This is a genomic window from Sphingomonas sp. 179-I 2A4 NHS (assembly GCF_045369135.1).
Lineage (GTDB): Bacteria > Pseudomonadota > Alphaproteobacteria > Sphingomonadales > Sphingomonadaceae > Sphingomonas.
Genome location: NZ_JBIQFL010000002.1, coordinates 57471 through 168653, shown reverse-complemented (window position 1 = coordinate 168653; position 111183 = coordinate 57471). Strand labels below are relative to the sequence as shown.

Here is a 111183-nt window from a genome sequence, read left to right as displayed (position 1 = left end):
GCGGCGGCCCACAATATGGCGGTACGGCCGCGCCGGTCGAACCGGCCCACGCCGGCGAGCGATACCACGGGCTCCGGTGCGTGGATCGTGGCGAGCGCCGCTGCGATATCCTCCGCCACAGGGCGATCGACAGCGCCGATGAAGCGGAGCGTCAGGTGCAGTTGCTCGTCATCCTGCCATCGCGCATCGGCAATGCCGTCCATCGTGTCGAGCAGCGCGTCACGGATGGCCGTTGGCGGGCGCAGTGCGACGAACAAACGGTGCATGGCGGACCCTTCCGCTGTGACGAACTGTTGCTGGCCCGCGCCAAACTTGAAATTTTGGCACTTGCGCGCGATATTCAGGACGTGTCCGGCCCCTTGCCGGACGAAGGAGCGAACTGACAATGGCTAACTGGTCCGACCCCCGTCCGACGGCCACCGCCTTCGGCGCGAGCGTGCCGGGCACGCGTGGGACGACGTATGATGCGGGTCTCCGCAAGTACATGCTTTCCGTTTACAATTACATGGCGTCGGGCGTTCTGCTGACCGGCATCGTGGCGATGTTGTTCGCCAGCGGCGGTCGCGAAAGCCTGGCGGCGCAGGTGTTCCTGACGCCGGGGCCGCTGAAGTACATCATCATGTTCTCGCCGCTGGCGTTCGTGATGGTGCTGAGCTTCGGCATCAACCGCCTGTCCACCGGCACTGCGCAGCTGCTGTTCTGGGCATTTGCAGGCATCATGGGCCTGTCGATGTCGACGATCTTCCTCGTCTATACGGGCAGCTCGATCGCCTCCACCTTCTTCGCCACCGCAGTCGCCTTCCTGTCGCTGAGCATCTACGGCTACACGACGAAGCGTAATTTGCAGGCATTCGGCACGTTCCTGATCATGGGCGTCGTCGGCCTGATCGTCGCGTCGCTGCTGAACCTGTGGATGCAGAGCTCGGCGCTGCAGATGGGCATCAGCGCGATCGGCGTGCTGCTGTTCGCTGGCCTGACCGCCTATGACACGCAGCGCATCAAGGAAATGTATGCGCACGTGGCGGGTACAGACATGATGGGCAAGGCCGTGATCATGGGCGCACTGTCGCTCTATCTGGACTTCATCAACATGTTCCAGTTCCTGCTCTCGTTCCTCGGCAGCCGCGAATAAGCGCGCAGCGAGGACAGGTTCGAGGGGCCCGGCGGATGATCCGCCGGGCCCTTTTCTTTTGGCCATCTCTCAAGGGCAGCGACCATGCGGATCGCCATCGACGTCCACCTCGACTATCGTTTTCCCGAAGTGGCGGACGTGCTGCTGCAGATCGAAGCTGCAGCGATGGCCGACCAGCGTATAGAGGCCGAATCGCTGGTCATCCGATCCGACCATCCAATCCGCGCCGTCTGCGGCGAAGAAGGGATCGGGCAACGCTGCTGGGCGCGCGCGGAGCAGCGGCTGGAGGCGAACTATCACGCCATCGTGCGCGTGGAGCGCCAGCCGATCGATCTCGCGGCGCTGAAGAACGGCCCGGTGCGCGATCTGCCAAGCGACCTGGTGCGCTATCTGTTGCCCAGCCGCTATTGCGAATCCGACCGACTGGAGCATTTCGTGCGCCGCGAATTTGCCGGCCTGAGCGACGGCGCGTTGGCGGTGGCGCTGCTCGACTGGGTCCGCGGTACGATCGAGTATTGCAGCGCTGCGACTGAGCCGCGCGGCACCGCGCTGACCACCTTTGCCGAGCGCCGCGGCGTGTGCCGCGACTATGCCCATCTGCTGGTGGCGCTGGCGCGGGCGGGCGAGATCCCGGCGCGCTGCGTCTCGGCCTACGCACCCGGCGTCGACCCGCCCGATTTTCATGCGGTGGCGGAACTGTGGCTCGACGGGCAATGGCGGCTGGTCGACCCCACCGGCATGGCAACGGCCAACGATCTGGTTCGCGTTGCGGTCGGACGGGATGCGACTGACATTGCGTTCATGACGATCTTCGGCACGGCAACGCTCCGGGCGCAGCGTGTATCGGTGACGCGGCTGGTTGAGGGCGCGGCGCCTAAGGAACAGGTCGCCGTACTGGGCCGTTGAGCTTGCGTTACGAAAGGAGTGGCTCATGCCGACGAACCCAACGCCAGACCAGGATGCGGGCCGCGACAAATCGATTGCCAAGCGGCTCGAAAAGCATCCCGAAAGCAAGGATGCGCAGCTCGACAATGCGCTGGATGAATCAATGGACGCGTCGGACCCGCCGCAGACGACGCAGCCCGGGCGCGATGGTCCGGCGGAATCCTCTGGCTATGACGAAGAGGCGGAGCGGCAACGCGGTGCCTGATTGTTGCGCGCGGGACGCACCTATCAGTAATTTGTGACAATTTAACTCGGCTCGTCGCATCGCATGTTGCGGTGCGGCATCCGGCATGATCCTATTCGAAACAGGCACATCAGCGTCAAGGCGGCTGTCGCCGCCCTGCCGCATGATGCGTCGGTTCGGATGCTCTGGGCGGGGTGGTCGAGATGAGTGCCAAGATGAGGCCGGCCGAAGGTGCCATGACACTGGCCGAGATGAAGGAATTCGCGAGCTTCCCGGGGGCGACGCAGCGTTACATACGCCGCAGCCTGGATATCGGACTGGAGCGGGAGGACGCGATGGAACGCTGGTCCCGCGATCTGGTGGAGGCAGCCAGCATCCGGGCACAAGCGCGGCATTATCAGCGCTTTTCCGACATTCGCGCGATGGTGCCCGACGACAGCGGCCTCGATGCGGTGGAGCCGTTCCTGGCGCCGCTCGTCACGGTGACAGCGTTTGACTTGGGGCAGGGGCGGATCACGACATTCTCCGCCTACCGCTTCCTGTACGAGCGGCTGATCGGCGCGGCCGTGCGGCCGTGGCTGCCGGGCGCCTTCTGTGCTGCGGCGGCGCTGCCGCACCTTCACCCTGAGTTGCGCCGCAAGTTGCTGCAATCGATCAGCGAGGCAGCGGCGACAGCATCGGGATGGTCGGCACGGCAGCCGGCGTTCTTCCCGCACTGGGTGGAGAAGGTCGAGGCCGGCGCGCTGCCGCACTGAGGGGCGCGATGAGGCCTAGCGGCAGGAGCGCCAACCCACCGCGCCGCGATCCGCCTGATCAAGGTGCAGGTGATCGCGGTGCGCCGCATTATAGTCGGGCGACAGGACGGTGGCAAAGACGCCGCAGGCGCCATCCCGCACATCGCGCAGGAACCGGGCGCGCGGGCCATCCTTCTTCCAGTCGTCGAGCAGCGAGATGCGGGTTCCGTCCGCCAGGCGGAAGGCGGCGATGTCGACGGCATCGGCAGTGGCGTGCTGGCTGAAATCGCCTTGGCTACGGCCATAGAGGCGGCGGCAATTGTAGCTGCCGAGATGCTCGATGCGGGAGACCCGCATGCGGAAATGGCGTTCGGCGGCGGGCTGGACGACTTCCCATTGCCACAGTGCGAGCGCGGCCGCGACCGGACAAGCGACGCCCAGGTTCGCCGGGCTGAACGGCGTGATCCGCGGTTCCTCCGCTGCGAAGCGCACGCCGTCGGTATAGCCGCAGTTCGGGCCGTCGCGCCGTTCGGGAAGCACGGTATAGCTGACGCCGGCGCGATCGAGCAGTGCCTGGCAGCGGGGGAGATCCTGACTGAGCGCGACGAGCTTGCGCCCGGTGAACATGCCGATCGGCTGCGCGAGGTCTAGCGGCGCCCAGGGCGTGTCCTGAGGATGCCGGACCAGCCAGCTGTAGCCGAGCAGCGCGAGCACCGCCGCGACGGCCAGCGCGACGATCACGCGAAGCGTGCGACGGACGCGCCGGGCCGCGCGATCACGCCGGCGCATCAGCCTCGCATGGCGCTGGAGATCGCCTCTGCCGCAACGGGATAGCCAGCATCGTCCGGAATGCAGAGATAATCCTGGCCGTCGCGGGTTTCCGGCCACGGGGTGATCGTCTTGACCGGAGTGGCATGGGCGTGCGCCACCGTCTCGGCGTAGCTGCCGAACTGCGCCAATCGTTCGAGGTTGCGCCGTGTCGGGAAGATCACCTCGAGCTTGCCGGCATCGGCATCGTCAAGCACTTGCTGGGCGGTGGACCACACCAGTCGTACGTTCTCCGTATGGTCGACGCTGGCATGCGGCGCATCCTTCGGCAATTCAGCAAGGTAGAAGCGGGTGTCGAAGATCCGCATGTGCGCATGAGCCGGACGCCAGCGCGCCCAGGGCGTGAGCAGATCAAGATCGAGCCTTGCACCGGCGGCGGCGAGTGCCTCGGCGAACGGCTTGCTGTCGTGAAGCGCGGCGCGCATCTCGGCTAGCGCGTCTGCCGTTGGCATCTCAGCGAGACCGACCGGTAGGCCCGCCTCCTCGATCGTCTCGCGCACCGCCGCGATGCGTGCGGCCGTCTCATCATCGCCGCCGAGCAGTTCCGCCAGGACATGATCGCCGGGATCGATACGCCCACCCGGGAAAACCATCGCACCGCCAGCGAACACCATCGCCTTGGCGCGCTCGACCATCAGGATCTCGGGCGGCCCATCGCCAGCATCGCGGAAGATGATGAGGGTCGCGGCGGGGATCGGATCGGGCAGCTTATCACTCATACGATCGACTTAAACGACGCTCGGGCAAGAAAGTCACGCGCTACGGCGCGAAATCTGCGGAACATGATGAACGGGCAGCCGAACGCGCGCTATTCCGGGCCGCCATCATGATGAGGATGCGAGGGGAAGGTAGGCGGGTAGAGCCGAAAGCGATCGAACCTCACCTGTGCAGTGCAATCGCAGCGTCAACCCCATTTCGCACGCAAAACTGCACGTTTCAGAAAGCGAATACGCTTCCGAACGATGCTCAAGGCGCAAGTCACGCTACGCGCATGATACGCGGCTGGCTCGAAGTTGGCCCAGCAGGCACGCACAAGAGCGCGACAGTGATGATTTTATTGGCCTTCGGCGGCCGCTACCACCGTTCGACGACCATGACTTCACCATGCACTGGCACATATTTCAACATGGGGTCGATCAGTAGTTGGCAGTTGCATCCGTCCGTGGCGGGCCACGGCGCGCCAGTAGTGTAATGCGCTGACCGTTCATGTCAGAATGGGTGCGGATTCGCGTCGCGCCGGGAGGGCTCATGTGGGTAGCGGGGGAGACGCGAGGTCTTCTGCCAGCCCGCGCGCGGTCGCGAGACGTTTCCGGCTCAGCCCTGCGCCGGAAAACCAAATGCGCTGGCCTGCCCATGCCTCGGCCGGTGGCGCGGAAGCAGGATTGATCGCATCATCCGGCGGCCGCGATGAGGAGCACCGACAGCTGCCCTGCGTAGGTCGCAAAGCCCAGACAGTCTCCCGTGCTGCCGCCGATGCGATCGCGCAGGAATTTCACGATCCACAGGAGGAAGGCCAGCCCGATTGCGGCGCTGAGCAGCAGCACGCCGGGCCGGATCAACGCCAGAGGCACGCAGCCGGGAATGGCCAGCAGAACGCCGCGAACCGCGCACGAGCGTGGGATGCTGCGTCCCATTCGGGTAGCGGTGTCGCCGTCGCTGGAAGGTGGCGGCAGGATCACGTTGAGCAGCACCGCCCATAGACGCCCGATCGTTGCCGCTGCGATGACCGCAGCGACGACAAGGCTGGGGGAGAGCGTCACAAATGCTGCCACGCGCAACCCCAGTGCCAGCGTCAAACCAACAGTGCCATAGCTACCGATGCGACTGTCGCGCATGATGCGAAGCGCGTTCTCACCGCGCGCGGTGCCGCCAAACGCATCGAAGAAGTCCGCGACCGCGTCTTCATGAAAGAAGCCGGTCAGCAACACTTCAACGCCGAGCGATAGCAGCGCGGCAATGATTGCCGGCCAGACCATGCTTGCCACGACAAACACTGCCGCAGAAGTGAGGCCGATCAACGTTCCGACCAGCGGTAACCACGCCATAGCCCGAGCGAGCCCGTCATCGACCTGCTCCCGGCTGAGCTTCGCGAGGACCGGTACCGGAATGCGCGTTAGGAACTGCACGGCAAGCAGCGGCGGCGCCCACGCAGGCGAACGGCTAGTGAAGGGGACGGTGTGCGCCATCTCAGTCTTTACGCGTGACACCGAGGGCGTTTAGCCGTGCGACACCTGTCAGCAGCGCGGCCGCGGCGTCGAGGAGCGGCAATGCGGTGAGCGCACCGCTTCCTTCGCCGAGGCGCATGCCCCATTCGAGGATAGGCGTCAGGCGGAGCGCTGCGAGCGCCGCGGCGTGACCCGGTTCGGCCGACTGATGGCCGGCGATCATCGCGCTCGCGCTGCCCGGTGCAATCCGCTCGGCGATCAGCGCCGCTGCGGTGGTGACATAGCCGTCGAGCAGCAGCGTGGCACCAGCCCTTGCGCCCTGCGCATAAAAGCCGGCCATGGCGGCGATCTCGTAACCTGCAACGGCAGCGATCGCGGCGACCGGGTCATCAGCCAGCAGCGGTCGGGCGTGCTGCAGGGCATCGTTCACGACACGGCGTTTGATGCCCAGCAGCGTATCGTCGCCGCCAGCGCCGCGACCGACCGCATCCGCAGGGGGGACGTCCGCGAGCAATGCAGTGATCGCGGCGGCAGGCGTCGTGTTGCCGATGCCCATTTCGCCAGCGATCAGGACCACTGCGCCGCCGTCGATTGCACGATCGGCTTCTTCACAGCCGACGCGCCAGGCTGCATGAAAATGCTCGGGCTGCATCGCTGGACCGTTCGCCATACTCCTCGTGCCGTCTGCGATGCGAGCGTCGCGGAAGAAGGCGGCTGGACTGACAATGTGCGGGCCGGCAACACCGACGTCGATCAGACGCAAGGCGCAGCCGGTGGCCGCCGCCAAAGCATTGCTTGTCGCTTTGTCTTCCAGGACGGCGCCGACCAGCGCGCGGGTAACATCCGAAGGCCAGGCGGAAACGCCATCGGCGACACAGCCGTGATCGCCCGCAAATAGCGCAATCATGCGCGGTCGAGTCTTAGGCGCGAGCTGTTGCTGGGACGTGGCGAGACGAACGGCGATTTCCTCAAGCCGGCCTAGGCTGCGCTGCGGCTTAGCCAGCGCGTCGAGGTGATCCCAGACGTTGTGCGGTTCGATCATGCGGCAGCGGTTCCGATGGAGATCAGGGCGGGGATGTCGAGCACGCGCTCCAGTGTGCTCGCGATCTCCTCGAGCGCGCTGTCGACAATGTCGTGCTGGGCGATGCCGTGCGACTGAGCGCCAAGCGGCGCGAGAAGCGCGGCACGCGCGGCTGGGTGATCAAACAGGCCATGGATATAACAGCCGGAAATCTGGCCTCCTCGGGTGACTGCGCCATCGATGGTGCCGTCCTCAAACCGCAGCATCGGGAGCGTGCCTGGCTCGACGTGCGTGATGCCAGCATGGATCTCGTAACCGTCGAAGCAGGCCTCGTCGTGTGCGAGCATGCCGGTGATCCGGCGGGTGTGCTTGGCAGCGCTGATGGTGGTGTGAATCGGTAGCAGGTCGAGGCCCTCGACGGTGCCCGACATACCCTCGATCCCGTCTCGATCCGCGATCGTGCGCCCAAGCATCTGGTAACCGCCGCAGATGCCGAGCACGCGGCCGCCGCGGCGCACATGTGCCGCGAGATCGATGTCCCAGCCTTGCGCGCGGAAGAAGGCGAGATCCGCGATAGTCGCCTTGGTGCCCGGCAGGACGACAAGCGCGGCGTCGCCGGGAAGTGGCTGCCCGGGCGGGATCATGCACAGGCGCACACCGGGTTCGGCGGCGAGCGCATCAAAATCATCGAAGTTGGCGATCCGCGATAGCATGGGGATGGCGATCAGAGGACCTGCGCCGCGGTGTCCCGGTTGGTCGAGCGCCACTGCGTCCTCTGCGGGAAGACGTACCGCTGCGGGAAGCCAGGGTACCATTCCGATGCATTGCCAGCCGGTGCTCGCAGCGATCGTTTCGAGGCCAGCGTTAAATAGCGCGGGGTCACCGCGGAACTTGTTGACGATGAAGCCCCGGATCATCGCGGCGTCGCCCGCATCGATCACCCCTTGGGTGCCGACAAGGGATGCAATGACGCCGCCGCGATCGATGTCTCCAACCATCACCACGGGCACGCCGGCGGCGCGGGCGAAACCCATGTTTGCGATGTCGCGGTGGCGCAGGTTGACCTCGGCGGGGGAGCCGGCGCCCTCCACCACGACGATGTCAGCTTCGGCAGACAGGCGATTGTAGGCGTCGAGCACTGCACCCAGCAGCGATGGCCGGCGGGTCCAATGGTCAGCCGCGGAAACGACTCCCACCGGCCTGCCGGCGACGATCAGCTGCGAGGTCCGGTCGCTCTGAGGCTTGAGCAGCACTGGGTTCATGTTGGCCGAGGGCGGAACCCGCGCTGCGATCGCCTGCAGCGCCTGCGCGCGGCCGATCTCGCCGCCGTCATCGGCAACGGCAGCGTTGTTCGACATGTTCTGCGGCTTGAACGGCCGCACCCGATAGCCGCGGTTAGCTAACGCGCGGCATAGCCCGGCGACCAGTACTGATTTGCCCACATCCGAGCCGGTCCCCTGCAGCATCACAGCAGCCATGCGACACCTCCGACCACCAACCACAGGCAGAAGCAGGCGCCGCGGTAGACAGTGAGCGCACGAGCGAGCGAGGCACAATCCGGCATAGCGCCCCCTCCCAGAACAGCACGATCTGCCGGCTCGCCATCATAACTGACCGCGCCGCCCAGCCTGCGGACAAGCACACCAGCCATGGCCGCCTCGGGCCAGCCTCCGTTCGGCGATGCATGCAGGCGAGCGTCACGCGCCATCACGGCCCATCCACCGCGGCCGGCAAGGCAGATCAACGCTCCCGATACGCGCGCTGGGATCCAGTTCATCGCATCATCCGCGCGCGCCGCCGCCCAGCCGAACCAGCGCAGCTGCGGCGTACGGTGGCCGACGAGCGAATCCGCGGTGTTGATCGCCTTCACCGCGAATAGCCCTGGCAGCCCTGCGACGAGGAACCAGAAGGCGGGTGCGACCACCCCATCGCAGAAGCTCTCGGCGAGGCTTTCGATCGCAGCCGTCGCTACGCCCGCCATGTCAACCGTCGCGGTGTCCCGACCAACGATCATTGAGACGGCGGCGCGCGCCGTGTGCAGATCGCCTGCCGCTAGCGGGGCATGCACCGCCGCGACATGGTCGTGCAGGCTGCGCTGCGCGAGTCCCGTGGTCCCGATCGCGATCACCAGCACTGCGCCCAAAGGCCCGTCCGCAGCGCCCTCAACGACCTTGCCCAACGCGACGGACGCGGTGAGCAACACAACAACCAGCGCGACTCCGCCGAGCCGCTGGCGGCGCTGGCTCCCGCGGTTCCATCGCGCCCCCAGCGCACAGATCAACGCGCCGGCGGCCATCACCGGGTGCATCCAGCGCCGCGGGTAGCCGAGTATGGCCTCCGCGACGAGGATCGAGAGAAGGGTGGCAGCGGGGTTCACCGCGCCACCGGCAGGATGAACCGCTGCCCGCGCGGTGTCGTGCCGATCTCGACGGCGACGCGGTAGGTTGCCTCGATCAGTGGCTCGGTCAGCATCGCCTGCGCGGTGCCGGCAGCGACGACCCTCCCTTGACGCAGCAGCACGACATCGTCGGCGATCTGCGCGGCGAGGTGCAGATCGTGCACCACCAGAATGACCCCACGCCCTTGCAAGGCGACGCCGCGCAGCCGCGCGAGCACGTCAAGCTGATGGGCGGGATCGAGGCTGGCGAGCGGTTCGTCGGCCAACAGCCAGTGGGGTTCTCCGGCGAGCACGCGTGCAAGCAGCGCGCGGCTGCGCTCGCCACCTGACAGATGCGCGACGCCGCGATTTGAGAGCGCAGCCATGTCGGCGGCAGCTAGCGCGCGCGCGACGGCAGCGCGGTCAGCGTCGGTTTCGCCCCATCGGCTGCGATGCGGGAAGCGGCCAAGCGCCACCAGCGTCGCGACATCGATATTCCAATGCACGTCGGCGGCCTGGGGCAGCAGGCCGATCGCGCGGGCACGAACGCGGCGGTCGAGCAGGCTCACTTCGTTGCCGTCGAGCCGCGCTGCGCCGCGATCGGGCACACGCAGGGCCGCAAGGCAGGCGAGCAGTGTGCTCTTACCGGCGCCATTGGCGCCAAGCAGCGCGGTCACCCGCCCAGGGCGAAAGGTGAAGCTGACATCGTCAAGGATGATCGTGTCGCCCAATGACAGGCTGATCGCATCGGCAGTGAGCACGCTCATGCAAGTTTCCGCCGCATCGAGATCAGGAGCCAGAGGAAGAATGGCCCGCCGAGCAGCGACATTGCGATTCCAAGCCTCAGCTCGCTGATGGTCGGGGCGATGCGCACCAACGTGTCCGCCAGCGTCAGCAGCAGCGCGCCGCCAAGCGCCGATGGCAGCAGAATTGCTGATGGGCGGTTGCCCGCGAGTGGACGCACGAGATGCGGCACCATCAGCCCCACAAAGCCGATCACCCCGGCCGTGGCGACCGACGCGCCGACCGTGAATGCGACACCGATGATGACCAGTGCCTGCAGCCGCCATGGCGCTATCCCCATCGAGCGGGCGGCCTGCTCGCCGAGCGTCAGTGCATCGAGCGAACGACCCAACGTCGCCAGCACTGCCGCACCAATGAGGATCAGTGGCAGCGCTACCGTCACGTCATCCCAGCTGCGATCGGTAAGCGCGCCCATCAGCCAGGTGACGATCTGTGACGATACGAATGGGGTAGGCGCGAGGCTGATCGCAAGCGCGGTCAACGACCCGGCGATGCTGGTGATGATCATTCCGGCGAGGGTAAACAGGATCAGACTGCCCGAACGTCCTGCAATGGCGGCAAGCAGCACCGTTGTCGCGGCGGCGCCGGCCAGCGCGAAGGCAGGCAGCAACCAGAGCTGAGCTGCGTAGCCGAAGTAGAGCGACAGCACCGCGCCCAGCGCAGCGCCCGAAGATACGCCGAACAGGCCGGGGTCGGCCAGCGGATTACGCAGATATCCTTGCATCACCGCGCCCGACAAGCCGAGTGCCGCGCCTACGAGGATTGCGAGCACTGTGCGCGGCAGGCGCAGCTCAATGATGATGATTGAACGCGGGTCAGCGGCCGTCCAGGCGTCGAGCGGCACCCACACCTTGCCAGCGGCAACCGACAGGGACGCGACGAGCAGCAGCGCGGCGAGCAGCCCTACCGTCGGCCTACTCATGGCGCCACCGCTCGACGGACGTCGCGCATCCGCGCCATCGCTGCGATGATCGTCGGGCCGCCGCAGTTCATCAGGCGGCCTGGGTATGGAGCGACCGTGATCTGCCGGGCGAGGCGCCGGACGGCGGGGTGCGCCGTGACGCGATCCGCGCCCGCATGCGCTGCGCCGATCGACAGGATCACGCGCGGCGGCTGTGCCACCAGATATTCGAGTGGCAGGACATCCCATTTCCTGAGCCCGTAGGTCGTGCTCATGTTGGCGAAGCCAGCGCGGGCGAGAAGGTCGTCGGTCAGCGTGTCAGCGCCAGGCACCAGCCCGCCCGCTTGCCATACGAGCGCAGCTATAGGCTTCACGGCGGCCGGGCGCGCTGCCTCCTCGATCTGCGCGGCCAGCCTGGCACCGCGACCCGGATGGCCTGCAATTCGGGCAATCTCGCGCACTTGCTCCAGGCTTTCCTCGACCGAATCTGGCACCGGATATTGCACCAGCGGGATCTGCATCCGCTTCAGCGCTGCAATGGTCGCAGGCGCAACGTGTGGCCCCGAGATCACCACATCCGGTGCCAGAGCGACGACTTCCTCTGCGGTGCCCGAGGTCGCGCGATAATGGCGCGCCTGGGCGAGCGGCATCGATGTCGCCCGCGGATCGTGCGAATAATGGCTGATCGCGACGATCTGCCACGGCTCGGCAACGTGCATCAGCACCGCGTCGACGCAGGGGTTGATCGACACGATGCGCGGGCCACGAGGCGCGCGCTCGGGAACCGTCGCAGTCGGCAGCGCAAGACCGACGAACGCCAGGATAGAGGCGACGGGGATCAATATTCGACGCCCTTCTGTGCCTTGAAACCCGCTTGATACGGGTGCTTCACCGCGGTGAAGTCGGTGATCAGGTCGGCGATCTCGAGCAGTTCGGGCTTAGCGTTCCGGCCGGTGATGCAAATGTGTTTGGTGAACGGGCGCTGCTTCAGAAACGCAATCACCTCATGGATCGGCAGCGTATCATCGCGCAGCACGATGTTGAGTTCGTCGAGGATCACGAAGTTCACATCCGGATCGAGGATCATCGCCTTCGATCGCTCCCAGGCGGCGCGCGCGGCAGCAATATCGCGCGCGCGATCCTGCGTGTCCCAGGTGAAGCCTTCGCCCATCACCTCGAAGGTGGCCAGTTCGGGATGGGCCTCGAAGAAGGTGCGTTCGCCGGTCTCCCACTTGCCCTTTACATATTGCAGGATCGCGACCTTCATTCCCCAGCCGATGCTGCGGATTGCCATGCCGAACGCAGACGAGGACTTGCCCTTGCCGTCACCCGTGTGAACGATCAGCAAGCCGCGTTCGAGCGTGCGGCGGGCCTGCATTTTCTCTCGAGCAGCAGCAACACGCACCATGCGGGCGTTGTGGCGCGCGTACTCTTCGGTGGTTTCGGTCATCGTTGGAACTCCTCCAGCGCGGTGGCGAGGCGCACGAGCGCAGCGGCATCGCCGGGCAGGCCGATGCGCAGATGATCGGGATAGTTAGTGAACGGGCGTGTGAGGATGGCGCGCTCCGCAAGAGCGACGAACAGCCTTGCAGCGTCGTCGCAGCGGATAAGGCGGAACAATGGAGCACACCCGATGAGCGGCAGACCGGCGTCGGCGAACAGCCGATCGAGCGACGCGCCGGCTTCGCGGATGCGGGCGAGTTGCGCGCATCGCCACGCGGTATCGCGGTAAGCCGCAGTGCCGATCGCGGTGGCGGGCAATGACACAGGCCAATCGCCCAGCAGCGCGCGCAGCGCCACAGTGACGTGCGAGCCGGCGATGACGAAGCCCAGGCGCAAGCCGGGCAGGCCGTAGAACTTGCCGAACGAGCGCAGCACGACCAGCCGATCCGATGCCATTGTGCAGGCGCCGCGATCAGGATCAGCATAGGCCTCGTCCACAACCACCCTGATGCGCTGAGCGAGCGTCGCCAGCGCCTTTGGGTCGCAGATACGTCCATCTGGGTTGGCGGGGCTCGCCAGGGCAAGCAGGTCACAGGTGGTGATTGCTGGGTCGTCGGGAGCTGTGACGGCCTGTGCACCGGGCCAAGCAGCCAAGTGACCGGCATAAGCCGGATGCTGAATGCCCGGGCTCCGCGCGGCGAGAATGCGCGCAAGCAGTCGCATGGCAAGATCGGTGCCCGGCACTGCCACGACATGGTCAGCGGACGGCGCCCCGAAGGCGCGCGCCGCTGCTGCCTCGAGCACGCGAGTCTCGCCCGGTTCGGGCAGGCGGTCAAAGATGAGCGGAAGCTTTCCGGTGGGCCAGGCCCAAGGGGCGATCCCGGTCGACAGGTCAATCCAATCACTACCGCCAAACAGGGCCCGCGCTTCGGCCACGCGCCCGCCATGGGCATGGAAGGTGGCCAGGGCACGTGAGTCGGCCATCGGTTCAGTAGCTCAAGTGCACGCCGCCGAGCGCGACGCGGCCAGACTGTCGAGAGGCGAGCTTTGCGAGGCCACTGGTGCTCTGGCTACCCCGCAGCACCGATCGGGCGCAGCACAATACGTCGATCCGTCGGACATTTCGACCAGCAGGTAGCCGACGTTGATGCCACTGCCCTTCGACGAGGCATCGTTCAGCTTGATCTCGTTGATCAGTGCGGTGACCTAGTCTCTCTGCGCACTGTGGATGTTGCCCTAGGTCTCGCCGGGGCCGTCGTTGCGCGTCAGGATGGCGGCCAGCCATTTGATGCAGCAGGGACGTGGTGCCCGGCTTGCATCTGGTGAGGGGCGCGTTGTTCCGCACAGAGACAGATGCGCCGAAGGTGGGCGCTGAGTTCGCCCGGCAGTTTGCGGTGCCGACCATGTCGGTGTCGCGATCGTCGGGCGGTGCGGTTCGTACGACCGCCGGGGTAACCGTCGCAATGCGCGCTAATCCGGTGAGACAAGCGTGACTTTCCAAGGCGTGTTCCCTCGTTCAACAACGGGGCACGCATCACGGTTCGCCGGATTCAAATGTTCCGCGCGTGCGACCCCAATGACGTCGTCACGCGAGGCAGAACCTCGATCGCCCGGAACACCCCGTCCGCACGAAGGACAACCGCGAGAGGCAGGTCTCCTGGCTTCCGGGTCATCGCCTTGCTCGGCCTTCCCGGATCAAGCTGATCCAGTGGCACGCGAGGAGCAAGGCTCGCCGGTCACAGTTGCGGGGGCAGCTCCAGATCCCGAGCATGATGCTCGCTCCTGGATTCCCTTTTCATTCCATTACTGGAAACCTATCGCGCAGGGATCCCTAATGGTCGGGGGGGCGGAGGGCAAGACACGCGTGAAAGCGCTGTCTTTGTGCGGCGAGCGCTCGGGCAGCTCGTGCCTGGCGCTAGCAAGGACCCAGTGAACTGAGGGCCCTTCCACAATTTCGCTGCCGCCAAGACGCGTGATCGCGAGATGGCTGACAGGATCGCGCGTCATCGGCACGAGCAGGGTTAACGCCAGAACACCATCGAATGCCCGATCGACCAAGGGCAAGCGATCGCGGTGCACACCGAAGAGACAATCATGGTCGATTGTTCGACCCTATGGCTGACTAACCTGAGGCTCGGCGCACATGACATGTGCGGGCGGACGCGCGAGCCAGCCACGGGCATTGAGGCGACGTCGCTGCCGACCGCGATCATTGGCGATGGAGTCAGATTTGGGACGTCCCGATTGTCCGCTGGAGCGCCAGTTTCGCGATGGAGCCGGCCGTTTGAGCCAAGTCGTGGCCGCCGGCACCGTGCTGTCGCTTCAGCGGCTCGAACCGCAGTCGTTTGCGGCGCGTTAAACGGGCTGAACCATCTACTGCCACGTTCATAGTTCTCGGCGAGTACGTGCAGGAATGAACAGAACTCGTGTCGAATGTGGCAAGATCGAGCAAATGCCCGACGACCTCATGTTGTTGACGAGAGCGTCACGCAGCACTGCACCGCGGGACTTCGAATGCGCGACTGTCAGGGTAGCAAAAGCTCACGGAGGTGGTGAGCTTCTGTTCGTCGCGCGCCTTCAAGCGGCCCGCATAATTGCGCAGGCGCTTGTGATTTAGGTAAGGGAGCTCGCCATGGCCTCGCAGTGTTGAGCCGATGCGCCGAAATTACGAATGTTTGTCGCCAGATCATCTCGCCATCGCGATGCGTGAAATTGATGCGTTATGCGACGAGTTGTCGAAGCATACGTGCGCTACCTACGATCAGCGAGTGATGCGCTGCTCGACGAGCGCACAGCACCGTAATGCGAGAAACCGCGGTTTTCTCAGGTGGCGGGTGGTGGAGCCGAGGGGAATCGAACCCCTGACCTCTGCAGTGCGATTGCAGCGCTCTCCCATCTGAGCTACGGCCCCGCCCGGTCCCGGCATAGCCGGGGAGCGCCGCCCTTAGCCGGGTCCGCGGCCCGATGCAACGCCCTGGCGATTTCGCCTTGCGCTCCGTGCTGCGCCAGAGCGCCGCAAGAGAACGGCAGCCGCCCGTTTCGGATCCGCAACGGCAGGAACAACCCTGCCGGCTTGTAGCTTTCTCCCGTATCGCGACCGCTGCAAAGAAGAGCGGCGCCCCCGCATGCAAGGAGTGTCCGACATGGGTTACGAGAGGTATCCGCGCGGCGATTATTACGGCCGCCGGGAACATCAGGACGAACAGCGGAACTATGGCGCGGATCGGGAGACGGATGTCAGTTCGCGCGATTATCTGACTGCCGGTGCGCAGGATCGCGACCACGATTATTGGGGCGGCGAGTTCGACTCCGATCGAGATGGTGGCGGCTTTGGCCGGCGGGACTATGGCTATCGCGGCATGGGCGGCGGGCGCGGCTATGGCGCCCGGGATTATGGCCCGCGCGAGTACGGCCATGAAGGCTATGCGCGGCGTGAGCGCCCGACAGGTGGCTTCGGCGGCGGATACCGCGGCGCGCGGCAGGGCCAATGGCAAGGCGGCGGCGACTATGGCCGCGGCGGCTATCAGGGCGAAGACCGCGGCTTCGGCCGGGATCGCTTCCAGGGCGGCGGCGGATACGGCCCACGCGGCGATCGGTTCGGCGGCCGTGGTGGCTACGGCTCGGGCGAACGCCAGCGCTATGGTGCCGACCGCCAGGTACCGCGCGACTATGATTATGATGACCGGGGCTTCTTTGCCCGGGCCGGCGACGAGGTTCGGTCATGGTTCGGTGACGAGGAAGCGGAGCGCCGGCGCGAGGCGGACATGCGCTACGACGAGCGCGCCTATGCCGATCGCGACTCGGATTACCACAGCTGGCGCCGCAATCAGATCGATGCGCTCGACCGCGACTATAACGAGTATCGCAGCGAGAACCGCAGCAAGTTCGAGCGCGAATTCTCGACGTGGCGCACGGGCCGCCAGGCACAGCGCGATGCACTGACCAAGGTCGAGGAGCATATGGACGTTGTCGGCTCCGACGGCGCGCACGTCGGCACTGTCGACAAGGTCCTCGGGGACCGGATCCTCTTGACCAAGAGCGATGCAGATGCCGGCGGACATCATCACTCGATCCCGTCGCGCTGGATCGAAACGGTCGATACCAAAGTGACGTTGTCCAAGACTGCCGACGAGGCGAAGAGCCACTGGCGCGACGAGGAACGCAACCAGGCTATGTTCGGGGACGAGCCGCGCAGCACTGGCAATGCCGGCACGTCGGGTCGCGATAGCCGCACCGGCACCTCTGACGATGGTGACGCGCAGGGGCGGATGCTGAACCGCAGCTTCCCCGGCACCTATTGAAGATCTGCCGCGGCCCGCCCGCGGCAGGTTTCACCACAAGCAACGGCAGCCCGGGCATTGCCCGGGCTCTTTGCGTCGGCCCGAGTGCTGAGGCATAGCCGGCGATCGAAAACCACCTGTCAGGAGAGAGATTATGCCACGCGCCTGGAGCCTGAAGTCCCGTCCGCAGGGCATGCCGAAGCACAGTGATTTCGAACTGGTTGATGTCGAGGCTCAGCCGCTCGCCGAGGGCGAAGTTCGCATCGCGAACCGCTGGCTGTCGGTGGATCCTTACATGCGGGGACGGATGAACGACGTGAAGAGCTACGTCCCGCCCTTCGCGCTGGGCGAACCGATGCAGGGCGGCGCGATCGGTGAAGTCGTCGAGAGCCGCGCCGCCAGCCGGCCCGTCGGCACCAAGGTGCAGCACATGCTGGGCTGGCGCGACGAGGCGGTGCTGCCGGCCGAGCAAGCACAGAAGCTGCCCGATATCGATGCGCCGGACGAAGCGTTCCTGGGCCAGTTCGGCATGCCGGGAATGACCGCTTATTTCGGGCTGCTCGACGTCGCCCAAGCAAAGGAAGGCGACGTCGTGTTCGTTTCCGCCGCCGCTGGCGCCGTTGGCTCAACGGTGGTGCAAGTCGCCAAGGCCAAGGGCATGACGGTGATCGGTTCTGCCGGCGGCGCGGAGAAGTGCGCCTGGGTGAAGTCGCTCGGTGCGGATGCGGTGATCGATTACAAGGCCGGTGATGTGGTCGCCGCCCTTGCCGAGGCGGCGCCCGAGGGCATCGATGTCTACTTCGACAATGTCGGCGGCGATCATCTGGATGCCGCATTGCTCGCGGCGCGGATGAACGCGCGTTTCGCGATGTGCGGGATGATCGATGTGTACAACGAGGGCCAGGCCCAGTCGCTGAAGTATTTGTTCAAGGTTATCGGCGCCCGGATCATGATCAAGGGCTTCATCGTCAGCGACTATCTGGCGGGCGCGGCCGACTTCTATCGCGACATGGGTGGCTGGCTCGCTGCGGGCAAGCTGAAGCGCGAGGAGACGGTTCACGACGGGCTGGAGAAGATGCCCGACGCCTTCTTGGGTCTGTTCACCGGCGGTAACACCGGGAAGATGCTCGTTCGTCTGTAACATGCGGCGACGTGCCGGGCGGCGAGCGCCCGGCATGCGCTCCGATCAGATCGGCCCGCTGAAGGTGTCGCACACGGCCGGGTCACCACTTTCGAGCCCACGGCGCAGCCACGCCTGACGCTGTGCCGAGGTACCGTGGGTGAAGCTTTCTGGCTGGACGCGGCCTTGCGCCTCGCGCTGCAGCTTGTCGTCGCCGATCGCGGCCGCGGCGGTCATGCCTTCCTCGATGTCGCCAGGCTCGAGCCGGTTGCGGTTCTGTGCGGCCCAGACGCCAGCGTAACAATCCGCCTGCAGCTCGAGACGTACGGACAGCGCATTACCTTCGGCTTCGCTGGCGCGGGCCTGGGCGCGGCGGACCTGATCGGACTGGCCGGTTAGCGTCTGGATGTGATGGCCGAATTCGTGCGCCACGACGTAATATTGTGCGAAGTCACCTGCCGCGCGGAAGCGGTTGGCAAGCTCGTCAAAAAAGCTGGTGTCGATGTAGATGCCTTGATCGGACGGGCAGTAGAACGGCCCCATTGCGGACATTGCCGCGCCGCACCCCGATTGCCCGCGGCCGCTAAAGAAGACGAGCTTTGGTGCCTGGAACTGCGCGCCGGAGCGGGCGAACAACTGCTCCCAGGTGTTTTCGGCCGACGAGAAGGCGTTGCAGGTTGCGCGCGTCTCCGCATCAACGGAGCAGGCCGCCTGGGCGCCCGTGCCGCCAGCCGTACGCTCCGTACGCGTTGGGGCGGTGCTGGTGCCACCTGTGAACAGGCCGCCGAGATTGCCGAGCCCGCCGAAAAGCGCGAAGATGATGAGCACCACGACAATGCCGCCGCAGCCGAAGCGGCTGCCGATCATCGGTAACAGCCCGAGCAGCAGTCCGCCGCCACCGCCGCCGCCGAAGCTCTGGCCGCGCTGATCCTCGACACGAATGTCGGGATCGAAATCGTCGAGCCGCATCGCGCTTACCCCTTTGTTACTGACCCGGCATGAATGCGCGAAGGCGAAGTGCGGTTGCAAGCCGGCCGGCTTGATCGGCCGTGTTGCCGAGCGCATGACGAACGCGATTTCTTTCCGGCCGCCCGGCGGCCTTCGGTCGCGCCGTCAGACGCGCGCGCATAACGGGAGACACTCGATGTTCCTCAAGGGCAAGACGGCGCTGGTGACCGGTTCCACCTCCGGTATCGGCCTTGCTTATGCCAAGGCGTTTGCGGCCGAAGGCGCGGCGGTGATGATCAATGGCTTTGGCGACGCGGAGGCGATCGAGAAGGAGCGGGCGGCGCTGGCCGAGGCGAGTGGCGCGGAAGCGTTGTATGATGCTGCCGACATGACCCAGCCGGAGGCGATCGCTGCGATGATCGCGCGCTGCCACGCCGAGCTTGGTGGGCCCGATATCGTCGTCAACAACGCCGGCATCCAGTTCGTCTCGCCAATTGCGGATTTCCCGAACGAGAAATGGGATGCGATTCTGGCGATCAACCTCACCAGCGCTTTTCACGTGATGAAGGCGGCGGTGCCGTACATGCGGCAGAGGAAATGGGGACGGATCATCTCGACCGCGTCGGCGCACAGCCTGGTCGCCAGCCCCAACAAGTCCGCCTATGTCGCGGCGAAGCACGGCCTTGTCGGACTGACCAAGACGGTGGCGCTGGAAACCGCGACCGACGGGATCACGGTGAATTGCATCTCACCCGGTTATGTATGGACGCCGCTGGTGGAAAATCAGATTCCCGATACGATGAAGGCACGCGGCATGACGCGCGAACAAGTGATCAACGACGTGTTGCTGTCGGCGCAACCAACGAAGCAATTCGTAACCCCCGAGCAGGTTGCGGCCTTCGCCTTGTTCCTGTGCCGTGACGAGGCGGCGGCGATCACGGGCGCGAACCTGTCGGCGGATGGGGGATGGACGGCGGCTTGATCAGAACCAACCTCTAATGAGATTGGGGCGAAGAGTGCGGAATTGGGGAGGCAGCGGTCGCGTGAATGTCCGCGGCGGCGCCTAGCGGTTCCGCCGCCCCGGCCGCTGAAAATCGTTTGGACTGGTGCCGCCGAAGCCTGTGTTTGTACCGACACTCGTTATTGTTAATCGGATGCCGGCGAGTTGAGAGACGCCGCCGCTGTCGTCAACTCACCGGGGCGGGCGCTTGGGCTGATTGCGGCGCCGGCAGGGGTGTGTTGACCGGGGATGCCGCCGCAGGGCCCATAACCCGCGGTATGCTACCGGCGGCAGGCAAGCGGGTGGCGGGGGATTGCACCTCTAACGACGCCAGATACTCCTTTCCATGCCGGTCGATCAGCGTGACCTCCGCTGCGTTTGCCTTCGCCACCGCCTTCAGGAAGGAATGCGGCCTTTTCATCAGATGGGGAAAATCTAGCGTGACCAACCCCGCGCGCCGCGCCGCCTCCTGCGTGAAATGCACGCAATTGCGCGTGTTCATGCGATAGGTTCCGTCGCCCTTCTTGTCGTCCCACTCATCCACAAGCCGCAGGATGGCGGCATATTGCGCGTCGGTGAGGACGAGGGAGAATTGCGCATCGCTCGCCTCCATATAGCTGCGCTTGGCGACGTCGATCCCCCCCGGTACCGGACCGAACAGGATTGCCGGGGTCACCGCTTTGGCCGTGAAGCCGTAATTGAGGTCGACCGGCTCGCCACCCGCCTCTGGCGTGCCCCGCAGCGTGAAGAAGGCGTGGGGGAAATGATTGCCGAACTCATGGCTCCAGAAGGTGATGACCACCTGGGCGTGGGCCGGCAGTGCTGCGAGCGAGAGCAGCAGGGCGAGGGCGGCGGCAGCGACGCGCTTCATGCCGCTGAGTGTGTCATTCCCCCGGTCGTTGCTCAAGCGGGAAGCGTGCCAGTCACCTCTCCATCGCCATAACTTGGCGCAGAGCGAGACGCGGAAATGCCCGCCGGTGACGAGCACCGACGGGCATCCTTCCTCCCCAGGAACTTGGTTGCCGGGTGCCGGCGCGGGGGAGCCGCGCCGTCGGTCGGTGCCTGAGCGGCACCGCCGGCCGGGCCTGCGCGTCTTGGCGGCAGCATCGCTGCCGCCATGCGCATCAGGCTGCGAACTGGTTCATCGTGTTGTGGACGCCGCCGGCCTTCAGCGCGGCCTCGCCGGCGAAATATTCCTTGTGATCGTCGCCGATGTCGCTGCCTGACATGTTCTGGTGCTTCACGCAGGCGATCCCTTCGCGGATTTCCTTCCGCTGCACGCCCTTGACGTAGCCGAGCATCCCCGCCTCGCCGAAATACTCCTTGGCGAGATTGTCGGTCGACAGCGCCGCGGTGTGATAGGTCGGCAGCGTGATGAGGTGGTGGAAGATGCCGGCCCGCGCCGCCGCATCCTTCTGGAAGGTGCGGATCCGCTCGTCGGCCTCTGCCGCCAGATCGCTGTCGTCATAATCGACGCTCATCAGCTTCGCCCGGTCATAGGCGGAGACATCCTTGCCGGCCTCGACCCAGGCGTCGAACACCTGCTGGCGGAAGTTCAGCGTCCAGTTGAAGCTGGGGCTGTTGTTATAGACCAGCTTCGCATTGGGAACGACTTCGCGGATGCGATCGACCATCGACGCGATCTGCTCGATGTGCGGCTTCTCCGTCTCGATCCACAACAGGTCGGCGCCATTCTGCAGCGACGTGATGCAATCCAGCACGCAGCGGTCGGCACCGGTCCCTTCGCGGAACTGGAACAGGTTCGACGGCAGGCGCTTCGGACGCATCAGCTTGCCGTCACGCTCGATCACGACATCGCCGCGCAGCGTCGACAGGTCGGTGACTTCCTCGCAATCGAGGAAGGCATTGTACTGGTCGCCGATGTCGCCCTTCTCCTTCGAGAAGGCGATCTGCTTGGTGAGGCCGGCGCCGAGCGAGTCGGTGCGGGTCACGATGATGCCGTCATCGACGCCAAGCTCGAGAAAGGCGTAGCGGCAGGCGCGGACCTTCGCGAGGAAGTCCTCGTGCGGCACGGTGACCTTGCCGTCCTGGTGGCCGCACTGCTTTTCGTCCGACACCTGGTTCTCGATCTGGAGCGCGCAGGCGCCCGCCTCGATCATCTTCTTGGCGAGGAGATACGTCGCCTCGGCATTGCCGAAGCCGGCGTCGATGTCGGCGATGATCGGCACGACATGCGTCTCGTAATTGTCGATCGCCTGCGTCAGCCGCTGCGCCTCAATCTCGTTGCCCGTCTCGCGTGCCTTGTCGAGATCGCGGAACATCATGCCCAGTTCGCGGGCATCGGCCTGCTTCAGGAAGGTGTAGAGTTCCTCGATCAGCGCGGGAACGCTGGTCTTTTCGTGCATCGACTGGTCGGGCAGTGGGCCGAACTCGCTGCGCAGCGCGGCGACCATCCAGCCGGAGAGGTACAGATACCGCCCCTTGGTGGTGCCGAAATGCTTCTTGATCGAAATGAGCTTCTGCTGGCCGATGAAGCCGTGCCAGCAACCCAGCGACTGGGTGTAATTCGCAGGATCGGCGTCATAGGCGGCCATGTCGCGGCGCATGATGCCGGCGGTGTAGCGCGCGATGTCGAGCCCGGTGCGGAACCGGTTCTGCAGCCGCATCCGCGCCACGGATTCAGCGTCGATCCCGTCCCACGTGCCATTGTAGCTGGCAACGAGCTGGCCGATCTGACTGGTCTGTTCCTGGTAGGTCATCATTGTTCCTGTCGCGGATGGTGGCACGCGGGACCGGTCCCGCACGATTGGATCAGGCGAGTGATCGGTCAGCCGAGGCGGCCGAGGCGGTGGTACAGGTTGGAGAATTTGGCCGAGCGGGGTTCGTCGGCGATCTTCTTGATATACTCGCCGATGGCTTCCTTCATGAGGCCGAAGTCCTCGGTCGAGAAAACGGCGCGGCTGCGCTGCGGGGTAGCGTCCATGGTCGTTCCTCCTGTGTGAATGCTTACAACTGCGATTATAAGAACAGCATGGAGCGGGTATTCACAACGCGGCACTCTGGTGATTCGGTGTCATCGGGTCGGACAAGCGGCGGTCATCATCTGTGTTGCTGTAAAGAATTGACACGCTAACGCCGCTCCGTCAGCGTGGCGGCATGGCAGAGCGAAAGTTGATGGCGGGGCATGTGGTGCGGCGGCTGCGGCGGCAGCAGGCGCTGAGCCAGGCGGCGATGGCCGAGATGCTGGCGATCAGTCCCAGCTACCTCAATCTGGTGGAGCGCAATCAGCGCCCGGTATCAGCGACCCTGCTGGTGAAACTGGCGGAGACGTTCGATTTCGATCCGCGCGCGTTGACCGCGGCCGAGCCGGGCGGTGGGCGGGACGCAATGCGGCGGCGGCTCGCCGACCCGATGTTCGCCGACCTGGAGATCGATCGCAACGAGCTGGAGGAATGGCTGGCCGCGGCGCCCGGCGGGGCGGAGGCATTCGCGCGTGCGTTCGATCGCATGGGGCAGGGGGCCGCCACCGCCGTCGCGAGTGATGATCCGGTAGCCTTGGTACGGCGGGAGATCGGCCGGTGGCGCAACCATTTCCCCGATCTGGACGCAGCGGCGGAGGCGCTGGCCGACGAACTCCGCCTCGGGGCTGGCGACCTCTACGGCGCAATGTCGGAGCGGCTGCGGGTGAAGCACAGCCTCGCTATCCGCATCCTCCCGGTCGATGTGATGCCCGACGTGCTGCGGCGGCTGGACCTTCACGCGCGCCAACTTCAGCTGTCCGAACTGCTCGATCCGTCGAGCCGCACCTTTGCCGCGGCGTTCCAGCTGGCGCTGATCGAGTCTCGGGCTGAGATCGACGCGCTGGTGGCGGGCGCCGGCTTTGGCCAGATCGCCGCCGATCGCCTGTTCCGCCGTCATCTCGCCAGCTATTTCGCCGCAGCGGTGATGATGCCCTATGCCCGCTTCCTGCGCGCCTGCGAGGCGACGGGTTACGACATCGAGCTGCTGCAGCGCCGCTTTGGTGCCGGGTTCGAGCATGTCGCACACCGGTTGACGACGCTTCAGCGGGTCGGCGCGCGGGGGCTGCCCTTCTTCATGATCCGCGTCGACCGGGCGGGGCAGTCATCGAAACGCTATGCCGGGGCGAGCGGCGCGGCGCTGGTCGAGGCGGAGGGGCGCTGCCCCTTGTGGCATTTGCACCATGCGTTCGATCGGCCGGGGCACCTCGCGGTTCAGTTGGTCGAACTGGAGGATGGCGAGCGCTGGCTTACGATGGCGCGCACGGTGACGCCGCAGGGGCAGCGATACGGACTGGTTTCGGCCGAATTTGCGGTCGGCATCGGTGTGGCGGCGGAACATGCCGGGACGCTGGCGGTCGCTCGCGGCTTCGACCTTGCCGGCGTGGCGATGCCGATCGGGCTGGGGTGCCGCCAGTGTTTCCGCCAGGAATGTCCGCAGCGTGCCGCCGCGCCGGCGGGCCGCGCGCTGACCATCAACGAGCGCGAGCGGCGGATCACCGCGCTGACCTTTGCCGGGGATTGATCGGCGGCGCCGCGGCTCAGGCGGCCTTTACCGCCTGCCCGATCTCCAGCGCCTCACCGCGAGTGATGATGACCTTGTCGCCCAGCTTCGCCGTCTCGAACAGTTTCTTGGCGAAGGGCTTGGGCACGCCGATGCAACCGTGCGTCATATAGCCGTCAGCCACCTCGCTGGCGTGCACCGCGATCCCATCATTGGTCAGGCGAAGCATGTACGGCATCGGCGCGTGATAGATGTTGGAAACGTGATCCTTGCTCTTCTGCGTGATCGGATAGACGCCGAGCGGGGTCGGCTTCGAATCGGCGCCGAACAGGATTGCCGCCGCGCCAATCTCATGCCCGTCGCGAAAGACGCTGAGCACCTGCGCGGCAAGATCGACGGTGATGATGAGCGTGCCGGTCGCCGGGGCAGCGCTTTCGTCCCAATGATGGTCGCCCATCTTCATCGGGCCCTGGATCGGCAGGATGGATTTGACGATGTAGGCCGCGGGCTGTGACTGCGGGCCCGCCTGCTCGGGGGTGGCCGGTTGAGCGGGCCGGAGCGGCGGTATCGACTGGCTCGCGAGAACGCGCGGCGGTGGCGGCGGACGGCTGGCGGCATAGCCGACCGACGCGACGGCAACCGCAAACGCGATCAGGACAAGGCGAGCCGGTGAGAGCATGATTCGGGATCTAGTAAGGTGACGTTGCGCTTGGCTGACGCAAGACGGTTAACGCAAGCGCAAGCGTGATCACGCTCCGGCGGTGTTGAGACACTCCAACTGGTCGGCGGTGAGTTCCAGCGTCATGGCGGGCAGCAGTTCCTCCAACTGCCGCGCGCTGGTGGCGCTGGCGATTGGCGCGGTGACACCGGGCTGCGCCATCAGCCAGGCGAGTGCGATCTGCGCGAGGGTGGCGCCGGTCTCACCGGCCACCTCGTCCATCGCGGCAAGCACTGCCTTGCCGCTCCCGGCGAGAAGATCGCCCATGCGGCTGCCGCGCACGCTCTTCGTCAGATCCTCGGGTGAGCGATACTTGCCCGTGAGGAAACCCGATGCGAGCCCGTAATAGGGGACGACGCCGACATTCTGCTCGACGCAATAATCCTGAAGCTCGCCTTCGAAGCGGTGGCGGCTGACGAGATTATACTCGGGCTGGAGCGCGTCATAGCGCGGCAGGCCGGCAGCACGGGCATGTTCGTTCGCGGACTTGAGTCGGGCGGCGTGGAAGTTCGAGGCGCCCAGTACACGGACCTTGCCGGCGTGGACCAGCTTTGCGAACGCCTCGAGGACCGCTTCCTGTGGTGTCGCCTCGTCGTCCTGATGCGCGAAGTAAAGGTCGATGCGATCAGTGCCGAGCCGCTTCAGCGATGCCTCGCAAGCGGCAGCAATCCGCGCTGGCGCCAATTTCTCGCCGCCCTCGCCGGGCAACATGCCGACTTTGGTTGCGATCAGTACCTCGTCGCGCTTGCCGGACGCCTTCAGCCATTCGCCGATCATGGTTTCGGATTCACCGCCGCGGTGGCCGGGGACCCATGCAGAATAGGCGTCGGCCGTGTCGATCATCGTGCCGCCACCCGCCACGAAGGCATCGAGCACGGCAAAGCTGGCGGTGCGATCCGCCGTCCAGCCGAAGACGTTGCCGCCGAGCACCAGCGGCGCAATCTGCAGATCAGAGGAGCCGAGCCGGCGCTTCATCATTGTCGGTTCCGTTATTCTGAACGTCGCGCAGACTGATGCTGTTCGCGTCGAGCATTGCCGCGGCTTCATTGAGTTGGCGTTCCTCATCCGCCGTAACCGCGCCGGCCGGCGCAGGTTCGGAGGAGCAGCCGGCAGTGATACCGGACGCCAGCAAGGTGATGGGGAGGAGCGCGGCGCGCGCCCCTCCAGAGCGTGGCCTCACCGATCCTGCAGTGCGTTGCCCGCGTCGATCAGCGCGTCGCCAGCATCATCCCGCGCGCGATCAGCGGTATTGTCGATCGCAGCGCCAGCGCGATCTGCGCCGCGTTCGATGTCTTGGCCGGCATTGTCGAGCGACCGTTCGGCGGAGCCAAGCGCCCGATCGGTCGCCGCGTCGACATCGTCGATCGCGTTGCGGGTCGTGGTGCTGACATCGGTGCCGATCGCATTGGCGGCTTCTGCACTTTCGTTTCGTGCGCTCGGGCTGCAGGCAACGAGAGCAGTGGCAGCGGCAAGGATGGTGGCGGTGGCAAGGGTTCTCATCGATACTCTCCCTGTTTCGTCCGAAAGCCGGCACGCCCGGCGTCCGCTCCACAACGTCAGCTAGCGGCTTTGGCTCCGTAACGATATCTTGCCGACCGCTGTTCGTCGGAGGCGATCGATCGTTTGACGAGATATAAAGATATCTTTATATCTTTCTGTTGTGACCAAGGCGCTCGAAACTTTCCGTGCTCTCGCCGATTCGTCGCGGCTGCGCATCCTACGTCTGCTGCGGACGATGGAGCTTTCGGTTGGTGAGCTGGCGCTGGTGCTGGGGCAAAGTCAGCCGCGGGTGAGCCGCCATGTGAAAATCCTGTGCGATGCCGGCCTTGCGGAGCGCCGCAAGGAGGGCAGCTGGGTGTTCGTGGCGCTGGGCGATGCTGCGCTGGTAGATCCCGTGCTGGCGGCGGTGGATGCGCTCGACAGCGACGTGCCCGACCGGGATGGCGCCACAGACGCGGCCCGGCTCGCGGCGGTGCGCGCGGATCGCGCAGCCTCCGCTTCGCAATGGTTCGAAACGCATGCCAGTGAGTGGGATGCGATCCGATCCCTCCATATCGCCGAATGCGATGTCGAGGCGGCGATGCGCAAGGTGTTGGGCGAGGCACCGCTTGGCCGGCTGGTCGATATCGGCACCGGCACCGGGCGGATGATCGAGCTGTTCGGCCCGCGCGCCCGCACGGCGCTGGGGATCGATCGTAGCTCGGAAATGCTACGGCTGGCACGCGCGAAGATCGGCGAGCAGGGGCTCAGCAACGCGGAGCTGCGTCAGGCCGATCTCTACTCGCTGCCGCTGGCGGACGGCGCGGCGGACGTCGCGATCGTCCATCACGTTCTTCATTATGCGCAGCAGCCGGGTGCCGCGATCGTCGAGGCGGCGCGTGTACTGGCGCCAGGCGGGCGACTGCTGATCGCCGATTTCGCGCCGCATGACCGGGAGGAGCTGCGCACGCGTGACGCCCATACCCGGCTCGGCTTCTCGGACGCGCAGATCGAAGGCTGGTTCGCCAATGCGGGGCTGGAGACGGCCCGGGTGGAGACGCTGGAAGGCGGCGAATTGACGGTGAAGATCTGGCTCGGGCGCAAGCCCGATGCCGCATTGCATGAGGTGAAGGCGGCATGACGCTATCGGTCAACCAGCTTGAGGAGGCGCGCCGCGCGCTGGACGCCCCGCTCTTTGCTGATGTTGCGGGGGATATCGACGTCAGCTTCGAATTCTTCCCCCCCAAGACGGAGAAGATGGAACAGACGCTGTGGGATTCGATTGGCACGCTAGCGCCGCTAGGGCCCCGCTTCGTTTCCGTGACCTACGGCGCAGGCGGTTCCACGCGCGAGCGCACGCATGCCACGGTGGCGCGGATCGCGCGTGAGACGGCGATTCCGGCCGCAGCACATCTCACTTGTGTCGAGGCGACGCGCGATGAGATCGATGCAGTGGCGAGTGAGTATTGGGCCGCCGGCGTGCGGCACATCGTGGCGCTGCGTGGCGATCCGCCGCGGGCCGGCGAGCGTTATGTGGCGCATCCCGGCGGCTACGAAAATGCAGCCGCGCTCGTCGAAGGGCTTCGGCGGTTGCATCCCTTCGAGATCTCGGTCGCGGCCTATCCGGAATGCCACCCGGACTCGATCGATCCCGCGGCTGATCTCGACAATCTGAAGCGCAAGATGGATGCCGGGGCGACGCGGGCGATCACCCAGTTCTTCCATCAGCCGGACGTGTTCTTCCGCTATCGGGATAAGGTGGCGGCGGCGGGGATCGACGCGGAGATCGTACCGGGGATCATGCCGGTGAGCAATTTCGCCGCCGTCGTGCGGATGTCCAAGATGTGCGGGACTGAGGTGCCGGCCTGGATGGAACGGCTCTTTGCCGGGCTCGACGATCTGCCCGAGGCACGGCAGTTGGTTTCGGCCACGCTCGCCGCCGAGCTGTGCCGCAAGCTGTATGCGGGCGGGGTGAAGCAGTTCCACTTCTACACGCTCAACCGCGCAGAGATGAGCTTCGCGATCTGCCACCTGCTGGGCGTGCGAACGAAGCCCGGCGCGGTGGCGGCAGCGGCATAGGTTTCTCCTCGCGCTTGCGAGGCCGCCAGGGGAGGGCCTGTCCCCCCTGCGCGGTGATCCTGGTGACAGGCCCTCCCCCGACCCCTCCCCAGCGGAGGGGGGAGAAAAGACATGAACGCACGTGAATCCTTCCATGCCGAAGCAGCGAAGCGCATCCTCATCACCGATGGTGCATTCGGCACCGAGATCCAGAACTGGAAGCTCTCTGAAGCGGATTATGCCGGCTCACTCGGCCTGTCGCATGATCAGAAGGGCAACAACGATATCCTCGCGCTGACCAAGCCGGAGGTGCCGGCGGCGATCCACCGCGCCTATTTCGAGGCGGGCGCGGATATTGCGGAGACGAACACCTTCTCGGCGAACCGCATCAGCCAGGCCGATTATGGCGCCGAGGGCTTGGTGCGCGAGATCAACGTCGAAAGCGCCCGGCTGGCCAGGAGCATCGCCGACGAGTTCCAGGCAAAGGACGGGCGCCCCCGCTTCGTCGCCGGCGCCGTCGGACCGACGAACAAGACGCTGTCGCTGTCTCCTGACGTGAACGACCCCGGCTATCGGGAAATCGACTTCGACTATCTGAAAGACGTGTACCGCGAGCAGATCGACGCGCTGGTCGAAGGTGGTGCCGATTTCATCCTGATCGAGACGGTATTCGACACGCTGAACGCCAAGGCCGGCGTGATGGCAGCGATCGAGGCTGGCGCGGCGCTTGGGCGTGACTTGCCGATCATGCTGTCGATGACGCTGACCGATTTGTCGGGCCGCAATCTCTCGGGCCACACGGTCGAGGCCTTCTGGCATGCAGTGCGGCACGCGAACCCGCTGACGATCGGGCTCAACTGCTCGTTCGGCGCGCAGCAGCTGCGCCCGCACGTGAAGACGCTGTCGGACATCTGCGACGCGCTGATCATGGTCTATCCGAATGCCGGTCTGCCGAACGAGCTTGGCGCCTATGACGAGGCGCCGGTGACAACCGCCGGGCTGGTGCATGAATGGGCCGCGGCAGGGCAGGTGAACGTGCTAGGCGGCTGCTGCGGCTCCACGCCGGCGCACATCGCCGCGATTGCAGAGGCGGTGAAGGGCGTTGCGCCGCGTCGCTTGCCGGCGCCGCCGGTTCGCACGCGGCTGGCGGGGCTGGAGCCGTTCACAATGGCGGCGGCGTAATCAATTCACACCGTTCGTCCCGAGCAAACTCGTGGACGAGCCGCGAGCGGATCGCACGGTGTCTCGCTTTAGCTCGTCCTGAGCGCCTGTTTCACAGGCAGTCGCAGGGCTCGACACGAACGGAAAACTTGTGACCACGAACTCCTCTTCCACCTTCGTCAATGTCGGCGAGCGCACGAACGTCACCGGATCCGCGGCGTTCAAGAGGATGATCATGGCGGGCGATTACGCCCGTGCAGTCGAGGTTGCGCGCCAGCAGGTGGAGAATGGTGCACAGGTGATCGACGTCAATATGGACGAGGGGCTGCTCGACGCGCACCACGCCATGACGACGTTCCTGAAGCTGATTGCGGCGGAGCCCGATATTGCCCGTGTGCCGGTGATGATCGACAGCTCCAAGTGGGATGTGATCGAAGCGGGGCTGAAGTGCGTATCCGGCAAGCCGATCGTCAATTCGATCAGCATGAAGGAAGGCGAGGAGGAATTCCTCGATCGCGCGCGCCGGTGCATGAACTATGGCGCCGCGGCAGTGGTGATGGCCTTCGACGAGGTGGGCCAGGCAGACACCAAGGATCGCAAGGTCGAGATCTGCGAGCGCGCCTACAAGCTGCTGACCGGCATCGGCTTCCCGCCAGAGGATATTATCTTCGATCCCAATGTGTTCGCCGTGGCGACGGGGATCGAGGAGCATAACAATTACGCCGTCGACTTCATCGAAGCGACGCGCGAGATCAAGGCGCGCTGCCCGCACGTCCATATCTCCGGCGGCCTTTCCAACCTGTCGTTCAGCTTCCGCGGTAACGAGCCGGTGCGCCGCGCGATGCACTCGGTATTCCTTTACCATGCGATCCCCGCCGGCATGGACATGGCGATCGTCAACGCCGGTCAGCTCGACGTGTATGACACGATCGATCCTGAGCTGCGTACTGCCTGCGAGGATGTGATCCTCAATCGCGATGCCGAGGCTGGCGATCGCCTCGTCGCGTTGGCGGAGCGCTTCTGCGGCACTGATGCGGTGGCGGAAAAGCAGGCCGCGGAATGGCGTTCGTGGGATGTCGTGAAGCGACTGGAACATGCGCTGGTGAAGGGCATCGACGCGCATGTCGTGGAGGATACCGAGGAAGCGCGCGTCGCGATCTTCGAGCGCGGCGGGCGGCCGATCGAGGTGATCGAAGGCCCGTTGATGGACGGGATGAACGTCGTCGGCGACCTCTTCGGCAGCGGCAAGATGTTCCTGCCGCAAGTGGTGAAGTCAGCGCGCGTCATGAAAAAGGCGGTCGCGCACCTGCTGCCGTACATAGAGGCGGAGAAATCGGCGGGCGCAAAGGCGAAGGGCCGCGTCATCATGGCGACGGTGAAGGGCGACGTTCACGATATCGGCAAGAACATCGTCGGCGTCGTTCTGCAGTGCAACGGCTTCGAGGTGATCGACCTTGGCGTGATGGTACCGTGGACCAGGATTCTGGAAGCCGCGAACGAGAACGACGCTGACATGATCGGCCTCAGCGGCCTGATCACCCCATCGCTGGACGAGATGGTGACGGTGGGTGAGGAGATGCAGCGCGCGGGCATGACGATGCCGCTGCTGATCGGCGGCGCGACCACGTCCAAGGTTCACACCGCGCTGCGCATCGCGCCAGCCTATCAGGGGCCAGTGGTTCACGTGCTCGACGCCAGCCGCGCGGTGGGCGTGGCGACGGCACTTGTATCCGAGACGCAGCGCGATCCCTTCGTCACCAAGGTGTCGGACGAATATGCCGCGGTACGCGCGGCGCGCGAGGGCAAGGGGCAGAACGACCTGCTGCCGCTGACCGAAGCGCGTGCGCGCGGCTTCGTTGCCGATATGGCGCTGAAGCCGGCCGCGCCGTTGAAGCCCGGCGTGCATGTTTTCGACGACTGGGATCTGGCGGACCTGCGCGAGTACTTCGACTGGACGCCCTTCTTTCGCGCGTGGGAACTGGCCGGCACCTTCCCGGCCATTCTCGATGACGCGGTGGTCGGCGAGAGCGCGCGCGCGCTTTATGCCGATGCACAGGCGATGCTGGACAAGATCGTCGCGGAAAAGTGGCTTACGGCGCGCGGCGTCGCCGGTCTGTGGCCGTGCCACCGGCATGACGACGATGTCTGGGTCTATACGGCGCATAGCCAGGATCATCGCAGCCCGGATGGCGCGAGCGTGCCCGAGGGCTTCCGTGTTCCCGATCTCGACCGGACCAACGAAAAGACCGTGCGGCTGCCGTTCCTGCGCCAGCAGATCGCGAAGCGCGAGGGCCGCGCGAACATGTGCCTGGCCGACTTTGTCGATCCCAAGGGGGATTGGATCGGCGGCTTTGCCGTCGGCATTCACGGAATCGAGCCGCATCTCGAACGCTTCAAGGCGGCGGTGGACGATTATTCCGACATCTTGCTGAAAGCACTGGCGGATCGCTTCGCCGAAGCCTTTGCCGAGGCCTTGCACCAGAAGGTGCGGACCGAATTGTGGGGTTACGCCCCGGACGAGCAGCTGACGAACGAGGCGCTGGTTCGCGAGCAATATCGCGGCATCCGACCGGCGCCTGGCTATCCGGCGTGCCCCGAGCATAGCCTGAAGACCATCCTGTTCGACATGCTGGATGCGGGGCGGACAACCGGTATCACGCTGACCGAAAGCTACGCGATGTTGCCGACCGCCGCGGTGAGCGGCTTCTACTTCGGGCACCCGCAGGCGGAGTATTTCGGCGTGGCGCGGATCGGCGAGGATCAGGTGGCGGACTATGCGGTGCGCCGCGGTGTGGACCTCGAAACGGCGAAGCGGCGGTTGCGACCAAACCTCGACTGATCCTGCGCCCCGATTAATCGATCGGTGGCGCGATGAGATCAATCCCGTGCCGCGCGCAGATGGTGTGGAGCGCGGCCTGTTGCTCGGGCGATGGCGTGATCTGATCGGGCAGGCCCGCGTGATCCGCCGGGCGTGACGCGTCGCGCAGCATGTCCTCGAAGCCGCCGCGCGTCATCGTCAGGCAGCGGCCGCCCTCCACCGAGAGGACGCGGAAGCCGTGCGGCACTCCGCGGGGAAGGGCGATGACGTCGCCCGCCATGCCGGCGATGGTCCGATCCCCCAGGCGGAAGCGGAACAATCCTTCGATGATGTGGAAGAATTCATCCTCGTCGCGATGGATGTGCAGCGGCGGGCCGAAGCCGCGCGGCAGGTGGTGCTCGACGATCGAGAGGCCGTCCGCGGTGTCGTGACGGCTGACATGGATGTGAATGCGGCCGTTCATGAACCACAGGCCGTGATCCTGGGCGTCGGGCACCTCCGCAGGGGCTGGCATGCGCGTCTCTCCTGATGGGCTATGGCGTGGCATCGCCGGACAGGAGTTCTGCGTCAGCGGGCGCGCGACCGTGCGGCGACCACGCGACGGGCATGCGACGAACGGGTCAGATCACGCCGGTGCCGCCGTTCGCGCCGAACACGCTGCCACTGGTGAAGCTGGTCTGCGGATCGGCGAGCGCGACCCATATCGGCCCGAACTCGGCCGGCTGCCCGGCGCGGCCGAGCGGCGTATCCTGGCCGAATTCGCCGAGCTTGCCGGGCAGCTGGCCACCCGCGACCTGCAGCGGCGTCCACACCGGGCCGGGGGCGACGCCGTTGACGCGGATACCTTTGGCCGCGAGCTGCTTCGCGAGCCCCTTGGTGAAGATCAGCAGCGCGCCTTTGGTCGTGGCGTAATCGAGCAGCTCCTCGCCCGGACTGACCGAGTTCACCGACAGCGTGTTGATGATCGTCGAGCCGGGTTTCAGCAGCGGGATTGCGGCCTTGGAGATGTGGAATGTCGCATAGACGTTGGTCTTCATCGTGCGGTCGAACTGCTCCGCGGTGATCTCCTCGATCGACTGCTTCGACTGCTGATAGGCGGCGTTGTTGACGACGATGTCCAAGCCGCCGAGCGCCTTCGCAGCGCGCTCGGGAAGTTCAGTGCAGAATTTCGCATTGGTGAGATCGCCGGGGATAAGCTCGACGCGGCGGCCTTCCCCGCGCAGCAGCTTGGCTACATCCTGCGCGTCCGGCTCCTCGGTCGGGAAATAGTTGATCGCGACGTCCGCGCCTTCGCGCGCAAAGGCGATTACGGCCGCGCGGCCGATGCCGGAATCGCCACCGGTGACGAGCGCCTTCAGCCCCTGCAGTCGGCCGGAGCCGCGGTAGCTGCGTTCGCCGCAATCTGGCACCGGCTTCATGTCGCGCTGCAATGCCGGCCATTTCTGCCGCTGCTCGGGGAAGGGCTGGTTGGTGTAGGCGGTCGCCGGACTGGGTGTCGGGCGCCGCGCGCCTTGCGCCAGCGCCGGTGCGGCGGCGAGGCCGGCGCCGGCGACAGCGCTGGCCTTCAGCAGATCACGGCGGCTGGCATCGTTCATTCGTTGGCTCCGGCAGCAAGGCGCCGCGGGACCGCGGCTTTTCCTGTACGCCAGATGAACGAGCGGACGGCGGTTAGTTTCCGCCAATGCGAATAAAGACTTAGCGGGGTTCGGCGGTGAGGCGCGAGATCAGCACGGCGCTGCGCAGTGCTTGGCGCGGCAGGCTGGTGAGATCGACCCATTCGCCCACCGCATGCGCGCCGCCGCCGGACGCGCCCATCCCACCCAGCGTCACCGCATCGGCCGCGACGAAACTCGAGTCGGCGGCGCCGCGCTTCGATGGATCCATCTCCTTCATTTCCGGCAGGCCGATGTCGCGGTTCACCGCATTGAGCCGATCGAGCAAGGCGCGGTTCGCGGCCGTCGGCGGCATCGACGGATAGCCTTCGAAGAAGCGGATCGAGCCTTCGGTGCCGGGCAGATGCTTGGCGACGATCGCCTCCATCGCAGCCTTGATGCGCGTATCCTGCTCGGGCGTCAGGCTGCGCAGATCGCCGCGCGCCACTGCGCGGGCGGGGATGACGTTGGTCTTCCCCTCTGCCGTGCCCTTCACGCCCGGCTCGTCAAGCGCAGCGGGGGTGCCGGCGACGAGGACGCTGGCGTTGAAGGTGAGGTTCGGTTCGGGCAGCGTGCGGCGGAATTCATCCAGAATGCGCGCCATTTCGAACGTCGCGCCATAGCCCATCCACTGGTTGAAGATGCCGCTGGAATGGCCGGTGCGCCCGGTGGTGACGATCTCCCAGTTGGTGGAGCTGCGCCGCGCCGTGGTGGCATAATCCTGGCCGCTGTCGGTGGCGACATTCTCATATTCGAACGCGATGTCCGCCCATTTCCCGGCAGCGATCAGATCGCGGCGGGCCACGTCGAGCGGCGCACCGGTCTTTTCCTCGTCGCCGGTGAGGACGACCTGGATATCGGCGTTCTTGAGCGTCCCGGCGGCGTGCATGGCGCGCAGCGTGGCGACGATCACGACGAGGCCGCCCTTGTCGTCGCCGACGCCCGGTCCTGTCACGCGGTCCCCGTCGCGCGTCCAGCCGGTGAACGGGCTGTCGGGTTCGAACACCGTATCGAGGTGGCCGATCAGCAGCACGCGCTTGCCGCGGCCATTCCCCTTGTGGGTCGCGATGATGTGACCGGCACGCCCGGTTTGCGCCATGTCGATCCAGTCGACCTTGAAGCCGAGCGGCTCAAGTTCCGCGCGCATCATCTCGCCCACTGCCTTCACGCCGGCAATGTTGAGGCTGCCCGAGTTCTGCCGAACGAGCTTTTCAAGCAAGGCCTCGTGCCGCGGCGCCTCCTGTTCGATCACCGCCTTCATGCGGTTTTCGGTGGGGGTGGTGGCAGCGGCCGCCGGGAGCGGAGCGGCGAGGGGCGCGAGCAAGAGCGCGGCGGCAGCGAAGCGAAGCATGTGAGAGCCGCTATCAGTCGTTGCGGGCGCAGAACAAGCGGAAACGAGCGCGATTGTGCTTGATAAGACCTGCCAGGCTCCATGTTGCAGCACCGCGAATGTTGAGAATGTTGAGGCTCCAGCGCGTTTTTTTCCAACGACGGCTTCTTCCGCTCCCACCTTGAGCAGCGTTATACCAATCGCCTACCGTTGTAGGACAGGCTCTGGCGATCTTCGCCGAGCTGTTTCAAATCATTGCGCGGATGCGCATCCATTGAACGTCCGGTCCGTATCGGCCATTTACGAGAGGCTACGCAGGTCGGCGTGGCACGAGTGAGCGGGCACCATAGTCCGCAACCCGCAGGAGACCCAAATGAACCTTATCCTTGCTGCCGGGCTGTTGCTCGGCACCCCGATCGCTACCGACGCGCACCGCGTCGAAATCGATCATAAAGGCCAGCGCGTCGACGTGACGTACCGCAGCGACGTGGCCGTCAAGCACAAGCAGATCGGCGCTGCCGGCCCGGGCGGCCGTGCGAGCACGCTGCAATGCGCCTGGAAGGCGAACGTGAGCGTCCAGCGTGAAGCCCGCAGCGCTGCCGGCCACGTGCTGTCGCGCACGATTTCCAGCGATACCCCGATCGAGGGCCGCCGCGCCGGCTGGTGTTCGGGCCAGCGCGAAGCGATCGCGCAGGAAGTCGCGGCGCGCAGCGATACCGTGCGCGACCATCTGCTTGCCGTTGCCGAGAAGGATCGCGAAGCACTCGCGCTCGAACTCGATCGCGCGCACAGCCCGGCCCGCAGCTGAGGTGCGGCTGATCGCATTGGGTGCCGCCGTTGCCCTTGGGGTGACGGCGGCGGCGGCGTCTGCGCAGGTGTCGCTTGGCGGCAGCGTGGAAGCATCGACCGATGAACGCCGCCGCGGGATCAGCTGGAGCGACGGCAAGATTTCCCCGGCCGCGAGCATTCGCGCAGGGCTTCCCTCGGGCGTCGATCTCGGCGTTCGCGTGACCGGCACACGCGGCGATCCGCGCCACGGCGGGGCGGATGCGGTGGTGGACGCGACCGGCGGCTTCGGTACTGACGTTGGCGGCGGGCTGCGGCTCGACGGCTTCGTCACCGGGCATCTGTTCACCAGGGCGCGCGGCAAGATGGATTATGTCGAGGTTGGCGCCGGCGCGAGCTACGCGCTTGGGCCGGCGGAAGTCGGCATCGATGCTCGCTACGCACCGGATCAGGGCGCCATCGGCGGCGACAATCTGTGGATTGGCGGGCGTGCGCGCGTGGGCGTGCCGGCAACGCCGTTCACGCTGATGGCAAGCGCCGGCCATTCCTCCGGTTCGGTGGACGATCCGATCCGTGCGGCACGGCTGCGGCCCGGCGGGAGCTATTGGGACTGGTCGCTGGGCGTGGACCATATCACCGGCCCGCTGACGCTTGGCCTGGTCTATACCGGCACCGACATTTCCGAGCGTGTGCCGTCGCCCTTCGCCAATGCGCGCGACACGGGTGATCGGCTGACCGCGCGGGTGGCGCTCAACTTCTGATCCTGTCGGGAGCGAGGTCTCCCGCGCCTGGCCCGGCTTGCCATCCGCCGTCACGACGCTTCGGACGGCACGCCGGGGGCGAGCCGTGTTGCACGTGCAACCTTCCGCCGCCGCCTGGTAATAAATGGCTAGCGGCGCATGGCCACTCGTGTTGCCGCTCGCGATGGAGGCGGGCGCGTGGCGGGAGGACGGGCGTGACGGATCGACAGGCAAATAGTGATGCGGCGCTGCTCACGGCGGCACTTGATAATGTCCATCGCTACTGGATGAACATGGGTGACGAGCTGCGCGAAGAGGATAGCCTTTCGCTGTTCCGCAGCGGGATCGCGCATCCCCTGCTGAACGGCGTGACGCGCGTCGACGATCCGAGCCGTGTCGAGCGGATCCGCGCGGCGGTGGAGCAGCTGCGCGACATACCATCGCTCTGGTGGATCGGGCCGGACTCACATCCCGGTGCGATCGATGCGCTGCTCGCCTGCGGTGGGACGGTCACCGACGAAATGCCGCTCTATGTGCGCTCGCTTCTCGATCTTCCCGAAGCGCCGCTGCCGGACGGCATCGTCATCGAGGAAGTGAGCGGTGACGCCGCCGTCGCAGAATGGGTCGATTGCTATGCGCCGTCGATGGGCGTGGCGCCCGAGCAGGTCGCGCGGATGACCGAGGTGGAGCAGCGGCGCGCTGATCCGCCCGGCAGCCTGCGGCGCTTTGCGGCGCGGCAGGATGGGCGGATGGTCGCGACCTCGGCCATGCTGGCGGCGGATGGGGTGGCCGGGATCTATGTCTGCTCGACACGTGAAGGGTTCCGGCGGCAGGGGCTGGGCGCGGCTGTGACGCTGGCAGCGATGCGGGCCGGCCTCGAACACGGCCTCGGCCACGCGGCGCTGCAGGCGTCAGCAATGGGCGAGCCGGTCTACCGGCGGCTCGGCTTCGAGAAGATGGCCGTGCATAAATGCGTGGCGTTCTGAGCGGGGCCAGCGCGGCGCCGCTCAGCGTCGCTGCGGCCGCGCCCTTTTGGCCGCATAAAGCGCCGCGTCGGCGCGGATGAAAAGTTCCTCCGGATCATAGGACCAGGGGTCAATCGGCGCGGCGATGCCGCTCGTCGCACCGATCGAGAAAACCTGCCCATGCCAGTGGATCGGCGCGCGCAGGGCTTCGAGGAAGCTTGCGACACGCTGCTCGACCAGGTGCGGGGGCTCCTGATTATCGACGACCAGCGCGAACTCGTCGCCGCCGATGCGGGCCGCGAGAAGCGCTTGGGGAAAGTGAGCCACCAGCCGTTCGGCAAAGGTGCGCAGGCAGGCATCGCCGGCGAGATGGCCGAGCCGGTCGTTGACATGCTTGAAGCCATCGAGATCGAACAGCACGAGCGCCCCAAGCCGGGCGGCGGCGAAGCGGGTACAGCGCCGGTTGAGGAAGCGGTGTTCGTAAATCGCGCGGTTGGCGAGGCCGGTGAGCGCGTCATTTTCGGCAAGGCGCCGCAGCGCTTCCAGCCGACGCTTTTCCTCGGTCACATCCTGCTTGATGCCGTGGAGGACGGGCGTGCTGCCGGGGCGCCAGACCAGCTCGCCGTTGATGCGCAGCCAGCGCACCTCGCCATCCGGACGCCGGATCTCCGCGTCGAGATTGAGCCGGGTGCCGCGGTTGATCGTCTGACGGCGCAACTCCTCCAGGCGATCACGCGATTCCTCGGTGTAGAGCGCGAGAATGTCGCGACGGTCGACGTCAGCGCCAGGTGCCAGCCCGAAGATGTGATGCACGCCGCTCGTCCAGTTGAGGCGCTCGTCCGCCAGGTCGCAGGACCAGGCCCCGATCCCCGCCATCGCCATGGCGCGATCAAGCAAGGGATCGACTGCGGCTGCGGCAGATCGCGGTGGAACGCGGTTGAACGGGGCGGTGGAAAGGGCAGCTTCCTGGATCAGCGAAGACATAACACGCGCGTAACGACAAATTCCTTAAGGGTCAGTTGCGCCGAGAATGGCTTAGGTGGGCAATGAGAAAGGGGCGCCCGATTGCTCGGACGCCCCTTCGTTCTCCCGTCTTCAGCGTCGCCGCCACGTGAACGCGGCGGCAGCGCGATCAGAGGCTGTAGTACATGTCGTACTCGACCGGGCTCGGCGTCATTTCCCAGCGCGCGACTTCGCCCCACTTCATTTCGACATAGGCCTCGATCTGGTCCTTGGTGAACACGTCGCCCTTCAGCAGGAAGTCGTGATCGGCGAGCAGGCTGTCGAGCGCCTCACGGAGCGAGGCGGCGACGGTCGGCACCTCGGCGAGCTCTGCCGGCGGCAGGTCATAGAGGTTCTTGTCCATCGCCTCGCCCGGATGGATCTTGTTCTGGATGCCATCGAGGCCGGCCATCAGCAGCGCGGCGTAGGCGAGGTACGGGTTCGCCATGGCATCCGGGAAGCGCACTTCGACGCGCTTCGACTTCGGGCCGGTGCCGTACGGGATGCGGCACGATGCCGAACGGTTGCGCGCCGAATAGGCAAGCAGCACCGGCGCCTCATAGCCGGGCACCAGCCGCTTGTAGCTGTTGGTGGTGGGGTTGGTGAAAGCGTTGATCGCCTTGGCATGCTTGATGATGCCGCCGATGAAATAGAGGCAGGTCTCGCTGAGCCCGGCATAGCCGTTGCCGGCGAACAGCGGGGTCTTGCCTTCCCAGATCGAGAAGTGGGTGTGCATGCCCGAGCCGTTATCTTCCTTGATCGGCTTGGGCATGAAGGTCGCCGACTTGCCATAGGCATGCGCGACCTGGTGCACGACATACTTGTAGATCTGCATGCGATCGGCGGTGGTGGTCAGCGTGCCGAAGGTGAGGCCGAGCTCGTGCTGCGCAGCGGCCACCTCGTGGTGGTGCTTGTCGCAGGGCAGGCCCATTTCGAGCATGGTGGAGACCATCTCGCCGCGGATGTCGACGGCGCTGTCGACCGGCGCGACGGGGAAATAGCCGCCCTTGGCGCGCGGACGGTGCGCGAGGTTGCCGCCTTCATATTCGCGGCCGGTGTTGGTCGGCAGCTCGATATCGTCGATCTTGAAATACGACTGGTTGTACGACGTGTCGAAGCGGACGTCGTCGAACATGAAGAATTCGGCTTCGGGGCCGACATAGACCGTGTCGCCGATGCCGGTTTCCTTGACATATGCCTCGGCGCGCTTCGCCGTGGTGCGCGGATCGCGGCTGTAGCCTTCGCCGGTCGACGGCTCGACGATGTCGCAGAACACGATCAGCATCGGGGTGGCCGAGAAGGGATCGGTATACACCGCGTCCAGATCCGGCTTCAGGATCATGTCGCTCTCGTTGATCGCCTTCCAGCCCTCGATCGACGAGCCGTCGAACATCAGGCCGTCGGTCCACTCATCCTCGCCCATCACGGACGACACCATGGTCAGGTGCTGCCACTTCCCTTTGGGATCGGTGAAACGAAGATCGACCCACTCGATCTCCTCGTCCTTGATCTTCTTGATGATGTCTGCGGCGGTCGCTGCCATGGTCGTTACTCTCTCTTGCGGTTGCGCCGCCGAACGGAAGCCGGCGGGCGCGATGACGGGACGAAGTTTTTTCCGGTCTGTGCCGGATGGTGCGGGTCAGATTGCGTCGTCGTTACGCTCGCCGGTGCGGATTCGCAGCGCTGTTTCGACGGGAATGACGAAGATCTTGCCGTCGCCGATCCGGCCGGTCTGTGCCGCCTGCGCGATCGCTTCCACGACGCGCTCGGCCAGACCGTCTTCCACGACGACCTCGAGCTTCACCTTGGGCAGGAAATCCACGACATATTCGGCGCCGCGATACAGCTCCGTATGGCCCTTCTGCCGGCCGAAGCCCTTGGCCTCGGTCACGGTGATTCCGGACACGCCCACTTCGTGCAGCGCTTCCTTCACCTCATCGAGCTTGAACGGCTTGATGATCGCTTCGATCTTCTTCACGCGGAAACGCCCACCCCTTGGTTAGAACCCTCGCCCCGTGACTGGTGCTTGCATCGAACGTGCCAGTCGCCGCCCCGAAGGGCAAGGCGGCGACTCGCCCCGGCGACCGACAACCGCTGCCTAAGGATTGGGCAGGGGGCGGGTACATGCCGGTTTGTGGGGCACGTGCTTGCTTCCGTTTCAGCGCACGCCGGTCGGCACGGGGGACTTCTGCGCGCCCGGCGCCGGCGCCACTGTCTTGGTACCGCCGCCGAGGTTCTTCTGCGCCCAATGCGCCTCGTCAATGACGTAGAGGCGGATCAGCTGCGCCTGTTCTGGCGTCAGCACCTTCGCGAAGCTAACCATGCCGCGGTCCTTCAGCATGCCGTCGATCAGGATCGCCTTCCACGTGTCGGGGTCGCCGAGCGTCGCGGAACGCTGCAGGTTCGGCAGCACGCCGCCGCCGCCAGCGCTGGCGCCATGGCAGACCTGGCAATAGCGGCCGAACAGCGCCTGGCCCTGTGCCACCTGCTGCGGAGTCGCCTTGTTCTCGGGCAGGGCCACCGGGGTCGAATCCTGCGGCTTGGTTTCCGGCAGCTTTGCCGTGCCGCCGAGCTTGAACACCAAAAGGCGCGGCACGTTCGGCACGTCGCGTGCCTTGCCGATGGCATAGCCGATCGACAGCGGCAGCGCGCCGCCGCGCCCGGCGAGCACCGCCACATATTGGTCGTTGCCGATCATGAAGGTTGACGCGCCGGCCATGATCCCGGTGCCGACCGGATAGGTGAAGAGCTGCTTTCCGCTATCCGCGGCATAGGCGCGGAACTCGCCGAGTGCCGTTCCCTGGAAGACGAGATTGCCAGCGGTCGTCATCGTGCCGCCATTCCACGGCGTCGGATAATCCACCGTCCAGCGCGCCTTGTTGGCGACCGGATCCCACGCGACGAGCCGCCCGGTGGCGCCGGCGATCGCCTGCTTCACCGCTGCCGGATCGCGCGGATACATGGCGTTGCCGAGATCCTGGCCGACGTTGAAGCCGAGCGGCTTCGCCTTATCCAGGTCCGACGAGGGGTTGAGATAGGCCGAGCCGACGATCTGTGCCGGGATATAGGCGAGGCCAGCCTGAGGGTTGAAGCTCATCGGCTGCCAATTGTGCGCGGCGATCGCGCTCGGCACCGCAAGGAACGGCTTGCCCGTCTTGTAATAGCGCGCCTCCGGGTTCTCGATCGGACGGCCGGTCTTCAGGTCATAGCCGCTTGCCCAGTTGACGCCGGGGATGAACTGGCCGGCGTTGATCAGCTTCCCGTTGGTGCGATCGATGACGTAGAAGAAGCCGTTCTTGGGCGCCTGCATCAGCACGCGGCGCTGCTGGCCGCCGATGTTGAGCGTGGCGAGGTTGATCGGCTGGGTGGCGGTGAAATCCCAAGTTTCGCCCGGCGTTTCCTGGTAATGCCAGACATATTCGCCGGTATCGGGCTTCAGCGCGACAATCGAGGAGAGGAAGAGATTGTCGCCCTTTCCCTCGCTGCGCAGGCCGTGGTTCCAGGGGGAGCCGTTGCCGACGCCAAGGTACAGCTGGTCGAGCTCCGCGTCATAGACGATCGAATCCCACACCGTACCGCCGCCGCCGGACTGCTTCCACTGGCCGTTTTCCGACCACGTCGGCGCGACCTTGGCCATGGCCGCATCGCTCGCCTCGCCATCCGCTGCGCCGGTGGGGTTGGGGACGGTGTAGAAGCGCCACTTCTTCGCGCCGGTCGCGGCGTCATAGGCAGTGACATAGCCGCGCACGCCGAATTCCGCGCCGCCGTTGCCGATGACGACCATCCCCTTCACCACACGCGGCGCGCCGGTGATCGTGTAAGGCTTTGAATTGTCCGTCGTCTGGACGGACCAGTCCTGCTTGCCGGTGGCGGCGTCGAGCGCGATCAGGCGGCCGTCGATCGTGCCGAGATACAGGCGCCCCTTCCATGCAGCGACGCCGCGGTTGACGACGTCGCAGCACGCCTGGACGCCCTTTTCGCGCGACACGCCGGGATCGAATTCCCACAATTTCTGCCCGGTGCCAGCATCATAGGCGAAGACCTTGGACCAGGGGCCGGTGACGAAGAGCTTGCCGTCGATGACGATCGGCGTCGCTTCCTGGCCGCGTGCATCGGGCATGTCGGCATACCAGGCGAGGCCGAGCTGGCCGACGTTCCCGGCGTTGATCTGGGTCAGCGGCGAGAAGCGCTGTTCCTGATAATTGAAGCCGGTCATTGCCCAGTCGCGGCCATCGCCGCCGGTGGTCAGAAGCGCGGCATCGACCTTGCCCGCGCCGGTGGCGGCGCTGCGATCCGCCGCCTCGTTTTCATTGGTAGCTGCCTTGCACGATACCAGCGCCAGCGCTGCGATCAGCGCATATCCAAGCCGCATCATCCTCTCCCCCGCTCCGTTCCGAGCGAGGCGGGAAACTGGCGCAGGTCGGGGCGAAAGGAAAGAGGATAAGTCGGTCGATTTAGCCTGTCATCCCGGACAGGTCGGGGCCGATTACCCGTGCATTCGCGGCCGTCCCGTGCACGCCGATGGTGCGGCAATGCGCCGCAATGGCGCGGGACGGTGCGCGAGGCACCGAAATGGGATCAGGAATAGGGCGGCTTGTGCAGCCCCGCCGGCGACACGGTGAAGATCTCGCACCCCGTTTCGGTAATCCCGATCGAATGTTCGAACTGCGCCGACAGCGAGCGATCGCGCGTCACCGCCGTCCAGCCATCGTCGAGCAGCTTCACGTCCGGGCGGCCGATGTTGATCATCGGTTCGATGGTGAAGATCATGCCCGGCTTCAGTTCGGGCCCGGTGCCCGGGCGGCCGACATGGACGACCTCCGGTGCGTCGTGGAACAGCCGGCCGAGGCCATGGCCGCAGAAATCGCGCACCACGCCGTAGCGATGCGCCTCGGCATGGCGCTGGATGGCATGGGCGACATCGCCGAGTGTGTTGCCGGGCAGCGCCTTTTCGATGCCGATCATCAGGCATTCGTAGGTGACGTCGACGAGGCGGCGGGCCTTCAGCGGCACGTCGCCGATCAGATACATGCGCGAGGAATCGCCATGCCAGCCATCGACGATCGGCGTCACGTCGACATTGACGATGTCACCCGACTTCAGCGTCTTTTCGCTGGGGATGCCGTGGCAGACGACATGGTTGATCGAGATGCAGCAGCTGTGCGTGTAGCCGCGATAGCCGAGCGTCGCGGGGACGCCGCCGCGGCTGGTGATGAAATCGTGCACCAGCCGGTCGATCTCCGCCGTGGTGACGCCGGGGACCATGTGCGGCACGATCATGTCGAGCGTTTCGGCGGCAAGGCGGCCCGCGACATGCATGCCGGCAAAGGCATCGGGGCCGTGGAGCTTGATGGCGCCGGTGCGCCCGAGCGGTGCGTCGCTGGTGACGGTGACGTAATCGGTCATGCCGCGCGATATAGCGTGACGGCGGCACTTTTGCGAGGCTATGCCTGTCCGCGCATGGATAGCGAACGCATCTGGACCGCCGCGCTCGTCGTGATCGGGGACGAGATTCTCTCCGGCCGCACGCAGGACAAGAACGTCGCGCAGATCGCGCAATGGCTGAACGTGCAGGGCATCAGGCTGGTCGAGGTGCGCGTCGTGCCCGACCGCGAGGAAGCGATCGTCGAGGCGGTGAACACGTTGCGCGCCCGCAACGATTATCTGTTCACCACTGGCGGCATCGGGCCGACGCATGACGACATCACGGTGGACGCGATCGCCGCGGCGCTTGGCGTGCAGGTGGTGTTCCACCCCGCCGCCGTGGCGGTGCTCGATCGTTATTATGCCTCGCGCGGCGGCGTGACCGATGCACGGCTGCGCATGGCGCGCGTGCCCGAGGGCGCGGACCTCATCGAGAATCGAATGTCGGGCGCGCCCGGCATCCACATCGACAATATCTTCATCATGGCCGGCGTGCCGAACATCACCGCCGGGATGCTGGACGCACTAACCGGCACGCTGGAGGGTGGCCGCCCGGTCGTCAGCCGCCAGATCGGCTGCTGGGTCGCGGAAAGCGAAGTGGCGGACCTGCTGCGCAACGCGGAAAAGACCCATGAGGGTGTCGCGATCGGCAGCTATCCCTTCTTCCGCGAAGGGCGCACCGGCGCCAACTTCGTCGTTCGATCGCCAGATCCGGCCGCGGTGGACGCTTGCATCGCAGATCTTACCCAGGGGCTGGAAGCCGCCGGACACACGGTGTTCCCAGAGGGCATCTGACGGCCGACGCTGGGCCAGTTTTTCCCGAGAATTTAACAAGATCTTTCCAAGTCGCGCGTAGCGAGCGGGAAGGAAGCTTGGTGTCGCGATGCAGTTCGATCTGTTCACTCTTTACGTCCTGGCGATCGGGACTCTCCTGCTCAGCGCGGCGATGACCGTGTGGGAAGGGGAGGCGCGGCCGCAGCGGCGGGCGACCTTGCGGCTGTTCGCCGGCGCCTATGTGATGCTGGCGGTGGGATGCGTGCTGGCGACGGTGCGCGCCCATGGCAGCGGACCGCTGCTGCCGGCGCTGAGCAACCTCAGCTTCATGGCCGGATACCTGCTGATCCTGAACGGTGTCGCTGCGCTGCGGGGGCGGCGCTATCGGACTGCGTCGGTCGCCACGCTCGCCGCCATCGCCGCGATCTGGGCGATCGGGGGCGCCGGTGGGCAGGGCACGGTGTGGAATTACGTGTCGGCCGGGCCGATCGCGCTGGTGTCCGCGGCGACGACCTGGGAAGTGCTGCGCAACCATATGCTTCGTGGCCTGCGCGGGCGGCGCGTGGTGATCGTGATCCTGACCGTGCACGCGATGTTCTACGTGGTGCGCGCGACCGCGCTGCCGCTGATGGTGGGCATGTGGGGCAATGACGTGCTGGCGCTGGCGAGCACGCTGACGATGTACGAGGGCGTGCTGTATTCGGTCGCCCTTCCGATGAGCCTGCTGGCGATGATCCGCGAGGAAGCGCACGACCAGCTGCTGCAGACGTCGCGCACCGATTATCTCACGGGGCTCGGCAACCGGCGCTGGTTCTTCGAGGAAGGGGAGCGGGTGATGGCGCGTGCCGGCATGGGCGAGCCGATGTCGCTGCTCGCCTTCGACCTCGACCATTTCAAGGCGATCAACGACCGCCATGGCCATGCGACGGGCGACGCGGTGCTGAAGCTGTTCGCGCGCGTGGTGCGCGGCGCGACAGGCGAGGACACGGTGCTGGCGCGGATCGGCGGCGAGGAATTCGCCGCGCTGCTGCCGGGCCACGCACGGATCCATGCCCGCCAGATCGGCCAGGTGGTGGCGGCGCGGTTCGCCGAATCGGCCGCGAGCGACGCCGCGACCGGCGGGGTGGCCGCCACCGTCAGCATCGGCGTGGCCGAACGCGGCACCGATGGCGAGACGCTCGCTGACCTGCTGTCCGCCGCCGACCGCGCGCTGTACGTGGCGAAGGCGCGCGGGCGGAACCGGATCGAGTTTGCGCCGCGGGTGGCGCTGGCCGAAGCCTGCTGAGCCCGCGGCGCTGAACCGGCGCCGGCGGGGCCTTATTCGCTGACGAGCCCGGTGATGCGCTCGATCGACTCGGCGAACTCCATCTTGAAATCCTGCACCACCTGGCCGGCGGGGCGCACCTGATCGACGAGGCCGACGCCCTGGCCGACGAAATAGGTGACCATCTCGCGCGCCGCCGGATCGCCCTTCTGCGCCGCGACATCGCAGGCGCGGATCGCGGGTTCGCTGATCAGCGACTGGTAGGGCATCGGGAGCGGGCCCGGCGATTCGGGGCCTTCCCACGCATCGGTCCAGGCCGAGCGCAACTGGCGCGACGGCTTGCCGGTGCGGCTCTTGGAGCGGACCGTGTCACGCGAGCTGGCCTCGACCATCTTTTCGCGGAACACGTCCGAACATTCGCTTTCCGGCGTCGCGAGCCAGACCGAACCGGTCCACACGCCATCGGCGCCCATCGCCATCGACGCGGCCATCTGCCCGCCGGTCATGATCCCGCCGGCGGCAAGGACGGGGACGCGCTTGCCATGTGCCTCTAGCGCGCGGATCACCTCGGGGACGAGGACCATGGTGGAAACCTCACCGCAATGGCCGCCCGCCTCGCCGCCCTGGACGACGAGGATGTCGACCCCCGCATCGACCTGGCGGATGGCATGTTCCTTCGCGCCGACCAAGGCCGCGACCGGCACGCCGCGTTCACGCCCCATGTCGATCATCGCCTTGGGCGGAACGCCCAGCGCGTTGGCAATGAGCTTGATCGGGTGACGGAAGGCGACCTCCAGCATTTCCAGCGCGAGGTTCGGATCGAACGGCGCGGGCGCATCGGAATTGGCGCGCTCCTCCGGCATGGTGAAATGATGCTTCTCGGCGAGCTGGCCGACGAAGGCGCGATGCTCGGCCGGCACCTTGTCCATGATCGACGCGCGGGTGAGGCCCTTGGCACCGCCGGTGGCGAGATTCTCCGGGATCAGCACGTCGAGGCCGTAGGGCTTGCCGTCGACATGCGCGTCGATCCAGGCGAGTTCGGTCTCCAGGCTTTCCAGCGTATGGCCGGTCGCGCCGAGCACGCCGAACCCGCCCGCGCGGCTAACCGCGGCGACGACGTCGCGGCAGTGGCTGAACGCCAGCAGCGGGAAATCCACGCCCAGCATGTCGCAGATCGGTGACTTCATGATCCTCTCCCCAAGTCCGTTTGGCGGCCTTTTTGCGGCTGCGCGTGCGAAAGGGAAGGGGGTAAGGCGAGCGGCTTAGTGGCGCCGGGCTTGTTGGCCCGCGCGGGAAGAGGAAGCGGGACCCGGAAGCATGCCCGGGTGACGAGACAGGAGGCGCGGTTATTCGGCGGCGACGGGTGCGACGCCGAGGCGCGGGATGTCGATCGCGGGGCAGCGGTCCATCACCACCTTCAGCCCGGCCGCTTCGGCGCGTTCGGCCGCGGGCTGGTTGATGACGCCAAGCTGCATCCACACCGACTTGGCGCCGGCGGCGATCGCCTCGTCCACCGCCTCGCCGGCGGCTTCGGAGCGGCGGAAGATATCGACCATGTCTATCGGCACGCCGATCTGCGACAGATCGCGGAAGACATATTCGCCGTGGATATGCTCGCCGGTGATTTGCGGGTTGACCGGGATCACCCGATAGCCGTGATCCTGCAGCCGCTTCATGACGCCATAGCTCGGCCGATCGGGGCGATCCGAGGCGCCGACGAGCGCGATGGTGCGCGTTTCCTCGAGCAGCGCCTTGATATCGGCGTCAGCGGTCAGCGGCATGGGGGCTCCCCTCGACAATCTGGTCCGCTCGTGCCGCCGGCAGAAAGGCGCGGGGCACGACCGGTACCTAGACTAACGCGCTGCAACGTCCGCGGTTTCCAGCCAATCGGCAACCTTCTGCGCGATCGGGCGGAAGATCGTGTCCGCCGGATCGGCCGCAGGGGGATCGCCGGCGTCGGATTTGGTGCGGATCGCGATGTCGAGCGGCACCCGGCCAAGGAAGGGGATGCCGAGATCGCGCGCCGCGGCTTCCGCCCCGCCGCTGCCGAACGGATCGGAAATCTCGCCGCAATGCGGGCAGACGTAGCCGGCCATGTTCTCGATGAGGCCGATGATCGGCACGCCCGCCTTATTGAAGAGGTCGATCGCGCGGGTGGCGTCGATCAGCGCGAGATCCTGCGGCGTCGAGACGATGACCGCGCCGGCCGGGCGGTGCTTCTGGATCATGGTGAGCTGAACGTCGCCGGTGCCGGGCGGCAGATCGATCACCAAAGTGTCGGCAGCGCCCCAGTCGGCGTCGACGAGCTGGCCGAGCGCGCCGGCCGTCATCGGGCCGCGCCACGCGATCGCCTTGCCCGGCTCGATCAGCTGGCCCATCGAGAGCATCGGCACGCCGTAACGCGTGGCGATCGGCAGCAGTACCTTGTCCTTAGCCTGCGGGCGTTCGCCTTCGGCGGCCATCAGCCGCGGCTGCGACGGGCCGTAGATGTCCGCATCGACCAGCCCGACGCGGCGGCCGGCGTGGCTGAGGCCGATCGCGAGGTTTGCCGACACCGTCGACTTGCCGACCCCGCCCTTGCCGCTGGCCACCGCGATCAGCCGGCGGTTGAGCCGTTCCGCCGTCACCACCACGCGCGCTTCCGGCCCGGCGGCCATGCGCACCGCTGCCTCCAGCGCATCACGCGCCGTCCCATCCAGCCCGGTCGCGTCCACCACCACGCCGATGCGGCCGCCTTCGACCCTGACGACGGCCCGGTCGCCGGCAACCGCAGCCACCGCATTTTTCACGTCATTCTCGTTCATGGATTGGCCCGATACGCCGCTTCTGTGCGGCTTGGCACTGTTTTTCGCGGGTAAGACACCTATAAAGGAGATCATGACGATCTTGCCGCAGTGGCTGCGCCGACCGCCGATTCTGATGAGTGAAACACCTAAAGGCCCGTGGGGCGGCGGTGGCACCGACGACAATAGCGGTGCGCCGCGCAATCCCTGGGCAGTGCCGCCGGGCGGCCGCAAGGGCTCCCCGAAACCGACCGCGCTCGACGAATTCCTGAAGCGCGCCCGTGGCGGCGGTGGTGGTGGCGGCGGGGGCGGCCCGCAGCTGCCGATCGGCGCCAATGCACGCCATTTGTGGCTGATCGGCGTCGCGCTGATCGTCGCGGTGTGGGTGATCTTCACCTCCGTCCACCAGATCGGGCCGCAGCAGCGCGGCGTGGTGACCTTTTTCGGGCGCTATTCGGGCATGCTCGATCCCGGCATCCGCGTGACGCTGCCGGCGCCGTTCGTATCGGTGCAGAAGGTGGACGTGGAGCAGGTGCGGGTGGACGAATTCCCGCGCAACGGCAGCGAGAACGTGCTGACCGGCGACCAGAACATCCTCGACCTCGCCTACACCGTCCGGTGGCGCGTGGATAACCCGCGCGACTTCGTGTTCAACATCAAGGACCCGGTGGAGACGGTGCGCGCGACCGCGGAAAGCGCGATGCGCGCGGTGCTGGCGACCACGACGCTGAACGAGGCGATCGGCGCCGGGCGAACCACGATCGAGGCACGCGTCACGCAGATGATGCAGCAGATCCTGGATGATTATAAGGCCGGCGTGCGCGTGCAGGGCGTGTCGATCCGCCAGGCGGCAGCCCCGGCGAGCCTGATCGACGACTTCAACGCCGTGACCGCGGCGCAGCAGAAGGCGGTCGGCGATCTCAACAATGCGCGCAGCTATTCGCAGCAGGTGATCGCCCGCGCGCAGGGCGAGGCCGCGGCGTTCGACAAGGTATATGAGCAGTACAAGCTGGCGCCCGAAGTGACGCGCCGCCGCATGTATTACGAGACGATGGAGGCCGTGCTGGCCAAGACCGACAAGACGATCGTGGAAACCCCGGGCGTGGCGCCGATCCTGCCGCTGGATCGTGCCCGCAAGCTGGCCGACCCGCAGGTGGAAGCCGCACCGGCGCCGGCGCAGGGGGCCGGCCGATGAGCGGGGTGATGCGTAACCCGGTGACGATCGGCTTCGCAGCGCTGGGTGCCGCGATCCTCGCCGCGGCGACCTTCGCGATCGTGCCGGAGACCAAGCAGGCGGTGATCCTGCGGCTGAACAAGCCCGTCGGCCAGCCGGTGAACAAGTACGAGCCCGGCCAGGTGATCGGCAATACCGGCGCCGGCCTGATCGCGCGCATCCCGTTCATCGACAAGATCGTGTGGGTGGACAAGCGCGTGCTGGACGCTGACCTCGACAACACGCTGGTGTTGTCCACCGACCAGCTGCGCCTCAACGTCGACGCGTTCGCACGCTTCCGCATCGTAGATCCGCTGCGCGCGGTGACATCGACCGGCAGCACGTCGAACACCGAGGAGCGGGTGGCCGAGCAGCTTCGCCCGCTGCTGGGCACGGCACTGCGCAACGAACTGGGCAAGGTGCCGTTCTCGGTGCTGCTGAGCCCGGAGCGCGGCAAGGTGATGGACGCGATCCAGGCATCGCTGCAGCGTGACGCCAAGCAATATGGCGCGACGATCGTCGACGTCAGGATCAAGCATGCCGACCTGCCCGAGGGCAGCCCGCTCGAAAGCGCGCTGCAGCGGATGCGCACCGCGCGCCAGCAGGAAGCCAATACGATTACCGCGCAAGGTCAGAAGCAGGCGCAGATCGTGCGCGCCGAAGCCGACGCGACCGCCGCGCGCATCTATGCCGAGGCGTTCAGCAAGGATCCCAAGTTCTACGATTTCTACCGCGCGATGCAGTCGTATCGGCACACCTTCGGGGCGGACGGAAATCCGAGCCAGGGGGGCTCGACAAGCATTATCATGGGCCGCGACAATGCCTATCTGAAAGAATTCAATAACCGTTGAACGGCGGCGAAGCGGAACCGGTGGCGATCTGGCCCTATTCAATCACCGTTCATCGTCTTTTTGGTAGTTGATTATGGTCCGGCCCCGGGCCGGATAAACGAGAGGAACATGAAGATCGTGCGTTATGCCTATGCGCTGACTGGCGCTCTACTCCTCGGTGGTACCGCCGCCTCACTGGCGCTGCAGAATCCTGCCACCGCGCAGACCGCGCAGAACGAGCCGGGCACCATCCAGTCCGCCGCCCCACGGGCGGGCGCGCCGATGAGCTTCGCCGACCTCGTGGCGAAGCTGCAGCCGGCAGTCGTGAACATTTCCACCGACCAGAAGGTGACGATCGCGCAGCCGGCGAACCCGTTCGCCGGCACGCCGTTCGCTGACCTGTTCGGCCAGTTCGGCGGCGGGCGCGGGCAGAACGGTGCGCCGATCACCCGCGAGGCACAGTCGCTGGGTTCGGGCTTCATCATTTCGCCCGACGGCTATGTCGTCACCAACAACCACGTCGTTGCGCCGGGCAACCGCCAGGCGACCGTGGAAGCGATCCGGGTGACGCTGCCCGATCGCAAGGAATATGTCGCGAAGCTCGTGGGCCGCGACGCGGCATCCGACCTCGCGCTGCTGAAGATCGACGCACCGGGCCCGCTGCCCTTCGTTCGCTTCGGCGATTCGACCGGCGCACGCGTCGGCGACTGGGTGGTCGCGATCGGCAATCCGTTCGGCCTCGGCGGCACGGTGACGGCGGGCATCGTCTCGGCCGTGCACCGCGTGACCGGTCAGGGCGCAAACGACCGCTTCATCCAGACCGACGCCTCGATCAACCAGGGCAATTCGGGCGGCCCGATGTTCAACCTGAAGGGCGAAGTGATCGGCATCAACAGCCAGATCTTCTCGCAGTCGGGCGGCAATATCGGCATCGGGTTCGCCATTCCGGCGGAAGACGCCAAGCCCGTGATCGACACGCTGATGAAGGGCCAGCCGGTCCAGCGCGGCTATATCGGCGTCAGCATCCAGCAGCTGAGCGACGATCTGGCAGCGGCGCTTGGCCTGCCGAAGAATTCGGGCGAGATCATCGCACGGGCAGAGCCGGGCGGCCCGGCGGCCAAAGCCGGCGTGCGCGCGGGCGACGTGGTGACCCGCGTCAACGGCACTGCCGTCAGCCCGGACACGACGCTGTCGTACCTCGTCGCCAATGTCCGCCCGGGCCAGCAGGCGCGGCTCGACATCATTCGTGACGGCAAGCCGGTGACGGTGACGGTGACCACTGCGGTTCGCCCGCCCGAGGAGCAGCTGGCGCAGGCCGGCGGCGCGGATGACAGCTTCGCCGAGGACGATTCGGGTGCGCAGGCCGCACCGGCGAGCAACGGCATCGGCGTGACGGTGCAGCCGCTGACCCCGGCGATCGCCCGCCAGGTGGGTGTCGATTCGACCGTGCAGGGCGTGGTGATCAGCTCGGTCGATGCGTCCAGCGACGCTGGCCAGAAGCTGCGCCGCGGCGACGTGATCGTCACGGTGAACTCGGTACCGGCGCGTACCGCAGCCGACGTCCAGCGCGGGGTCGCAGCCGCGAAGGCAGCGGGCCGGCCGCAGGTGCTGCTGTCGGTGGTGCGCGGGCGCAATCCGCCGGCGTTCATCGCGGTGAAGATCAAGTAAGCGCCCGATCATCGGGTGACCAAGCGGGGCCTCGCGTGATGAACGCGGGGCCCCGTTCGTTTTAGGCGGGCGCGCCGGGAGAGGGGCTCGACGCCGCGCGGCGAAGGGATAGGCTGAGGCACATGAGCGACAGCATCTTCATCGGCGCCAGCGAGGGCGGCGCACATCCCCAGGCGCTGAACCTGAAGCGCGCCAACCGGCACGGGCTGATCGCGGGGGCGACGGGCACCGGCAAGACGGTGACGGTGCAGGGCATCATCGAAGGCTTTTCGGCCGCCAGCGTGCCGTGCTTCGTCGCGGACGTGAAGGGCGATCTGGCCGGGCTTGCCATGCCGGGATCGCCGCAGGGCAAGAACCACCAGAGCTTTGCCGAGCGTGCGGCGGCGATCGGCGATACCGGCTGGGCCTATGCCGACTTTCCGGTGCAATTCTGGGACCTGTACGGCGAGCGCGGGCATCCGGTGCGCACCACCGCATCGGAGATGGGGCCGCTGATGCTGGCGCGGCTGCTTGGCCTGAACGAGGTGCAGGCGGGCGTGCTGGAGATCGCCTTTCATGTCGCCGACAAGGACGGGCTGCTGCTGCTCGACCTCGACGATCTGCAGGCGATGCTGGCGCATTGTGCGGAGCGGGCGAGCGAGCTCACCACCACCTACGGCAATGTCTCCAAGCAATCGATCGGGGCGATCCAGCGCGCGCTGCTGCAATTGCGCGGGCAGGGCGGCGAGCATTTCTTCGGCGAGCCGGCGCTGGAGCTGAGCGACTTCATCGCCACCGACGATCGCGGCCGCGGGATCGTCAACGTGCTGGCGGCGGACAAGTTGATGGCGGCGCCCAAGCTGTACGCGACCTTCCTTTTGTGGCTGCTCTCCGAATTGTTCGAGACGCTGCCGGAGATCGGCGACCCGGAGAAGCCGGTGCTGTGCTTCTTCTTCGACGAGGCGCATCTGCTGTTCGACGATGCGCCGCCGGCGCTGATCGACAAGATCGAGCAGGTGGTGCGGCTGATCCGGTCGAAAGGCGTCGGCGTCTATTTCATCACCCAGAATCCGATCGATATCCCCGACGCGGTGGCGGGGCAGCTGAACAACCGCATCCAGCACAAGCTGAACGCCTTCACCCCGCGCGACCAGGCGGCCGTGCGCAGCGCGGCGACGACGTTCCGCGCCAACCCGGGGGTCGACGTGGCCAGCGCGATCACCGAGCTGAAGATCGGCGAGGCGCTGGTGTCGCTGCTCCAGCCGGACGGCGCGCCGTCGCCGGTCGAACGCACGCTGATCAAGGCGCCGGCGAGCCGGGTGGGACCGCTGAGCGAGGCGGAGCGGCGGGTGATCATCGAAACCGATGCGATCGGCGACAAATACGACACCGCGGTGGACCGCGAATCCGCCGAGGAGCTGCTGGCGGCGAAGACCGCGGAAGCCGCCGCCGCGGCGGCTGAGGCGCGTGCCAGTGACGCGGCGGAGAAGGCAGCGGCGGTGCGGGCGAAGGAGGAGGCGCGCGCGGCGCGGGAAGCGGAGCGGGCGCGGATCGCGGCGGAGAAGGCCGCGACGAACTCACCGCTCAACAAGGCGCTGACCTCCGCCACGCGGGCGGCGGGATCGTCGATCGGGCGGCAGGTGGCGAACGAGATCGGCAAGCAGGTGTTCGGATCGACGCGCGGCAAGGCCTCCGGCGGGCTGGTCGGCTCGGTGCTGCGCGGGGTGCTGGGCGGGCTGTTCCGGGGGTAGGGACTGGCGACAGCCCCTCGCCCGGACCCTCCCGCCAGCAGGAGGGGAGGAACGGGCGCGGCTATTCGGAACGTTCGACCTTCACCAGCAGCGTGCCTTCGGTGACCTGGCCGCCGGTGACGGCGTTCAGCTCCGCGATGAGGCCATCGAACGGCGCGACGAGGCTGTGCTCCATCTTCATCGCCTCCAGTGTGACGAGCTTCTGGCCCTTCACGACCGCGGCGCCGGCGGCGATTTCCACCGCGATGATGCGGCCGGGCATGGGCGAGAGGATCGCGCCGTCCGCCGCCGCGCCGCCGGCGGCGCCGGTCGCGCGGAAGGGGGCGAGCTCCCACGTCTGGCCGCCTTCGGTGATGAGCACGCTGTCGAGCGGCGCGGGCACCTCCACCTCGGGCGCGTCGGTGAAGTCGATCGCGATCGGCTCCCCGGCGAGGAGGAAGCGGCCTTCGCGGCGCGCGGGCGCGTTGAGGCGGAAGCCGGCGACCGGCACGTCGGGCGCAAGCGCGGCGGCGGCCTCGATCAGCGCTTCCTCGCTGGGCAGCGCGGGCGGCATCAGCGCCTCGCCCTCGCGGGCGATGAGGCCGGTATCGACATTGCCCGCGGCGAACTCGGGGTGGTCGAGCGCCTCGACCAGGAAGCCGGCATTGGTGCGCACCGGCCAGATCACCGCTTCGTCCAGTGCATCGGCCAGCAGCTCGCGCGCCTCGTCCCGCGTCTCGCCATGCGCGATCAGCTTGGCGATCATCGGATCGTAGAAGGGGCTGATCTCGGCGCCTTGCTCGACGCCGGTGTCGACGCGCACGGCATCGCCCAGATCGAGCGCGTCGAGCTGGCCGATCGAGGGGAGGAAGCCCTTCACCGGATCCTCGGCATAGAGGCGTGCCTCCATCGCCCAGCCGGTGATCGATAGCTCGTCCTGGCGGCGCGGCAGCGGTTCTCCACTGGCGACGCGCAGCTGCCATTCGACCAGATCCTGGCCGGTGATCGCTTCCGTCACGGGATGCTCGACCTGGAGGCGGGTGTTCATTTCCATGAACCAGATGCGGTCCGCGCGCAGGCCCTCGCTGGCGTCGGCGATGAACTCGATCGTGCCGGCGCCGACATAATCGACCGCCTGCGCCGCCTTTACTGCCGCGGCGCAGACCGCTTCGCGCGTGGCCGCGTCCATGCCGGGCGCCGGCGCTTCCTCGATCACCTTCTGGTGGCGGCGCTGCAGCGAGCAATCACGTTCGAACAGATGGACGACATTGCCGTGGCCGTCGCCGAACACCTGCACTTCGATGTGGCGCGGGGAGAGGATGTATTTTTCGATCAGCACGCGATCGTCGCCGAAGCTGGCCGCGGCCTCGCGCCGGCAGGAGGCGAGTGCGTCGGCGAACTCTTCCGATTGATCGACGCGGCGCATGCCCTTGCCGCCGCCGCCGGCGACCGCCTTGATCAGCACAGGATAGCCGATCGCATCCGCCTCGCGCTGCAGACGATCGGGGGACTGATCGTCGCCGAGGTAGCCGGGCGTGGTGGGGACGCCGGCTTCCTGCATCAGCTTCTTGGCGGCATCCTTCAGCCCCATGGCGCGAATGCTGGCGGGGCGCGGGCCGACCCAGACGAGGCCGGCGTCGATCACGCTTTGCGCGAAATCGGCATTTTCGCTGAGGAAGCCATAGCCGGGGTGGATCGCCCCCGCGCCGGTTTCGCGGGCAGCGGCGATGATCCGCTCACCGACGAGATAGGATTCGCGTGCGGGCGAGGGGCCGATGTGAACCGCCTCGTCCGCCTCGCGCACGTGCAGCGCCTCGGCATCGGCATCGGAATAGACCGCGATGGTGCGCACGCCGAGCGCGCGCGCGGTGCGGATGATGCGGCAGGCGATCTCGCCGCGATTGGCGATGAGGAGCGAGCCGATCATGCTGCGACCCCGCGAATGTTGAGGAAGTTGAGGCTCTGGCGCGTTTTTTTCCAACAGGCCTCAACATTCGGGGCGGGGGCAGTGATCATGGGACGAAGAATACCTGCGGGGGTGGGACGTAGGACAGCGATCATTGCGCGCAGCCGGTGGTGCGCTGTGTCCAGGTGATGTTGTTGATCCGCCAGCGGCCGCCGTCGCGCACCAGATCGACATGGTTGGTGCCGCAATGGCTGGGCTTGCCGTCGACGGTGAAGGTGTAGCTGCCCCAGACCATCGCGATATTCCCGTCGATCTCGATCGCGGGCATGCCGGTGAAGGTTTCGGCGAGCTTCGGGCCGGGCTTGCCGAGCTTGGCGGCGAAGGCGGGCCAGTCACTGGTGGTGACGGCGGTGGTGCCGTCGGCCTTTTCGACGACCGCGGTGGCGCGGCCGTCGGAGCGGACCTCGGCGAGGATCGCGGCGGGATCGTTGGCGGCGAGCGCGTCGAACAGGCGCTGCACGGGGGCGATGACCTGGCCTTCTTCGGACGCAGACGGCGGGAGCGCGGTGCCCTTGGGCAAGGGTGCGACCGGCGTGACTTGCAGGGCGAGGAGGAGGAGGGGGAGGATCATGAGCGGTGTTCCTGAAGCCGGAGCGCGGGCGTTGCCCCCGAGACGCCGTCATGCTGAACTTGTTTCAGCATCCATGGTGCCGTGCGTGGGGCGACCGGAAGGGGGAGATCAATCTGATCGAACGGTCGAATGCGGGTTGGGCCGAGCCGGTCTCGGCGTTTGAGCTGGATCCGCTGACACACCGTGCGCGGTGGGATGGATGCTGAAACGAGTTCAGCATGACGGACCAGGTTGACGTGGGCTGGCTGTTGCCCGCGCGCGCCGTCATGCTGAAGTTGGTTCAGCGACCATGGTGCCGCTGGCGACTGGATTGAGAGGGAGCGGTGAAGCAACCTTGTGTGTACCTGCTCGCGAGCCAGCGTCTGGGCACGCTGTACATCGGCGTGACGAGCAACCTTGTCGCGCGATTGGGGCAGCATCGCAGCGGTACTGTTGCGGGGTTTACCTCGCGGTACGGCGTGTTCCTGCTCGTGCGATACGAGTTCTTCGCGGACATGCCGAGCGCAATCGCGCGTGAGAAGCAACTCAAGCGCTGGCATCGGCAGTGGAAGATCAACCTGATCGAGAGCGACAACCCGGAGTGGGTGGATCTGGCGCCGGCACTTGGACTGGAGCCGTTGGTGACCCGTGTGCGGCGGGATGGATGCTGAAACGAGTTCAGCATGACGGACTGAGGGGCAGGTGAGGAAGCGTTCCCCAAGCGCGGCGTCATGCTGAACTTGTTTCAGCATCCATCTTTCCGCCAGCGGCTTGGCCGTTTGAGGAGCGATGGACCCTGAAACGAGTTCAGGGTGACGAAGAGGTGGGGTAATGGCCTGGCCTCTCCCACTTGCGTCATGCTGAACTTGTTTCAGCATCCATTGTGCCACAAGCGACGTCGTCGCCTGCGGAGAGATGGACCCTGAAACAAGTTCAGGGTCACGGGCGCGGGAGGCCAATGCGTCCCCCATCACATCCGGAACACGCCGAACGATGGGCGCTCGGGGATGGGGGCGTTGAGGCAGGCCTCGAGCGCTAGGCCGAGGACGTCGCGTGTCTGGGCGGGGTCGATCACGCCGTCGTCCCACAGGCGGGCGGTGGCGTAATAGGGGTTACCCTCGTCCTCGTATTTCTGGCGGATCGGGGCCTTGAAGGCGTCCGCTTCCTCCGGCGTCCAGCTGGCGGCGTCACGGTGGACGGTGGCGAGGACGCTCGCCGCCTGTTCGCCGCCCATCACGCTGATCCGGCTGTTGGGCCAGGTGAACAGGAAGCGCGGGGAATAGGCGCGGCCGCACATGCCGTAGTTGCCGGCGCCGAAGCTGCCGCCGATCAGCACGGTGATCTTGGGCACGCTGGCGGTGGCGACGGCGGTGACGAGCTTTGCGCCGTGCTTGGCGATCCCCTCCGCCTCGTATTTTCCGCCGACCATGAAGCCGGAGATGTTCTGGAGGAACAAGAGCGGGATACGCCGCTGGCAGGCGAGTTCGATGAAGTGCGCGCCCTTGACCGCGCTTTCGCTGAACAGGACGCCGTTATTGGCGAGGATCGCGACCGGCGAACCGTGGATATGCGCGAAGCCGCAGACGAGGCTGGAGCCGTAGAGCGCCTTGAACTCGTGGAACTCGCTGCCGTCGACGAGCCGGGCAATCACTTCGTGCACGTCATAGGGCGCGCGCACGTCCTGCGGCACGATGCCGTAGAGATCCTCCGCGGCGTATTTCGGCGCTTTCGATGGCCGCAGGTTCACGTCCGCCTCGCGTTCCGGCGGCAGCGTTGCGATGATGTCGCGCACGATGGTGAGGGCGTGCTCGTCATTCTCGGCGAGGTGATCGACGACGCCGGACTTGCGCGCGTGGAGATCGCCACCGCCGAGATCCTCGGCGCTGATGACTTCGCCCGTCGCGGCCTGGACGAGCGGCGGGCCGGCGAGGAAGATCGTGCCCTGTTCGCGCACGATCACCGTTTCGTCCGACATGGCGGGGACGTACGCGCCGCCGGCGGTGCAGCTGCCCATCACGCAGGCGATCTGGGGGATGCCCTTGGCCGACATGTTCGCCTGGTTGAAGAAGATGCGGCCGAAGTGATCGCGGTCCGGGAAAACCTCCGCCTGGTGCGGCAAGTTCGCGCCGCCGCTGTCCACGAGGTAGATGCAGGGCAGGCGGTTCGCCTCGGCAATCTCCTGCGCGCGCAGATGCTTCTTCACGGTGAGTGGGTAGTACGTGCCGCCCTTCACCGTCGCGTCGTTGCACACGATCATGCACTGGCGCCCGGAGACGCGGCCGATCGCGGTGATGAGGCCGGCGCCGGGAATATCCTCGCCATAGACGCCGTGCGCGGCGAGCTGGCCGATCTCGAGCAAGGGCGAGCCGGGATCGAGCAGGCGTTCGACGCGCTCGCGGGGGAGGAGCTTGCCGCGCGCGGTGTGGCGTTCGCGCGACTTTTCGTTGCCGCCAAGCGCGGCGCGGGCGACGTCGGCGCGGAGTTGCTCCGCCAGCGCGCGGTTGTGCGCGGCGTTGGCCTGGAAGGTCGCGTCCGTGGAGGAAACCTTGGTGTCGAGGACGGGGGCGGTCATTGCGCCGCGCCTCCGTCATGCTGAACTTGTTTCAGCAACCATCGTGCGACGCGCGGCGTGGCCGCCTGCGGAGAGATGGACCCTGAAACGAGTTCAGGGTGACGGCAGCTGTTTGAGATCACGATGCCGCTCCGATCAGTTCGCGGCCGATCAGCATGCGGCGGATTTCGTTGGTGCCGGCGCCGATGTCGAGGAGCTTGGCGTCGCGCAGGAAGCGTTCGACCGGCCAGTCCTTGGTATAGCCCGCGCCGCCCAGCGCCTGCACCGCTTCGCCGGCGACCTTGAAGGCGTTTTCGCTGGCGAGCAGGATCGCGCCGGCGGCGTCGAAGCGGGTCGTCTGGCCGCTGTCGCAGGCGCGGGCGACGGCATAAACGTACGCCCGGGCGGAATTCAGCGCGACATACATGTCGGCGACCTTCGCCTGCATCAGCTGGAAGGCGCCGATCGGCTGGCCGAACTGCTTGCGCTCGCGAATGTAGGGCAGGACGACGTCGAGGCAGGCCTGCATCACGCCGAGCTGGATGCCGGCAAGCACGGTGCGCTCGTAATCAAGGCCGCTCATCAGCACGCCGACCCCGCCGTTGACGGGCCCCATGACGTTCTCGTCCGGCACTTCGCAATTGTCGAAGACTAGTTCCGCCGTGGGGGAGCCGCGCATGCCCATCTTGTCGATCTTCTGGCCGATCGAGAAGCCGGGCATGTCCTTTTCGATGAGGAAGGTGGTGATGCCGCGGCTGCCCTCGCCCGTCTTGGCGTAGACCACCAAAGTGTCCGCATAAGCGGCGTTGGTGATCCAGAACTTGGTGCCGTTCAGGACATAGCCCGCGCCGGTCTTTTCCGCCTTCAGCTTCATCGAGACGACGTCGCTGCCGGCGCCCGCCTCCGACATGGCGAGGCTGCCGACATGTTCGCCGCTGATCAGCTTGGGGAGGTGTTTCGCCTTCTGCTCCGGGGAGGCCCAGCGGCGGATCTGGTTGACGCACAGGTTGGAATGCGCGCCGTAGCTGAGGCCGATCGACGCCGAGGCGCGGCTCACTTCCTCGCAGGCGATGACATGTTCGAGATAGCCGAGGCCGAGACCGCCATACTCTTCCTCGACGGTGATGCCGTGGAGGCCGAGTTCGCCCATCGCGGGCCATAGTTCGTCGCGGGGAAACCAGTCGTCCGCGTCGATCTTCGCGGCGAGCGGCATGATCTTTTCGTCGGCGAAGCGGCGGGTGGTGTCGCGGATCATTTCCGCGGTTTCACCAAGCGCGAAATCGAGAGTGGGCTGCATCGAAACTCCTCTTGCCCCCGACATAAGCGGGGGAAAGAGGTAACGAAAGCAACAATTCCCTCCGCCCGGAGAGCCGGGCGGGAGGGGAACGACGGATCAGGCCGCCAGGTTGCGCAGCACGTACTGCAGGATGCCGCCGTTGAGGAAATATTCCAGCTCGTTGACGGTATCGATCCGGCAGCGCGTCTCGAACGTCTCGGTGGTGCCGCCCTTGCGGGTGAGCTTCACCGTCACGGTCTGACGCGGGCGCAGCGTGGCGACGCCCTCGATCGTGAAGGTCTCGCTGCCGTCGAGCTTCAGCGTCTCACGCGTGACGCCATCGGCGAACTGCAGCGGGAGGACGCCCATGCCGACGAGGTTCGACCGGTGGATACGCTCGAAGCTTTCGGTGATCACTGCGCGCACGCCGAGGAGGTTTGTGCCCTTGGCCGCCCAGTCACGCGACGAGCCGGTGCCATATTCCTTGCCGGCGATGATGACGAGCGGCGTGCCGTCCGCCTTGTGGCGCATCGCGGCGTCGTAGATCGGCATGACTTCGCCGTTGTAGGACGACATGCCGCCTTCGATGCCGGGCACCATCTCGTTCTTGATGCGGATGTTGGCGAAGGTGCCGCGCATCATGACTTCGTGGTGGCCGCGGCGCGCGCCGTAGCTGTTGAAGTCCTGCTTCGAGACCTGATGCTCCTGCAGCCAGGTGCCGGCGGGGCTGTCCGCCTTGATCGAGCCGGCGGGCGAGATGTGATCGGTGGTGATCGAATCGCCCAGGATCGCCAGCGGCTTCGCCTCGATGATGTCGGTGATCGGCTTCGGCGTCATCTCCATGCCCTCGAAATAGGGCGGGTTGGCGACATAGGTGGAGCCGGCGCGCCAGCTGTACGTGTCCGACCCCTCGACCTCGATCGCGCGCCACTTCTCGTCACCGGCATAGACGTTGCCGTAACGCGAGCGGAACATCGCATCGTCGATGTTGGCGGCCATCACGTCGGCCACTTCCTGGTTGGTCGGCCACACGTCCTTCAGGAACACGTCCTGACCATCGCTGCCCTTGCCGAGCGGCGTGTTGGTGATGTCCTCCGTCACCGTGCCCTTCAGCGCATAAGCGACGACGAGCGGCGGCGAGGCGAGGAAGTTCGCGCGCACGTCCGGCGAGACGCGGCCTTCGAAGTTGCGGTTGCCCGAGAGGACCGAGGCAGCGACGAGATCGTTGCCGTTGATCGCAGCCGAGATCGGCGCGGCGAGCGGGCCGGAGTTGCCGATGCAGGTGGTGCAGCCATAGCCGACGAGGTTGAAGCCGATCGCGTCGAGATCCTCGGTGAGGCCGGCCTTGTTGAGATAGTCGGTGACGACCTGCGAGCCCGGTGCCAGCGAGGTCTTCACCCACGGCTTGCGGTTCAAGCCCTTCTCGCGGGCCTTGCGGGCGACGAGGCCGGCGGCGACCAGCACCGACGGGTTCGACGTGTTGGTGCAGCTGGTGATCGCGGCAATGACGACGTCACCGTCGCCGATGTCGTGATCCATGCCCTCGACCGGCACGCGGACGGGCTGTTCCTTGTGATAGACCTTGAACAGATCGCCGTTGAAGACTTCGTCGACGGCGTCGAGGCTGACCTTGTCCTGCGGACGCTTCGGGCCGGCGAGCGACGGCACGACGGTGGACATGTCGAGTTCGAGCGTGTCGGTGAAGACGGGATCCGGCGAGGACGCATCGCGCCACATGCCCTGCGCCTTGCTGTACGCCTCGACCAGCGCGATCACCTCGTCCGGGCGACCGGTGAGGCGCATGTAATCGAGCGTCTTGTCGTCGACCGGGAAGAAGCCGCAGGTGGCGCCATATTCCGGCGCCATGTTGGCGATCGTCGCACGATCGGCGAGCGTCATCTGATCGAGGCCCGGGCCATAGAATTCGACGAAGCGGCCGACCACGCCCTTGGCGCGCAGCATCTGCGTGACGGTGAGCACGAGATCGGTGGCGGTGATGCCCTCGCGCAGCGCGCCCGTCAGCTTGAAGCCGACGACTTCGGGGATCAGCATCGAGACCGGCTGGCCGAGCATCGCGGCTTCCGCCTCGATGCCGCCGACGCCCCAGCCGAGCACGCCGAGGCCGTTCACCATGGTGGTGTGGCTGTCCGTGCCGACGAGCGTGTCGGGATAGGCGATCGCGGCGCCTGCGGTGGCATGCTCGCCGGTCTCGGTCGTCGACCAGACGGCGTTGGCAACATATTCAAGGTTCACCTGGTGGCAGATGCCGGTGCCGGGAGGCACGACCTTGAAGTTGTCGAGCGCCTTCGAGCCCCACTTCAGGAACTCATAGCGTTCCGCGTTGCGCTGATATTCGAGATCGACGTTGTCCTCGAACGCCTTGGGCGTGCCGAATTCGTCGACCATCACCGAGTGATCGATGACGAGGTGGACAGGGACCTGCGGGTTGATCTTCGCCGCGTCGCCGCCGAGCTTCGTGATCGCATCGCGCATCGCGGCGAGATCGACGACGCAGGGAACGCCGGTGAAATCCTGCATCAGCACGCGCGCGGGGCGATACTGGATCTCGCGTTCCGACTTGCGCTCCTTCTGCCAGTCGATGATCGCCTGCACATCCTCGGGCGTGACGGTCTTGCCGTCCTCGAAGCGCAGCATGTTCTCGAGCAGCACCTTCATCGAGAAGGGCAGGCGCGAGATGTCGCCATACTTCTGCGCCGCCACCTCGAGCGCATAATAATCGTAAGACTTGCCGCCCGCCTGGAGCGTGCGGCGTGCCTTCAAGGTATCGTGGCCGATGGCGGTCATGTGGGTCCTTTCCCCAATAATGCAGCCAGTCTGGCGCGCGGCGGGGAGGCGGGGGCCCTGATCCAGATCTGGGCCCTCGCGCGGGCGCGCCCGGACGGGCGGAAGCGAGACGTCGAGCGGGGCGATAGCAGCGGCGAGGGGTGGGGGGAAGGGTGGGAAATCGCGGATTTACGCGCGCCGATCGTGCGCGATCATCGCGGCGTCGAATCGCGCGGTGCGGGCCGGTTCATCGGCGGCCGAAAGTGCCTGCGGGATGCCGCAGGACGGGCGGCGGGAACGATCCCGACCGCAATGCGCGTTCAGCCCCGCTCGACGAGCAGGGCGAAAAGCTGATCGATATTGTGCTGCGCGTCCTGCACGACCGGGTTGTTGGCGTTCCCGGGCAGGGACAGCGGCCGGCTCATGATGTCATGCAGGCTTCGCGTCTCGTCGGTCGTCAGCAAGCCGCGCTTGCGAAGCACGATGGCGAGGCTGAGGATGCCGTTGAAGGCAGCGACGTCGAGCGCCTGCTGCGCTTCCAGCACTTGCTGCGCCGACAGATCGTGTTCCCGATCGGGCATGGCGCCGGCTCCTCGCGTCGTTACTTGGACGCGAACTGGCCCGCCTGGGCGCCGAATTCCTGCTTGGCGAAGGTGCGAGCGGCGGCGGCGGTCTTGAATGTCTCCGCCTGCAGGTTCGCCGTCACGATCGGATAGCTCTGCGAATTGTAGCGGGTGTCCCGCACGGTCAGGCGGAAGTCACCATTGCCATCCTTGGCAATCAGGAAACGGGCAACGGGAATTCTGGACATATCGCCTCACATGCCGGGAAGGGGGGAGCAGCCCGGACCCGCGCGAGGGGGCCGAAGATCGGCCCAGCCGAGTGGATCCGGGCACTGTGCCTGAGAGGGCGGGCGGGGGGTGCCGGGCACCCCGCCACCCGCCGCTCGATCAGGCGCCCTGAAGGTTCACGGCAGAGGTCTTGCCGCGACGATCGGTTTCCAGCTCGTAGGTCACGCGCTGGTCCTTATCGAGCGTGCGCATGCCGGCGCGCTCGACGGCCGAGATGTGGACGAAAGCGTCGCCGCTGCCGTCTTCCGGCGCGATGAAGCCATAGCCCTTGTCGTTATTGAAGAATTTTACGGTTCCGGTGATCATGAGAATATCCTTGTCCCATGGGTGTCGGGCATGCGCCAACAGCGGCACATCCCGGCGTCTTGAGGCTAGAAAGGGACAAAGTGTGGAGCCGAGACGGCTCGTCATCATCCGTCGCAGGCGACGTTCAGCAACCCCTAGATAGGACTTCCGGGCGAAACTGAAAGGCCGCGGGGCAAATTAGCTGCCCCGCCTGCTTTTTGCGCTCGTCAGTCCTCGTCCTGGAACCCGGAGCTTGGCGGCGGTTCGTGGCGGCCGCCGGGCTGAGTCATCTCGGGCGGGTCGCTCGCGTCCATCGTCTCGTCGAGCGCATTGTCGAGCCGCGCGTCGATGTCCTCCGGATCCTCTTCGAGGCGGCGGGTGATCGATTCGTCCTGGCCTGCGTCCTGCCGGGGATCGCGCGCCTGATTGCCGGCGCTCGGGGTGTCACCGGGCTTGCCGCTCGACTGCTGGTTCATCCTTGCCTCTTCTCGCTTGCGTCACCCGGATCAACCAAGGGAACGCCGGAGGGTTGCGATCAAGGTTTCGTAATGGCGCGGACCATCCAGCGGGCGTCGGCGCCGTAGGTGGCGAGCTTGGCGGCAAGCCCGGCCGTCGGCGATTCCTCGTGGAAGCCGAGCGTGCGCCAATAGGCAGCGGCGCCCTCTACGGCGATCAGCTCCGCGCGGCCCAGCCCGTCGAGCGAAGCGGCGTCGAAGGCGCGCCTGACGAGGCGGCGCCCGAGATCAATACCACGGCCGGCCGCGGCAATCGCGAGATCGTGGATGTAGAGGACCTCGGCGGGCTCGCCGTCCGAGAGGACCGCGCCGACCGCGGGCGGCGACTGGCGGGGCCAGGCGTGGGCGAGGATATAACCGACGAGCTGGCCGTCGCGCTTCGCGGCGAAGCAATGGGACCGGGAGAGCGTGATCCGGCTGGCGAAGGCGGCCTCGTCCTCGACCAGGAAGGCAGGATAGGCCTGCGCCTGGATGGCGAGCGCGGGCGCGAGATCCTGCAGCGTCAGCGGCAGAAGCGTGATGGCGGGATCGTCACGCGGCATGGCGGCCTTGTCGCGCACCGGCCATGCGGCGGCAAGGCGGGGGCTTAGCCGGTAGCTGCTGCCGGGGCGGCGCGCTCGCGGCGCATCGGGCGCCAGCTCGTCTCCCTGGCGCGGCGGGCGAGATAGGTGTCGAGGCCGATCTGCGCGCCGAGCAGCATGTAGAGGAACGACTGGAAGGCGATGCCGACGAACGCCCCGCCGAGCAGATAGATGAGATGCGCGTGCTGCAGCGCGCCGGCGAGGCTGCCGGCCCAGGCGAATTCGCCCGCCTTGTAGCGGCGGCGGAGCACTTCCATCCGGATGACGCCGATGACGTTGATCAGCAGCCAGAGCGCCAGCCCCGGGAAGCCCTGTTCGCCGAGCATCTCGAAATAGCTGGAATGATAGGCGCGGCTCTTGTCGACGGTGAGGTTGCGCTTGACCGTGGTGGCGGCGCCTTCGCCTTCGACATGGACGGTATCGTAGCGGATCTGGTTCTGACGGTACGCCTCGAACCCGCCGCCGAACGGATGGGTCTTGGCGTAGTCCCAGGTCCATTTCCACACCGCGATCCGGGTGGAGGCGGATTCGTCGGCCTTGTACGTCTTGATCGTGCCCATCCGCTCGCTGAACGCGCTGGGGAGGAAGGGGACGGCGGCGACGCCGATCAATGCCAGCGCAGCGATATACAGCATGCGCCGCTTCACCTCGCGCAGCATCAGCACGGCGAGGAGGCCGATGCACAGGAGGCCGGTGCGCGCCGAGGTGCCGACCGGAATCAGCAGGCAGGCGAAGACGAGCGCGCCGACGAACAGCCACACCTTCCAGTCCGGCGGGAAGATCGTGCCGTAGCGGCCGAACCACAGGATGATCGGGATGAGCGAGATCGCCACCGCGGAGATGATCGAGCCTTCGTAGAGGCCGGAATTATTGGCGACCATGAGGTTCAGTTCGCCATAGCCGCCGCCCGAGGCGAGCGTCTTGATCCCGCCGACGATGATGATCGAACTGGCCGAGAGGACAATGAACAGCAGCAGCGCCTCGATCCGCAGCTTCGTGCGCAAGGTGAGCGGGAGGAAGACGGCAAAGGCGAGGTTCTTCCACACCCATTCCCATTTGCCGGCGGCGTCGATCGGGAAATCAGCGGTGCGGGTGGTGATGCCGCAATAGATCAGCAGCAGGAGGATCAGCCCCTGGCGCGGGGCGAAGCGCGAATCGCGCTTGTCGTCCATCACCAGCCAGCCGAGCACGGCAAGGCCGGCGGCGACCGCGGAAATGGGCACGCTGTTGAGCAGATAATAGGTCAGCCGCTGGGGCGAGACGATGTCGATGTAGACATAGGTGAGGACGAACAGGAACGGCCGGCGGAAGCCGAGCCCGAACAGCGCCAGCAGGAAACCGATGAAGGCGAAATCACGCACGCCAGCCGAACCTTTGCTTGGCCGGTGCTTCGGTCTCCGCGGGCCTGCGCGGTGTTTCGGCAGGCGACGTCTCCTCGTCGAGATCGTCGCGGCGCAGAAGCAGGAACGCGGCGAGCAGCATGAGCCCGTGGCTGAGCCCGAGGGCGAAATTATCGATCATCGCAGCGGCGCCGTTCGTCCCGAGGTTGGCGGCAGGGTAATGGCGGGCAGTTGACGCGCCGTAAACGAACCCGGCGCGGAAGATCAGGGGCGTTGCAGAAATGCCGCAGATCTTGCCAAATCGTGGAACGGATGGGACTTTCACGGAACCAAAGACGTTGGTGACCCGCGCCGCGCCCGTGCGTGCGCTGACACACTACGGGAGACGTCTTATGATCTCAAAACTTCTTGCCGGTCTTGCAGCCAGCGCGCTTGTCGCCGCGCCGGTCGCCGCGACCGCCGCACCTGCGGCGACCGCGCCGGCCGCGTCCAAGCTTTCCCTGACGCAGGCGCGCGCTGGTGCGCCGGTCGGCAAGGCGAGCAAGGCGGCAGCCGGGACGTGGGTGCCGGCGGTGCTGGCAGCGGCGATCGTGATCGGCGGCATCGTGCTCGTCGTGGACGATGACGACGATTCGGACAGCAACTGACCGGTAGCGGCGGAGGGGCATGTCTCCTCCGCCGCACCTTAGGCGGGTGGCCAGCGGGATCGCCGGCGCCTGATTTTGACTCGCCGTTAAGCGCGGCTGTGCCATCTGGGCAGCGATGCGCATCCTCCACGTTCTCGACCACGGCCTGCCGCTGCAGAGCGGTTACACGTTTCGCACGCGCGCCATCATCAAGGCGCAGCTGGCGCGCGGCTGGGACGTCGCGGCGGTGACGGGCGCGCGCTATCATCACGATGCGCCGGCGCACGAGGCGGTCGACGGGATCGATTTCCACCGCACACCCCGCGCGCTTCAGCTGCCCGCGCCGCTCGGCGAAGCAGCGGAGATCGCGGCCTTTTCGCGGCGCATCGCGGCCGTCGCCAAGGATTTCCGCCCGGACATCATCCACGCCCATTCGCCGGTGCTGGACGCGCTGGCCGCGTTGCCGGTGGTACGCCGGTTGAAGCTGCCGTTCCTCTACGAGATCCGCGCCTTCTGGGAGGATGCCGCGGTGGGCAACGGGACGGGACGCGAGGGATCGGCGCGGTACCGTGCGACTCGCGCGCTGGAGAGCTGGGCAGTGGCGCGGGCGGACGCGGTGGCGGTGATCTGCGAGGGGCTGAAGCAGGACCTGATCGCGCGCGGCGTGGCCGAGGACCGCATCATGGTATCCCCCAATGGCGTCGACATGGGCATGTTCGGCGATCCGCCGGCGCGCGACGATGCGCTGGCGGCAGAACTTGGGCTGGACGGCGAGGTGATCGGCTTCATCGGCAGCTTCTACGATTACGAAGGGCTGGACGATCTGATCGCCGCGATGCCGGCGCTGATCGCGCGGCGGCCCGGGGCGCAGCTGATCCTGGTCGGCGGCGGGCCGATGGAAGCAAGCCTGCGCGCGCAGGCCGCGGCGTCCCCGGCGGCGGCGCGCATCCGCTTCGTCGGGCGCGTGCCGCACCAGGAGGTGGAGCGCTATTACAGCCTGGTCGACGTGCTGGCCTATCCCAGGAAGCGGATGCGGCTGACCGATCTGGTGACGCCGCTGAAGCCGCTGGAGGCGATGGCGCAGGGGCGGCTGGTGGCGGCATCGGATGTCGGCGGCCATCGCGAGCTGATCCGCGATGGCGAAACGGGGACGTTGTTTGCGGCGGACGATCCGGCCGCGATCGCCACGGCGCTGGCCGGGCTGCTTGCGGACCGGGATGAATGGGACGCGCGGCGGGCGCGGGCGCGGGCGTTCGTCGAGCGCGAGCGTAACTGGTCGTCAAATATTTCGCGCTACGAACCGGTTTACCAGCGGCTGTTGGCTGCTCGGGAAAAAGGTGGTCGATGAGCGCGAAGCAACGAGATGCAGACGTGGTGCGGCGGATCGGTGCCGCGATCATGATCGCGGCCGGCGTGATCGTCGCCGCACTGGTCGCCGCCATGCCGCAGGTCGACCTCGACTTGGCGATGTGGCGCCTGTCGCTGCCGCAATTGCTGCACGCGGCGACGCCGCCGATCGGGGTGACCGGGCGAACGCTGCTGGCGCTAGTGGCGATGGCACCGTTCCTGGCGCTGGCAGCGGTGCTGTATTGGGGTGGGCGCCGGCCCGCGCCGGCTCGCGGCCGCCGGGTGACGGCGGAGCTACTGTCCGAAAGCGCGCCGGTGGTACGGCGGGCGGATGCGCATCCCGATGCCAATCCGCGCCGGCCGATCCGCGCCGCCGAAGACCTGGGCCCGCCGCTGCCGATGGTGACGGTGTCCGTCACGCGCGGCGTGCCGGAACTGGAGCAGCCGTTGCCGGCGGATCTCGACCAGCCGCTGGCCGCGTTCGACCCGATCTCGGTGCCCGACGTGCCGCGCGAACCGGTGCGGTCGGTGCCACAGCTCGCCCCGGCGCCACCGGTGCAGGAGATGGTGCCGGGACCCATTGCGCATGCGGAGCCGGCGCCGGTGGAAGAGATCGAAGAAACCCCTTTGGCTGAGTTCGAATCGCCGCCGATCATCCCGGTTGAGGTTGAGGTTGAGGTTGAGGTTGAGGTTGAGGTTGAGGTTGAGGTTGAGGCTGAGGCTGAGGCTGAGGCTGAGGCTGAGGCTGAGGCTGAGGCTGAGGCTGTGGCTGTGGCTGAGGCCGTCGCCGCGCCCGAACCGCTGCCGGAGCCGATGGCGGACGTTCCACCGGTGACGGCGCCGCGCGCGGAAACAGGTCAGGCGCAGCCCGAGCCGGCGGACGAGAGCCTGGCCAGCCTGCTCGAGCGTCTCGAGCGCGGGGCGCGGCGCAAGAAGGCGGCGCCCGCGACGCCTCAGATGCCGGCGGAGCCGGAGCCGCCGGCGGCCGCGGAGCAGCCGGCGAGCCTCGACGATACGCTCGTCATGCTGCGGCGGATGGCGCGCGGCTGACCGGATTCAAGCGCCGACCACCGTCAGCGCCTCGATCCGGACGTGAAGCATTCCGGCGCTTTCGCTGCGGCGGGTGACCGACAGTTCCGCCAGCAAATGCCCGGGTAGCGACACGTCGATGTCGCCGACCGTCTCCAGCCACGATCGGGCGGCCACTGGCGCCCGCATCTCGATCGCGTGACGCGCGCCGCTGAACGTGGCGCTGTGCCACGCGGTGGTCTCGTCAGCCGTGATCTCGATCGGCGTGCCGGCCAGCGCGGCCGAGGCGGTGAGCGCACGGCCGAGCAGGATGGTGGGGCAGGGGCCGCGCATCATTCCGCCCCACGCAACAAGGCCTCGACCCGCGCGCGGACGTGCGCGCCGGGCATGCGGCCCGCGCGCATGTCGAGCACGAGGCGCGGATCGTTGACCGCGCGGCGCCCGAAGGTGGTGGGAGCAACGCCCGTTCGGCGCAGGTAACGGTCAATCTCGACCAACAGGGACATGGCATCCTCCGATTCGCTGTTCCCATTTTGTTCCTGCAACTTCTCCAACTTGTCTAGGAAAAATCCTAGGCTATGATCGAGCGATGCGAACTGTCGGCGAGACCCTGGAACAACTGGCGGTGGCGCGCGGCGTGAGTCTGTCCGAACTGTCGCGGCTGATCGGTCGCAACCTTGCCTATCTGCAGCAATTCGTGCGGCGCGGGACGCCGCGGCAGCTGGCGGAGCGCGACCGGGCGACGCTCGCGCAGTTCCTGGGCGTTGACGAGGCGCTGCTCGGCGGGCCGGCGCGCGAGGCGGAGGTGGCGGTGCCGTATCTGTCGGTTGCCGCCTCGGCCGGGCGCGGCGCGGCACCGGGGGAGGAGCGCGTGGTGCGGGCGGAGCATTTCACCGCGCGGATGCTGCGTGACGCCGGCGTCAGCCCGGACAGTGCATCGATCATCGACGTGGTAGGCGATTCGATGGCCCCGGGCATGCTGGCGGGCGATCGCTTGCTGGTGGATTGCAGTGACGTGCGGCTGTCAGCGGGCGCGATTCACGTGGTGCGGCGGGGGGACGAGCTGCTGGTGAAGCGGCTGCGGCGCGAGGGCGCGCGGATCGTGCTGGCGAGCGACAATCCGGATTATGCGCCGATCACGTGCGCCGCCGGCGAGGTGACCGTGATCGGGCGGGTGAAGCTGTTGCTGCGCGCGCCCTAGGCGCTGGCGGCGTCTGGGGCATGTCCCCCGACGGCGCGCGGGACGAAGACGAGCATGCCGTCAGCTGCCGCGCGTGCGGTCTTTCTGCCAAAGGATGATCGCGACAACACTGCCGAAGGCAAGACCGGCGAGGAAGCCGATCGAGGGCTGGCCGAAGACAAGGCCGATGATCGTGCCGAGCAGCAAAGATGCGGCGATGATGAAGCCGCCGGCGTTGGCCGGCCGGGGTGCGGGATCGGTCATGATGGCGGCGCCCTTCGCACGTCGCGCGGCGCGACGCTACTGCCCGCGCGTTAACCGTCGCCGTTCACCGAGCCTAGGGAAGTGTACCGGTAGAGCGGCGAGCGAAGGCGGGAGAACACCGCCGCCCCCGAACACACCGAGAAGGTCGCCCTTGCCCAAGATCCTCTACCTCGCCGGGCGCGGCGCGGTCGCCGATGCCGCATCGCTGATCGAGATCCATGGCGATGCCGCCGCCGATGCCGCCGCAGCGCGCGCGGACGCCAGCCGCAGCCGTGGCAACTACATCCATTTCTGCCACTGGCGTCAGATCGAGCGGCTGATCGACTGGCTTGCGACCGACGCCCCCGTCGGCGCGGTGCATTGATCGCGCGGCGCCATTGCCGCGTGTCGCAGCTTTCCCTAGGGAATTGCCATGTTTGGGCGGGGCGCGCCGATCGGCGCGGCAGGTCTGGTCGCGTTCCTCGCCGCGTTACCCGCCGCGGCGCAACAGGCGAGTGCGCCTGTCGCAGAGCCGGCGCTGGACCCGAGCGCGCCACTGGCGGACATGCCCGACATCGGCGTCGCCTGGCCGGAGCTGACGCCCGAGCCCGCGAGCGCTGACCCGCGCAGCGCGGCGACGATTGGCGAGACTCGCTACAACTGGCGGATCGACGGCCTTGGCGCTGCCTCGACGCCGCTGCTGCGCCAGCGCTTCGCCGATTTGTCGGTGCTGGACCAGCATGACGGGGAGCCGGCCAATGCGGCGCAGCTCGACCGGCGCGCGCGTGAGGATTCCGAGCTGCTCCTGACGCTGCTGCGCGGCGAAGGCTATTATGATGCGCGCGTGCAGACCCGCGTCGAGCCCGGCGACGGGCGGCTGCAGGTGGTGCTGGAGGCGGAGCCGGGCGCGATCTACCGGCTGAAGGACGTGACGATCGAGGGCGTCGCCGCGGCGGGGGACAAGGCCGACGACCTGCGCCGGGCGTTCGGCGTGGCGCCCGACCAGCTGGTCAACGCCGACACGATCGCCGAGGCCGAGGCGCGGCTGCGCGCCGAGGTGGGGGCGCAGGGCTTCCCCTTCGCCAAGATCGGCGAGCCGGTGGTGACGATCGACCATGAGACGCAGACGGCGACGCTGGACCTGGCGCTCGATCCAGGCACGTCGCGGGTGTTCGGTGCGATCCGCACCAATGCCGACAACCATGTGTTCGACGCGAAGCACGTGCAGGAGATCGCGCGGTTCGATCCGGGCGACCTTTATTATGCGCCGAGGCTCGACGATCTGCGCCGCGCACTGATCCAGACCGGCCTCGTCTCGGTTGCGGAAGTGAAGCCGGTGCCGGGGACGACCCCGGGGACGGTCGACATCGACGTCCGGCTGGAACCGGCGCCGCCGCGCACCATCGCGGGCGAGATCGGCTATGGCACCGGTGAAGGCGCGCGCGTCGAGGCGAGCTGGACGCATCGCAACCTGTTCCCGCCCGAAGGCGCCCTGACGCTGCGCGCGGTGCTGGGCACGCAGGAGCAGCTTGGCGCGGTGACCTATCGCCGCAACAACTTCCGTGGGCGCGACCGGGTGCTGACGGGGCAGATCGCAGCCGCGCATACGCGGCGCGACGCTTATGAGGCGCGCACCTTCACGCTGTCCGGCAGCCTCGAGCGGCAGACCAACATCTTCTTCCAGAAGGCCTGGACCTGGTCGCTGGGCGCGGAGCTGCTGACATCCGACGAGCGCGACGTGATCGTATCGACCGGCGAGCCGCGGCGGCGCACCTTTTTCATCGCCGCCGCGCCGAGCAGCCTGATCTACGACGGGTCCGACGATCTGCTCAATCCGACGCGCGGCTTCCGGCTGGGCGGGCGGCTGAGCCCCGAACTGTCGCTTCAGGGATCGGCCTTCGGTTATGCCCGCACGCAGGTGGATGCGAGCGCGTACAAGTCGGTCGGCGGGGTGGTGCTGGCCGGGCGGGTGCGGCTGGGCACGATTGTCGGCGCGCCGCGCGACGCGATCGCGCCGTCGCGGCGCTTCTATGCCGGCGGCGGCGCATCGGTGCGCGGCTACGGCTACCAATCGATCGGGCCGCGCGATCCGAACAACGATCCGATCGGCGGGCGCAGCCTGGCCGAATTCGCGATCGAGGCGCGGGTGAAGGCGTTCGGCAATTTCGGCGTGGTGCCGTTCTTCGACGCGGGCAACATCTACACCCGGCCGCTGCCGGACTTTTCGGGGCTCCGCTACGGCGCGGGCGTCGGCGTGCGCTATTACAGCAGCTTCGGGCCGATCCGCGTCGACGTGGGCACGCCGCTGAACCCGCAGCCCGGCGACTCGCGGCTCGCGGTGTACGTCTCGCTCGGACAGGCGTTCTGATGCGCACCGTGTGGCGCTGGGTGCTCGGCGGCCTGCTGTTGGTGGTGGCGATCCTCGCCGCGAGCCTGTGGATCGTCGATACCGATGTCGGCCATCGCTGGGTGGCCGAGCGGATCAACAAGGCGCGGCCGGCGAACGGCCTGCGCTTCACCGTCGGGCGGATCGACGGATCGCTGTACGGCGCGGCGGTGCTGCGCGACGTGCGGGTGCACGATCCCGAGGGGCTGGTGTTCGTCGCGCCGCGCGCGGACCTCGACTGGCGGCCGTTCGCCTGGCTTTCCGGGCGGCTGGAGATCCGATCGCTCGTCGTGCCGGTGGCGACGCTGGCGAAATGGCCGCGCACGCGGCCGACCGGGCGGCAGGGGCCGATCCTGCCCGATTTCGACATTGTCATCGGGCGGCTTTCGGTCGAGCGGCTGGTGGTGGCGAAGCAGGTGACCGGGCGCACCCGCTACGGCCGGGTGAACGGGCGCGCGGATATCCGGGGCGGCAAGGCGCTGGTGGAGCTGAGCGCGCTCGTCGAGGGCAGCGACCGGCTGGAATTGAAGATCGATGCCGCGCCCGATCGCGACCGGTTCGACATCGACGTCCGGGCGCGGGGCGCGGCGCAGGGGCTGCTGGCGCGCACGGTGGGCATTCGCCAGCCGCTGTCACTGGACGTCGGCGGCGCGGGGCGTTGGACTGCGTGGCAGGGGCGGGCGGTGGCGCTGGCGGGCGGGGTGCGAGTGATCGACCTGGCGCTGGGCAACCGCGCGGGCGCCTATACGCTGACCGGCATGATCGCGCCCAGGACGCTGACCAAGGGCAAGCTGCAGCGGCTGACCAGCCCGAGCGTGGCGGTGAACGGCGGCGCGACGCTGGCAAACCGCCGGCTCGAGGGCAATCTGTCGCTGCGCTCGGCAGCGTTGGCGGTGGAGGCGGACGGCACGGCGGATCTGGGCGCCGGCGCGTGGCGCAACCTTCGGCTGCGCGCGCAGCTGCTGCGGCCCGCGGCGCTCTTCCCGAACATGAGCGGGCGCAACGTGGAGCTGCGTGCGGTGCTGGACGGGCCGTTTGCGACCGCCGCTTTCGACTATCGCATCACGGCGCCGCGCGTGGCGTTCGACAATACCGGGTTCGAGATGGCGCGGGCGGCAGGCAAGGGGCGGCTGTCGCCGCCGCCGGTGCTGCTGCCAGTGCGCCTGACCGCAGCGCGCGTGACCGGGGTGGGCGATGTCGCGGGCGGCATCCTGCGCAACCTGTCGGTGGATGGCGTGCTGCGCGTCACGTCGCGCATGGTGACCGGAGACGACCTTCGCCTGCGCTCCGACAAGCTGACGGGACGGATCGGGCTGGTGCTGGACCTGCGCACCGGGGAATATCAGGTCGGGCTGAACGGCGTGCTGGGGCGGTATCTGATCCCGGGGCTGGGCGTCGTCGACGTGACCTCGCGGCTGCGCGTCGTGCCCGGGCCAGGCGGGCGTGGCACGCGCGTGGTGGGCAGCGGGACGGCGCAGATGGTGCGGCTGGACAATGCCTTCTTCCGCAGCCTGGCCGGCGGGCTGCCGCGAATCGTGACCGGGCTGGAGCGGACGCCCGACGGCATCCTCCACTTCCGCAACCTGGTGCTGACCGGGCCGTCGATCCGGTTAACCGGCAACGGATACCGGCGGCGCGACGGCACCTTCCACTTCGAGGGCGGCGGGCGGCAGGCGAGCTATGGGCCGGTGACGCTGACGCTGGACGGGCCGATCGAGCGGCCGAAAATGGACCTTCGCTTCCAGCGCCCGAACGAGGCGATGGGGCTGCGCGACGTGCGGTTGCACCTCGATCCCACGGCGAGCGGCTTCGCCTTTGGTGCGGCTGGCACCTCCCGGCTCGGGCCGTTTGACGGTGCGGGCGAGATCCTGCTGCCACGCGGCGGACAGGCGCAGATCGCGGTGGCGCGGCTGGACGTGAGCGGAACGCGGGCGGCGGGCACGATCGACATCGTCGAGGGTGGCTTTGCCGGGCGGCTGGCGGTCTCCGGCGGCGGGATCGATGGCGAGGTGCTGCTGAACCCGGTCGGCGACATCCAGCGGATCGCCGCCCGGCTTGGCGTGCGCGATGCGACGCTGGCGGACGCCGTGACGGTCCGGCAGGGGCGGCTCGACATGGTGGCGCTGCTCGATCCGACGGGCACGTCGGTCGAGGGGAGCGTGAGCGGTCTCGGGCTGCGGCGCGGGGCGCTGAGCCTGGCACGGTTCAACGCGACCGTGCGGCTGCGCGGGGGCGAGGGGCAGGTGCGGGCGAATATCGCCGGATCTCGCGGGCGCGCATTCGCGATCCAGAGCGTGATCGACGTCGCGCCCGACAGCTATCGCATCGCGGCGGAGGGGACGGTCGATCGCCGCCCGCTGCGCCTGGAGACGCCGGCGGTGCTGACGCGCGACGGCGAGGCGTGGCGCCTGGCCGCGACGAAGCTTGCCTTTGCGGGCGGCGAGGCGATGATATCCGGCCGGTTCGCCCCCGATGGCAATACGATCGACGCAGCGCTGGCGCGGATGCCGCTTGCCGTGCTCGACATCGGGCAACCCGGGCTTGGCCTTGGCGGCACGGCATCGGGCAAGCTCAGCTACACGAGCAGCGCGGGCGGGGCGCCGACGGGCCGGATCGACATGACGGTGCGCGGGCTGACGCGGTCGGGGCTGCTCCTGTCCTCCGCCCCGATCGACATGGGGATCGCCGGCGTGCTGACGGCCGACAAGGCCGGGATCCGCGCGATCGTCGCTTCGGGGGGCAAAACGGTGGGACGTGCGCAGGCGCTGCTGCGGCTGGGCGAGGGGGATCTTGCGACGCGGGTGGCGCGCGCCGGGTTGTTTGCGCAAATGCGCTACGACGGGCCGGCCGATACGATCTGGCGATTAAGCCGGCAGGAGATGTTCGACCTGTCCGGCCCGGTGTCGATCGCTGCCGACGTAAGCGGAACGGTGGCGAGCCCGACGATCCGGGGCGCGGTGCGCGCGAACGGGGCGCGGATCGAGAGCGCAACGACGGGCACGATCCTGACCAACGTTCAGGCGGCGGGCCGCTTCGCCGGATCGCGGCTCGCGATCGAGCAGTTCAGCGCGGATGCCGGGCGCGGCGGGCGCGTGAGCGGCACCGGCCGGTTCAACTTCGGTGCTGAAGAGGGCGTAGGGCTGGACCTGACGCTGAACGCCGACAAGGCAGTGATGATCAACCGCGACGATATTGGTGCAACCGTGACGGGGCCGCTGCGGTTCCAGTCGAGCGGGCGCGGCGGGCTGATCTCGGGCGCGGTTCGGCTTGACCAGAGCCGGTACCGGCTGGGGCAGGCGACCGCGGCGAGCGCAGTGCCGCGGCTCAACGTGCGCGAGATCAACCGCATCGACACGGGCGAGGAGCTGGCGCGGCCGCCCACGCCGTGGCGGCTCGACATCCATGCGCGTGCCTCCGACCAGCTGCTGGTCAGCGGGCTGGGGCTGACGAGCGAATGGTCCGCCGACCTGGCGATCGGCGGCGCGCCGGACAATCCGGCGATCACCGGGCGCGCGGACCTGATCCGCGGCGATTACGAGTTCGCCGGCCGCGAGTTCGAGCTGGTGCGCGGCGTGATCCGCTTCGCCGGCGAAGTGCCGGCCAATCCGGCGCTCGACATCGAGGCGAATGCCGACACCACCGGCCTGAACGCCTCGATCCGGGTGACGGGCGTGGCGCTGAAGCCTGAGATCACCTTCACCAGCGTGCCTGCGTTGCCGGCGGACGAGCTGTTGTCCCGATTGCTGTTCGGCACGTCGATCACCAACCTGTCGGCGCCTGAGGCGCTGCAGCTGGCCGCGGCGGTGGCGGCACTGCGGGACGGGAACGGTGGGCTCAATCCGATCAACGCGGTGCGCCGTGCCGCGGGCCTCGATCGCCTGCGCATCCTGCCGGCCGATCCGCAGACCGGACAGGGAACGTCGATCGCGGCGGGCAAGTACGTGACCCGGCGGCTGTACGCGGAGATCGTGACCGACGGGCAGGGCTATTCCGCGACTCGCGTCGAGTTCCAGGTGACGCGCTGGCTGTCGCTGCTCTCGAGCATCTCCACGTTGGGGCGGCAAAGCGCGAACGTCCGGATTTCGCGGGATTATTGAGGACGCGGAAGGCTCGCCGGACGCGGCGGAGGATCAAGCCGGAACCCGGGTTATACTGCCTGCCACACTTCGAGGCTCAGGCCGGGAATAACGCGAAAATCATCGGCGTTCATCGTGATGAGCCTGAGCTGATGCACTATCGCCGTGGCAGCGATCAGCCGATCAAGCACCTGCCGACGGGAATAGCCAAGAGCCTCGACGATCGTCCGATATTGCGCCGCCACCTTGTCATCGACCGGCAGCGTAGGCAACGTCGCCAGAAGACGGTCGAGCGCGGCGCGACGATGCTCCCGAAGTGCAGGCACGGCGACGACGCCACCTTCCAGTTCAATCCGGGTGATGAGTGACAGGTGGGGGATGACACCGAGGGTTACCAGGCGCTGGCTGACGCCCGCCGTCCCATCGCGCAGGTGAATCGCCGCGTCGCTGTCGAGCAGGAACCCGTTCACGTCGCAGCACGGGCCGGGATTTCAACCGGATCGCGCTGGCCGCGTTCCCGACGCAGCGGGGCATCGGACCAGATATCCTGAAGCGTAGTGGCAAGTGCGGCGATGCGCTTCTTCTCCTCGGCGGGATCGTTCTTGAGCGTGACCTCGATCTTGTTGCCGACGCGCTCGAGCAACACGCCCATCCCGATCTCGGCGCCAAGCTCTTTGGGCAAGCGTATCGCGGCGCTATTGCCGCTCTTGAAGATCTTTCCTTCTATGACACCCATCGCGACCTCCGTATATCCGTGTATATACGATATCGTACCGGTCCACGCAACCGAACGCCCTGCGCGCCGTTTCCGCTTCATCTTCAACGCCATCGCCGGGGACCGATGACGCTGCCGCAATATCTCTCCCTCGCCACGTTGGCGGGGATGATGGCGCTCTTCATCTGGGGGCGCTTTCGCTACGACGTGGTGGCGATCCTGGCGTTGCTCGCGGCGCTGGCGCTTGGCATCGTCAAGCCAGAGGAGGCGTTCAAGGGCTTTTCCGACGATATCGTCATCATCGTCGGATCGGCGCTGGTGATCTCGGGCGCGGTGCAAAGATCGGGCGTGATCGAGCGGGCGTTGCGCGGCATCTCGCGGCGGGTGCGCAGCGTGCGTGGGCAACTGCTGGTGCTGACGGGATCGGTCGGCGTGGCGAGTGCGCTGGTCAAGAACATCGGCGCGCTGGCGATGCTGATGCCGGCGGCGTTCCAGATGGCGCGCAGGAGCAATGCGAGCCCCTCCGTGTTCCTGATGCCGATGGCGACCGCCTCGCTGCTGGGCGGGCTGATGACGCTGGTCGGCACGTCACCCAACATCATCGTCAGCCGGGTGCGCGAGCAGATGACCGGGCATCCGTTCGGCATGTTCGATTATACGCCGGTGGGCGCGTGCCTGCTGCTGATCGGGCTGCTGTATCTTGCCGTTGCCTATCGCCTGATCCCGGCCGACCGGCGCGCGGCGCCGACGATGGGCGAGGCGCTCGACATCACCGGCTATGTCACCGAAGTCGTCGTTTCCGAGGGATCGCCGGCGGTCGGCGAGACGGTGGGTGAGTTCCTGGAGCGGCACGAGCAGGAAATCACCATCACGCAGATCCTGCGCGCCGAGATGCGCAGCGCGCCGCACCGTGATGACGTGCTGCACGAGGACGACGTGCTGATCCTGGCCGGCGAGCCCGACGCGCTGGAGCGCGTGATCGCGCGCGACCGGCTGAAGCTGGAAGGCGCGGACCGGCTGGCGCCGGAAGGATCGGCCGGTGACGAGACGGGCGTGATCGAAGCGGTGATCAACATCGGTTCAATCCTCGTCGGGCAGACGGCGGGGCGAATCCGGCTGCAGACGCTGTACGGCATCAACCTGATCGCGATTTCTCGCGGGGGCGAGCGGCTGTCGCGGCGGCTGGCCAATACCGTGCTGCGTGCGGGCGACGTGGTGGTGCTTCAGGGGCCACTCGGCCTGTTGCCCGAGCGACTGCGCGATCTTGGCTGCCTGCCGCTCGCGGAGCGCGAGATGCGGCTCGGCACGTCGCGCAAGGGCTGGCTGGCGGTGGCGATCCTCGGTGTCGCGATGAGCGCGACGGCGCTGGGGCTGGTGCCGGTGGCGGTGGCGTTCTTCGCGGCGGCGGGCACAATCCTCGCAATCGGCGCGCTGCCGCTGCGCGATGCGTACGACCATATCGAATGGCCGATCCTGATCATGCTGGGCGCGCTGATCCCGGTATCGGATACGCTGCGCACGACCGGGGCCTCGGACGTGATCGCGACATGGCTGGCGCAGGTGGCACAGACGCTGCCCGGCTGGGGCGCGGTGGCGCTGATCCTGGCGGCAGCGATGGCGGTGACGCCGTTCCTGAACAATGCGGCGACGGTGCTGGTGATGGCACCGATCGCGGCGACCTTTGCCAGTGATCTTGGCTATCGCCCCGAAGCGTTCCTGATGGCGACCGCGGTGGGCGCGGGATGCGATTTCCTGACCCCGATCGGGCACCAGTGCAACACGCTGGTGATGGGGCCGGGCGGCTATCGCTTCGGGGATTATGCGCGGCTTGGCGCGCCTTTGTCGCTGATCGTGGTGGCGGTCGGGACGCCGCTGATCATCTTCTTCTGGCCGCTGGCGTAAGACCCGCTCACCGGCGTTGAAACGCGCGCGCGTGGGGCACCTGCTTCGACAGGCTCAACACGATCGTTTGTGATTGGGGCAAGTCACCCCGGTTCGAGCCCGGGGTGACGGAATATCTAAATAATGCGTCCTCCCGCGCGGAGGAGCGGGATCAGAGCGGCTTGCCGATCATGATCGCCGGCGTGATGTCGGTGAAGTTCGCCACGTCCGCCTGAAGCTCGCCCATGCGCGGGTTGGCCATGGCCTGGCCCATCGCTTCGGGCGACGCGAAGTGGAAGTGCGCGATGAGCGCATATGGCGGGGTGCCGCCGCCGGGGGCCACGCCCTCGATCAGTTCGACGCGATCGGGATTCCAGATCGCCTTGGCGAGCTCGGCATGGGTCGCCTTGTAATAGGCGCCGTCGAACTTGGCGCCTTCGTGGTTCGGATATAGCACGGTGACGATCATATCTTCTCTCCCATGAAAGACGGGCGCCCTTGCGTGGGGCGCCCGTTCATTAGTTCCGGCTCAGGCGGGTTCGCCGATGATGGTCTTCACTTCCATGAAATCGGTGAGGCCCCACTTGCCGCCTTCACGGCCGTTCCCCGACGACTTGTAGCCGCCGAACGGCGTCGCTCCGTTCGGCCCCCAGGCGTTGATCGTGACGAGGCCGGCACGCAGCTTGCCGGCGATCTTCGCGGCTTCCGCCGGATCGCCCGAGATCGTCGCCGACAGGCCGTATTCGGTGTCGTTCGCCATCTCGACCGCTTCGTCGGTGTCGCCATAGGTGGTGATCGTTGCGACCGGTCCGAACGTTTCCTCGCGATAGATGCGCATGTCCGGCGTCACGTCCGCGAGCACGGTCGGCTTTACGTAGTAACCGGCGTTGCGGCCGTCCGGACGGCCGACGCCGCCAGTGACGAGGCGGGCGCCTTCGTCGAGCGCGGACTGAATCAGCCCCTGGATCTTCTCGAACTGCGCCTTGTTGACGACCGGGCCGATGTGCGCGCCTTCCTTCTCGGGGCTGTCGACCTGCGTCGCTTCCATGATCGCCTTCACGACTTCCTCAGCCTCGCCGACCTGGCTCTTGTGGACGAGGAGGCGGGTGGGCGCGATGCAGCTCTGGCCGGTGTTGGCGATGACGCCGGCGAGCGTCGGCGGCAGCACTTCGCCGAGCTTCGCGCCCTCGAGCACCACATTCGGGGCCTTGCCGCCGAGTTCCTGGTGGACGCGCTTGACCGTCGCGGCGGCGGCCGTCGCGACGGCGATGCCGGCGCGGGTGGAGCCGGTGAAGCTGACCATGTCGACGTCCTTGTGCGCCGAAAGCGCCGCGCCGACCGTCGGGCCGTCACCATTGACGAGGTTGAAGACGCCTGCGGGAACGCCGGCTTCCTCGAGGATCTCGGCCAGGATCATCGCATTCGACGGCGCTTCTTCCGACGGCTTCAGGATCATCGTGTTGCCGGCGGCGAGCGCCGGCGCGACCTTGGCGCAGATCTGGTTGAGCGGCCAGTTCCACGGCGTGATCATGGCGACGACTCCGATCGGCTCATGAACCACGCGCGCGCCCTTGGCGGCGGTTTCGGAGAAGCTGAATTCCTTCAGCGCGGCGAGCGTGCCCATGAAGTGGCCGAGGCCGGCGGGGGCCTGCGCCATGCTGGCGAAGGAGATCGGCGCGCCCATTTCGCGGCTGGTGGCGGCGGCGAGATCGGGAATGCGCTTCTTGTAGAGTGCGATCACTTTTTCGAGGATCGCGGCGCGCTCGTCGACGCTGGTCTGCGACCAGGTCTTGAACGCCTTCTTCGCGGCAGCGACCGCCTTGTCGACGTCCGCCGCCGAGCCGAGCGTGATCTCGGTGCAGGGCTGCTCGGTCGCCGGATCGATCACCTGGTGCCGGGTGCCGCCGTCGCTGTCGACCCAGGCGCCATCGATATAGTGCTTCAGGTAGCTTTGCATGTGAGCCTCTCCGCCTAAGGATTTGACGTTTCGGTACGCTAATGAGACCGACTTAGGTCGGTTGCAACTGGAAACGCGATATGGCGCGCCCGTGCCGCGACGGGACAGCGGGGGTGCGCGTCAACCGATGCGCCGGGCGGGCATGGGCGTTAACCCCGGAAGCTGCTGCCGCTGCTCGCCGCCGCGCGACAGGGCGGCAGGGAAAGGACTTTCTTCATGCGCATTCCCGCTGTTCTCCTGATGGTTGCGCTCGCCGCGCCGGCCGCCGCACAGCAAGGCCGCGGACCTTTCACGGTGCAGGAGACCGGCCAGAGCTTCGCGACGCTGGACGATGCGCTGATGGAGAATCGCGGGCGCGACTTCACCGTGCTGATCGCACCGGGCGTGTATCGCGAGTGCGCAGTACAGCAGGCGGGCCGCATCACCTTCAAGGCGGTGGAGCCGGGGACCGCGATCTTCGAGGGCGCGTGCGAGGGGAAGGCGGCGCTGGTGCTGCGCGGCGGCGGGGCGGTGGTCGACGGCCTCGTCTTCCGCAAGATCCGGGTGCCGGATGGCAATGGCGCGGGGATCCGCATCGAGATTGGCGACCTCGTAGTGCGCAATTCGATGTTCCTCGACAGCCAGGAGGGGATCCTGGGCGGCACCGATGACGCATCGAACGTCACGATCGATCGATCGACCTTCTCGGGGCTGGGGCAGTGCCATGAGACCGAGGATTGCGCGCATTCGGTGTACCTCGGCAGCCGTGGCAGCGTGACGATCACCAATTCGCGCTTCGATCGCGGGCAGGGCGGCCATTACGTCAAGCTGCGCGTGCCCAAGGTGCGGATCACCGACAACAGCTTCGATGATACGGCGGGCGACCGGACGAACTACATGATCGACCTGCCCGAAGGGGCGACCGGCGAGATCGCGCGCAACACCTTCGTCCAGGGTACGCGCAAGGAAAATTGGGGCGGGATGATCGTGGTGGCGGCGGAGCAGCGCAAGTACCGCTCCGCGGGCCTTAGCGTGCACGACAATGTCGCGAGCCTGGCGCCGGGGCAGGCGAAGAGCCCGGCGTTCGTGGCGAATGTGAGCGGTGAGCGGGTGGCGCTAGGCGAGAACCGGCTAGGGCCAGGGGTGCGCGCGTACGAGGTGCGGCAGCCGTAGGCGGACGTACCGACGGCGAATGGGCGGGGAGTGTGGACGAGCCCCGCCCTGCCCCTCCCCCGGAGGGGAGGGGCTTAGTGTCGATTAGCTGCAGGTGTTGGCGGGGCCGCTGTCGAGATCGAGGCAGCGGCCGTCGAGGCCGTTGACCTTGAGGCCGATGGTGGCGGCGAGCGTTGGCACGATATCCACCGTTTCCACCGACTGCGGCTGTTCGAAGCCGTTCATGCCCTTGCGCCAGAACAGGATCGGCACGCGGCGGTCATAATCCCAAGGGCTGCCGTGTGTCGCGACATAGCCGGGGCCAGGCTTGGCGATGCCGGTGACGCGGGGCTTCAGCATGATGAGGAAATCGCCCGACCGCTCCGGATCGAACGAGGCATGGGCGCGCTGCAGCAGCGTCCAGGTTTCGGGCGGTGCAGCCGGGACCGACGAGGCGGCGATCTCGTCACGGGTATAGACCGCCTGCACCTGCGGATGGGCGCGGATCTGCTTCACCGCTGCGGCGATGACGGCGGCGCGCTTGTTGGCGGGAACGCTGTCCGAAACGTAGACGTCGCCTTCCGAGCCGAGCAGGACCGGGCCCGCGATGCCGAGCTGCTTGCCGATCGCGGCGCCAATATCGGACACAGACAGATCGGCCGCGACGCGGCTTTCCATGGGCATCGCGCGCTGCTGCTGGCGCTCCGTCGTGTCATGGCCGCCGTGGTCGGCGGTCAGCACCACTTCATAGTCGATGCCCCACGAATCGAGCGTGGCGAGGAAGCCGCCGATGGTGCGATCGAGTTCCGCCATCTGGAGGCACATCTCGCCGCCGCCCGGGCCATAGCCGTGGCCGACATAATCGGTAGCCGAGGCGCCGATCGCGATCAGATCGGGGGCGGTGCCCTGACCGAGCTTCATGTCCTGGATGAGGCCAGCGGCGATCGCGAAGACCGCGCCGTCGAGCGCGGGCGAGGCGCGAAAGGCGCGCGTGTCACCGGCGGCGCGGGCGAAGCGGCCGTTGCCCATCACCTGCCCGCCGATGTCGATCGGCTGCATCAGCGGCCGGCAGAAGCCGGGCACCGGCAGCGGCTCCTGCGGGGAAGCGATCAGCTTTGCCACCGCGTCACGCCCGCGCTGGACGGCGCCGGGGACCGGACGGCCGGCGTAGGAGACGAAATCCTTGCCGCCCCAGAACCAGAGCTCGTCCACCTTGTGGCCGCCCATCATGATCGCCGCGCGATCCTTGCCGGCGACCGCGACGACGCGGCTGGCGGGGTTTGCCGCCTTCATCATCTCGCCGAGCGTCGGCACCTTCAGGTGAAGATCGGACGGGGTGTAGACATTGTGGTTGCTGCCGGCGACGCGCTCGTCCTCGGCGCAATAGACCTGCTTGTCCTCCCGCGGCGCCTTCTGATCGATCCAGGTGTTGGCGATGATGCCGGTGTGGCCGGGGCGCATCCCGGTGAGGATCGTCGAGTGGCCGGGGCACGTCTCGGTCGCGGCGTGGCTCTGGTAGCCCGCCGGGAAGACGGCGCCCTGCAGCAAGCGCGCGAACCCGTCAGTGAAGTGATTGCGATATTGCGCGAAGAGATCGGCCGAGAACTGATCCACCGAGATCGCGACGATCAGCTTGGGCGGGGTGCTTGGCGCGGGGGCGGAAGTCGTGACAGTCGTGGAGCCAGCGTCGGGCGCGGCTTCCTGCGCGGCGACGGGCAGCGCGATCGAGGCGAGAAGGGCGGCAAGAAGAGCTTTCATCGGGGACCTTAGGTGCATTGCGGGGCCGAGCGCGGTATGTGCCTGACATGGCGGCTAGGCAAGCTTGGGTAGCAACCCTGTTTTTCATGGTCATGACGCTGCTGGCGCAGGCCGCCGCAGCGCAGGTGCCGGGCATGCAAACGCGGCATGTCGCGATCAGCCTGGTTCCCGAGACGCCGCAGCCGGCGCCGGGATCGATCGTGACGCTGGCGTTTGATTCGCGGCCCGAGAAGGGCTGGCACGGCTATTGGAAGAACGGCGGCGACGCCGGGATCGAGACGCAGCTGAAGTGGACGCTGCCCGATGGGATAAGCGCAGGCGAGCTGCGTTATCCGGTACCCGGACGGCTGATCGTCGGCGGGCTGATGAACTACGTCTATGAGGCGCCGTTCGCGCAGCTGGTGGATCTCAAAATTCCCGCGGGGCTGGCGCCGGGCACGCGGCTGCCGGTGAGCGTTAAGGCGGATTATCTCGTCTGCACCGAGGAGATCTGCGTACCCGAGACGCAGATGCTGTCGACCGAGCTGACGGTGGGCGATGGCGCCGTGGACCCGGCAACGCGCGCGAAGTTCGATCGCTGGCGGCAGAAGCTGCCGCGGCCGCTCGGCTCCGAAGGCGTGTGGCAGGCAGCGCAGGGCGAGTTCCGGCTGGGCGTGCCGTTCCCCGCGAGCGCGACCGCAGAGCAGATCTATTTCTATCCCCTCGCTGGCGGCGCGATCGATTATGCCGCGCCGCAGGCGGCAGTGCGCGACGGCGACCGGATCGTGGTGACGACGAAGGCGGCGCAGACGCCGGCGACGGGCGCGATCGAGGGCGTGCTGGCGACCGGGGACGGCGAGGGATTCTCCATTCGCGCGGTGCAGGGCACCGTGGCGGCGGCGGAGGGATCATCGGGGCTTGGCACGGCCGGGTGGCAGGCGGCGGCGCTGGCGTTCGGCGGCGCGCTGATGGGCGGGCTGCTGCTCAACATCATGCCCTGCGTCTTTCCGATCCTGAGCCTGAAGGCGCTGAGCCTCGCCAAATCGGGCGAGACGGAGAGCGCGGCGCGGCGCGAGGCGCTGGCCTATACCGCCGGCGTGGTGCTGGTGTGCCTGGCACTGGGCGGCGCGTTGCTGGCGCTGCGCGCGGGCGGCGCAACGGTTGGCTGGGCATTCCAGCTGCAGGACCCGCGGGTGATCGGGGTGCTGCTGCTGCTCGTCACCGCGATTGCGCTGAACCTCGCCGGCTTGTTCGAGCTGCCGACGCCGCGCTTCGCCAGTCGGTCGGGCGCGAGCGGCGCCTTCGCCACTGGCGCACTGGCCGCATTCGTAGCGACGCCGTGCACAGGCCCGTTCATGGGCGCGGCACTCGGCGCGGCCCTCGTGCTGCCGGCGGCGGCGGCGCTACTGGTGTTCGCCGGGCTGGGGCTGGGGATTGCGCTGCCGTTCCTAGCGATCGGCTTCGTACCGGCGCTGCGGCGGCGGTTGCCGCGCCCGGGCGCGTGGATGGGGCGGCTGCGGCGCATCCTGTCCGTGCCGATGTTCCTCACCGCGCTGGCGCTCGCCTGGGTGTTGGGGCGGCAGGCGGGCGTCGACGGGATGACGATTGGGCTGGCTGCCGTGCTGCTGGCGGGGTTCGGCCTGTGGTGGACCGGGCGGCGGCAGGCGAGCGGTGGCGAGCGGGCGTGGTGGCCGGCGGTGCCCGCGCTGGCGCTGGCGGCGGTGGCAGTGGTGCTGGTGAAGCCGCAGGCGGCGACCTCAGCGCCGGCGCTCGCGGGAGCGGAGCCGTTCAGCGAGGCGCGGCTTGCCGCCCTGCGTGCGGAAGGGCGGCCGGTGTTCGCCTATTTCACCGCCGACTGGTGCCTGACGTGCAAGGTCAACGAAAAGGCGGCGATCGAGACCGACGTTGCGACTCGGGCGTTCAAGGACGGCGGTGTCGCGGTGCTGGTGGGCGACTGGACGGACGGCGATCCGGTGCTTGGCCGGTTCATCGAGACGCACAACCGCGCCGGCGTGCCGCTGTATCTCTGGTATCCCAAGGGCGCACCCGAGCCGCAGGTCTTGCCGCAAGTGCTGACCGCAGGCATGCTCGCGCAATTGCCGGGGGGCACGACTTGAGGAGAGTGATGATGCGTATCCTGTCCTTCATCCCGATCGCCGCGATCTCGCTTGCCGGGCTGGCGATCGTGCCGGCCGCCGCGCAGCAAGTGACCGGCAAGCCAGCCGGCAACTTCCGCCTGACCGACGCCGACGGCAAGAGCGTGACGCTGGACCAGTTCAAGGGCCGGCCAGTGGTGCTGGAGTGGAACAACCCCGGCTGCCCGTTCGTGCAGAAGCATTACGACAGCGGGAACATGCAGGCGACGCAGGCCAAGGCGAAAGCCGCGGGCGCGGTGTGGCTGACGATCAATTCGGGCGCGCCGGGCAAGCAGGGTTACATGACCGGGCCGGAAGCGAAGAAGTTCGTGACCGCGCAGAAGGCGCAGCCGACTGCCTATCTGCTCGATCCGCAGGGGCGTGTGGGCAAGGGCTATGCCGCCAAGACGACGCCGCACATGTACCTGATCGATGCGTCGGGGAAGCTCGTCTACCAAGGCGGGATCGACGACAAGCCGACCGCGGACAAGGCCGACATCGCGGGCGCGCGCAACCATGTGCTGGCCGCGCTGGGCGAGGTGAAGGCGGGCAAGCCGGTGTCGGTGCCCGAGACGCGGCCGTACGGTTGTTCGGTCAAATACGCGGGTTGAGTAGGGCGGCGCGCGTGTGACGCTGGCCCCTCTGGTGGGCCGAGTTTCGGTCTCTTGATTGCCGCGCCCGCTGCGGCCGGGCGCGTTCGTGTCGAAGCTGGAACAATGCCCGGCAAACCGCGTAAAGAATCTAGTTAACCCAGAGCTTGTGCGCCGCAGCATTCTCGCGCAGCATGCATCCGAAACGATCCTCCAACGTTGGGCGGCGAATGGGGCATAAGGCGTTCGACGAAATCATGGGTAGTGGCGGCACGGTCCGCCCGGAGCTGGCGGATCTTGGCCGCTGGCTGGTCGAAACGCCGGCGGATGAGCTGCGCCGCCGCCAGGAAGCCGCCGAAACCACGTTCCGCCAGCTGGGCATCACCTTCGCCGTTTATGGCGACAGCGACGCAAGCGAGCGGATCATCCCGTTCGATATCGTGCCGCGCGTGTTCCTGGCCGACGAATGGACCCGCCTGTCCGAAGGGCTGATCCAGCGCGTGGAGGCGATCAATGCCTTTCTCGACGATATCTACGGCGCGCAGGAGATCCTGAAGGCGGGCGTGCTGCCCGAGGACCTGATCTTCCACAATCCGCAGTTCCGCCCCGAGATTGCGGGCATCCGCCCGCCGCACGGCGTGTGGGCGCATATCTGCGGGATCGACCTCGTACGCACCGGGCCGGACGAATTCTTTGTGCTGGAGGACAATGCGCGCACGCCGTCCGGCGTCAGCTACATGCTGGAGAACCGCGAGGCGATGGTGCGGCTCTGCCCCGAGCTGTTCGAGCAGTTCCGGGTGGCGGCCGTCGACAGCTATCCGGACCGGCTGCTGGAAACGATGCGATCGGTGGCGCCGCGCGGCTGCGGGCAGAACCCGACCTGCGTGGTGCTGACCCCGGGGCCGTATAATTCCGCCTATTACGAGCACAGCTTCCTTGCCGATTCGATGGGAATTGAGCTGGTCGAGGCGGCGGATCTCGTGGTCGATGACGACGCGGTGTACATGCGCACCATCGCGGGCCGCGTGAAGGTGGACGTGATCTATCGCCGGGTAGACGACGACTTCCTCGATCCGCTCGTCTTCCGGCCGGATTCGATGCTTGGCGTGCCGGGGCTGATTGCAGCGTACGCAGCGGGCAACGTGGCGATCATCAATGCACCGGGCAACGGCATTGCCGATGACAAGGCGATCTACAGCTACATGCCCGAGATCGTGCGCTTCTATTCGGGGCGCGAGGCGAAGCTGCCGAATGTCGAGACGTTCCGCTGCCGCGAGCCCGAGGCGCTTAAGTACACGCTCGACCACCTCGATGAGCTGGTGGTGAAGCTGGTCGACGGATCGGGCGGCTATGGCATGCTCGTCGGGCCGACTGCGTCGAAGGCCGAGATCGCCGACTTCCGCCGCGCGCTGGAGGCGGAGCCGCATCGCTATATCGCGCAGCCGACGCTGGCGCTGTCGACCGTGCCGACGCTGGCGGACAGTGGCCTCAGCCCGCGGCACGTCGACTTTCGGCCGTTCGTGTTGACCGGATCTAAGGGGGTGCAGGTGGTGCCCGGTGGTCTCACGCGGGTGGCGCTGCGTGAAGGATCGCTGGTGGTGAATTCATCGCAGGGCGGCGGCACGAAGGATTCCTTCGTGCTGCTGGATGGCGGCAAGCGGCAGATCCAGATGATGGGCGGCATGGTGCAGGAGCAATCCGCGTGAGGCGCCGCCCGAACCCCGACGCGCGAACCGCAGCGGGTGGCCGCGCATGCTGAGCCGGACCGCGTCCTCGCTATACTGGCTGGGACGATATGTGGAGCGCGCCGACTTCATCGCCCGGCTGGTGGAGGCCACCGTTCGGCTAGACGTGCTGTCGCCGCGGCCGGCCGGCGAGGCGGCGTGGCTGTCAGCGCTGACCGTGACGGAAACCGATGCTGCCTTTGCCGCGAGCGCCGGCAGCCTGACGCGCGAGGCGGTGGCGCGGTTCCTGACCAGCGACAGTTCACACCCGGGATCGATCGTGCGCTGCCTGGACATGGCGCGGATGAACGCCAAGGCAGTGCGCACCGCGCTGACGCGCGAGGCGTGGCAGGCGATCAACGGCGCGTGGCTGGTGTTCGACAAGAGGATGGGGCGGGCCGATCCCGACCGCACGTTGGCGCTGGTGGATGCGGTGAAGGCGGAGACGCGCGGCTTCGAGGGCGCAATCCACCGCATGCTGCGCAACCAGACGACGCTTTTTATCCGGCTGGGACAGGCGACCGAACGGCTGGACAACACGGCGCGGCTGCTGGACGTGAAATATCACATCCTGCTGCCCGAGGATCAGAGCGTCGGCGGGACGGTGGACCGCGACCAGTGGACGACGATCCTGCAGACCGTGTCCGCCGTGACCGCGTATCGCTGGCTCTACAATGACGGACTGGTGCCGGCGAACGTCATTGACCTGCTGCTGGCGCGGGCCGAGCTGCCGCGAAGCATCGCCGTCGCGAGTGAAGAGACAGTCGAGGTGCTGACGTTGCTGGCCAAGCGAACTGGCGCCCATGGCGAGGCGGACCGGATGGCGCGGGCGCGCCACGCCCGGATTGCGCGCACGCGGACGAGCGAAGTGATCGTATCCGGGCTGCATCAGCATCTGCAGGCGCTGATCGCCGAGAATGACCAGTTGCACACCGCCATCGGCCGGCAGTTCAAGTTCCTCTGATGCGGCTGTCGATCGAGCATCGCACCACCTACCGCTTCACTGCCCCGCAGGGCCGCGTTGTGCAGATGTTGCGCATGACGCCCGACAATACGCATGACCAGACCGTGGCGGACTGGCACATCGCGGTCGATTGCGACGCGCGCATGACGCATCATCGCGACGGCTTCGGCAATGCGACGACCATGCTGTATTGCGCGGGGCCGGTGGAGGAGATCGAGCTGACCGTCACCGGCGACGTGGTGACGAGTTCGTCCGGCGGGATCGTGCAGGGATCCAACGAGGTGCTGCCGCCATCATTGTTCCTGCGCGCGACCCCGGCGACCGCGGCCGATGCGGTGATTGCGACCTTTGCGCAGGAGGTGAGCGGAGCCGCCGACATAGCGGGGCTCCACCGGCTGAACCTGGCGATCCATGAGCGTTATGCCGCCGACCCTGGCCGGCCAGTGCAGGGCCTGACCGCGGCGGCGGCCTTCGCCCGCCCAGTGCTGACCGCGCGCGACATGACGCAGATCTTCATTGCCGGTGCGCGATCGCTGGGTGCGCCGGCACGCTACGTGACGGGTTATTGCGACCTTGCGGGTGACCATCGGCCGACGCCGCATGGCTGGGCCGAAGCCTACGTGCCGGACTGCGGCTGGATCGGGTTCGATCCGCTGCTTGGCCTCTCACCCGAGGAGCATCACGTGCGCGTCGCGATCGCGCTGGACGCGGCGGGCGCGGCGCCGGTGCAGGGCTCGCGTCTGGGCGACGGGCAGGAGCGGCTGGACGTCGACGTCACGGTGCAAAGCGAGGAGTGACTACGCGGGTCGCCGCGCCGTTTTGCTAGGCGAGTTCGCGGGCCCGCTCGCTAACCTCGGACGGGGAGATGTCATCGTCCCCGGCCAGTACCCAGCCGCGCGCGGTGAGCAGTTCGAGCGGGCGATAGCGCGTCTTGTACGCCATGCGGGCCGAGCCCTTCACCCAGTATCCGAGATAGACATAAGGCAGGCCGGCGGCGCGCGCGCGCAGGATGTGATCGAGGATGATGAGGCTGCCGAGCCCCTGGCGCGCATCCGCCTCGGGCGCGAAGAAGCTGTAGATCATCGACAGCCCGTCGCCCTGCTGATCGGTGAGGCAGGCGCCGATCAGTGTGCCGGGCACGCCATCCACTGACGGCTCACGATATTCGACGATCACCGAATTCACGGGGGATTGTTCGACCATGTCGGCGTAATCCTGATCGTCCATGCCGGCCATGCCGCCGCCGGGATGGCGATGCCCGAGATAACGGCGGAGCAGCTGATATTGCTCGTCCGTCGCCCAGGGGCGGCAGGCAGTGACTTCGAGATCAGCGTTGCGGCGGATGAGCTTGCGCTGCGTCGCACTGGGGCGGAAATCGCGGGTGACGACGCGAACCGAGATGCACGCATTGCACCCCGCGCACGACGGGCGATAGGCAACCGACTGACTGCGGCGAAAGCCGATCCGCCCGAGCGCATCGTTCAGTTCATTCGCGTGCGCGCCCGCCAGTTCGGTGAAGACTTTGCGCTCCTGCCGCCCGGGAAGATAGGGACAGGGCGCAGGGCTGGTGACGAAGAAGCGAGGAAATCGAAAGGGCGCGGTCACCGCGACGTATCTCCGGACGAATGCGCCGGTGCGCACCCTGAACAAAGGATATGAGTACCGGACCGGGGCTTGGGAAGCGGTGACGTCACCATAAAGGCTTAATCCGCCCCGCTAATTCTTTCCAGCAGGCATCAGTGCCCCGTTACGGGGCAGTCGTTGCGTTCCGCCTAGACTGGCCACGCCGCCGCCTAAGCTGCGGCGTGCCCGGCGTAGACTAGGCGAGTTCGATCAGCTTCACTTCGTAGCCGGCGGTGCCGAGCGCCGCGAGCAGGCGATCGAGGTGCGCGCGATCGCGCGTTTCGCACTCGACGTCGAGGCTGAGGCCCTTCGCCGGCAGGTTGGTGAAGATGCGCTGGTGCGCGAGCTCCAGGATGTTGACCCGTTCCTGATCGAAGATGCGCGCCACATTGTAGAGTGCGCCGGGTTGATCCTGCAGCCGGATGCGCAGGCGAGCGAGGCGGCCCGACCGGGCGAGATCGCGCAGGAGGACGTTGGCGAGCAGCCGCGTGTCGATATTGCCGCCGCACAGCACGATGCCGACCGTCTTGCCGGCGAAGCGATCCTTGTTGGCGAGCAGTGCGGCGAGCCCCGCGGCGCCGGCGCCCTCCACCACCGTCTTTTCGATCTGGAGCAGCAGGCTGACCGATTCCTCGAGACTGCGTTCCGAGACGAGCACGATGTCGTCGACCAACGCCTCGACCATCTTGGCGGTTATGCCGCCCGGCTCCTTCACCGCGATGCCCTCAGCAAGGGTATCGCCGGCACAGGGCAGCTCCGTGTGGCGCAACTTGTTGTACATCGAGGGGTACAGCTCGGCCTGGACGCCGATCACCTCGATCGGATGATCCGCCGCGCGCGCCACGGTCGACATGCCGGAAATGAGCCCGCCGCCGCCGATCGGCACGACCAGCGTGTCCAGTCCCGGCACGTCCTGCAGCATCTCGATCGCGACGGTGCCCTGGCCGGCGATGACGCGCGGATCGTCGAACGGATGGACGAAGGTGTAGCCGCGCTCCTTCTCCAGCTCGCGCGCATGGGCATAGGCCGCGTCATAGGTCGTGCCGTGGAGCACCACCGTGGCGCCATGGCCTTCCGTCTGCACCACCTTCACCGTCGGCGTGTTGGTGGGCATGACGATCGTCGCGGGAACGCCGAGGCGGTTGGCGTGATAGGCGAGGCCCTGCGCATGATTGCCGGCCGAGGCGGCGATGACGCCGCGCGCCTTTGCCTCATCGCTCAGCAAGAGCAGCGTGTTGAGCGCGCCGCGTTCCTTGTAGGCGGCAGTGAACTGAAGGTTTTCGAACTTCAGATACACCGTGGCGCCGGTGAGGTTGGACAGCGTCTTGCTGACCAGCGTGGGCGTGCGGACAATCGAATCGCGAATCCGTTCATGCGCAGCGCGCACGTCAGCAATGCTGACAGGGAGAAGCTCGGTCGAGGTCTGTGCCGCAGTCGCCATCTTCCAAATCCCAAGGCCGGTTCGCGCCATGTCGGTCGAACGGCTGTCTTTTCTTCGAAGAAGAAGGGCAGGGGTTTCGACCGGCTCGGCCCGAACGGGATCATTGATCCAGGTTCGCAGGCGCGCACTAGGACCATCTGGCGCGCGGTGCAAACAGCGCCTATCCGCCGACAACATGAAGATCGCTTTCATCGGCACCGGCGTGATGGGTGCCCCGATGGCCGGGCACCTTGCCCGCGCCGGCCATGACGTGACCGTCTATAACCGCACGCGCGCGAAGGCGGAGGCGACGGGGCTGGCCGTCGCCGATACGCCGGCCGCGGCGGCGGCAGGCGCCGACGCGGTGGTGACGTGCGTTGGCAATGACGATGATCTTGCCGCGGTAACTCTCGGGACCGACGGCGCCTTCGGCACGATGGCCGAAGCGGCCGTGTTCATCGACCACACCACGGTGTCCGCCCACATCGCCCGCCGCCTCGCCGCGGCGCGTGCGCTCGTCGTGGATGCGCCGGTGTCAGGCGGGCAGGCGGGTGCGCAAAATGGCGCGCTTTCGATCATGTGTGGTGGAAGCGAGCCAGCAATGGCAGCCGCGCGGCCGATAATGGAAGCCTATGCCGCGCGCATAGTTCATGTCGGCACGGCGGGCGCGGGGCAGCAGACCAAGATGGTCAACCAGATCTGTATCGCCGGCGTGCTGCAGGGCCTGTCGGAAGCGCTGCGCTTCGCCCAGGCGAGCGACCTCGATCTCGACAAGGTCTATGAGGCGATTTCCGGCGGCGCGGCGCAAAGCTGGCAGATGGTCAATCGCTGGCCGACGATGGCGAAGGACGAGTTCGACTTCGGCTTCGCGATCGACTGGATGCGCAAGGACTTGGGACTCGCGCTCGACGAGGCCAAGCGCAACGGCGCGGTGTTGCCGGCGGCGGCGCTGGTGGATCAATTCTACGCAGAGGTGCAGAAGATGGGCGGTGGCCGGCAGGATACCAGCGCGCTGGTGCGGAGGCTGCCGCGATGAAGCGCCTCCTCGCGCTGGCGCTTGCATGCGTGGCCACGCCGGCGCTGGCCGATGGCATCGTCGACAACGTCAACGGCATCACCATCGGCAACGATGGCCGCGTGATTCGCTTCAAGGCGCTGCTGATCGACAAGGACGGCAAGGTCACGCGGCTGGTGCCGCCGGGCGAGGAGCCGCCGAAGCTCAGCCGCAAGGAGCTGAAGAAGAACGCCGGCAAGCCGCTGTACGACTGGCGCACCGACATGGGCGGCAAGACGCTGATGCCGGGCTTCATCGATGCGCATGGCCATGTGATGGGGCTCGGCTTCGGCGTTCTGTCCCTCGACCTCTCCAAAGCGCGCTCGCTGAACGAGGCGAAGGCGATGGTGGCGGCGTACATCGCGGCCAATCCCGATCGCCAGTGGATCCTCGGGCGCGGCTGGAACCAGGAAGCCTGGGGCCTCGGCCGCTTCCCCACCGCGGCGGATCTCGACGAGGTGTCGAAGGGGCGCGCGGTCTGGCTGGAGCGTGCCGACGGCCACGCGGGCTGGGCGAACAGCGCGGCAATGCGCGAGGCCGGCGTGACGGCCGGCACCCCGTCGCCCGCTGGTGGGCGGATCGAGAAGGCCGGCGGCGCCCCCAGCGGCGTGTTCGTCGATGCGGCGATGCAATTGATCGAGAAGGCGCTGCCGCAGCCGCTGCCCAAGGAGCGCGACGCAGCGTTCCTGGAGGCGCAGCAGGTGCTGCTGTCGAACGGCATCACCGCAGTTGCCGACATGGGAACGACGATCGACGACTGGCTGAGCTATCGCCGCATGGGCGACATCGGCGCGCTTCGCGTGCGGATCATGAGCTATGCCGCCGGGATCGACACGGCGAGCCGGATCGGCGGCAAGGGGCCGACGCCCTGGCTGTACGGCGATCGCCTGCGCATGGGCGGCGTCAAGATCTACGACGATGGCGCGCTGGGATCGCGGGGTGCGGCGCTGAAGGCGCCTTATGCCGATGCGCCGGGCGAGAAGGGGCTGTTGTTCCTGAGTGACACGCAGCTGCAGAACCAGATGAGCCGTGCCGCGATGGACAATTTCCAGGTCGCGGTGCACGCGATCGGCGACCGCGCGAACGCCAATGTGCTCGACGCGATTCAGGTGCTGAGCGACACGTACACGGGCGATCGCCGCTGGCGCGTGGAACACGCCCAGGTGGTGGACCCGGCCGACCTCAAGAGCTTCGGCCGCTATGGCACGATCGCCTCGATGCAGCCGACCCATGCCACCAGCGACCGGACGATGGCGGAGGCACGGCTGGGGCCGCAGCGGCTGACCGGCGCCTATGCCTGGAAGACGATGCTGGCCAATGGGGCGAAGCTGGCGTTCGGATCGGACTTCCCGGTCGAGCGGCCGGATCCCTGGGCAGGCTGGGCGGCGGCGTTCACGCGTACCGACGAGAATGGCGAGCCGGTCGGCGGCTGGCGGCCCGAAGAGGCGGTGACGCGCGACCAGGCATGGTGGGCGTTTACCGGCGGCGCGGCCTATGCCGGCTTTGCCGAGAAGAAGTTCGGCTCTCTGGAGCCTGGGCAGAAGGCGGATTTCATCATCGTCGATCGCGATCCGCTGGCGGGTGATGCCGCCGCGCTGCGCCAGACGAAGGTGGAGCAGACCTGGATCGGGGGCGAGCGTGCGTGGTCCCGCACGGGTGGCGCGGCGCGCTGACCAGGAGATCACTGCCCCGCCGGCGTGGCGGGGCAGGATCGGCCCTAAGGCCTATTCGAGGTCGTTTTCGCTGACGATCACCGGGTTCGCATCCGAGTTGCGCGACAGCGCCGAAAGCGCCGCGTCGCCGATCTGGTCGATGAAGCGGTTGAACGTGTCGATCGCATCGCCGTCCGGCCGGTCGCCGCTCAGCGCCTCGAGCAGGTCGTACTGGACGACGAATTCGTAATCGTCGCCATCGACCTCGGCGGTGAATTCGACCTGTTCGGCGTCGATATTGTCGAGCAGGCTGCTGTCGTCGATCTCGATCTGGCTGGCCGCCATGCCGGGTGTCCTTTCAAGAATGAATCGGCGGTAGAAGACGCTGCCCTGCGCGATGTTCCGTCATTCAGGCAAGCGTTTGGCGAGATCCTGGATCGTTTCGCCGACAAAATGATCGAGTGGCATCGCGTCATCGAGTATTACCGGGCGTTCGAGCGAGAGCACGGCGTGCTGTTTCAGCTCGGGATCGAGCTGCTGCCAGGCACGTACCGCCGCCTCGAGGTTGGTTACCTCCGGCAGCTCGGCGTCGCCGCGGGTGACGTTTTCGAGCGACGCGCTCATCTTCCAGTCGATCGCGGGCGGCGTGGCGTCGCCCCAGGTTGCTTCGGCCATGTCTGGTCCCTCATCCGGCGGTGCCGGACAACCGCGCCGACCAGTGGCTTGGTTCCGCGCGGGCGAGCGCCTAGATCGCGGGCCTATGACTTCCCCCATCCGCGTTACCGCGCTTTACCATTTCGCGACCTTCGATGATCCTGCCGCCTTGCGCGAGCCGATCGAGGCGCTGTGCCGCGAAGAGGGCGTGCGCGGCACGCTGCTGCTGGCGAAGGAGGGCGTGAACGGCACCATCGCGGGCTCGCACGATGGCATCGAACGCGTGCTCGCGCATTTGCGCAGCCTGCCGGGGTGTGCGGACATGCCGGTGAAGAATGCCGCTGCCGAGACGATGCCGTTCCACCGCCTGAAGGTGCGGCTGAAGCAGGAGATCGTCTCGATGGGCGAGCCGGACGTCGAGCCGGCGAACAATGCCGGCACCTACGTGGCGCCGGAGGAATGGGACGATCTGATCGCGCGGCCGGACACGATCGTGATCGACACGCGCAACGATTACGAGGTGGCGATCGGCAGCTTTCCCGGTGCGATCGATCCGGGGACGCGGACCTTCCGCGAATTTCCAGCCTGGTTCCGCGCCAATCGCGAGGCGCTGCTGCGGGAAGGCGTGAACAAGGTGGCGATGTTTTGCACCGGTGGCATCCGCTGCGAGAAGGCGACGGCCTTCCTGAAGGCGGAAGGGGTGGATGACGTCTATCACCTCGAAGGCGGCATCCTGAACTATCTGGAAAAGGTGCCGGCGGCGCGCAGCAGCTGGGACGGCGAGTGCTTCGTGTTCGACGAGCGGGTGGCGGTGGGCCATGATCTGGCGCCGGGCAGCCACGTGCTGTGCCGTGCCTGCCGCATGCCGGTCAGCCCCGAGCAGCGCGCCTCGCCGCTATACGTGGAGGGTGTCAGCTGCCCACAGTGCCGCGACGCGCGCGACGAGCGGCAGCGTGAAAGCTATGCCGAGCGGCATCGGCAGGTGCTTCTCGCCGAACAGCGCGGCGAGAAGCATGTGGGTGAGCGCCAGGACCAGTGATCCGCCGGACGGCTCAGGCCGCCTTGCGCGCCCATTCCTTGTTGATTGCCAGCGCGCCAAGCGTGCAGGCCGCGCCGGACAGCAGGTACACGCCGACCGACCAGAGGCCGAAGCGGCTGGCAATGAACAACGCGACCAGCGGTGCGAAGCCGGCACCGATCAGCCAGGCGGAATTGGCGACGATCGCCGCGCCCGTGTAGCGGGTTTCCGGCGGGAAGGCGCTGTTCACCACGCCCGAGGACTGGCCGAAGGCGAGGCCGAGCAGGACGAAGCCGCCGAGCATGTAGATCGCCTCACCCACGCTGCCCGAATCGAGGAGGCGCGGGGCAAAGCCGCTGTAGACGGCGATCAGCACGGCCGAGACGCCGAGCACCGCGCGCCGGCCGACACGATCCGCAACCAGGCCCGAGGCGAGGATCGCGAGGATGCAGACGACGGCGCCGGCCGCCTCGATCGCGAGGAACCGGACCGGCTGCTCGCCAGCGAACAGCGTGACCCAGGACAGCGGGAAGACCGTGACGAGGTGGAACAGCGCGAAGCTGGCGAGCGGCGCGAGCGCGCCGAGCAGGATCGTGCGGCGTTCGCGGAACAGCGTCTGGAAGGCCGGCGAAGGCTGAAGCTCGCGGCTTTCGAACAGGCGCTGGAATTCCGGCGTCGCGACGAGCCGCAAGCGGGCGAACAGCGCGACGACGTTGATCGCCAGCACCACGAAGAACGGATAGCGCCAGCCCCAGCTGAGGAAATCCTGCGGCGAGAGGATCGTCAGGAAATAGGCGAACAGGCTGACCGCGACGAGGAGGCCGAGCGGCGCGCCGAGCTGCGGGATCATCGCATACCAGCCGCGCTTGTCCTCCGGCGCATTGAGCGAGAGCAATGAGGGCATACCGTCCCACGCGCCACCGAGCGCCATGCCCTGGCCGAACCGGAACAGTGCCAGCAGCACCGCGGAGAGCGCGCCGACCTGCTGGTAGCTGGGGAGCAGCGCGATCGCCATCGTCGATCCGCCGAGCAGGAAGATCGCGATGGTAAGCTTCGTGCCGCGGCCGTGCATGCGATCGATCCACATGAACAGCAACGTGCCGAACGGGCGGCCGATGAACGCCAGTGCGAAGACGGCGAACGAGTAGAGCGTGCCGGTCAGCGGATCGGCGTAGGGGAACACCAGCTGCGGGAACACCAGCACGGACGCGAGCGCGTACACGAAGAAATCGAAGAACTCGCTGGTGCGCCCGATGATGACGCCGATCGCGATTTCGCCGGGGGCGACCTTCTTCTCGCGCGCGTTCACCAGCCGGGCATCGCGCTCCAAGGCTGTCGAGTCGGGCGCAGTGGTGGCTGCATTCATTCGCTATGCTCCGGCCAGCGGCGTAGGAATAAGGGCTTGGCCCACAGGCCATGCCGAACTTAAACCTACCTTGACCAATCTACACCAGTGACGGGATTGGACAAATTGTCCAATGTAGCGTCCTGCGGACTCACCCTAGGAGGGTCGACATGCGCGAACATACGCCCATTGTGCGACGGCTGTCCCGTCCCCTCCTGATCCCGCTGCTGGCGCTGCTGGCAGGCTGTTCGGGGGCCGTGCTCGACCCTGCGGGCGACGTGGCGCTCCAGCAGCGCAACCTGATCTATATCTCGGTCGCGCTGATGCTGCTGATCATCGTGCCGGTGATGATCCTGACGGTGGTGTTCGCCTGGCGCTATCGCAAGGGCAACAAGGACGCGACCTACGATCCGCACTTCGATCATTCGACGACGCTGGAACTCGTCATCTGGTCCGCGCCGCTGCTGATCATCATCGCGCTAGGCGCGCTGACCTGGTCGAGCACCCACCTGCTCGACCCGTTCCGGCCGCTGAACCGTATCTCCGCCACCCAGCCGGTGCCGAAGAACGAAAAGCCGATGGTGGTCCAGGTCGTCTCGCTCGACTGGAAATGGCTGTTCATCTATCCCGAATACGGCATCGCCACGGTCAACGAGCTGGCGCTGCCGATCAATCGCGAAGTGCGGTTCGACATGACGTCGACCAACATGATGAACACCTTCTACGCGCCGACGCTGGCCGGCATGGTCTACACCATGCCCGCGATGCGCAGCACGCTGCATGCGGTGCTGAACAAGACCGGCGAATATGAAGGCATGTCGGCGAACTACAGCGGTGCCGGCTTCTCCTACATGCGCTTCCGCCTGCTCGGCTTCGACCGGCCCGGGTTCGATGAATGGGTCGCCAAGGCGAAGGCGAGCGGCACCGCGCTCGACACGGCGAACTACCTCAAGCTCGAAAAGCCCAGCGAGCAGGTGCCGCCGATGTTCTTCAGCAGCGTGCAGCCGGCGCTGTTCCAGCGGATCTACGAACGCTGCGTCGTGCCTGGCACGCCGTGCATGAGCGAGGTGATGGCGCGCGACCGTGCCGTCGGCGGCGGCCATCCCCATTCGATGAAGGTGGGCGAAGGCATGCCGGCGGGGCGCGGCTCGATGCCGGCGCACGGCAAGCCCGAGGGCGCGCTGATGAAGGACGCGGACGAGATCGAGACCGTGCCCAACGTCACCAAGCCGCCGAAGCAGCCGCCGGGGAAGAACGATCCTGGATCGATCCGCAACCGCGACATGTCCTTCCTGCCGACCGTGCCGGGCGCTGCCCGCGCGGCCCGCGGCTGAGCCGCCGGAGTTACCATGTTCAACGAGACCATCCTGAAGACGATCTTCGGTCGGCTCAGCCTTGAATCGTTCCCCGTGCACGAGCCGATCTTGCTCGTGACATTCGGCGTCGTCGTCTTGCTTGGCCTCGGCATTGTCGGGGCGATCACCAAGTACAAGTTGTGGGGCTATCTGTGGACCGAGTGGTTCACCAGCGTGGACCACAAGAAGATCGGGATTATGTACATAATCCTGGGCATCATCATGCTGCTGCGCGGCTTTGCCGATGCGGTGATGATGCGCCTGCAACAGGCCATGTCGTTCGGCGCGAACGAGGGCTATCTCAACGCGCACCATTATGATCAGATCTTCACCGCGCACGGGACGATCATGATCTTCTTCGTCGCGATCCCGCTGGTGGTGGGCATCATCAACTATGTGATGCCGCTGCAGATCGGCGCGCGCGACGTTGCCTTCCCGTTCCTCAACAATTTCAGCTTCTGGCTGACGGTCGCCGGCGCGATGCTGGTGATGGTGTCGCTGTTCGTCGGCGAGTTCAGCCGCGCGGGCTGGCTGAACTACGTGCCGGTGGCGAACATCGAGAACAGCCCCGACACCGGGCCTGATTACTATCTGTGGGCATTGCAGATAGCCGGCATCGGCACGACGCTGTCGGGCATCAACATGGTCGTGACCGTGATCAAGATGCGCGCGCCGGGCATGACGATGATGAAGCTGCCGGTGTTCGTGTGGACGGCGCTGTGCAGCAACGTGCTGGTCGTCGCGATCTTCCCGGTGCTGACCGCCGCCTTCGCGATGCTGATGCTGGACCGCTACGTCGGCACCAACTTCTTCACCAATGATCTCGGCGGCAACCCGATGATGTATTGGAACCTGGTGTGGATCTGGGGGCACCCAGAGGTGTACGTCCTCATCCTACCGGTGTTCGGCATCTATTCGGAAATCGCGGCGACGTTCACCGGCAAGCGGCTCTTCGGCTATTCGTCGATGGTCTATGCCACGGTTGTCATCACGATCCTGAGCTACCTGGTGTGGCTGCACCATTTCTTCACCATGGGCTCGGGCGCCAGCGTCAACAGCTTCTTCGGCATCGCGACGATGGTCATTTCCATCCCGACGGGCGCGAAGATCTTCAACTGGCTGTTCACGATGTATCGTGGCCAGATCCGCTTCGAGCTGCCGATGCAGTGGGTGGTCGCCTTCATGCTCACCTTCGTGGTGGGCGGCATGACGGGCGTGATGCTCGCGATCCCACCGGCCGACTTCGTCCTGCACAACTCGCTGTTCCTGGTCGCGCACTTCCACAACGTGCTCATCGGCGGCGTCGTGTTCGGCCTGTTCGCCGGTATCGATTACTGGTGGCCGAAAGCGTTCGGGTTCAAGCTCGATCCGTTCTGGGGCAAGATCCACTTCTGGGGCTGGGTGATCGGCTACTGGGTCGCGTGGACGCCGATGTACGTCGCCGGCCTGATGGGCGTGACGCGGCGCCTGCGGCACCTGGACGACACGACGCTGCAGCCGCTGTTCCTGATCGCCGCCGTGGGCGTGGCGATCATCGCGATCGGCATCGCAGCGTTCGTCATCCAGATCGCCGTGAGCATCAAGAACCGCGACAAGCTGCGCGTGGGCGGTGATCCGTGGAACGGCCGTACGCTGGAATGGGCGACCAGCTCGCCCCCGCCGACGTACAACTTCGCCTTCACGCCGGTCGTGCATGACCTCGACGCCTGGTACGACATGAAGGAGCGCGGGTTTAAGCGGCCGACCGGCGGCTTCCGGCCGATCCACATGCCGCGCAACACCGGGGCCGGCGTGATACTGTCGGCGCTGGCCGCGGTGCTCGGCTTCGCGATGGTGTGGTACATCTGGTGGCTGGCCGCCGCGAGCTTCGTCGCGATGATCGGCTACGGCATCTACCACACGTTCAACTTCAACCGCGATTACTACATCCCGGCCGAGGAAGTGGCCGAGGACGAACGCAAGCACGCGCTGGCGGGAGCCTGACATGACGACTCATTCCCCCACCGTGGAGGAAGCGCAGCAGATGGACGCGGCGGACGCCGCCCCGCCCATCTTCTACCAGACCGAGGCTGATCATCACGATCACAGCTCCGGCGGGACGATGCTGGGCTTCTGGATTTACCTGATGAGCGACGCGCTCATCTTCGCCACGCTGTTCGCGACCTATGGCGTGCTGAGCACCAGCTACGCCGGTGGCCCGGCGCCGAGCCAGATCTTCGACCTGAAGCTCGTTGCGCTCAACACCGCGCTGCTGCTGATCTCCTCGATCACCTGCGGCATGGCGATGATCGCGATGGAGGAAGGCAAGACGCGCAGCACGCAGCTGTGGCTTGCGATCACCGGCCTGTTCGGCGCGGCCTTCGTCGCGGTGGAACTGTATGAATTCGCCGAGCTGATCCACGAGGGCGCGACGCCGATGCGCAGCGCGTTCCTGTCGGCGTTCTTCACGCTGGTCGCCACGCATGGCCTGCACGTGTTCAGCGGCCTCATCTGGATCGCCGTGATGCTGATCCAGGTCGGCCAGCGCGGGCTGATCCCGGAAAACCGTCGCCGGCTGATGTGCCTCAGCATGTTCTGGCACTTGCTCGACGTCGTGTGGATCGGCGTCTTCACCTTCGTCTATCTGCTCGGAGTCCTGCGATGAGCGCTTCGCCCGCCCATGCCGACGCCCATGCCCTTGCGGGCCAGGACGCGCACGGCCATGACCATGGCCATCACGACGCGCCGCCGCCGGACGGCGGCCATGGCCACGGCACGCGGCGCAGCTATCTGACCGGCTTCCTGTTGTCGGCAGTGCTGACGGCGATCCCGTTCTGGCTGGTGATGAGCGGAGCGATCGCCAGCACGCAGACGACCGCAGTGATCGTCATCGCGCTGGCCTTCGTTCAGATCATCGTCCACACCTTCTTCTTCCTCCACGTGAACCGGAAGGCCGAAGGCGGATGGACGCTGCTGGCGTTCCTTTTCACGGTGGTGATTGTCGCCATCGTGATCGCCGGATCGCTGTGGATCATGTACCATCTGAACAACAACATGATGCCGATGGGCAACGACATGGTGGGCATGTAGTGATCCGCGGCGCCTTTGCGGCGCTGTGCCTGGCGCTGGCGGCCGCCTTTGTCGCGCTGGGCGTGTGGCAGGTCGAGCGCCGCGCGTGGAAGCTCGACCTGATCGACAAGGTGGAGCAGCGGATCCACACCGCGCCGGCGGCGCTGCCGCCGCCGTCGGCATGGACGAGCGACAATGCCTATCGGCGAGTGCGTCTGACCGGGCGGTTCCTGCATGACAAGGAGACGCTGGTTCAGGCGGTCACGAACCTCGGGCCGGGCTGGTGGGTGGTGACGCCGCTTGTCCGCTCCGGGCCGGATGGCTCCGGGGAGACGATCCTCATCAACCGCGGCTTCGTGCCCAACGATCGCGCCGCTCCCGCTACTCGGCCGCAGGGGCAGATCAGTGGCGAGGTGACGATCACCGGCCTGATGCGCGACAGCGAGCCCGGCGGCGGTTTCCTGCGCAGCAATGACCCGGCGGCGGGCAAATGGTATTCGCGCGACGTCGCCGCGATTGCGACGGCGCGACGGCTGCGCAATACCGCCCCCTTCTTCATCGATGCGGACGCAACGCCCAATCCGGGCGGCTATCCGGTCGGGGGGCAGACCGTGATCGCGTTCCGCAACAATCACCTGATGTATGCGATCACGTGGTTCGGGCTCGCGGCGCTCAGCATCGCGGGTGCCTTCATCGTGCTGCGATCGCGGAAGCGGCGATGATGGACGCGCCGCTGCTCGCGCTCACCCGGGGATCGCCCTTTTCCGCCGGCCCGGCGGAGGAGACCACGGCGGCGGAAAACATGCGCCAGCTGGTGCAGTTGCGCTGGATCGCGGTGGCGGGACAGCTCGTCACCATATTGGTGGTCGATTTCGTGCTTGGCGTGGCGCTGCCGCTGGCGCCGATGCTCGGCGTGGTGGCGCTGCTGGCGGTGGCCAACGCGGCAAGCGCGCTGCTGCTGACGCGGCACCGGGTAACCAACATCGAGATGCTTCTTGCGCTGCTGTTCGACGTCGGCGCGTTGACGGCACAACTGTCGCTGAGCGGCGGGGCGACCAATCCGTTCATCTCGCTCTATCTGCTCCAGGTGGTGCTGGGCGCGATCCTGCTCGAGACATGGTCGGTGTGGGTGATCTTCGGCGTCACCGCGCTTTGCTATGCCGGCCTGTCGGCGAACAGCGAACAGCTGGTCTATCCCCCCAGCCTCGTTCCGCTGATCAACGACCTTCATACGCTGGGCGCATGGATCAGCTTTGCCCTTAGCGGTGTTCTGTTGACGATGTTCGTCACGCGGATCAGCCGCAACCTGCGCGCACGCGACGCCTATCTCGCCGACCTGCGCCAGCGCGCGGCGGAGGAGGACGGCATTGTGCGCATGGGCCTGTTCGCGAGCGGCGCGGCGCATGAGCTCGGCACGCCGCTCGCCTCGCTGTCGGTGATCCTCAACGACTGGCGGCGGATGCCCAAGCTCGCCAGTGACCCCGAGCTGGCCGGCGAGATCGACGAGATGCAGGCCGAGGTGCAGCGCTGCAAGGCGATCGTGACCGACATTCTCCATTCCGCCGGCGAGCCCCGCGGTGAGGCGATGCAGAGCGTCGCGGCGGCGGACTTCCTGAAGCAGGTGGTGGCCGATTGGCGCGCGAACAACGTCGGCGTGCCACTGGACGTGGTGCTCGACGGGCTGGACGATGCAGCAGTCGTCGCCGGCCCGGCGCTTCGTCAGGCGATCGGCAATCTCCTCGACAACGCTGCCGAAGCCTGCCCGTGGAACGTCGGCCTCATCGCCGAGCGGGACGCGGAGAACCTGACGATCGCGGTGGTCGACGAGGGATCAGGCTTCAGCGAAGGCCAGCTGGCGACCGTGGGCAAGCCCTATCATTCAAGCAAGGGCGCAGGGCATGGTGTGGGGCTGTTCCTGGCCAGCAATGTGGCGCGTCGGCTGGGCGGGCGGTTGGAAGCGGTGAACCGCCCGCGCGGCGGCGCGGAAGTGCGGCTGGTGTTGCCACTGGCGACGCCGCCCGAGGAGCGGCACTGATGGTCGAACCGCGCCGGCTGCTGATCATCGAGGACGACGTGACTTTTGCGCGCACGCTGCAGCGGTCGTTCGAGCGGCGTGAATACCGCGTCTGGGTGGCACACGGGCCGGATATGGTGGACGATCTGTTGGGCGAAGCGCGCCCAGGCTTCGCGGTGGTCGACCTGAAGCTCGGCAATGCATCCGGCCTTGCGTGCGTGAAGCGGCTACGCGCGTTCGATCCGGCGATGCTGATCGTGGTGCTGACCGGCTTTGCCAGCATCGCCACCGCGGTCGAGGCGATCAAGCTTGGCGCGTCGCATTATCTTGCCAAGCCATCCAACACCGACGACATCGAAGCGGCGTTCGAAAAGGCGACCGGTGACGTGGCGGTGCCGATCGATGGGCGCTCGACATCGATCAAGACGCTGGAGTGGGAACGCATCAACGAGACGCTCGCCGAAACCGGCTTCAACATCTCGGAAACCGCGCGGCGGCTTGGCATGCACCGGCGGACGCTGGCGCGGAAACTCGAGAAAAAGCCGATGCGTTAAGGCGTGCCGATGGCCGGCATCACTTCATCTCGACGTTAACCTTTGACTAACCTTTCGCTAGTGACAGGAGGCTGATGACGCTCGCGGATGAACACGAACGCCTGAGCGCGCTCCGCAATCTCGATCTGCTCGATACCGACCCGGAAGAGGAATTCGACGCGATCGTCGCGGGTGCGCGGCACTTGTTTGGATGTCGCATGGCATTCGTTTCGCTGATCGATGCCGAGCGTCAGTGGTTCAAGGCACGCTGCGGTTTCGAAGGCACCGAGACGCCGCGCAATCTTGCGATCTGCGATCACGCGATCGCGACAAACGACATGCTGGTGGTGCCGGACACTAGGCTTGACCCGCGGTTCGCGGACAACCCCTTCGTCACCGGAGATCCGTTCATTCGCTTCTATGCCGGCGTGCCGCTGCGCATTAGCACGCGACGTGGCGGCACGCCCCAGCCGGTTGGCACCTTGTGCGTGGTCGATGATCAGCCGCAGGAACCCGCTCCCGACAAACTGGAGATGCTGCGCGGCATGGCGCGCGTGATCGAGGCGCTGCTGGAGCTTCGCCGTGCGACCCAGGAGAGCATGCGGCTCGCCATGGAACGCCATGAAGTGCTCGTCGGAATGGGACGGACGCAGCGCCTGCTGCAGCATGCCGAGCGCATGGCGCGGATCGGATCGTGGCGCGTCGACCTGGAGAACCAGCAGACGCACTGGTCGACGCAGACCTATGCGATCCACGAAATCGCGCCGGGAGAGCCGGTGTCGCTGGATCTGGCGATACAGTTCTTCCCGCCCGGCGAGCGTGAACGCGTGGAGCAGGCGGTAAGCCTGTGCACCGAGCGCGGGCAGCCATGGGACATGGAACTCGATTTCCGCGCCGCGAGCGGTGACATGCGGCGTATCCGTACGCTCGGCGAGCCGGAGGTGCGCGATGGCCGGGTCGTCGCGCTGATGGGCGTGATCCAGGACATCACCGATCGCTACAAGCACGAGCGGCGGCTGCACGAAGTCGCGCATACCGACGAGCTGACCGGGCTCGCCAGCCGACGCGCGTTCAACCAGCGGCTGGATGCGGCGCTGACCGCAAGCGCAGCGGACGGGACGCCGCTGGCGGTGGCGATCCTCGATCTGGACCGGTTCAAGGAAGTGAACGACCGGCTGGGCCATGCGACAGGCGACGAGGTGCTGCGCCTGAAAGCGGCCAAGCTGCGCGCGGTCACATACCTCGGCGACTATTACGCGGCCCGTCTCGGCGGCGACGAATTCGTCCTGCTGCTGCGGGGGCGGCATGCTGGGGATCTGCTGGCATCCGGGATCGCCCAATTGCTCGACGAGCTTCGGCACGAGGTGCCGGCGGATGACGGCAGCATCAGCGTATCGACCACCATCGGCGTCTGCCGGATCGACGTCGCGCATATGGACCGATCGGCTGCAATGAAGGCGGCGGACGCGGCGCTCTACCGCGCCAAGCGCTTTCGGCGCGGCACGGGGGCGATCGTCGATGAGCCCGGGATCATCGAGGCGCGCGCGCCGGCGGGGCTTTTCCGGGCGCTGTAACGGCGGTGCCGGCCCGCTCCGTTGGGGGCGAGCCGGCCCCGGTTCTCACATGTTGTGGCCGCTGTGGCTTCCGCCGCCCTGCAGCTTCATCGCGGTGTCGAGGTGCTGCTGCACGATCGGGATCGCCGACTTCGCCGAAGTGCGCAGCGCCGGCGTGTCACCGCCGGTCGAGTAGCTGCGGTGAAGATCGAGAGCCGCCTGGTGCGCCGGGATCTGCTGCGCCAGATAGATGCGGTCGAAGTCGCTCGCGGAGGCATTGCGCAGCTCGGTGATCGAGGCGGCCGCGCCAGCGTCGAGGGCAGGCTTCCCCGGGTTCAGCTTCGCCGCCTGCGCGGCCTTCATCGTCGCCGCCGTGGTCTTCTGATGATGGTCGATCAGCGTCTGGGCGAAGCTGCGGACCGCCGGGTTCTTGGTCTTCTGCACCGCGATCTGGCTGGAGTTGATCTCATAGAGATCGCTCTTGCCGGCGGCCGTTACATAGGGAAGTGCCTTAACCTTGGCCTCTGCCGGCGGCGGCGGAGGGGGCGTCTGGGCGACGGCCGCTGTGGAAAGAGCAAGTGCGATACACGCGCCGAAAGTCTTGATCATGATGTCCCTTCCCATGTTGATCAGGCGGCAACCCGGGCATGTAGGGGAAGTTCCTTAGTTGGGCGATCAGGTTGCCTTAGATCAATATCATTGTTGTTGGCGCTTGTACGCGTGGCGGACCGTAGGACTGGTGAGAGACCAGGGGGTGCGTGGAAGCATCTTCTTCAACGCTGTTCTGCAGAGTTGCGACACCTTAAGGCTACAGGCAAAGCCGCGCCGAAACGAGCCGACGGGAACCTTCGACGGGGCATCGGACTTAGGCCCTCATCAGGAGGAGATCAGCATGGCATCGGATCAAGATACGCTGCGCAACCTGTTCATCGTTGGCCTCAGGAACGCGCATGCGGTGGAGAAGCAGGCACTTTCGATCATGACTCCGCAGGTCGGGCGGATCGAACATTATCCCGAGGTGGCTGATCGGCTGCGGGCGCACATCGAGGAAACGAACGGCCAGATCGAGCGGCTCGACGAGATCCTCGCGGAACTCGGCACCAGCAATTCCGCGATAAAGGATCTGGGCCTTAGCATGTCCGGCAGCATGGCCGCGATCGCGCATACCGTTGCCGGCGACGAGATCGTGAAGAACAGCTTCGCCAATTATGCTTTCGAGCATTTCGAAATCGCGGCGTACAAATCGCTGCTGGTGATGGCGGAGGACGGCGGCTTCTCGCAGGCACTCCCGCTGCTCAAGCAGTCGCTTGGCGAAGAGCAGGCGATGGCGCAGTGGATCGACGACAATCTGGCGATGGTAACGCGTCGCTATGCTGACCTCTACGCGACGCAGGGCGCGAGTGAAGCAAAGGTCTGAGCGTAACCCGCCATCGGCGGGCCGGCCTGTGACGCCGGCCCGCTGGCCCGAACGGCTGTGGATCATCCGGCACGGCGAGAGCGCGGGCAACGTCGCCCGCGATGCGGCGCATGCGAGCGGCGCGGAGCGGATCGACCTGACCGCGCGCGACGTGGACATTCCGCTTTCGGAGCGCGGCGAGGAACAGGCCTGGGCGCTCGGCGCGTGGTTTGCGCGTGCCGGGGAAGCGGAGCAGCCCGACGTGCTTCTCGCCTCGCCGTATCTGCGTGCGCAGGCCACCGCGCGCCTGTTTCGGGAGGCGGGGGGATGCGAACCGAACGAGCCGATCTGCATCGACGAGCGGCTGCGCGAGAAGGAGTTCGGCATCCTCGACGGGCTGACGACCAGCGGGGTCGCGGCCGTCTTTCCCGATCAGGCCGAGTTCCGCCGGCTGCTCGGCAAATTCTATCACCGCCCTCCCGGCGGCGAGAGCTGGTGCGACGTGATTTTCCGGCTGCGCGCGGTGCTCGACACGATCGCGCTTCATTATGCCGGGCGGCGCGTGATGATCGTGGCGCATCAGGTGGTGGTGCTGTGCCTGCGCTACGTGATCGAGAAGCTGGCTGAGGAGGAGATTCTCGCGATTGATCGCGAGGGCGACGTCGCGAATTGCTCGATCACCGAATACCGCTTTGATCCGGAAGAAGGCCGGGACGGGGGGCTGGTGCTGGTGCGCTACAATGACGTGGCTCACCTCGAGCGCCAGGAAGAGGCGGAAGTGACGGCCGAGCCCGAGCGGACCGAGGGAGTGCGCGGGTGAACGAGGATCCGGTTGCGCTCGACAGTGCGTGGATCGCCGCCAATCCAGCCCCTGTCCACGGCGACGGCACGACCAAGAACAGCCGCGGGCGGGTGCTGGCGATTGGTGGTTCGCGCCGCGTGCCCGGTGCGATCCGGCTGACCGGCGAGGCAGCGTTGCGCGCGGGCGCGGGCAAGCTGCAGATGGCGACGGTCGGCTCGGCGGCCCTCATGTTGGGGGTGCTGGTGCCCGAGGCAGCGGCGCTTGCCCTGCCAGAGGATAACGGTGGCGAAATCGAGGCGCTGGAAGGCGCGGACTTCGAGAAGGCAATCCAAGGGTGCGACGCATTGGTGATCGGACCGGGGATCGGTGATCCCGACGCGGCGGAACGGCTGTTGGGGCAGGCGCTGAATGCGACTTCCGACGAGACCATGCTGGTGATCGACGCCATGGCGATCGGCTGCGCCCGGTCGCTGAGCACGGCGCTTGCCAAATTCAGGGGACGCACGATCTTCACGCCGCACCATGGCGAGATGGCCGTGCTGACAGGACGCGACGAAG

General features: G+C 66.9%; 106 protein-coding genes, 1 tRNA gene and 1 riboswitch (2 of these 108 running past the window's edge). Of the genes, 50 read left to right on the top strand and 57 right to left on the bottom strand.

Annotated features, from left to right (window positions below):
• A protein-coding gene (thpR, locus tag ACH0CP_RS04065) for an RNA 2',3'-cyclic phosphodiesterase (protein ID WP_406875791.1) crosses the window boundary here: on the bottom strand, positions 1–266 show its start. The gene continues 277 nt to the left of window position 1, outside the view; only the first 266 of its 543 coding nucleotides appear in the window; its start codon is at positions 264–266; its stop codon lies beyond the left edge, outside the window.
• Between the two features lie 119 nt (positions 267–385).
• Here thpR and ACH0CP_RS04060 point away from each other — a divergent pair, with 119 nt between their 5' ends.
• The 4 genes from ACH0CP_RS04060 (at position 386) to ACH0CP_RS04045 (ending at position 3016) form a co-directional block, all read left to right on the top strand.
• Positions 386–1132 (top strand): Bax inhibitor-1/YccA family protein, encoded by a 747-nt coding sequence (locus ACH0CP_RS04060; protein ID WP_294442154.1) that lies wholly within the window; start codon positions 386–388, stop codon positions 1130–1132.
• 84 nt (positions 1133–1216) lie between these two features.
• Positions 1217–2038, top strand: coding sequence for a transglutaminase family protein (locus ACH0CP_RS04055; protein ID WP_294442155.1), 822 nt, complete (start codon positions 1217–1219; stop codon positions 2036–2038).
• A 25-nt stretch (positions 2039–2063) separates the two neighbouring features.
• Entirely contained in the window at positions 2064–2282 is a 219-nt protein-coding gene (locus ACH0CP_RS04050; protein ID WP_406875790.1) for a hypothetical protein, read from the top strand.
• 182 nt (positions 2283–2464) lie between these two features.
• Complete coding sequence (locus tag ACH0CP_RS04045; protein ID WP_294442157.1) at positions 2465–3016, top strand: hypothetical protein; 552 nt, start codon at positions 2465–2467, stop codon at positions 3014–3016.
• A 15-nt stretch (positions 3017–3031) separates the two neighbouring features.
• Here the strand turns inward: ACH0CP_RS04045 and ACH0CP_RS04040 are convergent, their stop codons facing one another.
• From ACH0CP_RS04040 to ACH0CP_RS03985, 12 genes are all read right to left on the bottom strand, one after another.
• Positions 3032–3784, bottom strand: a complete 753-nt coding sequence (locus ACH0CP_RS04040; protein WP_294442158.1) for an extensin family protein — start codon at positions 3782–3784, stop codon at positions 3032–3034.
• Positions 3784–4542 (bottom strand): NUDIX domain-containing protein, encoded by a 759-nt coding sequence (locus ACH0CP_RS04035; RefSeq protein ID WP_294442159.1) that lies wholly within the window; start codon positions 4540–4542, stop codon positions 3784–3786. Before ACH0CP_RS04035 ends, ACH0CP_RS04040 begins: the two co-directional genes overlap by 1 nt.
• 672 nt (positions 4543–5214) lie before the next feature.
• Positions 5215–6009, bottom strand: coding sequence for an adenosylcobinamide-GDP ribazoletransferase (gene cobS / locus ACH0CP_RS04030; protein ID WP_294442160.1), 795 nt, complete (start codon positions 6007–6009; stop codon positions 5215–5217).
• Position 6010: 1 nt separating this feature from the next.
• A complete protein-coding gene (cobT, locus tag ACH0CP_RS04025; RefSeq protein ID WP_294442162.1) occupies positions 6011–7030 on the bottom strand; it encodes a nicotinate-nucleotide--dimethylbenzimidazole phosphoribosyltransferase in 1020 nt (339 codons plus the stop codon).
• A complete protein-coding gene (locus tag ACH0CP_RS04020) occupies positions 7027–8487 on the bottom strand; it encodes a cobyric acid synthase (RefSeq protein ID WP_294442163.1) in 1461 nt (486 codons plus the stop codon). Before ACH0CP_RS04020 ends, cobT begins: the two co-directional genes overlap by 4 nt.
• Positions 8475–9386: an adenosylcobinamide-phosphate synthase CbiB gene (gene cbiB, locus ACH0CP_RS04015; RefSeq protein ID WP_294442164.1), complete on the bottom strand. Its 912-nt coding sequence runs from the start codon at positions 9384–9386 to the stop codon at positions 8475–8477. Before cbiB ends, ACH0CP_RS04020 begins: the two co-directional genes overlap by 13 nt.
• Positions 9383–10153: an ABC transporter ATP-binding protein gene (locus ACH0CP_RS04010; protein ID WP_294442165.1), complete on the bottom strand. Its 771-nt coding sequence runs from the start codon at positions 10151–10153 to the stop codon at positions 9383–9385. The genes cbiB and ACH0CP_RS04010 overlap by 4 nt, the downstream gene beginning before the upstream one ends.
• Complete coding sequence (locus tag ACH0CP_RS04005) at positions 10150–11112, bottom strand: iron ABC transporter permease (RefSeq protein WP_294442167.1); 963 nt, start codon at positions 11110–11112, stop codon at positions 10150–10152. Before ACH0CP_RS04005 ends, ACH0CP_RS04010 begins: the two co-directional genes overlap by 4 nt.
• Positions 11109–11933, bottom strand: coding sequence for an ABC transporter substrate-binding protein (locus ACH0CP_RS04000; RefSeq protein ID WP_294442168.1), 825 nt, complete (start codon positions 11931–11933; stop codon positions 11109–11111). Before ACH0CP_RS04000 ends, ACH0CP_RS04005 begins: the two co-directional genes overlap by 4 nt.
• Positions 11930–12541 (bottom strand): cob(I)yrinic acid a,c-diamide adenosyltransferase, encoded by a 612-nt coding sequence (gene cobO, locus ACH0CP_RS03995; protein ID WP_294442169.1) that lies wholly within the window; start codon positions 12539–12541, stop codon positions 11930–11932. The genes ACH0CP_RS04000 and cobO overlap by 4 nt, the downstream gene beginning before the upstream one ends.
• A complete protein-coding gene (locus ACH0CP_RS03990) occupies positions 12538–13518 on the bottom strand; it encodes an aminotransferase class I/II-fold pyridoxal phosphate-dependent enzyme (RefSeq protein ID WP_406888381.1) in 981 nt (326 codons plus the stop codon). The genes cobO and ACH0CP_RS03990 overlap by 4 nt, the downstream gene beginning before the upstream one ends.
• 645 nt (positions 13519–14163) lie before the next feature.
• Positions 14164–14367, bottom strand: a riboswitch (cobalamin riboswitch).
• A gap of 1002 nt (positions 14368–15369) precedes the next feature.
• Positions 15370–15445, bottom strand: a tRNA-Ala gene (locus ACH0CP_RS03985).
• A 232-nt stretch (positions 15446–15677) separates the two neighbouring features.
• Between ACH0CP_RS03985 and ACH0CP_RS03980 the strand changes: the two genes are divergently transcribed.
• On the top strand, positions 15678–16835 hold the full coding sequence (locus ACH0CP_RS03980) for a DUF2171 domain-containing protein (RefSeq protein WP_294442171.1): 1158 nt from the start codon (positions 15678–15680) through the stop codon (positions 16833–16835).
• Positions 16836–16968: 133 nt separating this feature from the next.
• A complete protein-coding gene (locus ACH0CP_RS03975) occupies positions 16969–17955 on the top strand; it encodes an NADP-dependent oxidoreductase (RefSeq protein WP_294442172.1) in 987 nt (328 codons plus the stop codon).
• Positions 17956–18000: 45 nt separating this feature from the next.
• Here the strand turns inward: ACH0CP_RS03975 and ACH0CP_RS03970 are convergent, their stop codons facing one another.
• Positions 18001–18903, bottom strand: a complete 903-nt coding sequence (locus ACH0CP_RS03970) for a neutral zinc metallopeptidase (RefSeq protein ID WP_294442173.1) — start codon at positions 18901–18903, stop codon at positions 18001–18003.
• A gap of 175 nt (positions 18904–19078) precedes the next feature.
• Between ACH0CP_RS03970 and ACH0CP_RS03965 the strand changes: the two genes are divergently transcribed.
• Complete coding sequence (locus tag ACH0CP_RS03965) at positions 19079–19864, top strand: 3-hydroxybutyrate dehydrogenase (RefSeq protein WP_294442174.1); 786 nt, start codon at positions 19079–19081, stop codon at positions 19862–19864.
• A gap of 205 nt (positions 19865–20069) precedes the next feature.
• On the opposite strand, the gene ACH0CP_RS03960 is transcribed toward ACH0CP_RS03965, so the two are convergent.
• From ACH0CP_RS03960 to ACH0CP_RS03950, 3 genes are all read right to left on the bottom strand, one after another.
• Entirely contained in the window at positions 20070–20753 is a 684-nt protein-coding gene (locus tag ACH0CP_RS03960) for a hypothetical protein (protein ID WP_406888383.1), read from the bottom strand.
• A gap of 253 nt (positions 20754–21006) precedes the next feature.
• Positions 21007–22602 carry an isocitrate lyase gene (locus ACH0CP_RS03955; protein WP_046409305.1) on the bottom strand — a complete coding sequence of 532 codons (1596 nt, stop codon included), beginning with the start codon at positions 22600–22602 and terminating at the stop codon, positions 21007–21009.
• Between the two features lie 68 nt (positions 22603–22670).
• Positions 22671–22826, bottom strand: a complete 156-nt coding sequence (locus ACH0CP_RS03950) for a hypothetical protein (protein WP_164518819.1) — start codon at positions 22824–22826, stop codon at positions 22671–22673.
• 173 nt (positions 22827–22999) lie between these two features.
• Between ACH0CP_RS03950 and ACH0CP_RS03945 the strand changes: the two genes are divergently transcribed.
• Complete coding sequence (locus ACH0CP_RS03945) at positions 23000–24385, top strand: short-chain fatty acyl-CoA regulator family protein (protein ID WP_294442176.1); 1386 nt, start codon at positions 23000–23002, stop codon at positions 24383–24385.
• Between the two features lie 16 nt (positions 24386–24401).
• Here ACH0CP_RS03945 and ACH0CP_RS03940 read toward each other — a convergent pair whose 3' ends face one another.
• The 3 genes from ACH0CP_RS03940 to ACH0CP_RS03930 all read right to left on the bottom strand — a co-directional run bounded on the left by ACH0CP_RS03940 (position 24402) and on the right by ACH0CP_RS03930 (position 26582).
• Positions 24402–25043, bottom strand: coding sequence for a L,D-transpeptidase family protein (locus tag ACH0CP_RS03940; protein ID WP_294442177.1), 642 nt, complete (start codon positions 25041–25043; stop codon positions 24402–24404).
• 69 nt (positions 25044–25112) lie between these two features.
• Positions 25113–26060: an aldo/keto reductase gene (locus ACH0CP_RS03935; protein WP_294442178.1), complete on the bottom strand. Its 948-nt coding sequence runs from the start codon at positions 26058–26060 to the stop codon at positions 25113–25115.
• A 198-nt stretch (positions 26061–26258) separates the two neighbouring features.
• Positions 26259–26582 (bottom strand): hypothetical protein, encoded by a 324-nt coding sequence (locus ACH0CP_RS03930; protein WP_294442179.1) that lies wholly within the window; start codon positions 26580–26582, stop codon positions 26259–26261.
• A gap of 160 nt (positions 26583–26742) precedes the next feature.
• Between ACH0CP_RS03930 and ACH0CP_RS03925 the strand changes: the two genes are divergently transcribed.
• From ACH0CP_RS03925 to metH, 4 genes are all read left to right on the top strand, one after another.
• The gene (locus ACH0CP_RS03925; protein WP_294442180.1) at positions 26743–27702 is read left to right on the top strand and encodes a metalloregulator ArsR/SmtB family transcription factor; all 960 of its coding nucleotides are present in this window, start codon (positions 26743–26745) and stop codon (positions 27700–27702) included.
• A complete protein-coding gene (metF, locus tag ACH0CP_RS03920; protein ID WP_294442181.1) occupies positions 27699–28640 on the top strand; it encodes a methylenetetrahydrofolate reductase [NAD(P)H] in 942 nt (313 codons plus the stop codon). The genes ACH0CP_RS03925 and metF overlap by 4 nt, the downstream gene beginning before the upstream one ends.
• Positions 28641–28751: 111 nt before the next feature.
• The gene (locus ACH0CP_RS03915) at positions 28752–29801 is read left to right on the top strand and encodes a homocysteine S-methyltransferase family protein (protein WP_294442182.1); all 1050 of its coding nucleotides are present in this window, start codon (positions 28752–28754) and stop codon (positions 29799–29801) included.
• A 130-nt stretch (positions 29802–29931) separates the two neighbouring features.
• Positions 29932–32619 carry a methionine synthase gene (gene metH / locus ACH0CP_RS03910; RefSeq protein ID WP_294442183.1) on the top strand — a complete coding sequence of 896 codons (2688 nt, stop codon included), beginning with the start codon at positions 29932–29934 and terminating at the stop codon, positions 32617–32619.
• A 13-nt stretch (positions 32620–32632) separates the two neighbouring features.
• Here metH and ACH0CP_RS03905 read toward each other — a convergent pair whose 3' ends face one another.
• The 3 genes from ACH0CP_RS03905 to ACH0CP_RS03895 form a co-directional block, all read right to left on the bottom strand.
• The gene (locus ACH0CP_RS03905; protein WP_406888385.1) at positions 32633–33112 is read right to left on the bottom strand and encodes a cupin domain-containing protein; all 480 of its coding nucleotides are present in this window, start codon (positions 33110–33112) and stop codon (positions 32633–32635) included.
• Between the two features lie 106 nt (positions 33113–33218).
• Entirely contained in the window at positions 33219–34193 is a 975-nt protein-coding gene (locus tag ACH0CP_RS03900) for an SDR family oxidoreductase (RefSeq protein ID WP_294442185.1), read from the bottom strand.
• Positions 34194–34293: 100 nt separating this feature from the next.
• Entirely contained in the window at positions 34294–35601 is a 1308-nt protein-coding gene (locus tag ACH0CP_RS03895; RefSeq protein ID WP_294442186.1) for a M20/M25/M40 family metallo-hydrolase, read from the bottom strand.
• 352 nt (positions 35602–35953) lie between these two features.
• Between ACH0CP_RS03895 and ACH0CP_RS03890 the strand changes: the two genes are divergently transcribed.
• The 3 genes from ACH0CP_RS03890 to ACH0CP_RS03880 all read left to right on the top strand — a co-directional run bounded on the left by ACH0CP_RS03890 (position 35954) and on the right by ACH0CP_RS03880 (position 38092).
• A complete protein-coding gene (locus tag ACH0CP_RS03890) occupies positions 35954–36388 on the top strand; it encodes a hypothetical protein (protein WP_294442187.1) in 435 nt (144 codons plus the stop codon).
• A gap of 1 nt (position 36389) precedes the next feature.
• Positions 36390–37127: a TorF family putative porin gene (locus ACH0CP_RS03885; protein ID WP_294442188.1), complete on the top strand. Its 738-nt coding sequence runs from the start codon at positions 36390–36392 to the stop codon at positions 37125–37127.
• 194 nt (positions 37128–37321) lie between these two features.
• Positions 37322–38092, top strand: coding sequence for a GNAT family N-acetyltransferase (locus ACH0CP_RS03880; RefSeq protein WP_294442189.1), 771 nt, complete (start codon positions 37322–37324; stop codon positions 38090–38092).
• Positions 38093–38113: 21 nt separating this feature from the next.
• On the opposite strand, the gene ACH0CP_RS03875 is transcribed toward ACH0CP_RS03880, so the two are convergent.
• The 5 genes from ACH0CP_RS03875 to map all read right to left on the bottom strand — a co-directional run bounded on the left by ACH0CP_RS03875 (position 38114) and on the right by map (position 44479).
• Complete coding sequence (locus ACH0CP_RS03875) at positions 38114–39055, bottom strand: sensor domain-containing diguanylate cyclase (protein ID WP_294442190.1); 942 nt, start codon at positions 39053–39055, stop codon at positions 38114–38116.
• A 148-nt stretch (positions 39056–39203) separates the two neighbouring features.
• On the bottom strand, positions 39204–40616 hold the full coding sequence (gene glnA, locus ACH0CP_RS03870; protein WP_406875789.1) for a type I glutamate--ammonia ligase: 1413 nt from the start codon (positions 40614–40616) through the stop codon (positions 39204–39206).
• Positions 40617–40712: 96 nt separating this feature from the next.
• Positions 40713–41051 (bottom strand): P-II family nitrogen regulator, encoded by a 339-nt coding sequence (locus ACH0CP_RS03865; RefSeq protein WP_242416993.1) that lies wholly within the window; start codon positions 41049–41051, stop codon positions 40713–40715.
• 180 nt (positions 41052–41231) lie between these two features.
• On the bottom strand, positions 41232–43445 hold the full coding sequence (locus ACH0CP_RS03860; protein ID WP_365928741.1) for a PQQ-dependent dehydrogenase, methanol/ethanol family: 2214 nt from the start codon (positions 43443–43445) through the stop codon (positions 41232–41234).
• A gap of 206 nt (positions 43446–43651) precedes the next feature.
• Entirely contained in the window at positions 43652–44479 is an 828-nt protein-coding gene (gene map, locus ACH0CP_RS03855; RefSeq protein ID WP_294444315.1) for a type I methionyl aminopeptidase, read from the bottom strand.
• 54 nt (positions 44480–44533) lie between these two features.
• Between map and ACH0CP_RS03850 the strand changes: the two genes are divergently transcribed.
• Together ACH0CP_RS03850 and ACH0CP_RS03845 are read left to right on the top strand one after the other, a co-directional pair.
• Entirely contained in the window at positions 44534–45292 is a 759-nt protein-coding gene (locus ACH0CP_RS03850) for a molybdopterin-binding protein (protein WP_294444314.1), read from the top strand.
• 88 nt (positions 45293–45380) lie between these two features.
• A complete protein-coding gene (locus ACH0CP_RS03845) occupies positions 45381–46556 on the top strand; it encodes a diguanylate cyclase (protein ID WP_294444313.1) in 1176 nt (391 codons plus the stop codon).
• A gap of 32 nt (positions 46557–46588) precedes the next feature.
• Here the strand turns inward: ACH0CP_RS03845 and ACH0CP_RS03840 are convergent, their stop codons facing one another.
• From ACH0CP_RS03840 to ACH0CP_RS03830, 3 genes are all read right to left on the bottom strand, one after another.
• Entirely contained in the window at positions 46589–47722 is a 1134-nt protein-coding gene (locus ACH0CP_RS03840) for a nitronate monooxygenase family protein (RefSeq protein WP_294444312.1), read from the bottom strand.
• Between the two features lie 159 nt (positions 47723–47881).
• The gene (locus tag ACH0CP_RS03835; protein WP_294444311.1) at positions 47882–48316 is read right to left on the bottom strand and encodes a CoA-binding protein; all 435 of its coding nucleotides are present in this window, start codon (positions 48314–48316) and stop codon (positions 47882–47884) included.
• A gap of 72 nt (positions 48317–48388) precedes the next feature.
• Positions 48389–49339 carry an Mrp/NBP35 family ATP-binding protein gene (locus tag ACH0CP_RS03830; RefSeq protein WP_294444310.1) on the bottom strand — a complete coding sequence of 317 codons (951 nt, stop codon included), beginning with the start codon at positions 49337–49339 and terminating at the stop codon, positions 48389–48391.
• A gap of 73 nt (positions 49340–49412) precedes the next feature.
• Here ACH0CP_RS03830 and hflK point away from each other — a divergent pair, with 73 nt between their 5' ends.
• The 4 genes from hflK (at position 49413) to ACH0CP_RS03810 (ending at position 54759) form a co-directional block, all read left to right on the top strand.
• Complete coding sequence (hflK, locus tag ACH0CP_RS03825) at positions 49413–50513, top strand: protease modulator HflK (protein WP_294444309.1); 1101 nt, start codon at positions 49413–49415, stop codon at positions 50511–50513.
• Positions 50510–51382, top strand: a complete 873-nt coding sequence (hflC, locus tag ACH0CP_RS03820) for a protease modulator HflC (RefSeq protein ID WP_294444308.1) — start codon at positions 50510–50512, stop codon at positions 51380–51382. The genes hflK and hflC overlap by 4 nt, the downstream gene beginning before the upstream one ends.
• A gap of 117 nt (positions 51383–51499) precedes the next feature.
• Entirely contained in the window at positions 51500–53029 is a 1530-nt protein-coding gene (locus ACH0CP_RS03815) for a Do family serine endopeptidase (protein WP_294444318.1), read from the top strand.
• A 122-nt stretch (positions 53030–53151) separates the two neighbouring features.
• Positions 53152–54759 (top strand): helicase HerA-like domain-containing protein, encoded by a 1608-nt coding sequence (locus ACH0CP_RS03810; RefSeq protein WP_294444307.1) that lies wholly within the window; start codon positions 53152–53154, stop codon positions 54757–54759.
• Between the two features lie 61 nt (positions 54760–54820).
• Here the strand turns inward: ACH0CP_RS03810 and ACH0CP_RS03805 are convergent, their stop codons facing one another.
• Both ACH0CP_RS03805 and ACH0CP_RS03800 read right to left on the bottom strand, forming a co-directional pair.
• A complete protein-coding gene (locus ACH0CP_RS03805) occupies positions 54821–56665 on the bottom strand; it encodes an acetyl/propionyl/methylcrotonyl-CoA carboxylase subunit alpha (protein WP_294444306.1) in 1845 nt (614 codons plus the stop codon).
• A gap of 130 nt (positions 56666–56795) precedes the next feature.
• A complete protein-coding gene (locus ACH0CP_RS03800) occupies positions 56796–57275 on the bottom strand; it encodes a nuclear transport factor 2 family protein (protein ID WP_294444305.1) in 480 nt (159 codons plus the stop codon).
• A gap of 323 nt (positions 57276–57598) precedes the next feature.
• Between ACH0CP_RS03800 and ACH0CP_RS03795 the strand changes: the two genes are divergently transcribed.
• Positions 57599–57925: a GIY-YIG nuclease family protein gene (locus ACH0CP_RS03795; RefSeq protein WP_294444304.1), complete on the top strand. Its 327-nt coding sequence runs from the start codon at positions 57599–57601 to the stop codon at positions 57923–57925.
• Positions 57926–58224: 299 nt separating this feature from the next.
• Here ACH0CP_RS03795 and ACH0CP_RS03790 read toward each other — a convergent pair whose 3' ends face one another.
• From ACH0CP_RS03790 to ACH0CP_RS03745, 10 genes are all read right to left on the bottom strand, one after another.
• Entirely contained in the window at positions 58225–59826 is a 1602-nt protein-coding gene (locus ACH0CP_RS03790; RefSeq protein ID WP_294444303.1) for a carboxyl transferase domain-containing protein, read from the bottom strand.
• 118 nt (positions 59827–59944) lie between these two features.
• The gene (locus ACH0CP_RS03785) at positions 59945–61102 is read right to left on the bottom strand and encodes an isovaleryl-CoA dehydrogenase (protein ID WP_406875788.1); all 1158 of its coding nucleotides are present in this window, start codon (positions 61100–61102) and stop codon (positions 59945–59947) included.
• A gap of 96 nt (positions 61103–61198) precedes the next feature.
• The gene (gene acnA, locus ACH0CP_RS03780; RefSeq protein ID WP_406875787.1) at positions 61199–63886 is read right to left on the bottom strand and encodes an aconitate hydratase AcnA; all 2688 of its coding nucleotides are present in this window, start codon (positions 63884–63886) and stop codon (positions 61199–61201) included.
• Between the two features lie 299 nt (positions 63887–64185).
• Complete coding sequence (locus ACH0CP_RS03775; protein ID WP_294445009.1) at positions 64186–64446, bottom strand: hypothetical protein; 261 nt, start codon at positions 64444–64446, stop codon at positions 64186–64188.
• Positions 64447–64466: 20 nt separating this feature from the next.
• Positions 64467–64676 (bottom strand): hypothetical protein, encoded by a 210-nt coding sequence (locus tag ACH0CP_RS03770; RefSeq protein WP_294445007.1) that lies wholly within the window; start codon positions 64674–64676, stop codon positions 64467–64469.
• 139 nt (positions 64677–64815) lie between these two features.
• The gene (locus ACH0CP_RS03765) at positions 64816–65022 is read right to left on the bottom strand and encodes a cold-shock protein (RefSeq protein WP_294445012.1); all 207 of its coding nucleotides are present in this window, start codon (positions 65020–65022) and stop codon (positions 64816–64818) included.
• A 206-nt stretch (positions 65023–65228) separates the two neighbouring features.
• Positions 65229–65477 carry a hypothetical protein gene (locus ACH0CP_RS03760; protein WP_294445006.1) on the bottom strand — a complete coding sequence of 83 codons (249 nt, stop codon included), beginning with the start codon at positions 65475–65477 and terminating at the stop codon, positions 65229–65231.
• Between the two features lie 59 nt (positions 65478–65536).
• Positions 65537–66076: a GNAT family N-acetyltransferase gene (locus ACH0CP_RS03755; RefSeq protein WP_294445005.1), complete on the bottom strand. Its 540-nt coding sequence runs from the start codon at positions 66074–66076 to the stop codon at positions 65537–65539.
• Positions 66077–66102: 26 nt separating this feature from the next.
• Positions 66103–67458, bottom strand: coding sequence for a putative O-glycosylation ligase, exosortase A system-associated (locus tag ACH0CP_RS03750; RefSeq protein WP_294445004.1), 1356 nt, complete (start codon positions 67456–67458; stop codon positions 66103–66105).
• A complete protein-coding gene (locus ACH0CP_RS03745) occupies positions 67451–67618 on the bottom strand; it encodes a hypothetical protein (RefSeq protein WP_294445002.1) in 168 nt (55 codons plus the stop codon). Before ACH0CP_RS03745 ends, ACH0CP_RS03750 begins: the two co-directional genes overlap by 8 nt.
• A gap of 211 nt (positions 67619–67829) precedes the next feature.
• Between ACH0CP_RS03745 and ACH0CP_RS03740 the strand changes: the two genes are divergently transcribed.
• From ACH0CP_RS03740 to ACH0CP_RS03730, 3 genes are all read left to right on the top strand, one after another.
• Complete coding sequence (locus ACH0CP_RS03740; protein WP_294445001.1) at positions 67830–68084, top strand: hypothetical protein; 255 nt, start codon at positions 67830–67832, stop codon at positions 68082–68084.
• A 115-nt stretch (positions 68085–68199) separates the two neighbouring features.
• Positions 68200–69411, top strand: coding sequence for a TIGR04063 family PEP-CTERM/XrtA system glycosyltransferase (locus ACH0CP_RS03735; protein ID WP_294445000.1), 1212 nt, complete (start codon positions 68200–68202; stop codon positions 69409–69411).
• Positions 69408–70460: a hypothetical protein gene (locus tag ACH0CP_RS03730; protein WP_406875786.1), complete on the top strand. Its 1053-nt coding sequence runs from the start codon at positions 69408–69410 to the stop codon at positions 70458–70460. The genes ACH0CP_RS03735 and ACH0CP_RS03730 overlap by 4 nt, the downstream gene beginning before the upstream one ends.
• Positions 70461–70466: 6 nt before the next feature.
• On the opposite strand, the gene ACH0CP_RS03725 is transcribed toward ACH0CP_RS03730, so the two are convergent.
• A complete protein-coding gene (locus ACH0CP_RS03725) occupies positions 70467–70772 on the bottom strand; it encodes a hypothetical protein (protein ID WP_294442989.1) in 306 nt (101 codons plus the stop codon).
• Entirely contained in the window at positions 70772–70945 is a 174-nt protein-coding gene (locus tag ACH0CP_RS03720; protein ID WP_406875785.1) for a hypothetical protein, read from the bottom strand. The genes ACH0CP_RS03725 and ACH0CP_RS03720 overlap by 1 nt, the downstream gene beginning before the upstream one ends.
• 83 nt (positions 70946–71028) lie before the next feature.
• On the opposite strand from ACH0CP_RS03720, the gene ACH0CP_RS03715 reads away from it, so the two are divergent.
• Positions 71029–71640 carry a S24 family peptidase gene (locus ACH0CP_RS03715; RefSeq protein WP_294442990.1) on the top strand — a complete coding sequence of 204 codons (612 nt, stop codon included), beginning with the start codon at positions 71029–71031 and terminating at the stop codon, positions 71638–71640.
• A gap of 60 nt (positions 71641–71700) precedes the next feature.
• On the opposite strand, the gene ACH0CP_RS03710 is transcribed toward ACH0CP_RS03715, so the two are convergent.
• Positions 71701–71883, bottom strand: a complete 183-nt coding sequence (locus ACH0CP_RS03710; protein ID WP_294442991.1) for a hypothetical protein — start codon at positions 71881–71883, stop codon at positions 71701–71703.
• 151 nt (positions 71884–72034) lie between these two features.
• On the opposite strand from ACH0CP_RS03710, the gene ACH0CP_RS03705 reads away from it, so the two are divergent.
• From ACH0CP_RS03705 to ACH0CP_RS03695, 3 genes are read left to right on the top strand one after another with little or no spacing between them, the layout of a single operon-like run.
• Positions 72035–72247: a hypothetical protein gene (locus ACH0CP_RS03705; RefSeq protein WP_294442992.1), complete on the top strand. Its 213-nt coding sequence runs from the start codon at positions 72035–72037 to the stop codon at positions 72245–72247.
• 48 nt (positions 72248–72295) lie between these two features.
• Positions 72296–74230, top strand: coding sequence for an autotransporter assembly complex family protein (locus tag ACH0CP_RS03700; protein WP_294442993.1), 1935 nt, complete (start codon positions 72296–72298; stop codon positions 74228–74230).
• Complete coding sequence (locus tag ACH0CP_RS03695; RefSeq protein ID WP_294442994.1) at positions 74230–78345, top strand: translocation/assembly module TamB domain-containing protein; 4116 nt, start codon at positions 74230–74232, stop codon at positions 78343–78345. Before ACH0CP_RS03700 ends, ACH0CP_RS03695 begins: the two co-directional genes overlap by 1 nt.
• A gap of 50 nt (positions 78346–78395) precedes the next feature.
• Here ACH0CP_RS03695 and ACH0CP_RS03690 read toward each other — a convergent pair whose 3' ends face one another.
• Complete coding sequence (locus ACH0CP_RS03690) at positions 78396–78794, bottom strand: PIN domain-containing protein (protein WP_294442995.1); 399 nt, start codon at positions 78792–78794, stop codon at positions 78396–78398.
• On the bottom strand, positions 78791–79060 hold the full coding sequence (locus tag ACH0CP_RS03685; protein ID WP_294442996.1) for an AbrB/MazE/SpoVT family DNA-binding domain-containing protein: 270 nt from the start codon (positions 79058–79060) through the stop codon (positions 78791–78793). The genes ACH0CP_RS03690 and ACH0CP_RS03685 overlap by 4 nt, the downstream gene beginning before the upstream one ends.
• A 105-nt stretch (positions 79061–79165) precedes the next feature.
• Between ACH0CP_RS03685 and ACH0CP_RS03680 the strand changes: the two genes are divergently transcribed.
• Positions 79166–80941, top strand: coding sequence for an SLC13 family permease (locus ACH0CP_RS03680; protein ID WP_294442997.1), 1776 nt, complete (start codon positions 79166–79168; stop codon positions 80939–80941).
• A 151-nt stretch (positions 80942–81092) separates the two neighbouring features.
• Here the strand turns inward: ACH0CP_RS03680 and ACH0CP_RS03675 are convergent, their stop codons facing one another.
• Together ACH0CP_RS03675 and ACH0CP_RS03670 are read right to left on the bottom strand one after the other, a co-directional pair.
• Entirely contained in the window at positions 81093–81389 is a 297-nt protein-coding gene (locus ACH0CP_RS03675) for an EthD family reductase (protein WP_294442998.1), read from the bottom strand.
• Between the two features lie 60 nt (positions 81390–81449).
• Entirely contained in the window at positions 81450–82877 is a 1428-nt protein-coding gene (locus ACH0CP_RS03670; protein ID WP_294442999.1) for an aldehyde dehydrogenase family protein, read from the bottom strand.
• A 216-nt stretch (positions 82878–83093) separates the two neighbouring features.
• Between ACH0CP_RS03670 and ACH0CP_RS03665 the strand changes: the two genes are divergently transcribed.
• Positions 83094–84029 (top strand): right-handed parallel beta-helix repeat-containing protein, encoded by a 936-nt coding sequence (locus ACH0CP_RS03665; RefSeq protein WP_294443000.1) that lies wholly within the window; start codon positions 83094–83096, stop codon positions 84027–84029.
• Positions 84030–84113: 84 nt separating this feature from the next.
• On the opposite strand, the gene ACH0CP_RS03660 is transcribed toward ACH0CP_RS03665, so the two are convergent.
• Positions 84114–85766, bottom strand: coding sequence for an alkaline phosphatase family protein (locus tag ACH0CP_RS03660; RefSeq protein ID WP_406875784.1), 1653 nt, complete (start codon positions 85764–85766; stop codon positions 84114–84116).
• Positions 85767–85852: 86 nt separating this feature from the next.
• Between ACH0CP_RS03660 and ACH0CP_RS03655 the strand changes: the two genes are divergently transcribed.
• The 5 genes from ACH0CP_RS03655 to ACH0CP_RS03635 all read left to right on the top strand — a co-directional run bounded on the left by ACH0CP_RS03655 (position 85853) and on the right by ACH0CP_RS03635 (position 91955).
• Entirely contained in the window at positions 85853–87862 is a 2010-nt protein-coding gene (locus tag ACH0CP_RS03655) for a protein-disulfide reductase DsbD (protein WP_294443003.1), read from the top strand.
• 11 nt (positions 87863–87873) lie between these two features.
• A complete protein-coding gene (locus tag ACH0CP_RS03650) occupies positions 87874–88491 on the top strand; it encodes a redoxin domain-containing protein (protein WP_294443004.1) in 618 nt (205 codons plus the stop codon).
• A gap of 209 nt (positions 88492–88700) precedes the next feature.
• Entirely contained in the window at positions 88701–90176 is a 1476-nt protein-coding gene (locus ACH0CP_RS03645) for a circularly permuted type 2 ATP-grasp protein (protein ID WP_294443005.1), read from the top strand.
• A gap of 46 nt (positions 90177–90222) precedes the next feature.
• Positions 90223–91158, top strand: a complete 936-nt coding sequence (locus ACH0CP_RS03640) for an alpha-E domain-containing protein (RefSeq protein ID WP_406888389.1) — start codon at positions 90223–90225, stop codon at positions 91156–91158.
• A complete protein-coding gene (locus ACH0CP_RS03635; protein WP_294443007.1) occupies positions 91158–91955 on the top strand; it encodes a transglutaminase family protein in 798 nt (265 codons plus the stop codon). Before ACH0CP_RS03640 ends, ACH0CP_RS03635 begins: the two co-directional genes overlap by 1 nt.
• 25 nt (positions 91956–91980) lie before the next feature.
• On the opposite strand, the gene ACH0CP_RS03630 is transcribed toward ACH0CP_RS03635, so the two are convergent.
• Together ACH0CP_RS03630 and ACH0CP_RS03625 are read right to left on the bottom strand one after the other, a co-directional pair.
• Positions 91981–92763: an arginyltransferase gene (locus ACH0CP_RS03630; protein ID WP_294443008.1), complete on the bottom strand. Its 783-nt coding sequence runs from the start codon at positions 92761–92763 to the stop codon at positions 91981–91983.
• Between the two features lie 214 nt (positions 92764–92977).
• On the bottom strand, positions 92978–94222 hold the full coding sequence (locus ACH0CP_RS03625) for a threonine ammonia-lyase (RefSeq protein ID WP_294443009.1): 1245 nt from the start codon (positions 94220–94222) through the stop codon (positions 92978–92980).
• 175 nt (positions 94223–94397) lie between these two features.
• Here ACH0CP_RS03625 and ACH0CP_RS03620 point away from each other — a divergent pair, with 175 nt between their 5' ends.
• Positions 94398–95237, top strand: a complete 840-nt coding sequence (locus ACH0CP_RS03620) for an NAD(P)-dependent oxidoreductase (protein ID WP_294443010.1) — start codon at positions 94398–94400, stop codon at positions 95235–95237.
• Complete coding sequence (locus tag ACH0CP_RS03615) at positions 95234–96928, top strand: amidohydrolase (RefSeq protein WP_294443011.1); 1695 nt, start codon at positions 95234–95236, stop codon at positions 96926–96928. Before ACH0CP_RS03620 ends, ACH0CP_RS03615 begins: the two co-directional genes overlap by 4 nt.
• 51 nt (positions 96929–96979) lie before the next feature.
• Here ACH0CP_RS03615 and ACH0CP_RS03610 read toward each other — a convergent pair whose 3' ends face one another.
• On the bottom strand, positions 96980–97252 hold the full coding sequence (locus ACH0CP_RS03610; RefSeq protein WP_294443012.1) for a DUF1488 family protein: 273 nt from the start codon (positions 97250–97252) through the stop codon (positions 96980–96982).
• 60 nt (positions 97253–97312) lie between these two features.
• Entirely contained in the window at positions 97313–97582 is a 270-nt protein-coding gene (locus tag ACH0CP_RS03605; RefSeq protein ID WP_406875783.1) for a hypothetical protein, read from the bottom strand.
• 85 nt (positions 97583–97667) lie between these two features.
• Between ACH0CP_RS03605 and ACH0CP_RS03600 the strand changes: the two genes are divergently transcribed.
• Positions 97668–98600, top strand: a complete 933-nt coding sequence (locus ACH0CP_RS03600) for a rhodanese-related sulfurtransferase (protein WP_294443017.1) — start codon at positions 97668–97670, stop codon at positions 98598–98600.
• 13 nt (positions 98601–98613) lie between these two features.
• Here ACH0CP_RS03600 and ACH0CP_RS03595 read toward each other — a convergent pair whose 3' ends face one another.
• The gene (locus tag ACH0CP_RS03595) at positions 98614–99945 is read right to left on the bottom strand and encodes an MFS transporter (protein ID WP_294443018.1); all 1332 of its coding nucleotides are present in this window, start codon (positions 99943–99945) and stop codon (positions 98614–98616) included.
• Between the two features lie 149 nt (positions 99946–100094).
• On the opposite strand from ACH0CP_RS03595, the gene cyoA reads away from it, so the two are divergent.
• From cyoA to ACH0CP_RS03555, 8 genes are all read left to right on the top strand, one after another.
• Positions 100095–101258, top strand: coding sequence for a ubiquinol oxidase subunit II (cyoA, locus tag ACH0CP_RS03590; RefSeq protein ID WP_294443019.1), 1164 nt, complete (start codon positions 100095–100097; stop codon positions 101256–101258).
• Between the two features lie 15 nt (positions 101259–101273).
• Entirely contained in the window at positions 101274–103262 is a 1989-nt protein-coding gene (gene cyoB / locus ACH0CP_RS03585; protein ID WP_406893876.1) for a cytochrome o ubiquinol oxidase subunit I, read from the top strand.
• Positions 103263–103302: 40 nt separating this feature from the next.
• Positions 103303–103923, top strand: a complete 621-nt coding sequence (gene cyoC / locus ACH0CP_RS03580) for a cytochrome o ubiquinol oxidase subunit III (RefSeq protein ID WP_294443046.1) — start codon at positions 103303–103305, stop codon at positions 103921–103923.
• Positions 103920–104348, top strand: coding sequence for a cytochrome o ubiquinol oxidase subunit IV (gene cyoD / locus ACH0CP_RS03575; protein WP_294443021.1), 429 nt, complete (start codon positions 103920–103922; stop codon positions 104346–104348). Before cyoC ends, cyoD begins: the two co-directional genes overlap by 4 nt.
• Positions 104348–105049 (top strand): SURF1 family protein, encoded by a 702-nt coding sequence (locus tag ACH0CP_RS03570; protein WP_294443022.1) that lies wholly within the window; start codon positions 104348–104350, stop codon positions 105047–105049. Before cyoD ends, ACH0CP_RS03570 begins: the two co-directional genes overlap by 1 nt.
• Positions 105049–106362, top strand: a complete 1314-nt coding sequence (locus ACH0CP_RS03565) for an ATP-binding protein (protein ID WP_406875782.1) — start codon at positions 105049–105051, stop codon at positions 106360–106362. Before ACH0CP_RS03570 ends, ACH0CP_RS03565 begins: the two co-directional genes overlap by 1 nt.
• Entirely contained in the window at positions 106362–106895 is a 534-nt protein-coding gene (locus ACH0CP_RS03560) for a response regulator transcription factor (protein ID WP_294443024.1), read from the top strand. Before ACH0CP_RS03565 ends, ACH0CP_RS03560 begins: the two co-directional genes overlap by 1 nt.
• 74 nt (positions 106896–106969) lie before the next feature.
• Complete coding sequence (locus tag ACH0CP_RS03555) at positions 106970–108448, top strand: diguanylate cyclase domain-containing protein (RefSeq protein ID WP_294443026.1); 1479 nt, start codon at positions 106970–106972, stop codon at positions 108446–108448.
• A 45-nt stretch (positions 108449–108493) separates the two neighbouring features.
• Here the strand turns inward: ACH0CP_RS03555 and ACH0CP_RS03550 are convergent, their stop codons facing one another.
• Positions 108494–109036: a DUF4142 domain-containing protein gene (locus tag ACH0CP_RS03550; RefSeq protein WP_294443027.1), complete on the bottom strand. Its 543-nt coding sequence runs from the start codon at positions 109034–109036 to the stop codon at positions 108494–108496.
• A gap of 283 nt (positions 109037–109319) precedes the next feature.
• On the opposite strand from ACH0CP_RS03550, the gene ACH0CP_RS03545 reads away from it, so the two are divergent.
• The 3 genes in view from ACH0CP_RS03545 to ACH0CP_RS03535 are tightly spaced (each overlapping or abutting the next) and all read left to right on the top strand, a layout consistent with a single transcriptional unit that may run on beyond the window.
• Entirely contained in the window at positions 109320–109844 is a 525-nt protein-coding gene (locus ACH0CP_RS03545; RefSeq protein ID WP_294443028.1) for a ferritin-like domain-containing protein, read from the top strand.
• Positions 109828–110643: a histidine phosphatase family protein gene (locus tag ACH0CP_RS03540; protein ID WP_294443029.1), complete on the top strand. Its 816-nt coding sequence runs from the start codon at positions 109828–109830 to the stop codon at positions 110641–110643. The genes ACH0CP_RS03545 and ACH0CP_RS03540 overlap by 17 nt, the downstream gene beginning before the upstream one ends.
• A protein-coding gene (locus ACH0CP_RS03535; protein ID WP_294443030.1) for an NAD(P)H-hydrate dehydratase crosses the window boundary here: on the top strand, positions 110640–111183 show its 5' portion. Its footprint extends 341 nt past the window's final position; the window shows 544 of its 885 coding nt (coding positions 1–544); the start codon lies at positions 110640–110642; its stop codon lies beyond the right edge, outside the window. The genes ACH0CP_RS03540 and ACH0CP_RS03535 overlap by 4 nt, the downstream gene beginning before the upstream one ends.

Excerpts from the sequence above, each read along its gene's own strand:
- ACH0CP_RS03930 (WP_294442179.1), bottom strand. The coding sequence starts at position 26,582 with ATGAGAACCCTTGCCACCGCCACCATCCTTGCCGCTGCCACTGCTCTC.
- ACH0CP_RS03845 (WP_294444313.1), top strand. The coding sequence starts at position 45,381 with ATGCAGTTCGATCTGTTCACTCTTTACGTCCTGGCGATCGGGACTCTC.
- ACH0CP_RS03905 (WP_406888385.1), bottom strand. The coding sequence starts at position 33,112 with ATGCCAGCCCCTGCGGAGGTGCCCGACGCCCAGGATCACGGCCTGTGG.
- ACH0CP_RS03625 (WP_294443009.1), bottom strand. The coding sequence starts at position 94,222 with ATGGCGACTGCGGCACAGACCTCGACCGAGCTTCTCCCTGTCAGCATT.
- ACH0CP_RS03635 (WP_294443007.1), top strand. The coding sequence starts at position 91,158 with ATGCGGCTGTCGATCGAGCATCGCACCACCTACCGCTTCACTGCCCCG.
- cobO (WP_294442169.1), bottom strand. The coding sequence starts at position 12,541 with ATGACCGAAACCACCGAAGAGTACGCGCGCCACAACGCCCGCATGGTG.
- acnA (WP_406875787.1), bottom strand. The coding sequence starts at position 63,886 with ATGACCGCCATCGGCCACGATACCTTGAAGGCACGCCGCACGCTCCAG.
- ACH0CP_RS03810 (WP_294444307.1), top strand. The coding sequence starts at position 53,152 with ATGAGCGACAGCATCTTCATCGGCGCCAGCGAGGGCGGCGCACATCCC.
- ACH0CP_RS03960 (WP_406888383.1), bottom strand. The coding sequence starts at position 20,753 with ATGAAGCGCGTCGCTGCCGCCGCCCTCGCCCTGCTGCTCTCGCTCGCA.
- map (WP_294444315.1), bottom strand. The coding sequence starts at position 44,479 with ATGACCGATTACGTCACCGTCACCAGCGACGCACCGCTCGGGCGCACC.
- ACH0CP_RS03760 (WP_294445006.1), bottom strand. The coding sequence starts at position 65,477 with ATGAACCAGCAGTCGAGCGGCAAGCCCGGTGACACCCCGAGCGCCGGC.
- ACH0CP_RS03565 (WP_406875782.1), top strand. The coding sequence starts at position 105,049 with ATGGACGCGCCGCTGCTCGCGCTCACCCGGGGATCGCCCTTTTCCGCC.
- ACH0CP_RS03900 (WP_294442185.1), bottom strand. The coding sequence starts at position 34,193 with ATGAACGATGCCAGCCGCCGTGATCTGCTGAAGGCCAGCGCTGTCGCC.
- ACH0CP_RS03700 (WP_294442993.1), top strand. The coding sequence starts at position 72,296 with ATGTTTGGGCGGGGCGCGCCGATCGGCGCGGCAGGTCTGGTCGCGTTC.
- ACH0CP_RS03555 (WP_294443026.1), top strand. The coding sequence starts at position 106,970 with ATGACGCTCGCGGATGAACACGAACGCCTGAGCGCGCTCCGCAATCTC.
- ACH0CP_RS04010 (WP_294442165.1), bottom strand. The coding sequence starts at position 10,153 with ATGAGCGTGCTCACTGCCGATGCGATCAGCCTGTCATTGGGCGACACG.
- cobS (WP_294442160.1), bottom strand. The coding sequence starts at position 6,009 with ATGGCGCACACCGTCCCCTTCACTAGCCGTTCGCCTGCGTGGGCGCCG.
- ACH0CP_RS04020 (WP_294442163.1), bottom strand. The coding sequence starts at position 8,487 with ATGGCTGCTGTGATGCTGCAGGGGACCGGCTCGGATGTGGGCAAATCA.
- ACH0CP_RS03735 (WP_294445000.1), top strand. The coding sequence starts at position 68,200 with ATGCGCATCCTCCACGTTCTCGACCACGGCCTGCCGCTGCAGAGCGGT.
- ACH0CP_RS04055 (WP_294442155.1), top strand. The coding sequence starts at position 1,217 with ATGCGGATCGCCATCGACGTCCACCTCGACTATCGTTTTCCCGAAGTG.
- ACH0CP_RS03790 (WP_294444303.1), bottom strand. The coding sequence starts at position 59,826 with ATGACCGCCCCCGTCCTCGACACCAAGGTTTCCTCCACGGACGCGACC.
- ACH0CP_RS03615 (WP_294443011.1), top strand. The coding sequence starts at position 95,234 with ATGAAGCGCCTCCTCGCGCTGGCGCTTGCATGCGTGGCCACGCCGGCG.
- ACH0CP_RS03715 (WP_294442990.1), top strand. The coding sequence starts at position 71,029 with ATGCGAACTGTCGGCGAGACCCTGGAACAACTGGCGGTGGCGCGCGGC.
- ACH0CP_RS03740 (WP_294445001.1), top strand. The coding sequence starts at position 67,830 with ATGATCTCAAAACTTCTTGCCGGTCTTGCAGCCAGCGCGCTTGTCGCC.
- hflC (WP_294444308.1), top strand. The coding sequence starts at position 50,510 with ATGAGCGGGGTGATGCGTAACCCGGTGACGATCGGCTTCGCAGCGCTG.
- ACH0CP_RS03890 (WP_294442187.1), top strand. The coding sequence starts at position 35,954 with ATGAACCTTATCCTTGCTGCCGGGCTGTTGCTCGGCACCCCGATCGCT.
- metF (WP_294442181.1), top strand. The coding sequence starts at position 27,699 with ATGACGCTATCGGTCAACCAGCTTGAGGAGGCGCGCCGCGCGCTGGAC.
- ACH0CP_RS03605 (WP_406875783.1), bottom strand. The coding sequence starts at position 97,582 with ATGGCCGAAGCAACCTGGGGCGACGCCACGCCGCCCGCGATCGACTGG.
- ACH0CP_RS03840 (WP_294444312.1), bottom strand. The coding sequence starts at position 47,722 with ATGAAGTCACCGATCTGCGACATGCTGGGCGTGGATTTCCCGCTGCTG.
- ACH0CP_RS03800 (WP_294444305.1), bottom strand. The coding sequence starts at position 57,275 with ATGATCCTCCCCCTCCTCCTCCTCGCCCTGCAAGTCACGCCGGTCGCA.
- ACH0CP_RS03545 (WP_294443028.1), top strand. The coding sequence starts at position 109,320 with ATGGCATCGGATCAAGATACGCTGCGCAACCTGTTCATCGTTGGCCTC.
- ACH0CP_RS03655 (WP_294443003.1), top strand. The coding sequence starts at position 85,853 with ATGGTCATGACGCTGCTGGCGCAGGCCGCCGCAGCGCAGGTGCCGGGC.
- ACH0CP_RS03685 (WP_294442996.1), bottom strand. The coding sequence starts at position 79,060 with ATGGGTGTCATAGAAGGAAAGATCTTCAAGAGCGGCAATAGCGCCGCG.
- ACH0CP_RS03610 (WP_294443012.1), bottom strand. The coding sequence starts at position 97,252 with ATGGCGGCCAGCCAGATCGAGATCGACGACAGCAGCCTGCTCGACAAT.
- ACH0CP_RS03805 (WP_294444306.1), bottom strand. The coding sequence starts at position 56,665 with ATGATCGGCTCGCTCCTCATCGCCAATCGCGGCGAGATCGCCTGCCGC.
- ACH0CP_RS03720 (WP_406875785.1), bottom strand. The coding sequence starts at position 70,945 with ATGTCCCTGTTGGTCGAGATTGACCGTTACCTGCGCCGAACGGGCGTT.
- cyoD (WP_294443021.1), top strand. The coding sequence starts at position 103,920 with ATGAGCGCTTCGCCCGCCCATGCCGACGCCCATGCCCTTGCGGGCCAG.
- ACH0CP_RS03670 (WP_294442999.1), bottom strand. The coding sequence starts at position 82,877 with ATGCAAAGCTACCTGAAGCACTATATCGATGGCGCCTGGGTCGACAGC.
- ACH0CP_RS03675 (WP_294442998.1), bottom strand. The coding sequence starts at position 81,389 with ATGATCGTCACCGTGCTATATCCGAACCACGAAGGCGCCAAGTTCGAC.
- ACH0CP_RS03695 (WP_294442994.1), top strand. The coding sequence starts at position 74,230 with ATGCGCACCGTGTGGCGCTGGGTGCTCGGCGGCCTGCTGTTGGTGGTG.
- ACH0CP_RS03850 (WP_294444314.1), top strand. The coding sequence starts at position 44,534 with ATGGATAGCGAACGCATCTGGACCGCCGCGCTCGTCGTGATCGGGGAC.
- ACH0CP_RS03770 (WP_294445007.1), bottom strand. The coding sequence starts at position 64,676 with ATGTCCAGAATTCCCGTTGCCCGTTTCCTGATTGCCAAGGATGGCAAT.
- ACH0CP_RS03915 (WP_294442182.1), top strand. The coding sequence starts at position 28,752 with ATGAACGCACGTGAATCCTTCCATGCCGAAGCAGCGAAGCGCATCCTC.
- ACH0CP_RS03710 (WP_294442991.1), bottom strand. The coding sequence starts at position 71,883 with ATGACCGATCCCGCACCCCGGCCGGCCAACGCCGGCGGCTTCATCATC.
- ACH0CP_RS03660 (WP_406875784.1), bottom strand. The coding sequence starts at position 85,766 with ATGAAAGCTCTTCTTGCCGCCCTTCTCGCCTCGATCGCGCTGCCCGTC.
- ACH0CP_RS03895 (WP_294442186.1), bottom strand. The coding sequence starts at position 35,601 with ATGCTTCGCTTCGCTGCCGCCGCGCTCTTGCTCGCGCCCCTCGCCGCT.
- ACH0CP_RS03550 (WP_294443027.1), bottom strand. The coding sequence starts at position 109,036 with ATGATCAAGACTTTCGGCGCGTGTATCGCACTTGCTCTTTCCACAGCG.
- ACH0CP_RS03860 (WP_365928741.1), bottom strand. The coding sequence starts at position 43,445 with ATGCGGCTTGGATATGCGCTGATCGCAGCGCTGGCGCTGGTATCGTGC.
- ACH0CP_RS03765 (WP_294445012.1), bottom strand. The coding sequence starts at position 65,022 with ATGATCACCGGAACCGTAAAATTCTTCAATAACGACAAGGGCTATGGC.
- ACH0CP_RS03620 (WP_294443010.1), top strand. The coding sequence starts at position 94,398 with ATGAAGATCGCTTTCATCGGCACCGGCGTGATGGGTGCCCCGATGGCC.
- ACH0CP_RS03835 (WP_294444311.1), bottom strand. The coding sequence starts at position 48,316 with ATGCCGCTGACCGCTGACGCCGATATCAAGGCGCTGCTCGAGGAAACG.
- ACH0CP_RS03650 (WP_294443004.1), top strand. The coding sequence starts at position 87,874 with ATGCGTATCCTGTCCTTCATCCCGATCGCCGCGATCTCGCTTGCCGGG.
- hflK (WP_294444309.1), top strand. The coding sequence starts at position 49,413 with ATGACGATCTTGCCGCAGTGGCTGCGCCGACCGCCGATTCTGATGAGT.
- cobT (WP_294442162.1), bottom strand. The coding sequence starts at position 7,030 with ATGATCGAACCGCACAACGTCTGGGATCACCTCGACGCGCTGGCTAAG.
- ACH0CP_RS03935 (WP_294442178.1), bottom strand. The coding sequence starts at position 26,060 with ATGATGAAGCGCCGGCTCGGCTCCTCTGATCTGCAGATTGCGCCGCTG.
- ACH0CP_RS03680 (WP_294442997.1), top strand. The coding sequence starts at position 79,166 with ATGACGCTGCCGCAATATCTCTCCCTCGCCACGTTGGCGGGGATGATG.
- ACH0CP_RS03945 (WP_294442176.1), top strand. The coding sequence starts at position 23,000 with ATGGCAGAGCGAAAGTTGATGGCGGGGCATGTGGTGCGGCGGCTGCGG.
- ACH0CP_RS04035 (WP_294442159.1), bottom strand. The coding sequence starts at position 4,542 with ATGAGTGATAAGCTGCCCGATCCGATCCCCGCCGCGACCCTCATCATC.
- ACH0CP_RS04005 (WP_294442167.1), bottom strand. The coding sequence starts at position 11,112 with ATGAGTAGGCCGACGGTAGGGCTGCTCGCCGCGCTGCTGCTCGTCGCG.
- ACH0CP_RS03955 (WP_046409305.1), bottom strand. The coding sequence starts at position 22,602 with ATGACCTACCAGGAACAGACCAGTCAGATCGGCCAGCTCGTTGCCAGC.
- ACH0CP_RS03730 (WP_406875786.1), top strand. The coding sequence starts at position 69,408 with ATGAGCGCGAAGCAACGAGATGCAGACGTGGTGCGGCGGATCGGTGCC.
- ACH0CP_RS03975 (WP_294442172.1), top strand. The coding sequence starts at position 16,969 with ATGCCACGCGCCTGGAGCCTGAAGTCCCGTCCGCAGGGCATGCCGAAG.
- ACH0CP_RS04050 (WP_406875790.1), top strand. The coding sequence starts at position 2,064 with ATGCCGACGAACCCAACGCCAGACCAGGATGCGGGCCGCGACAAATCG.
- ACH0CP_RS03645 (WP_294443005.1), top strand. The coding sequence starts at position 88,701 with ATGGGGCATAAGGCGTTCGACGAAATCATGGGTAGTGGCGGCACGGTC.
- ACH0CP_RS03785 (WP_406875788.1), bottom strand. The coding sequence starts at position 61,102 with ATGCAGCCCACTCTCGATTTCGCGCTTGGTGAAACCGCGGAAATGATC.
- ACH0CP_RS03940 (WP_294442177.1), bottom strand. The coding sequence starts at position 25,043 with ATGCTCTCACCGGCTCGCCTTGTCCTGATCGCGTTTGCGGTTGCCGTC.
- glnA (WP_406875789.1), bottom strand. The coding sequence starts at position 40,616 with ATGGCAGCGACCGCCGCAGACATCATCAAGAAGATCAAGGACGAGGAG.
- ACH0CP_RS03725 (WP_294442989.1), bottom strand. The coding sequence starts at position 70,772 with ATGCGCGGCCCCTGCCCCACCATCCTGCTCGGCCGTGCGCTCACCGCC.
- ACH0CP_RS04045 (WP_294442157.1), top strand. The coding sequence starts at position 2,465 with ATGAGTGCCAAGATGAGGCCGGCCGAAGGTGCCATGACACTGGCCGAG.
- ACH0CP_RS03595 (WP_294443018.1), bottom strand. The coding sequence starts at position 99,945 with ATGAATGCAGCCACCACTGCGCCCGACTCGACAGCCTTGGAGCGCGAT.
- ACH0CP_RS03965 (WP_294442174.1), top strand. The coding sequence starts at position 19,079 with ATGTTCCTCAAGGGCAAGACGGCGCTGGTGACCGGTTCCACCTCCGGT.
- ACH0CP_RS03560 (WP_294443024.1), top strand. The coding sequence starts at position 106,362 with ATGGTCGAACCGCGCCGGCTGCTGATCATCGAGGACGACGTGACTTTT.
- ACH0CP_RS03875 (WP_294442190.1), bottom strand. The coding sequence starts at position 39,055 with ATGTCTTCGCTGATCCAGGAAGCTGCCCTTTCCACCGCCCCGTTCAAC.
- ACH0CP_RS03980 (WP_294442171.1), top strand. The coding sequence starts at position 15,678 with ATGGGTTACGAGAGGTATCCGCGCGGCGATTATTACGGCCGCCGGGAA.
- ACH0CP_RS04040 (WP_294442158.1), bottom strand. The coding sequence starts at position 3,784 with ATGCGCCGGCGTGATCGCGCGGCCCGGCGCGTCCGTCGCACGCTTCGC.
- ACH0CP_RS03775 (WP_294445009.1), bottom strand. The coding sequence starts at position 64,446 with ATGCCCGATCGGGAACACGATCTGTCGGCGCAGCAAGTGCTGGAAGCG.
- ACH0CP_RS03970 (WP_294442173.1), bottom strand. The coding sequence starts at position 18,903 with ATGCGGCTCGACGATTTCGATCCCGACATTCGTGTCGAGGATCAGCGC.
- ACH0CP_RS03600 (WP_294443017.1), top strand. The coding sequence starts at position 97,668 with ATGACTTCCCCCATCCGCGTTACCGCGCTTTACCATTTCGCGACCTTC.
- ACH0CP_RS03640 (WP_406888389.1), top strand. The coding sequence starts at position 90,223 with ATGCTGAGCCGGACCGCGTCCTCGCTATACTGGCTGGGACGATATGTG.
- cyoB (WP_406893876.1), top strand. The coding sequence starts at position 101,274 with ATGTTCAACGAGACCATCCTGAAGACGATCTTCGGTCGGCTCAGCCTT.
- ACH0CP_RS03745 (WP_294445002.1), bottom strand. The coding sequence starts at position 67,618 with ATGATCGATAATTTCGCCCTCGGGCTCAGCCACGGGCTCATGCTGCTC.
- ACH0CP_RS04060 (WP_294442154.1), top strand. The coding sequence starts at position 386 with ATGGCTAACTGGTCCGACCCCCGTCCGACGGCCACCGCCTTCGGCGCG.
- ACH0CP_RS03950 (WP_164518819.1), bottom strand. The coding sequence starts at position 22,826 with ATGGACGCTACCCCGCAGCGCAGCCGCGCCGTTTTCTCGACCGAGGAC.
- ACH0CP_RS03665 (WP_294443000.1), top strand. The coding sequence starts at position 83,094 with ATGCGCATTCCCGCTGTTCTCCTGATGGTTGCGCTCGCCGCGCCGGCC.
- ACH0CP_RS03830 (WP_294444310.1), bottom strand. The coding sequence starts at position 49,339 with ATGAACGAGAATGACGTGAAAAATGCGGTGGCTGCGGTTGCCGGCGAC.
- ACH0CP_RS03990 (WP_406888381.1), bottom strand. The coding sequence starts at position 13,518 with ATGGCCGACTCACGTGCCCTGGCCACCTTCCATGCCCATGGCGGGCGC.
- cyoA (WP_294443019.1), top strand. The coding sequence starts at position 100,095 with ATGCGCGAACATACGCCCATTGTGCGACGGCTGTCCCGTCCCCTCCTG.
- cyoC (WP_294443046.1), top strand. The coding sequence starts at position 103,303 with ATGGACGCGGCGGACGCCGCCCCGCCCATCTTCTACCAGACCGAGGCT.